The sequence below is a fragment of the Micromonospora sp. BL4 genome (assembly GCF_003667505.1).
Taxonomy (GTDB): domain Bacteria; phylum Actinomycetota; class Actinomycetes; order Mycobacteriales; family Micromonosporaceae; genus Micromonospora.
On record NZ_RCVJ01000147.1, the window covers coordinates 1 to 115343 of the forward strand.

The following is a 115343-nucleotide window of genomic DNA, read 5'->3' on the forward strand; positions in this document are numbered from 1 at the left end:
GCCGCCGCGGGGCGGGTCCAGCAGGCGGGGGTGCGGGTCGGGGTGGTCCAGCCGGGTCCACGGGTACTTCAGCATCGCCGCGCGGACCGCGGCGGTCAGGTCCAGCCCGGTGGTGGCCGCGCCCCGGATCTCGGTGCTGGTGACGATCCGGTACGACTGGGCGTTGCCCTCGAAGCCGTCGCTGAGGCCGAGGCGCTGCCGGGCCAGCCGGTCCAGCACCCGCTCCCCCAGGTGCCCGAACGGCGGGTGGCCCAGGTCGTGGGCGAGCGCCGCGGCCTCCACGACGTCCGGGTCGCAGCCGCCGAGCTTGTCCAGCACGTCACGCCACCGCTCGTCGGCCGTCAGCCGCTCGGCGATCGCCCGGGCCACCTGGGCGACCTTCAGGCTGTGGGTGAGCCGGTTGTGCACCAGCAGGCCGGAGCCGACCGGGCTGATCACCTGGGTGACGCCTCCGAGCCGGGCGAAGAACGGCGAGCCGACGATCCGGTCCCGGTCGGCGCGGAACGGGTTGGCCGTGAGGTCGCCGAGGGCCCGGGCGCTGCCGCCGAAGAGCCGCCGGGCGCGCGGCTCCGCAGCTGTTTCCATGATCGCCACGCTAGCGCAGGCGCGGCGGGGCCGCCGCCGGGTCACCCCGGCCGGGCGCGGCGACAACGGCCGGGACCGCCCGGCACAATGCAGGCGGTACCCGCTCTTTGAAGGCGGATCGAGTCGAAGGCGGATCGAGATCGTGACCCAGTCTGTTCATCAGCGGATCGCCGACGAGCTCGGCGTGGCCGAGCGTCAGGTGCGGGCGGCCGTGGAGCTGCTCGACGGCGGCGCCACCGTGCCGTTCATCGCCCGCTACCGCAAGGAGGCCACCGGCCTGCTCGACGACACCCAGCTGCGCACCCTGGAGGAGCGGCTGCGCTACCTGCGCGAGCTGGACGAGCGGCGGGCCGCGGTCCTGGAGTCGATCCGCGGCCAGGGCAAGCTGGACGAGGCCCTGGAAGCGCAGATCATGGCCGCCGACTCGAAGTCCCGGCTGGAGGACATCTACCTGCCGTACAAGCCGAAGCGGCGGACCCGGGCGCAGATCGCCCGCGAGGCCGGGCTGGCGCCGTTGGCCGAGACGCTGCTGGCCGACCCCACCCAGGACCCGCGGGCCACCGCCGCCGGGTTCGTCGACGCGGAGAAGGGCGTCGCCGACGCCGCCGCCGCGCTGGAGGGCGCGCGGGCGATCCTGATCGAGACCTTCGCGGAGGACGCCGACCTGATCGGCACGCTGCGCGAGCAGATGTGGTCGCGGGGCCGGCTGGTGTCCCGGGTACGCGAGGGGCAGGAGACGGCCGGCGCCAAGTTCGCCGACTACTTCGACTTCTCCGAGCCGTACCCGAAGCTGCCCTCGCACCGGATCCTGGCCATGTTCCGGGGCGAGAAGGAGGGCGTGCTCGACCTGACCATGGAGCCGGAGGAGGCCGGCGAGGCGGACGCCGCGCCGACCGGCCCGAGCCGGTACGAGGCGGTGATCGCCGGCCGGTTCGGTGTGTCCGACGCCGGCCGCCCGGCCGACCGCTGGCTCGCCGACACGGTCCGCTGGGCGTGGCGCACCCGGATCCTCATCCACCTCGGCGCGGACCTGCGGATGCGGCTGTGGCAGGCCGCCGAGGAGGAGGCGGTACGCGTCTTCGCCATGAACCTGCGGGACCTGCTGCTCGCCGCGCCCGCCGGCACCCGCCCAACGATGGGGCTGGACCCGGGCCTGCGTACCGGCGTCAAGGTGGCCGTGGTGGACGCCACCGGCAAGGTGGTCGCCACCGACACCATCTACCCGCACGAGCCGCGCCGGCAGTGGGACGCGTCGATCGAGACCCTCGCCCGGCTGGCCGGCGCGCACGGCGTCGAGCTGGTGGCGATCGGCAACGGCACCGCCTCCCGGGAGACCGACAAGCTGGCCGGTGACCTGATCAAGAGGCACCCGCAGCTCAACCTGACGAAGGTGGTGGTCTCCGAGGCCGGCGCGTCGGTCTACTCGGCCTCCGCGTACGCCTCCCAGGAGCTGCCCGGGATGGACGTGTCGCTGCGCGGCGCGGTGTCCATCGCCCGCCGGCTCCAGGACCCGCTCGCCGAGCTGGTCAAGATCGACCCACGGTCGATCGGGGTGGGCCAGTACCAGCACGACCTGTCCGAGGTGAAGCTGTCCCGGTCGCTGGACGCGGTCGTGGAGGACTGCGTCAACGCGGTCGGGGTGGACGTCAACACCGCCTCCGCGCCACTGCTGACCCGGGTCTCCGGCATCGGCGCGGGGCTGGCCGAGAACATCGTGCTGCACCGCGACGCCAACGGGCCGTTCCGGTCGCGTACCGAGCTGAAGAAGGTGGCCCGGCTCGGGCCCAAGGCGTTCGAGCAGTGCGCCGGCTTCCTGCGCATCCCCGACGGTGACGACCCGTTGGACTCCTCCAGCGTGCACCCCGAGGCGTACCCGGTGGTGCGCCGGATCCTCTCCAGCACCGGCCAGGACCTGCGCTCGGTGATCGGTAAGAGTGGGATCCTGCGCGGGCTGCGGGCGACCGACTTCGTCGACGACCGGTTCGGCCTGCCCACCGTCACCGACATCCTCGCCGAGCTGGAGAAGCCGGGGCGCGACCCTCGGCCGGAGTTCCGCACCGCCACCTTCGTGGAGGGCGTGGAGAAGATCGGCGACCTGACGCCTGGGATGGTGCTGGAGGGCGTGGTCACCAACGTGGCCGCGTTCGGCGCGTTCGTGGACGTCGGGGTGCACCAGGACGGCCTCGTGCACGTCTCGGCCATGTCCCGGACCTTCGTGAAGGACCCCCGCGAGGTGGTCAAGTCCGGCGACGTGGTCAAGGTCCGGGTGCTCGACGTTGACGTACCCCGCAAGCGGATCTCGCTGACCCTACGCCTCGACGACGAGCCGGGCGCAGCGCCCGACGGCGCACGGGACGGGCAGGGTGCCCGCCCCGGCCGGACCGGTCAGGACGGACGAGGCGGCCCGGCCCAGCGCGGTTCGCAGGGCGGACGCGGGGGCCCCGAGCAGCGCGGTTCGCAGGGCGGACGCGGCGGCCCCGACCAGCGCGGTTCGCAGGGCGGACGCGGCGGCCCCGACCAGCGCGGTTCCCAGGGCGGACGCGGCGGCCCCGACCAGCGCGGTTCCCAGGGCGGACGCGGCGGCCCCGACCAGCGCGGTTCGCAGGCCGGACGCGGCGGTCAGCAGCGGCAGGGGCGGGGCGGCGGCGCGCCCGCGCCGGCCAACGACGCGATGGCCGAGGCGCTGCGCCGCGCTGGACTGGCCTGACCAACCAGGCGCGGCGACACGCCCACCGCGACGCCGTCCGGGATGCCCGCCAGGTTTAGGCGGCCATCCCGGACGGCAGACACCGTGCCACCCGCGGTGACCGCCCGGCCATTCCCTCACCCGAATGCTGTCGAGCTGCCCCATGAGACAGGCCCGCCAGGGGCCCGACGTGCAGATCTTGGACAGTTTCCGTCAGGTCGGAACGGAAACTGTCCAAGATCTGCGGTCGCTCGCAGCGCGCTTGAAGATCTGGGGCAGGTCAGGACGGGCTTCGGGACCTGGGCGGCCAGCGAACGAGGTCAGGTGGAGATCGGGCCCGCGTTGGGGTGAGGCCGCCGCCCGCGGTCAGGCGGCTGAGGGTCGGGCCGCCACAGGCGGGGATCGCCTGGAGAGGGGCCAGCCCGAATTGAAAGCGCCGGGACACGAGCGTCTGAGGCGGGAGCGCGGGGCGCGGGCGCGCGACGCGGGCGCGGAAATCGGATCGCCTGGCAGTGGGGTTCGGGGTGATGATCTCGTGGTGAGGATGCATACCGACCAGGTCGACGTCACCGCGGACGTGGTCGCCGCGTTGGTGGCCGAGCAGTTTCCCGAGTGGCGGGCCCTTCCGGTCCGCCCGCTCCCGTCGTCCGGCACGGTGAACGCCCTCTTCCGGCTCGGCCCGGAGGTCGTCCTGCGGTTCCCACTGCAGCCCACCGCGGACCCCGAGTTGCGTGCCGAGCTGCGGCAGGAGCAGGAGTACGCGCGGCTGCTCGCCGCGCACCTGCCGATCGCGGTGCCCGAACCGCTCGGCCTCGGCGAGTCGGGCGAGGGGTATCCCGGGCCGTGGACGGCGTACCGCTGGATCCCCGGCGAGCCGGCGCGGCCCGACCGGATCGACGACCTGGACGCCTTCGCCCGCGACCTGGCCGGCGTCGTCGCCGCGCTGCACGGCGTCGACACCGGCGGTCGCGCGTGGCCCGGGTTCGGCCGAGGCGGTCCGTTGGCCGCCCAGGACGCCGGCGTGCGGTCGTCCCTCGCCGACAGCACCCAGCTGACCGACACCGCCCGGCTCGCGGCCGTGTGGGACCGCTGCCGGGAGGCTCCCCGGCGCGACGATCGCGACGTGTGGATCCACGCTGACCTGATGCCGGGCAACCTGCTGGTTCGCGGCGGCCGGCTGGCCGCGGTCATCGACCTCGGCACGGTCGGCGTCGGCGATCCGGCGGTGGACCTGATGCCCGCGTGGAACCTGCTCGACGCCGGGTCGCGGGAGACGTACCGGCGGGCGCTCGGCGTGGACGACGCCAGGTGGGAGCGGGGGCGCGGCTGGGCCCTGATGCAGGCGATCAACGCGCTGCCGTACTACGTCGAGACCAACCCGGTGATGGCCGACATCGCCCGGCACACCCTGCGGGCCGTACTCGACTGAGCCGCGACGCGCTCGCGGGCGTACCGTCGGCGTCGTGAGTGAGCGGGACGGCCGGGAGTGGCGGGAGCGGCAGCGACAGGCGGTGCGGGCGCACGCCGACGCGGACGCGCGGCGGCGGGCCGCCGAGCAGGCCGAGGCGGCCAAGCTGGTGGCCTGGTTCGTGGCCGAGGCGACCCGGCGAGGGCTGCCCACCACCCGGCTGGTCGCCCGGGGCTACGACGGGCGCGGCCGCTACCGGACCCGGCTGACCGGCTGGTACGTCGACCGGGCCGAAACCCGGGCGGTGGACGTGGCCGGCCGGTTCCACCTGCTGACGGTGCCGGGCGGCGTGCGGGCGCGGCTGTTCGGCGTCGATCCGCAACCCAGCCCGGCGCCGTTGATCGTCGGGGCGGGGGGCCGCGACGGCGAGTCGATCCCGTTGCGAACGTTGCTCAACCGGCTGCTGGACGACGGGACCGGCGGGCCAGGTTCCACCACCACAGCTGCTGCACCGCGAGGGTGAGCAGCCCGGCCAGGACGATCGCGCAGAGGTTGATCACCAGCTGAAGGGCTGACCCGGCCGCCTCGTCCCACACCCCGTAGGCGGCGGCGACCGCAACGTTCGCCGCGGCCGGCACCGCGGTCATCAAGATCAGGCTGCCCAACTTCGCGGGCAGATTCGGCAGCGTACGCACACCGAATGCAGGTAAAGGTCGTTTGTCCATAGGAGCGACCTCCTACAATTGATTTATCCCCTTATGACCGGTTCAATCCGAAGGCTCAAGTGGTGAATCTCCTACGCATTCACGGTGACTCTCAGCATCCATCCGGTCGCATGGCGTCAAAACAGGCAGCTGTCGGTGCGATGCACGCCTGCCGCATCCCGTTCGGAAGCACGCCATGCTGAGCCTTCCGCTCGCAAGTGGAATCCTGCTCGCGCTCGTCGTTGGCGCCCTGCTGCAGCCACTGATCCTTCGACTGCTGACAGCCGCCGCAGTTCTCGACATACCTTCGGAACGGTCCTCACACAGCACACCGATCCCCCGCGGCGGCGGCGTCGCGGTTGCGGCGGCGGCCGGGATCGCACTTCTCCTGAACGAGCACGCACGGTCGATCGCCGTGCCGCTGCTGTTCTTCGCAGCGATCGGGCTTCTGGAGGACGTCCGGGGAACCCCCGTCCGGCTCCGACTGCTTCTGCAGTCGCTCGCTGGCGTGGCCACGGGCCTGGCGCTGGTGCCCGGCGGGCAGTCGTCGTACATCCGTCTCGCCCTGGTTCTCGCCCTGGCGGCGTGGCTGACCGCGTACGTGAACGCTTTCAACTTCATGGACGGCGTCAACGGCATCTCCGCCGTACACGCGATCCTCGGCGGCGCGGTGTATGCCGTGCTCGGAGTGCTGGAAGACCTTCCGCTGCTGACCGCGGCCGGCAGTCTGATCGCCGCCGCATCCCTGACATTCCTCCCATGGAACGCCTGGGTCGCCAGAATCTTCCTCGGTGATGTCGGGTCGTACGCCCTCGGCGCCGCGCTCGGCGCGATCGCCGCGTACGCGATCGTGCGCGGCACCCCGCCGGAGGCAGCCGTTGCACCACTCGCCCTCTACCTCGCCGACACAGGCTGGACGCTGCTGTGCCGCATCCGTAAAGGCGAAGCCTGGTATCGCCCACACCGGAACCATGCCTACCAGCGGCTGACCGACGGCGGTTGGTCACATCAGCGGGTCACCGTGACGACCGCCGTCGTCGCGGTGGTCGTGGCTGGCTGTCTGGTGGCGGCGTCCGCCAGCGTGCCACTCGCCCGTGCCGCACTCGATGCCACGGCCCTCGCCATCCTCGCCGCATATCTCGCTGCCCCCGGGTGGCTCACCGCTCGCCGGCCCCGGCCCCTGCCAGAAGGAAGGACGATCCATGCCAGAACTGTCAACCCCACGAGCCGGTGACCTGGCCGGGTCGGGCACTGCGTCGATCAAGAAGATCGCAGTGCTCGGCAGCAGCGGCTTCGTCGGCCGAGCGGTCGTCGCCGAACTGGATGGCCGGGGAGTCGAGGTCCAGCCCGTCGCCGCACCGCGCGTTTCGTGGCCGCTCGCCCAGGCGCTCCAAGCCGAGGCGGTGCCTGCGGACCTCTACGAAGAGGTTGTCGATGAACTCGCCCAACAACTCGACGGCGCGCAAGTCGTGATCAATACGGCAGGGTTGCCGGACGGGTCCGCCCCGAACAGTGCCGGGCTGTACGGGGCAAACGCACTGCTGCCGACCCTGGTTGCCCGAGCCAGCGCTCGCGTCGACGCGAAGCGGCTGGTTCACGTCAGTTCTGCCGCAGCTCAGGGACCGATGGCACTCGACGAGACCGCACGGACGATGCCCTTCTCTCCGTACTCACGCTCCAAGGCGATCGGCGAGCGCCTGCTTCAGCGCGAGGACTGCATCGAAACGGTCATCTACCGGGCGACCTGGGTCCACGACGTGGATCGGCCGAACACCAGAGCGCTCATCCGGCTGGCACAGTCCCGTATGAGCTGCGTCGCCGGGGACGGCACCGCGCCGACGCCCCAGGTCCTCATCGACGATGTCGTCGCGTCGATCGTCCATCTCGGACTCGTCAGCGGACCAGTTCCGCCCATCGCGCTTCAACCCTCCAACGGCATGACGACCGGGCTCCTGCTCCGCCTCCTCGGCGGGCGCGAGCCACTGCACCTTTCACCCCGGCTGGCTTGGTACGCGACGCGTTGCATCACCACATACGGGAGAACGAGCCTGCAGGCCAATGCGCATGCGCGTCGGGTGGACATGCTCCTGTTCGGCAAGCGCCAGACGCCAGGCTGGCTCGCCGACCAGGGGCTGGCGCCCACGCTGCGCCCCGAGGCATGGGAGCGGCTGAGAACGGCGGGCACCCGGCTGGCGCCCACATCGCCACCGGGCGTCGACGCCGTCACGCGACCGAGAACGGGCGATTCAACATCGCGCGACACAAGCGGATCGCCGTCTGGACGATCCTGCCGAGCGGACGAAGCCACCAGGCATCTGACGAAGTAGCTCCGCCCCAACAGAAAGGTTCTCCATGACTCGCCGCGCTGGCTCGTGACGCGGCCGAATTCGTCGACGAGCCCGGTGCCGGATTCGTCGCTCCTGCTGGCGACGTCTATGCACTCGCCGGCGGGATCCGAGTTGGCGTCGAGAAGCGCCTAGGGCCGGTCGCTCAGTCCCTTCGGCACAACATCCCAACCTGGCGATTGCCACACGGCTGGTCGGGTGGTCGAGGGCGATCCGATGCAAGGAGAGCCCATCAGGATAACCGGATATTCGTCTCAAATATTCCGAAGACTCTCAGATCAGCTGGATCACCATGTAACAAGGATATAGAGCACAAAAGCTCCTTCTGCCGGGCGGCGGAAGCAGTGGTAGGACGGGACAGGGAGCCAGTACATGCCGCAGGACACGGAGCACACGGAGCGGACGGACCAGCGAGCGCGACGGGCAAGAGCCCGCCGGCGCACGGCCGGATTCCTCGCGGCCGACACCACCGGCTGGGTCGGCGGTTTCATCGCGGCTGCTTGGACCCGATTCGAGTTCCAACTCCCCCCGGGCCAACTGGGTCGAGCCGCGGCAGTCGGCGCGCTCGCGGCGTTCCTGCACGTGGCGGTGGCGGCGGTACGCCGGATCTACTCCGGGCGACATCCGCTGGGCAGCCTCCAGGAGGTTCAGGGTGTCGCGAGCACCACTATCCTGACGGCCGCCATCGTGCTGCTCGGCCTGCTGTCGTCCGATGGCCGGCCGGCGCCGGCGAGCACCCCGTTGGTCGGCGGGGCGCTCGCCCTGCTCTTCATGCTCGGTGCCCGGTTCGCGTACCGGCATCGGCGCGACCTCTCAATGCGACCGGACGTCCGTTCGTCGACGCCGGTGCTGCTGTTCGGGATGGGCGACGCGGGGCAAGAGTTGCTGCGCGCCATGCTCGGCGATCCGCGCGGTCGGTACCTGCCGGTTGGGGCCCTCGACGACGATCCGGACAAGCGCGACCTGCATATCCGCGGGGTGCGGGTGCTCGGCGGGCGGCACGATGTCGGCTCCGCCGTCCGGCGTACCGGCGCGGCGACGGTCATCTTCGCGGTGGCGAACGCCGATGCCGCGCTGATCCGCCAGATCCGCGAGGCCACCCTCCAGGCCGGCGCAGTGTTCAAGGTACTGCCCCCGGTGCGGGAACTGGTCGACCACCGGATCACCGTCACCGACGTCCGGGAGGTGCAGATCAGCGACCTGCTGGGCCGCCGCCAGGTGGTCGCCGACCTGCCGATGAGTACGAACAGTCTCACCGGCCGACGAATCCTCGTCACCGGCGCCGGCGGCTCGATCGGCTCTGAACTCTGCCGACAGGTGATGAAGGCCGACCCGGGCGAGCTGATGATGCTAGACCGAGACGAGTCTGCCCTCCACAGCCTGCAGATGTCGCTCGCCGGACGGGCCCTGCTCGACGGCCCTGAGCTAATCCTCGCCGATCTGCGCGACGATGAGGGAATCCGCCGGATCATCCGGGAGCGCCGCCCAGAAATCATCTTCCACGCGGCGGCACTCAAGCACCTGACCCTGCTACAACGACACCCGGGCGAGGCGGTCAAGACGAACGTCTGGGGCACCCTGTCGGTGCTGGACGCCTGCCAGGACGTGGCAAAGTTCGTCAACATCTCCACCGACAAGGCGGCCGACCCGATCAGCGTCCTCGGCTACTCGAAGCGGATCACCGAGCGACTGACCGCACACGCCGCGTCTCGCCTCCCGGGGACCTTCCTCAGCGTCCGGTTCGGCAACGTGCTGAGCAGCCGCGGCTCGGTTGTCACGGCCTTCCAGCGGCAGATCGAGGACGGAAAGCCGCTGACCGTCACCCACCCCGAGGTCACCCGCTATCTGATGACCGTTCAGGAGGCTGTCCACCTGGTGCTTCAGGCCGCCGAGATCGGGCGGGACGGGGAGGCGCTGGTGCTGGACATGGGTGAGCCGGTCCGCATCGCCGACCTAGCCCGCCAGATGGCTGAGCAGGCCTCCAGCTCCGTGCCCATCGTTTATACCGGCCTGCGGCCGGGGGAGAAGCTGCACGAGGACCTGCTCGGCACCGGCGAGATCGACACTCGGCCGTTCCACCCCCTGGTGTCACATGTAGCCGTGCCGGCGCTCGACCCGATGGAGGCCAGTGGGATCGACCCGTTCGACGACCCGGCGAAGGTCGTCGAGCAGCTCGCCCTGCTCTGCGCCCAGCCGGCCGCACCCATCGTCCACGACTCGGCGGGGGTGCCGATGCCCCGGTGACCGGCCTTGCGGGCTCGGCGGTCCGGGTATCGGTTCTGTTGGGGACCGAGGGAGCCGCCGAGGCGACACGCGCAGAGGAGAGCGCACGTGACGACGGATTGTGGTGATCGTGGGGACCGGAGGCATGGGCCGAAAAGTCTTCGGCATCATCCGGGCTGTCACGCGCACGCCTCAGGTGCACCCATTTGGTGGTTCCTCGGGTTTGCCGACGACTATCCCACCGAGTCGAGCCCAAGCTGGTCCAGCGGCTCGACGTGCCGTTCCTCGGCCATCACGGTGGTTGGCCGGGCAGCCGCCCACCACCCACGTCGCTCTGGGGGTGGGCGGCCCGCGCAGGCGGCGGGAGATGGATCTCGCCGTCCAGCCGTACAGGCTGCCAGCCGCGACGATCGTGCATCCCGCTGCCGAGATCGGCCCTGACTGCGTCTTCGAGGAAGGGCTGATAGCCCTCGGCGGGGCACGGTTGACGACCAATGGGTCCTCGGCCGGCACGTACATCTCAACCAGAACGGCACGGTCGGGCACGACTTCGTGCTGGGAGACTATGTTTCGGTGAATCCGTTGGCTGCGGTTTATGGCTACTGCCGGATCGAGTCGGGCGTGATGATTGGTACGACCGCAGCGGTGCTCGAAGGGCTCACGGTGGGACAGGACGCCCCCGTCGGCGCGGGAGCATGCGTAACCCGCGACGTTGCGGGCGCGACGACCGTCAAAGGGGTACCGGCACGATAGGCGCGGCCAGGCGGCAACCGGGTCAGCGCCGAATGCCCGCCCAGTCGTGGTGTCGACGCACGGTTGACAGAATGAAATCGACGACCCTTCGCGACGTGTCGGGCACCCGGTAGTCACTCGGGCACGGAACGGCGCCGGCGGTGGCCTGCTTGACCATGACGCCGACCGATTCCAGCACGGACTGAGGATCGAGCCCCGTCATGACGATGCCGCCGACGTCCAAAGCTTCCGGCCGTTCGATCGATTCTCGCAGTGTCACCGCCGGGAAGCCGAGGATCGTCGCTTCCTCGCTCACGGTGCCGCTGTCGGACAATGTGCAACGGGCGTGCCGCTGCAATGTGACGTAGTCGAAGAAGCCGAACGGCTCGTGGAAGGCGATCCCGTCGAGAACCGCGTCGTTTATGGCGAGGCCTTCCAGCCGCTTGCGGGTCCGGGGGTGGGTGGAGACCAGCAGCGGCAAGCCCCAACGGTCCCGGACCGCTCGCAGACAGTCCAGCAGCCGCCGCAGCCGCTCGGGATGATCCACGTTCTCCTCGCGGTGCGCGCTCACCACAAAGTATCGACCGGGCGCGATCTCAAGCTGACGCAGCACCGTCGACCGCTCGATTTCGGGCCGGTAGTGGTCCAGCACCTCGCGCATTGGCGATCCGGTGTGCAGGATACGACGGGGATGCAGCCCCTCGGCCAGCAGGTTGCGGCGAGCGTGCTCGGAGTAGACCAGGTTGAAGTCAGCCACGTGGTCCACGAGCCTGCGATTGGTTTCCTCGGGCACGTTGAGGTCGAAGCAGCGATTCCCTGCCTCCATGTGGTAAACCGGCACCCGCATCCGGCGGGCCATCAGGGCGGCAATGGCACTGTTGGTGTCGCCGAGCACCAGGAGAGCGTCCGGTCGGAGCTCGGTGATCGCCTGTTCGGTGCCGACCAGGACCGCACCTAGGACGTGACCCAGCGACTGGGTGTCCACCTGAAGGAAACGGTCGGGCTGGCGCACCTTCATCTCTTGGAAGAACACATCGGACAGCGCGGGATCCCAGTTCTGCCCGGTGTGCACGAGTACGTGATCTACGGTCTGGTCGAGCCGCTCGATGATCCGCGACAACCTGATGATCTCGGGTCGCGTTCCCACGACCGTCATAACCCGTGTCATGCAGCACCCTTTCGGCAATGATCCTGCTTGGGCCAGCGGGTCGCCGTTCGCCTTCCTGAGCACGCGACACCGCAGGACCTTCTCTGGCGGAGCAACGACTGGATGCTCACGCCGTAACGCGGCATGAACGAGTTTTCTGTTTCACATGTGTCCGTGAATTGATAACCGATTCTTGGCGTTTCGCTGCTGAAGCGCCACTTAGATCGCTATCGTCACTCTCTGATCCCGTCCCCTACCTTTCGCCAATATCGACGGATCAGACAGGAGGAGATGTGTCGTCCTCACTTATGGAACGACGCGTTTTGATCACCGGCGGGACCGGATCGTTCGGTCAGACGATGGTGTCCAAGCTGCTCGACGCCGGTGCCGCCGAGGTACGCATACTGAGCCGGGACGAGGCCAAGCAGGAAGCCATGCGGATCCGCCTGCTCGACGACCGTGTCCGCTTCTATGTTGGCGATGTCCGCGACGTCGACAGTGTCAACAAGGCGACCCGGGGCGTCGAGTACGTGTTTCACGCTGCGGCGCTCAAGCAGGTCCCCTCCTGCGAGTTCTTCCCCTTGGAGGCGGTGCGGACCAACGTCCTCGGCAGCGCCAACGTGGTCGACGCCTGCGAGCGCAACGAGGTCGCCGCCCTGGTCATGCTGAGCACGGACAAGGCGGTCTACCCGGTCAACGCGATGGGGATGACCAAGGCGCTCATGGAGAAGGTTGCACAGGCGCATGTCCGCAACAACCCTCGGGCCAACACCCGGGTCTGCGCCGTCCGCTACGGCAACGTGATGTGCTCCCGGGGTTCGGTCATCCCGCTGTTCATCGACCAGATCAAGAGCGGCGTCCCGCTGACCGTGACCGAGCCGACCATGACGCGGTTCCTGATGTCCCTGCTGGACTCGGTGGACCTCGTCGAGCACGCATTCCACCACGGGCAACCCGGTGACGTGTTCATCCGTAAGGCCGACGGCTGCACCATTGGCGACCTGGCGACGGCGCTGTGCAACCTGTTCGAGGTACCGGCCAAGTTCGACGTGCTGGGACTGCGGCACGGCGAGAAGATGTCGGAGACCTTGGCGAGCCATGAGGAACTGGCCCGAGCGGAGGACTTCGGCGACTTCCTGCGCGTGCCGGTCGACAGCCGCGACCTGAACTACGCCCTCTACTTCGAAGAGGGCGATAACACCAGCAACCACCGCGTCGACTACACCTCGGACAACACCACGCGGCTGTCGGTGCCGGAGATCATGGCCTTGCTGCTCACCCTGCCGGAGGTACAGCAACATCTCGACCCGGTGCGGTCTCTCTCGTCGGCGGCACGCGGATGAGCCCGGACACGGGCATCCCGCACGCTGGCGGCGGGGCGGAGGGACAGGCTCGGCCACGCGTCGCCTTTGTCACTCAGTGGTTCGCTCCCGAGCCGAACAACACTCCGGTCTGGATCGCCAAATCACTCATGGAGCAGGACCTGCGGGTAGACGTACTGACCGGAGTGCCCAACTATCCCACCGGAGTCGTCCACGACGGCTACTCGCGCTGGCGTCGTACCAGAGAGATCCACCAGGGAATACCGGTGCGCCGCGTGCCGCTGTATCCGAGTCACGACCAGTCCGCCGTGCGTCGTGTCGTCAACTACGCCAGCTACGCAGCGTCCGCGGCGACCATGGGGGCGTCCGTTCTGCGGTCCGCCGATGTGGCGGTGATCTACTCAACGCCGGCGACCGCCGCCGCCGCCGGGATGTTCGCGCGCCTGCGCTGGGGGCTGCCGTACGTCCTGATGGTGATGGACGTCTGGCCCGACTCGGTCTTCGCCACCGGTTTCCTCACCGCTGGCGCCAAGCGGCGCATCGCGGAGCCCGTCCTCACCTGGTACACCGAGCAGACGTACCGCTGGGCCAACCACGTCACCGCCACGTCGCCCGGAATGCGGGACGCGCTGGTCTCGCGCGGTGTGCCCGAGGACAAGGTCTCGGTCGTCTACACCTGGACCGACGAGAAGGTTATGCGGCCCAGCGAACCCGACCTGCAGCTACGAGCCAGTCTCGGCCTGTCGTCCGAGTTCGTGCTGATGTACGGCGGCAACCACGGCGCGGCACAGAACTTGGACGTCGCCGTCCGAGCGATGGACGAGCTGCGCGACCTGCCAATACACCTGGTGCTGGTCGGCGATGGCATCGAGAAAGCCCGGCTTCGTTCGCTTGCCTCCGGCCTCGACCTTCGCTCGGTGCACTTTCTCGACCCGGTGGAGCCCGAGCAGATGCCGGGCGTCATGGCCGCCGCGGACATGCAGTTGGTCGCCCTCGCCGACGAGGAACTTTTCCGATTCACGCTGCCCAGCAAGGTTCAGTCCATCCTCGCCTGCGCCCAACCGATCCTCACCTGTGCACCGGGCGACGCCGCCCGGGTGGCGCACGAGGCGGGCGCTGGGTTTAGCTCATCACCGGGCGATCCACATCAGTTGGCGAAAACCATCAGGCAGGCCGCCGAGTTGCCCCGCGCCGAGCTCCGGTCAATGGGCCAGGCCGGGCACACGTACTACCGGTCCCGACTCAGCGAGGAGATCAACGCCCGCGCGCTGGCCGACATAGTCCGGGCCTCGGCCGGTCGGCGCCGCCGGGCTCGCGGTGGCGAGACAAGAGGTGCGAGATGACGCAACGCGTGCTGATCCTCGGGGCAACCGGGATGCTCGGCCACACCCTGCTGCGCACGCTGAGCGAGGCCGCCGAGTTGGAGGTCCATGGCTCTGCGCGCAGCACCGCGGTGACGCCGGCCATGTTCCCCAGTCACCTGGCGCAGAAGATCACGCCGGGGATCGATGTCACCGAGCCCGGCTCCCTCCGCCGGATCCTGACCGTGCTGAAACCGCACGTCGTGGTCAACTGCGTGGGTGTCATCAAGCAACGCCCGGACGCGGAGGACGCCCCCAACACCATCGCGGTGAACGCTCTTTTCCCACACGTACTCGCTCGGGAGTGCGAGGCGCAGGGTGCCCGGCTCGTGCAGGTGAGCACGGACTGCGTCTTCTCGGGCAAACACGGCGACTACCGGGAAGAGGATACTCCCGACCCGTACGACCTCTACGGTCGCGCGAAGCTGCTCGGAGAGACCTCCCGGGCACCTGCGCTGACCTTGCGGACCTCGATCATCGGTCACGAGCTTGGGAGTTTCCGGTCCCTGGTGGACTGGTTTCTCACCCAGCGTGGCAAGGTGAACGGCTACACGAGTGCCATCTACAGTGGATTGACCACGGTTGAATTTGCCTCGATGCTGCGCACGGTCGTGCTGCCACGGCAGGATCTCACCGGCCTCTACCACGTGGCCTCGACCCCGATTTCGAAGTACGAGCTACTGAAGATCGTCGCCGACGTGTACGAGTGGTCGGGACAGCTCGAGCCGTCGGAGCAGGTCCGGTGCGACCGGTCGCTGTCGGCGCAAGCGTTTCGGAAGCGGACCGGCTACCAGGCGCCCGCGTGGCGGGACATGATCGTGGAGATGCACCGACGCGCGGTACAGTGGCGCCTCCCGGTGGCGGTCAACTCCGTCCAGCCGGCACATTCCTGAACGATTTCGGTGCTGAGCCGGACCGCTGGCGCAGCAACGGGATCCGCCCGGTCGAGCCTCACCGTTCAACATACGTCTCCCGCCGCCGCACAGGGCCCCAGCATCGTTGTCGACCGCACCGCCCCGGGGCAACTGGCGTGGCGCCTCGGCTGTGGCCTGCTCACGGCGTTGGGTTCCCTGCCCCATCCATGTGCCCGGGCGTGAAGTCCGGCATACTCTGGCAACCGTGGTCGCGGCGGCAGTGTGTGTGCCCTGGACCCTGACCGGATGGCCGTGGTGATCAGCGCTTGGCTCGCCACGCAGCTGCCCGCACCGCTGGCGGGAACACGCCGGGCGATCGCCGTGGACGGCAAGACGCTACGCGGCTCCCGCACCGGCGACACGGTCGCCCGGCACGTCCTCGCCACCGCAGGCCGGTGACATGGCGTGTCACTAGGCCGTGGTGTTCGTACTGGTCAGGCGGTTGCGGGTGTCGGGTTGATGACCATGGAGGTTCGGTCACCTCAGCTAGGCGAACATTGCCTACTGGGGCTGCGACGGCTCGGTGCGCTGGCGGAAGGTGCCGGCGGCGCCGGCGAAGCGCCGACGTGCAGCCGATCGGCGGCGGCGCGGATCTTGCTCCAGGTGTGGCCGGTGGTGGTCTCGGCGACGCGGATGAGCAGCAGCCCCCCCAGCACAGCACGATGTGGGCGGGGATGCGGTCTTCGCGGCGGTGGAACAGGGGCCGCAAGTCCAGGGTGGTCTTCATGCCGCGCCAGCCATGTTCGACTTCGAGGAGCTGCTTGTAGCCCAGGACGATGTCCTCGGCGTTTCACGGACGTTGGCGCCACGCTCGGCGGCGTTGGGGTGGAAGCAGATCACGAACCAGTCATCGGCGCCGATGTTGACTTCCTTGACCTCTGGGTTGTCGCCGACGGTGGCGCAGCGGCCCTGCCGGGCCAGGGCGGCGTCGGCCTCGGCGGTGCCGGCGGGCAGCCAGGGGGTCCTGTTCCTACCGGCGGTCGAACCGCTCTGCTCTTCCGGTGACCGCCGAATATCCCCGCGGCCGTGGGTCCCGCTCGCCCGGTTGCCCGACCTTCACGTGGACCTCGCGGTCGTCGCGTTCCATGGGCACCGGCGACCAGCACCTTCGGCCGCCGGAACCGCGAGCCGCCGCCGCGAGCCGGGTAGTCGACCGCCGAGTTCGGTCATCGAATGCCGACCCCGTTCCGACCTCCGGTACGGCCCAACGTAGCCATCCCACCGCCAGGACCAGCACCGCCAGCACCGCCAGGCGACCGCCGGTCCGCGCTATGTAGGTGAAACTACCGACCCAGACGAGGTCGAGCAGACCCACGACGGCGAGGACCGCCGCGACATAGGCGCCCATCGCGTGGGGCGTGGTCAGGGGCCGGCCCGACGCCCAAGCGAGCAGCCGGTCGACGCCTCGCACGGCAAGGCCGGTCACCGGAATCATAAGCGCCAGACCGAGCAGGCCGAAGTTGAACAACCATTCCCCATGCCAGAGCGCTGCCGAGGAGTGCCCCGTGCCGACCAGTTCCGGCGACAGGAAAGGCACCAGATCAGTGCCGAAGCCGACCGGCTTCTCCGCCCAGAGCCCGCGTGGGATCAGGGCGACGGACGCGTTGAAAAAGGTCGCCCCCCCTCCGTGGGGCAGCAGCCCCTCCGTGTCCAGGCGCAGCAACTGGGCGAACGAGTAGAGCGGGCTCACCGCGGACTTGAGTCCGTCTGGGTCCGCCATGAAACCCGGGCTGCCCGGCTCGGCGGCCCGAATCCCCGCGAGGAACAGCAGGACCGGCGCCGCCCCGAGAAGAAGGACTGCCTTCGTGAGCCGCTGTCGATCCCGGTGGGCCAAAACGATGAGCAACGCGAGTGCGAGGGTACCGATGACGATCCTCCCGAACCCATCGAAAAGGTATATGAAGTAGAGCGCGAAGGCGACCGCGACCACTGCTCCACAGAACACCGTCCACCGGCCTAGTGGCCCGCGCAGCAGACCCGCTCCGAGGAGGAGGACGCCGACGAACCCCGCCGAATCGATCATGAGCGCTGGCTGCGGCATCAGGGCCGACAAGGCAAGTGCGAGCACTAGCAGGACGCAGCCGTACTTCACCGCCCACCCCGCCGTCCTTGCGTCCGCACGGGCGGCATCGGGTAGTGGCCGGGACGGCGACTCTCCACTCCAGAAGAACAGCCACGTCGTCACCTGACCGAAATAGCAGACCGCCGCGACGGTGAGCAGCGGGACTCCCGGGTCGTTCGTGGACATCTTCAGGGCGTGGTACAGGCCACCGAAGCCGACGAAGACAGCGAAGGCGAGGTTGTAGACCCCCACGGCCGTGATCCGGCTACCGCCGTGACACCAGAACACCCAGCCGCCGAACAGGGCCGCCAGCACGCTCAGCAACAGCGTCCCGTCGCGCCCCCAACCGCCCGACGTGACGGGATCGAGGACGAGACACGCCGTGCCCGACCCCAGCCACGTCAGCGCCGCGAAGCCACGCCGGAGGAAGCGGGGCATGTCTCCCCCGGCCCGTCCACCATCGGCCGGACCACGACGGTGGCGCGGGCCCGCGCGTCGAGTTACGCCCACCGCTGAGGGCACGCCGATCACTAGTCCCATAGCAGCGAAGCCTATTACGAGCAACGACCTCTCACCATCAACTCCGGCGATTATGCCCGCACCGATTCCGCCGTCACCAACTCGAACTCTCGTCGTTAGCCAGGCGTGGCTGAACGCACTACCATCGCGCGCCACGACAGCACGGGATCTACCCTGAACCATATTCGCGATCCGGGGGAATCCGCCGTGGCGGTCCACGACGGGCGATCGACCACTCGCCCCATAGAAAGAATTCGGCCGGCGGCGCCGTCCCGGCTGTTCCGAGTGCTGTTGACTTGTGACTTCTTCGAGCCGGGATTCCGCGCCGGAGGGCCCGTCCGGTCCATCGCCCAACTGCTCGACGCCGTCTCGCCGGCAGTCGAGGTCACCATGGTGACCAGGGACCGGGACCTGGGCTCGACAACGCCGTACCCCGGTCTTTCCGGCCGCTGGATCCAGCGGGGGCGGACCCGGATCTGCTACCTCGATCCGAGGAGTCCGCGGCATTGGCGCACACTGCTCCGCAACCTCCGGTCCAACCATTTTGACCTGCTGTACGTCAACAGTCTGTGGGCGACCTCATCAATACTACCGATCCTCGCGGCGCGGATCCGCCTCGTCCGCGTCAAGCAGATCCTTATTGCGCCACGGGGTGAACTCGCGCCGAGCGCACTCAGTGCCAAAGCCGGCAGGAAACGACTGTTACTGCCGATATGGCGACACTTTCTCAAGTGGTCCGGGGTGATCTGGCACGCCACCAATCCTCAGGAAGCGAGCCTGATTCGGCGAACCTTTCCCTGGGCCCGGATCGAGATCCGGCAGAATGAGGTTTCGCTCCCGCCGGAGCCAATACCACCGGTCGAAACGGGGGAACCCGTGCGACTCGTCTTCATCGGACGGATCAATCCGATCAAGAACCTGTCGATGGTGATCGCTGCGCTCGCGCAGGTCACGGGGCCGGTGGTGTTCGACGTCTACGGCCCCTTGGAGGACAGCGCGTACTGGGCCGCGTGCCGTGAACTCGCCCAGCAACTTCCCGAGGCCGTGCGCGTCACCTACCGGGGGGAACTGACGCCCGATCAGGTCCGGGCCACCTTCGCCCGGTACGACGCGTTCGTCTTCCCGACCCAGGGAGAGAACTTCGGCCACGTCATCGCCGAGAGCCTGTCCGCGTCGTGTCCGGTCATCTGTTCCGATCAGACGCCGTGGAGCCCGGTGCTGCGCGCCGGTGGGGGGATCGTGCTGAACGACCTCACGCCGGCAGCCCTGGCCGACCAACTGAAGCGGGTGGCGAGGGCCTCGGCTGCCGACCGGCTTCAGGCGCGCCGGGCGGCGGGTACGGCCTACCGGTCCTGGCGCGCCGACACGGCGGGTCCGAACATCCTCGACCGGATCAGGCTGCGCGCCGGGAGGCATTGACGCCGGACCGTCTGGAGGCCCGTCCGGTGGAATCACCGGCGAAAGAGCAGCCACGGCTGTCGGTCCCCGTTACCGCGAAAGGACTGCGAGTGAGCGACCCGTTGACGCGGGAGCGGACGGACCCGCCGCCCGCGGGGCTCCCCGGACCGGACCGGGTCGGCGCGGGTGGCGTCCGGTCGAACACCATCGTGGCGTCGGCCGCGAGTTTGGTGAGCGGCCTGCTGAACGCCGGGATGCTCGCATACAGCGCACGGCAGGGCCAGACCGGTGAGATCGCCGCGTACAGCGTGATGACGGCGGCGCTCACCTGGGTCGCGATTCTGATCATGGGGGGGTCGTCGCTCCTGTACGTCTCCGGAAACGACGACGAGCGGCGTTCGGTGCGTAGTCAGCGCCTGCTGCTGGCGGTACCGGCGATGGTCGTGGCCACCCTGCTGATCGCCGGGGCCTACGCCGGCCGGGGATACGGTACGGCGGCTCTGATCAGCGCCGGCGGCGTGATGATCCTCAACAGCCTGGCGGAGCTACGCTTCAGCGACCTCGTCCGGCAGATGAGATTCATGGCGGCGTCGGCCGCGATGACCACCACCCGGCTGCTCGCCATGTTGCTGCTGATCGCCGGCGTGCCGCTCACAATCGCACTGGCGGTCGGTGCCGCCGCGTACCTGCTCACCACCGAGGCGCTCGCCTGCCGCGGCCGCTCCGGCGCCCGGCCGATGTGGAGCGGCCTGTCGCTGCCCGCGGCGCGACGGGCCTTCCGGTTGAACCGCCGGCTCTTTACGTACAGTCTCGCGGACGCGTTCACTGGGAGAGCCAGCACCATCGCGCTCTCCCTGGTCGCGGGCCCGCACGTGGTCGGCTGCTTCGGCGCCCTGATTAGCATCTATCAGGCGCTGATCGCCGTCGTCTTCAGCGGGCTCCGGGTACCGATGGCGATCCGTACCCGGCGGCGGCACAACCTCGGGCCCACCGAGGCCGTCAGCCGGGACGGCGAGGTGATCTCGATAGGCGCCGCGACCCTCATCGCCGCGGTGGTCATCGTCTCCGCTCCATGGCTCGCGACCAGTGTGCTCGGCCTGCTGATCCCCGCGTCGGCGACCTGGTTGCAACTGCTGGCGCTCGCCCTCCCGTTCACCACGGTCAACCGGGCCTTCGCGCTGAATCGCATCGGCGACGGCAACTACCGCGCTGCCACTCGGGTGGCGGTGTCCATCGCCGTGGTGGTCACCGGCGGGCTGCTCGTCCAGGCCATGGCGCTCGGTCCGACGGGTGCCGCCGCCACAACGTGCGTCGCGGAAGCCGCCGTCGCTGGCGTCCTCGTCGCGCTGGCCGCGTTCCGTTGGTACCGGCGCGGGAAGGCGAATGCGTCGCAGACCCGTGCCGCTGGTCAGGAACGTGACCGCCCCCGTCCCCACGCCCTCGGCAGATGACGAGCGGAGCCCCGTCGTCGCTCGACCACCCATCGGCGGGGGATCACGCTGAATCCCCGCTGGCTGGCGGGCTACGAACGATCTCCGCGGTGGTGCGGTGGATGTCGCGGGCCAGTTCACCAATCGGCCGGTAGTTGGCGCGCTAACCGGCAAACCACGGCTGCTGATCCAACCAGAGCTTCAAGAAAGTCACCATCCAGACGAAGTTCTTCACGCCCTGCGTCAGGGGCTGGCCCTCGGTGGCGCATTCGACGATCCGCCGTAGCCCGGTGACCTCGATGTAGTCGGCAAGTGCCCCCGGTTCTGTCGAGATTCGCTGCACAACTCCGCGCAGCGGCTCCTCGGTCAGCCAGCCGTCTAGCGGCGGAACGAAACCAGACTTGGGGCGGTATACCAGCTCAGCCGGTACGGACGCGGCCAGGCTGGTTTTCAGCGCTAGTTTCGCATCTCGATAGGTGTACTTGAGTTCCCGCGGCATGGCGAACGCTTCGGCGAGCAGATCCGGCTCCAGAAACGGGAAGACCGCACGCACTCCCCGCATGCGCAATGGATCGAAACTCTTGGCCGCATACTCACCGGCGCAGATGTGGAGCAGGTCCAGCCATTGGTATCGATCACGGACGTCGGTCGAAGGCGCGCAGTCGATGATGTAGGTCTGTATTGTCCGCGACAGGTACGCGCGGTCCGCCCGGGGCAAGCGATAGAGGACGCCGTCGAGTGCATTGGTCGCCACCACCGCGGCTTCCAGAAGCGGCATCTGGGCTGCTCGCCGAAGAACCCTCGTGTGATGTTCGAACCGGCTTGGCCGCCGCCAGAGTTCGGCTCGGGAGTAGAGCTCTGCTGCGCCAAGTAGTAGCGGCCGAGGCAGCCGGTAGAGCCTTTGCCAGGTTGCCAACTGGCCGACGCCGAAGGCGCCGTCCGCACCGGTTCCGTCGATGAACTGCGGGGCGTCGGGTGCCATCTTGATGCCTGCCCGCACCACCAGGTTGGTAGATATGGTGGCGAAGTCCCCGAACGGGTAGGTGTACTCGCGGCCGACGTCCGACAGAAACGCGTTCATCTCGGTGGGCTCGTAAGTCGTCTGCTCGAAGTTCAGGTGGAAATGCCTGGCCATCGCGGCCGCATGCTTCGCCTCTGGGTCGGCGTCGCCGAAGGAAAAGTTGAGCAACGAGACATCGGTGCGCCCTAGTGCGGACAGTCGGGCCGCGAGAAGGCCCGAATCCACTCCACCGCTAAAGGTCAGTACCGAACCCTTGGGTGCCGTGTCGAGGATAGCGTCGAGGCATCGGTCGAGCCGTAGAGCGCCGGCAGCCTCGCGCGGCTGAAGGGGTTCGACGACGGCCGTTGCCACGCCGCTGCTGACGTCAATGCTGGTGACATGCCCGGGTGCCGCACGCTCGACGCCGGACAGCAGGGTGAGCGGCGCCGGGATGGCGCCATACTGCAGAAGCGCGTGCACCGCGCGGCGATCGAGGCGAGCGCACCCGATACGGCCGATGAGGCGTAGGTCGTTGCTGAGGCAAAAGCCGCCGTCCGCAGCCCAGAAGACCACCTGTTCCGGCGTAGCCGGCGGTACGTGGACCCGCACGGTGTCGGTGCCCAGCCGGTGAGCGATCCGGATGTCGTTCCCAGCCGGCTCGCTGGCCGCGATCGTCATGGCATTGTTCGCCGTCGGCCGGATCGTACAAAGCCGGATAGCGTCACCAACCCGACTGATCGCAGGGGGCTCCCCGACCTTCGAAAGCTGTGCGCACGTAAACGCTCCAACCGTGTCGTACGCCGATACCAGGCCGAGCCAGCGGGCATGTTCCTCGACGTGCCGGCGCCAATCGGACTGGTCCGGGCCACGGTACATGGCGAAAAACACTCAGTCCTCCAAGCACAATGGAACGAGCCCGAAATGCTATGTTAGCGCCTGATCGTAGTGCGCCAGCGGGTATTGCGGCCAGTGCACTGATGCCATTTCCGTGCGAGTAGCGGTCAATCCAGGATCTGATGTGAAGGGAACCCCGGTGTTGTGCGTAGCGGTGGGGCGGTCAGACGGGTGCTAATCGGGGTGTCGCCTCATAGCGCGTGACGTTCTGCGGCGACGTCGGCGACGCTCGGCTTGGTGGCGGCTGGCGCACCAGCGATCAGGGTCCAAGACCTGGCAGGCCGAGCCTCGCGCCGGTCCGCGATCTTTGTCCCGGCCTTGCCGATTGCCGGGTGGTCAGGTTGGTCAGCACGTCGCCCTGGCTCTTCGGTTGAGCCACCACCACCACAGGGTGAGCACCGCGACCCAGTACGCGGAATAGAGCCCGGTGATCCAGGCTGCGACGAACTGGCCCAAATCGCCGGGAAGCCGGTAGGTCGGCTGACCGGTACGCCCGGCGCGGCCGCCACCGATGTGGTGAGCTGTACGGGTGTCGGGGCTGGGTCTGGTACTGCACCCCACCCGGGATGTCACCGAGGTGGTCGGGATCATCGAACGGTGGGCCACTCGCCACCACAAATCGTTGATGGTGCGCGCGGAGGACAAGCACCGTGTGCCGGCCAGCGTCGAGCCTGTGCCGGAGGACGAGGTGGCCGTCCGCGCCGACGCCTTGATCAGCATTGGCGGTGACGGCACCATGCTGGGTGCGCTGCGCTCCGCCGTCCTCGACCCGAAGCCGGTGCTCGGCGTGCACCTGGGCCGGCTCGGCTTCCTGGTCGAGATCGAGCCGCCGAAGCTGCCCGAGGCGTTGAGCCGGTTGCTGTCGAAGGACTTCACGATCGAGTCGCACGCCTGCCTGGCCTGCGACGTGTGCGGCGACGACGTGGTGGCGTTCAACGACATCGCGCTGGTCCGCCAGCCGGGCTCCGGCTTCGTCACCGCCACTCTCGCGGTGGACGGCCAGCAGTACGGCTACTACCGCGCTGATGCGGTGGTGGTCAGCACGCCGACCGGCTCGACGGCGTACAGCTACGCGGCGGGCGGTCCGCTGATCTCCCCGGCGGCGGACGTGGTGGTGGTGACGCCGTCGGCGCCGATGGCGGGCATCTCCCGGGCGGTGGTGCTCTCACCGGACGAGAAGATCCGGTTGGAGCTGGAGCCCAACTCGTCGTCCGTCGTGGTGGAGATGGACGGGTTGGTGTTCCGGGACGCGGCGACCGAGGGTGCCGTGGACATCAGCTACCGCCGCAACGCCGGCCTGGTGGTCCGCTTCGACCCGTTGCGCTATCAGGAACGCAACCAGTTGAAGATGACGCTGCTCGACCTGCCGTTCCTGCCCGAGCAGCTCAGTGAGCTGCTCCCCGACGAGCTGCGGCGGCGCCAGCGGGAGCTGCCGCCGCCCTGCTGACCGGGCCGCCGCCCACCCCGAGGGAGTGGGCGGCGTCAGCCGGGGCGGGGCGTGCTCAGACCTGTCCGAGCACGCCGTCGACCAGGGATTTGGCTTCCTGCTGGATCCGGGACAGGTGCTCGGGGCCCTGGAACGACTCGGCGTAGATCTTGTAGACGTCCTCGGTGCCGGACGGTCGGGCGGCGAACCAGCCGGACTTCGTGCTGACCTTGAGGCCGCCGATCGCCGCACCGTTGCCGGGCGCGGTGGTCAGCGTCGCGGTGATCCGTTCGCCGGCCAGCTCGGTGGCGGTGACCTGTTCCGGGGAGAGCTTGCCGAGCACGGCCTTCTGCTCCCGGGTGGCCGGGGCGTCGATCCGTGCGTACGAGGGCGCGCCGAACCGTTCCGCCAGCTCCGCCCAGTGCTCGCTCGGGCTGCGCCCGGTGCTGGCCAGGATCTCGGCGGCGAGCAGGCAGAGCAGGAGGCCGTCCTTGTCGGTGGTCCAGGTGGAGCCGTCACGGCGCAGGAACGACGCGCCGGCGCTCTCCTCGCCGCCGAAGCCGACCGCGCCGTCCAGCAGCCCGGGCACGAACCACTTGAAGCCGACCGGCACCTCCAGCAGCGGCCGGCCCAGGTCGGCGGCGACGCGGTCGATCATCGACGAGGAGACCAGGGTCTTGCCCACCGCGGCGGCCGGGCCCCAGTCGGTGCGGGTGCGGAACAGGTGGTTGATCGCCACTGCCAGGAAGTGGTTGGGGTTCATCAGGCCGGCGTCCGGGGTGACGATGCCGTGCCGGTCGGCGTCGGCGTCGTTGCCGGTGGAGATCTGGTAGTCGGCGCGGGCGGCGATCAGCGACGCCATCGCGTTCGGCGAGGAGCAGTCCATCCGGATCTTGCCGTCGCCGTCCAGCGTCATGAAGCGCCAGGTCGGGTCGACCGTCGGGTTGACCACGGTCAGGTCCAGCCGGTGCCGCTCGGCGATTTCGCCCCAATACGCCACGCTCGCGCCGCCGAGCGGATCCGCGCCGATGCGGACCCTGGCGTCGCGGATGGCGTCGATGTCGATCGCCGCCGGCAGGTCGTCGACGTAGTTGGCGAGGAAGTCGTACTCCCCGGTGGTGTCGGCGGCCCGGGCCCGCGCGTAGGTGATCCGGCGGACCTCCTTGAGCCCGGCGGCGAGGATCGCGTTGGCCCGGTCCTGGATCCACCGGGTGACGTCGGTGTCGGCCGGCCCGCCGTTGGTGGGGTTGTACTTGAAGCCGCCGTCGTCGGGCGGGTTGTGCGACGGGGTGATGACGATGCCGTCGGCGAGCCCGCTGGTGCGCCCCCGGTTGTGGGTGAGGATCGCGTGCGACAGCGCCGGGGTGGGGGTGTAGCCGTCACGGCTGTCCACCAGCACGGTGACCCCGTTGGCGGCGAGCACCTCCAGGGCGTCCACCGCGGCCGGCGCGGAGAGCGCGTGGGTGTCCCGGGCGAGGAAGAGCGGGCCGTCCAGGCCCTGCTCGCGCCGGTAGTCGCAGAGCGCCTGGGTGACCGCGAGGATGTGGTCGGAGTTGAACGCGTTGCGCAGGCTGGAGCCCCGGTGGCCGGAGGTGCCGAAGGAGACCTGCTGCGCCGGGTCCGCTGGGTCCGGATGCTCGGCGTAGTAGGCGGTCACCAGGCGCGGCACGTCGACCAGGTCGGCCGGCTCGGCGGGCTGGCCGGCACGGGGATGGGTCACGGGGGTCTACCTCCTCGGTACTGCGATCGACGACGGGCGGGCTCGGGTCACGGCTCGACTCTCTGGCCCTTGCCGATCACCACGATGCCGTTGTCGGAGACGGTGTAGCGCTGCCGGTCCTTCTCCAGGTCGACGCCGATCTCGGCGCCCTCCGGGACGAACACGTTCTTGTCCAGGATGGCGCGCCGGACCACCGCGTGCCGGCCGATCTCCACACCCTCCATCAGCACGGAGCCCTCGACGTGCGCCCAGGAGTGCACCCGCACCTTCGGCGAGACGATCGAATTTTCCACCAGCGAGCCGGAGATCACCACGCCCGGGGAGATCATCGAGCCGACCGCCCGGCCGACCCGCTCCCCCCACTGGTGCACGAACTTCGCCGGCGGCCACGGCGGCTGCTCGGTGTAGATCGGCCAGTCGAAGTTGTACATGTTGAACACGGGGTGCACGTTGATCAGATCCATGTGCGCGTCGTAGAAGGAGTCGAGCGTCCCGACGTCCCGCCAGTAGCCCCGGTCCCGGTCGGTGCTGCCCGGCACCTCGTTGTCGCGGAAGTCGTAGACGTTCGCCTCGCCCCGCTCGACGAGCATCGGGATGATGCTGCCGCCCATGTCGTGCTTGCTGGTCTTGTCCTCCGCGTCGCGCTCGACGGCCTCGCAGAGCGCGCGGGTGGTGAAGACGTAGTTGCCCATCGAGGCGTAGATCTCGTCCGGCGCGTCGGGCAGGCCGACCGCGTCGGTGGGCTTCTCCCGGAAGGCCCGGATGCGCCGGCCGTCCTCGCCGACCTCGATGACGCCGAACTGGTCGGCCATCGACAGCGGCTGGCGGATGCCGGCGACGGTCACGGCGGCGCCGGAGGCGATGTGGTCCTCCACCATCTGCCGCGGGTCCATCCGGTAGATGTGGTCGGCGCCGAAGACGATCACGTAGTCGGGCTGCTCGTCGTTGATCAGGTTGAAGCTCTGGTAGATGGCGTCGGCGGAGCCGGCGAACCACCAGGGGCCGCGGCGCTGCTGCGCCGGCACCGGCGTGACGTAGTTGCCGAGCAGCGTGGACATCCGCCAGGTCTTGGTGATGTGCCGGTCGAGGGAGTGGGACTTGTACTGGGTCAGCACGACGATCTTGAGATAGCCGGCGTTGGCCAGGTTGGAGAGGACGAAGTCGACCATGCGGTACATCCCGCCGAACGGGACGGCCGGCTTGGCCCGGTCCGTGGTGAGCGGCATCAGGCGCTTGCCCTCCCCACCCGCCAGGACGATCGCGAGCACCTTGGCAGCCATGCCCAGACGCTATCCACCCTCGCCCCACTTCACCACTCGTACGGGGAGTCTTCTGCACTAGGGTGCGGGGTCATGACGGAACCCACCCCGCTGCGCGTCGATCTGCTGACCCGGGAGTACCCGCCGGAGGTCTACGGCGGCGCCGGAGTGCACGTCGAGTACCTGGCCCGGGAGTTGCGCCGCCTGGCCGACGTGCGGGTGCACTGCTTCGGCCTGCCGCGCGCCGAGCCGGGCGTCACCGCGTACACCGAACCGCCCGGCCTGACCGGCGCGAACGCCGCGCTGCGCACGATGGGCGTGGACCTGGAGATGGCCGCCGGCACGGCGGGCACCGACGTGGTGCACAGCCATACCTGGTACGCGAACCTGGCCGGGCACACCGCGAAGCTGCTGCACGGGGTGCCGCACGTGGTGACGGCGCACAGCCTGGAGCCGCTGCGGCCGTGGAAGGCCGAGCAGCTCGGCGGTGGCTACGCGCTCTCCTCCTGGTGCGAGCGCACGGCGGTGGAGGCCGCCGACGCGGTGATCGCGGTCAGTGGCGGGATGCGCCGTGACGTGCTGGCCGCCTACCCGCAGGTCGACCCGGACCGGGTCCGGGTGGTCTACAACGGCATCGACACCGCCCAGTACGCCCCGGACCGGGGCACCGACGTGCTCGACCGGCTCGGCATCGACCCTGCTCGGCCCAGCGTGGTGTACGTGGGAAGGATCACCCGGCAGAAGGGGCTGCCCTACCTGTTGCGGGCCGCCCGGGAGCTGCCGGCGGACACCCAGCTCGTGCTGCTCGCCGGCGCACCGGACACCGCGGAGATCGCCGCCGAGGTCCAGGAGTTGGCCGCCGAGCTGCGGGCCAACCGCTCCGGCGTGGTGTGGGTGGCCGAGATGCTGCCCAAGCCCGAGGTGATCCAGGTGCTCACCCACGCCACCGTCTTCGCCTGCCCGTCCGTGTACGAGCCGATGGGCATCGTCAACCTGGAGGCGATGGCGTGCGAGACGGCGGTGGTGGCGACCGCCACCGGCGGCATCCCCGAGGTGGTGGCCGACGGCGAGACGGGTCTGCTGGTGCCGATCGAGCAGGCGACCGACGGGTCCGGGACGCCGTTGCGGCCGGAGCGGTTCGTGGCCGACCTCGCGGCGGCGATCAACAACCTGCTCGCCGACCCGGCCCGCACCGAGCGGTTCGGCCTGGCCGGCCGGCGGCGCGCGGTCGAGCACTTCTCCTGGGACGCCGTCGCTCAACAGACGCTCGACGTCTACCGCTCGGTCCGGGCGGCGGGCTGACTCCGCTCAGATCGCCGTTCCCGGCGGGGATTTGAGCAACGACGTCGCCTGCCTGACTCCGCCCCCGGGACCCGCACCACGACGATCCGCGCATCCTCGTCCACGATCCCGGGGTGCGGGACTGACAGGCGTGCTTGGCCGCGCGCGAACGGATCTCGCGCAGTAGGTTGGCGGGGTGACTGGACGGTTCCCGATCGAAGACGTCTCCCCCGTCGTCTCCTGCGGGCGGTACCCGGCCAAGGCGGTGGTCGACGAACCGGTTCCGGTGTCGGCGCGCGCCTACCGGGAGGGGCACGACGCGCTGGGCTGCAACGTGGTGTGGGCCGGCCCGGACGGCGCGAGCCGGCCGTTCACCCGGATGCGCCCCGGTGAGCCCGGCCAGGACCGCTGGCACGCGGTGATCCGTCCGGACGCCGTGGGCACCTGGACCTTCGCCGTCGAGGCGTTCCAGGACCCGTACCTGACCTGGCAGAACGCGGTGACCAAGAAGATCGCCGCCGGGCAGGGGCCGGCCGAGCTGGCCAACGACCTGGCCGAGGGCACACGGGTGCTCGCCGCCGCCCGGGACCTCGTGCCGGTGAGCGACCGCCCCCGGGCCGCTGACGCCCTCGCCGCCCTCGCGGACACGGACCTGCCGCTGCCGCAGCGGGTCGACCCGGCGCTGGCCCTGGCCGACCTGCTCTGGGAGCACCCGGTGCGGGAGCTGGTGACCGTCGGTGAGACGTACTCCATCTGGGTGGACCGCAAGCGGGCGCTCTTCTCAGCCTGGTACGAGTTCTTTCCCCGCTCCGAGGGAGCGGCGCAGGGCCGGTCGGGCACCTTCGCCACCGCCACCGAGCGACTGCCCGGTGTCGCCGCGATGGGCTTCGACGTGCTCTACCTGCCGCCGATCCACCCGATCGGCCGGGTCAACCGCAAGGGCCGCAACAACGCGCTCACCGCGGGGCCCGACGACGTGGGCTCGCCGTGGGCGATCGGCGCCGCCGAGGGCGGGCACGACGCCATCCACCCCGACCTGGGTACGCCGGCGGACTTCCGCGCCTTCATCGAGGCGGCGGCGGCGCAGGGCCTGGAGGTGGCGATGGACCTGGCGTTGCAGTGCGCGCCGGACCACCCGTGGGTCACCGAGCACCCGGAGTGGTTCACCACCCGGGCCGACGGCAGCATCGCGTACGCGGAGAACCCGCCGAAGAAGTACCAGGACATCTACCCGGTCAACTTCGACAACGACCCCGAGGGCATCCGGGCCGAGGTGCTGCGGGTGGTGCTGCACTGGGTCGGCGAGGGCGTCCGGATCTTCCGGGTGGACAACCCGCACACCAAGCCGTTCGACTTCTGGCACTGGCTGATCGCCGAGGTGAAGAAGGTCGACCCGGACGTGCTGTTCCTCGCCGAGGCGTTCACCCGGCCGGCCATCATGCACGGCCTCGGCAAGATCGGCTTCACGCAGTCGTACACCTATTTCACCTGGCGCACGACGGCGGCCGAGATGCGGGAGTACTGCGAGGAGCTGGTCGCGTCGGCCGACTACATGCGACCGAACTTCTGGCCGAACACGCCGGACATCCTGCACGAGTCGTTGCAGCACGGCGGCCCGCCGATGTTCAAGATCCGGGCGGTGCTGGCCGCGCTGCTGTCGCCCTCCTGGGGCATGTACGCCGGCTTCGAGCTGTTCGAGCACGTGGCCCGTCCGGGCGCCGAGGAGTACCTGGACAACGAGAAGTACGAGCTGCGTCCCCGGGACTGGGCCGGCGCGGAGGCGCAGGGCCGGTCGCTGGCCCCGTTCATCGCCACCCTCAACCGGGTCCGCCGGGACAATCCGGCCCTGCACCAGCTGCGCAACCTGCGTTTCCACGAGATCGACAACCCGGCGTTGCTGTGCTGGTCCAAGCACGACCCGGAGACCGGCAACAGCGTCATCGTGATCTGCTCCTTCGACCCTCGTGTGGTGCAGTGGGGCAACACCACGCTCGACATGCCGGCGCTCGGCTTCGACTGGCACGAGCGGTTCACCGTGCACGACGAGGTCACCGGCACCAGCTACGACTGGGGCCAGCGCAACGCGGTCCGGCTCGACCCGTACCTGCAACCGGCGCACGTGCTGACCGTTCGCCGCCCCACCCCGCCCGCCACGCCCGAGCCGGCGGGCGCCGAGCCGGCGCACCTCACCGTCGCCGACGTGCCGGACGACCTCTCGGGCGGCCCCGCGCCGACAACCCCGGCCACCGTGGCGTCCCGCCTCTCCGCAGCCCGTTCGTCCCGCTCCGCGCGGACCGCTCCCGCCCCGAAGGATCCTCGATGGACCAGCTGATCACCGGCGCGACGCACGACCCGCACGCGCTGCTCGGCGCGCACCCCGCCGACTCCTCGACGACGATCCGCACGATGCGCCGGGGCGCCGGCGACGTGGTGCTGCTCGTCGGCGACGACCGGCACCCGATGAAGCGGGTGCACGACGCCGGCGTGTTCGAGGCGGTGCTGCCCGGCGAGGTCCTCGACTACCGGGTGGAGGTCGACGGGGCGACCCACGACGACCCGTACCGCTACCCGCCGACCCTCGGCGAACTGGACCTGCACCTGATCGGCGAGGGCCGGCACGAGCGGCTGTGGGAGGCGCTCGGCGCCCGGGTCTTCGACGAGGGCGTGGCGTTCAGCGTGTGGGCGCCCAACGCCCGCGGGGTACGGGTGGTCGGCGACTTCACCGGCTGGGCGCCCGACGACGGGTGGCCGATGCGCTCGCTCGGCTCCAGCGGCGTGTGGGAGCTGTTCGTGCCCAACGCCCGGGTCGGCGCGCGCTACAAGTACCGCGTCCTCGGCGCCGACGGGCAGTGGCGGGACAAGGCCGACCCCCTCGCGGGGTACGCCGAGGTGCCGCCCGCGACCGCCTCGGTGGTGCACCACTCGACGTACCGGTGGAACGACGCCGACTGGCTGGCCCGGCGGGCCCAGCGGCAGCCGCACCAGGAGCCGATGAGCGTCTACGAGGTGCACCTCGGCTCGTGGCGGCCCGGCCTGGGTTACCGCGAGCTGGCCGAGCAGCTCACCGCGTACGTCACCGAGCTGGGCTTCACCCACGTGGAGTTCCTGCCGGTCATGGAGCACCCGTTCGGCGGTTCCTGGGGCTACCAGGTGACCGGCTACTACGCGCCGACCTCCCGCTTCGGCGACCCGGACGAGTTCCGGCACCTCGTCGACCAGCTGCACGCCGCCGGCATCGGCGTGATCCTGGACTGGGTGCCCGCGCACTTCCCCAAGGACGAGTGGGCCCTCGCGCGCTTCGACGGCACCCCGCTCTACGAGCACCCCGACCCGCGGCGCGGCGAGCACCCCGACTGGGGCACCTACGTCTTCGACTTCGGCCGCCGCGAGGTCCGCAACTTCCTCGTCGCCAACGCGCTCTACTGGTGCGACCAGTTCCACGTCGACGGGCTGCGCGTGGACGCCGTCGCCTCGATGCTCTACCTGGACTACTCCCGCAAGGACGGCGAGTGGGCCCCCAACCAGTACGGCGGCCGGGAGAACCTGGAGGCCATCGCGTTCATGCAGGAGGTGAACGCGACCGTCTACAAGCACCACGCCGGGGTGGTGCTGATCGCCGAGGAGTCCACCGCCTGGCCGGGCGTCACCCGGCCGACGGCCGACGGCGGGCTGGGCTTCGGGTTCAAGTGGAACATGGGCTGGATGCACGACACCCTGCTCTACACCTCGAAGGACCCGATCTACCGCCAGCACCACCACCACCAGCTCACGTTCTCCCTGGCGTACGCCTGGAGCGAGAACTACGTCCTGCCGATCAGCCACGACGAGGTGGTGCACGGCAAGGGCTCCCTCGCCGGCAAGATGCCCGGCGACACCTGGCAACGGCTGGCCAACGTTCGGGCGCTGCTGGCGTACATGTGGGCGCACCCGGGCAAGCAACTGCTCTTCATGGGCTCCGAGCTGGCCGACGACCGGGAGTGGAGCGAGGAGCGTGGCCTCGACTGGTACCTGCTGCACGACCCGGCCCGGGCCGGCGTGCAGCGCCTGGTCGGCGACCTCAACCGGATCTACCGGGCCACCCCGGCGCTCTGGGCGCAGGACACCGAGCCCGCCGGCTTCCGCTGGATCGCCGGCGACGACGTCGCCAACAACACCGTCTCGTTCATCCGGATCGCCCCGGACGGCTCGACGCTGGTCTGCGTGGCGAACTTCTCCGCCCAGCCGCTGCACGACTACCGGATCGGCCTGCCGGCCGGCGGCACCTGGACCGAGGTGCTCAACACCGACGCGCAGCACTACGGCGGGTCCGGGGTGGGCAACCTGGGCAAGGTGCACGCCGAGGACGTGCCGTGGCACGGCATGGTCGCCTCCGCCGCCCTCCAGGTTCCCCCGCTGGGCGTCATCTGGCTGCGTACGGGCTGACGGCCCGCGAGCTGCGCGGGGTCAGACCAGGCCGGCGTCGCGCAGCAGTTGCCACAGGCCCGCGCCGTCCGGGGCGGAGAGCCACTTCTGCCCCACCGCCGCCGTCGACGGGCGCTCGGCCGGGGCGGGCAGGCTACCGGCCAGCACCGACTGGGTCGGCGAGAGCCGCCGGATCGCCACCCCGGCGACGTTCTCCGGGTGGGCGGCGGCGAACTCCCGGTAGATCTCCTGGTCGTGCTGGCCGTCGTCGCCGACCAGCAGCCAGCGCACCTCGGGAAACTCCCGGGCCAGGCGGGCCAGGGTGACCCGCTTGTGCTCCCGGCCGCTGCGGAACCAGCGGTCGGCGGTCGGACCCCAGTCGGTGAGCAGCAACGGCCCGGCCGGGTAGAGGTGCCGGGACAGGAAGCGGGTCAGCGTCGGCGCCACGTTCCACGCGCCGGTGGAGAGGTAGAAGACCGGCGCGCCGGGATGCGCGGTGACCAGCCGCTCGTAGAGCACCGCCATGCCGGGCACGGCGGCCCGGGCGTGCTCGTCGAGCACGAAGGTGTTCCACGCGGCCAGCAGCGGCCGGGGCAGCGCGGTCACCATCACCGTGTCGTCGATGTCGGAGAGGATGCCGAAGCGGACCTCCGGGTCGAGGATGCGCACCGGCGCGTCGACCGGCTCCGCGTCCGGCACGCTGAGCCGGACCGTGCCCCAGCCGGGCGGCAGGTCGGCCTCGACGAGCGTGTCGACGAAGCCGCTGCGGTCGGCCCGCGCCTCGCAGCGCACCCCACCGGCTTCGATGGTCACCGTGACGTGCTTGGCGGGCAGGGTGGTAAAGCTGCGCCAGCCGCGGACCTTGTCCAGGCGGCCCCGCTGCCGGGTGTCGGGGCGGCCCAGCAGCACCCGGCACATCACCCGCACCCAGCCCGGTGAGCCGTAGCCGGTGTACGCGATGATGTTGATTCGCCAGCCTGTGCGCCGCAACCGACGCTCCACGAGCTGGTGCACGGCGTCCTCGATCCGCGCGGCCCGGTGCAGGTTCGGAACGGCCAGCTGGCCGGCGGGAGTGGGTGGCACCCGCCAACCCTGCCACACGTCGACGGCCACGGCCATGCGAGCGGAGGCAGCCTGCGCCGAACCACCCCGGCCGGCCCGCCGTCCGTGAAACACTCCGGTCGGGACGACGACGGGGGCGTGGTCGTGTCGCATCCAGAGCAGCACCGTGGGCGACGGCGCCCGCGACTCGACCGGCCGGCGCTCGTCGCGCTGCTGTTCGGGCTGGCCGGCGTCGGGTATCGGCTGGTCCTGACGCTGTACACCGTGCCGGTGTCGAACAGCGACGAGGCGACGTTCGGTCTCGCCGCGCTGCACATCGCGCAGGGCCGGGAACGGCCGGTCTTCCTCTACGGCCAGCACTACATGGGAATGCTGGAGTCGTACCTGGCCGCGCCGCTGGTCGCGGTGACCGGGCCGAGCTGGCCGGTGCTGCGGCTGCCGATGCTCGCGCTGTACGCGGTCTTCCTCTACCTGATCCACCGGCTGACCCGTCGGTTGTACGCGCCGTGGTTCGCCGCCTTCGTGGTCGGTCTGCTGGCGCTCGGACCGGAACGGGTGGTGCGGGATCAGCTCACCGTCGTCGGCGGACGGCCGGAGGTGAAGCCGGCGGTGCTGCTGATGCTGCTGATCACGGTGGGGTTGGCGGCCGGCACGGTCCACCGTCGGCGGCTCGCCGTCGCCCTGTTCGGTCTGCTCGTCGGGCTGGCCGCCTGGTCGGACTGGCTGATCCTGCCGTACCTGGCGGTGGCCGGGCTGGCCCTGGTGTGGGCGGTGCGGCGGGAGCTCCTCGGCTGGTCCGGCCTGTTGCTGGTGGCGGGTTTCGTGGTCGGGGTGGCGCCGATGATCTACGACAACCTGCGTGCGCCGCCCGGTGCGGACTCGCTGTCGGTGTTCCGGGAGGTCAGCACCAAGGCGGGCCCGCTGCCGCCGTGGTCCGAGCGGATCCGGGGCGGCCTGCTGGAGGGGGTGCCGCTGGCGCACGGGCTCTGCCCGGTGGACGGCTGCGGTCGCTGGCAGCAGTGGTTCGGGCTGCTCTATCCGGTGCTGCTGGTGGTCGCCGCGGTGGTCGCGGTGCTCGCGTACCGCCGGGCCGCCGGGGCGTCCCGCGGGGAGCGGGTCCGGCCGGTGGTGCAGCTCGCGCTGCTCGCCGGCGCCGCGTTGACCATGCTGTCGTACGTGCGCAGCCCGCTCGCCGCGACCAGCCCGCTGGACAACGCCCGCTACCTGTCGGTGCTGCAACTGTCGCTGCCGGCGGTGCTCTGGCCGCTCTGGGTGGCCGCCGTCGCCTGCTGGCGGGGCACGGTGGGCGCGCTCGGCCGGCTCACCGGCGCGCTGGCCACCGCCGTGCTGGCCGCGCTGACCGCGACCACGCTGGTGATCACCGTGCTCTTCGCGACCACCGGCGTCGAGGCGTCGCGGACCGAGGAGCGCCAGGCCCGGCAGCTGGCGTCGGCGCTGCGCGCCAACGGCCCCCACGAGGTGTACGGGGACTACTGGACCTGCAACCGGCTGATCTTCAACACGGACGAGACGGTGGTCTGCGGTGTGCTCGACGGCGACCTGTCCCCCGGGCAGAACCGCTACCTGCCGTACTGGCGACAGGTCGGCCGCGCCGAGCGACCCGGCTACGTGGTGGAGGTCGACTCGCCGATGGAACGGCGGCTGCGCCGGCTGCTCGCCGACCGGCCCGACGCCGCACCGGTCCGCGAGGTCGACGGCTATCGCGTGTACCACCCCGACACCCCGGTCCGGCCCTGGCGGTAACGGCGGGTCGTACGCTGGCCGGGCCGCCGCCGTCCGCCCGTCGAGGAGACCCCGATGCTCATCCTGCTGCCGCCCTCGGAGGGCAAGGCCGACGCCGGCACCGGTCGACGATGGTCCCCGGACCGGCTCGCGTTGCCCGAGTTGAACCCCGCCCGGGAGCGGGTGCTCGACGCGCTCGTGGCGCTGAGCGCCGGGCCGGACGAGGCGGCGGCGCTGGACGCGCTCGGGCTCAGCGAGGGCCAGCGTGGCGAGCTGCGCCGCAACGCCCGTCTGCGGGTGGCGGCCACCGCGCCGGCCGCGCAGATCTACACCGGAGTGCTCTACGAGGCGCTGGACCTGGCCTCCCTGCCGGCGGCGGCGCAGCGGACGGCGCGCCGGTCGATCCTGATCAGCTCCGGACTGTGGGGCGCGGTGCGGCTCGCCGACCGGATTCCGCCGTACCGCTGCCCGATCGGCGCCCGCCTGCCCGGCGTGGGGGCGCTGTCGGCGTACTGGCGGCCGGTGCTGGCGCCGGTGCTGTCCGCCGCGGCCGGTTCCGGGCCGGTGCTCGACCTGCGCTCCGGCGCGTACGCGGCCACCTGGACGCCGCGCGGGGAGCTGGCCGAGCGGACGGTGACGCTGCGGGTGCTGCACGAGCGGGAGGTCGACGGGGTGCCGGTCCGCTCGGTGGTGAGCCACTTCAACAAGGCCACCAAGGGGCGGTTGGTCCGTGACCTGCTGGTCGCTGGGGCCCGGCCGCGTACCGCCGGGGAGCTGATCGGCGCGCTGCGCGACCTGAAGCACACCGTTCTGGAGCAGACGGCCGCCCCCGGCCGGCCGCGGCAGGTGGATCTGGTGGTCACCGACCTCTAGCGCGACAGCCGCAAGATTTCCTCAAGGCTGGGCGGGACCGGTTCCGCATCGGCGGCGCAGGGGCCACGGTAGGGGAACCCAGACTCCGACAAGGGAGCACCCCCGTTGGCCCGAGAACCCGCCCTGCTCGACCGGCGCCCGTCCCCGGTGACGCCACCCCCGCTGGACTGGCTGACCCTGGGCGACGCGTTCGAGGCCGCCTGCCTGCTGCGCTGCACGCCACGGCCGACCGCCGCACGGTTGACGGCGACGCTCCCGGCACACTCGCCGGGGGTGGAGTTCAACCGGGAGGACGCCGCCCAGCGGATGCGGCAGTTGCTCGCCCGGCTGGACATCCCGGTGACCCACGAGGTGGCCGTCGGCGGCCTGCGCCGCCGCTACGAACTGCACCGGCTCTGGGTGCCGCGGGAGCACCGTGGCGCGTACGCCCGGATGCTCGATGCCGGTTGGTGGCAGGGGCGTCGGGAGCTGCTCGGCGGTCCGCTGCCCGGCGCCTCGCCGGCCCGCCGGCGGTGGGTGTCCCGGCTCGCCGCGGCGGCGTGGCGTTCGGCGCTGCTGGCCGGCGGGCGGCACGTCCGCCGGCACATCCTCGGCGTACGGCTCACCGACCGGGAGCTGGCCGCGGTGCTGATCCGCGGCGCGGCCGTGCTCGACGTGCCGGCCCTGCTCCGTCCCGGCACCGGCTGCTTCCTGGTCAGCGTCGCCGACGGGCCGGACCGGGAGCGGATCCTACGCAGTGCCGCCATGGAGCCGGCGAGCACAGCGGCGCTGGAGCCGGCCGGCACCGCCGCGATCGAACCGGCCCGCACCGCGGCGATGCCGCCGGAACGCCGCCCCGCCTGCTGACCCCGGACCCCGGCGTGGCACCCACCGGTCGGCTCCGGGCTTGCGTCCACCGGTCCGGCGGCGCACAGTGCACCGCGTGAGTCGTACCTCGCCCAGCCGGCCCGGTCACCGCCGCCCGGTGACGGCGGCGCTGCTGACGCTGCTGCTGGCCGCGACCCTGGCCGGGGCCGCCAGCTGCCGGGACGCCCCGGCCGAGCCGCTGCCGATCCGGATCGCCACGGGCAGCCCCACCGCCGTCTACTACGCCTTCGGGCAGTCCCTGGCGGCCATCCTCAACCGGGAGCTGCCCGACGTGCGGGCCAGCGTGGTCGTCACCGCCGCCTCGGCGGAGAACGTCCGGCTGGTCGGTTCGGGCTCGGCCGAGCTGGGCTTCACCCAGGCCGACGTGCTGCCCACCACCACGGCGGACAGTCCGACGGTCGACGCCGTCGCCCGGGTGTACGACGACCAGCTGCACCTGGTGACCACCGCCGGCGGCCCGGTCCGCACGGTCGCCGACCTGCGCGGCCGGCGGGTCTCCGTCGGCGCGCCCGGATCGGGCACCGAGATCACCGCGATCCGGCTGCTGGAGGTGGCCGGGCTCGGCGGTGACGGGGTGCGCCAGGAGCGGCTCGGGCTGGACGACTCGGTGACCGCGCTGCGCGCCGGGCGGATCGACGCCTTCTTCTTCTCCGGCGGGCTGCCGGTGCGAGGCATCAAGGAGCTGGCCGGGCGTAGCGCCACCCGGATCGTGGACCTCGGCGAGTGGGTGGAGCCGTTGCGCGCCCGCTACGGCCAGGTCTACGTCTCCCGGGACATTCCCCGCTCCGCGTACGGCGTCGACCCGGTGACCACCGTGGCCAACCCGAACTACCTGATCGTCCAGGCCGACCTGCCGGAGCGGTTGGTCCGGGAGGTGACCCGGCTGCTGATGGAGCGCCGGGCCGAGCTGGGCGCCGCGCATCCGGCGGCGGGACGGATGAGCCCCCGCTCGGCGATCGCCACCGCCCCGCTGTCGCTGCACCCTGGAGCCGCGGCCTGGTACCGCGCGGCCAAACCCTGACGCCCGGCCCGCTACCGGGAGAGCGTCGACCGTAGATCGACGGCCGGTTCCTCGTCCGTCGGCTCCGCCTCGGGGGCGGGCTGAGGCGCCGGGAACCACAGGCCGGCGACCAGCCCGCGCGGCTCACCGACGCGCATGGTGAGCCGCCCGTCGGAGGCGTCCACCAGCACGGCGGCGATGGTCAGGCCGAGCCCGGCGCCATCCACGTTCTGCGCGTCCGGTGCCCGCCAGAACCGTTCGGTGGCCTGGTCGAGCTGGCTCTCGGTCATGCCCGGACCGGTGTCGCGCACCTCCAGGGCCACCCCGTGGTCGCGGCCGGCCACCGTCACCGTCACCGCCCCGCCGGCTCCACTGAACTTCACCGCGTTGTCGATCAACGCGTCCAGCGCCTGGTCGACGGCGGTCGGCACGGTCCGGGCGTACGCCGGTGCGTCGGTCGTGACGAGCCGCAGCGCGACCGACCGGTGCCGGGCCAGCGGCGCCCACGCGGCCACCCGGGACGCGGCCACCGCGGCGGCGTCCACGGTGACCCGCTCGTTCTCCTCGCGTTCGGCCCGGGCCAGGGTCAGCAGCGCGTCGAGCACCAGGGCCAGCCGGTCGGTCTCCTCCAGCGCCAGCCGATGCTCGGAGCGCCCCTCCGGGTCGGTGAGGCTCGGACCCAGCTCCTCCACCCGCAGCCGCAGCGCGGTGAGCGGATTGCGCAGCTGGTGGCTGGCGTGCGCGACGAACGCCCGCTGCCGGTCCATCACGTCGGAGACCACGTCGGCCATGTGGTTGAAGCTCGCCGCGAGCCGGCGCAGCTCCGGCGGGCCGAGCCGGTGCAGCACCCGGGCGCTCCGGTCGCCCTCGGCGATCTCGTGGGTGACCGCGTCCAGCTCGGTGACCGGGCGCAGCACCCAGCCGGCCAGCCCGAACGCGGTGAGCACGCAGGCCAGCACGACGAGCAGGCCGGCCAGGGCGAGCAGCAGCCACCAGGCGGTGACGGCCCGGCTGATCGGGCCGGCCGGGGTCACGATCACCACCGCGCCGAGCACCTCGCCGCCGTCGTTGATCGGCACCGCCACCACCACCGCGCCGACCGTCCACGGCCACACCGACGCGGGGGCGCTGGTCTGCTGCCCGGACAGCGCGATGTCCAGCGCCGTGGTGGTCCCCGCGGCCGGCCGCCAGCTCGCCGAGGCGACGACCGTGCCCCGTTCCCGGTCGACGACCGCGGCGCCGATCGCGTACAGCTCGTCGTAGCTGCGCAGCTCCGCCTCCAGCGGGCCCGGTCCGCCGCCGCGCAACGCCGGCCCGGCCAGCGAGGCGAACCGGGTGGCGTCGGCGAGCCGGTCGGCGCGTACCCGTTCGGTCTCGCGGCTGGCCAGGGTGACGGCCAGCGGGGTCTCCAGGGCGATGAGGACGAGCACCATCAGCAGCAGATAACTGATCACCAGTCGACGGCGCACGGCAACCCCTCACGCATCGCGCAGCCGGTAACCGACCCCGCGTACGGTCTCGACCAGGCCGGCGTCGCCCAGCTTGCCGCGTAGCGACCCGACGTGCACCTCGACGGTGTGCCGGTCGGTCCAGGTGGTGCCCCAGGCGTCGAGCAGGATGCGGTCGCGGGGCACCGCCACCCCGGGCTGCCGGGCCAGCGAGAGCAGCACGTCGAACTCCTTGCGGGTCAGCGTGACCGCCCGGCCGTCCACCGTCACCGTCCGGGCGGCGACGTCGATGCGCACCGCGCCGGCCTCGATCAGGTGCCGCTCCGGTGCGGCGTTCGCGGCCCGGCGCAGCACCGCCTCGATGCGGGCCTGCAGCTCCACCATCGAGAACGGCTTGACGACGTAGTCGTCCGCGCCGAGGCGCAGGCCGAGCACCCGGTCGCGTTCCTCCCCCCGGGCGGTCACCGCGATGATGCCGAGCTGGCTGCTGCGCCGGCGCAGCTCCCGGCAGAGGTCCGTGCCGTCCCCGTCGGGCAGGGTCAGGTCCAGCAGCACCAGGTCGCACGGGGCGGCGGCGAGCGCGGCGGCGACGGTGGCGGCGTGCTCGACCTGGTACCCGCGGCGGGTGAGGGCGGAGGAGAGCGCGGCGGCCACCCGGCGGTCGTCCTCCACCAGCAGGATCCGCACCCGTGCCCCCGTCCGTCGCAGTACTTTCCTGCGAATGGTGGCAGAAGGCCGCCGTCAGCGGGAGGGCCGCCTCCCCGGGGACGGTTTAAAGGCCGAAGACGTCGTCGTTGACGCCGTCCCGCACGCCGTCGACGAAGCCTCGGAAACCCGGGTCGTCGTGGCGGGCCGGCACGCTGGTGACGTTGACCCCGCTGGCCTGGGTCACCGCGTCGACCAGGGGCGGGTAGTCGATCTCGGCGTCGGTGAAGGCGCCGTCGTCCGCCTCGGCCAGGTTGATCACGTGCTGCACGTCGTCGGACGGGGTGTCCGGATCCTCCGCCCACTCGCCACCGGCCCGGTAGCACTCGTCGTACAGCGCGCGCTGGGTTTCGGTCCAGTCCTCGTCGTAGCTCTCCATCATCACCCTCCCGCCGCCTGCTCCACCTGAGCATGCCGGGCCGCGACCGGCGTCGGCGGCGGTACGGCCGAAACGCCTGCCGGGCCACGTAGGCTGCCACGGTGATCTACAAGTTGCTGCCGACGGTGGAGTGGGACGACGCCCGGGCGGTCGGCCACCTGGTCGGCTCGGCGGTGGACCGGCAGGACGGCTTCATCCACCTCTCCGCGGCCGATCAGGTGGTGGAGACGGCCCGGCGACACTTCACCGGCGTCACCGGGCTCACCCTGCTGACGGTGGACCCGGAACGGCTGGGCGACCGGCTGCGCTGGGAGCCCTCGCGGGGCGGCGAGCTCTTTCCGCACCTGTACGGCCCGCTGCCGGTGACGGCGGTCGTGTCGACGCGGACGCTACCGGCCGATCAGCCGGCCGCCGACGCGGTAGCGGCGCTGCTGGCCTGAGCGGTCGCTATGCTACGCCGAGTCCCGCGCGCCCCGGCCCCACGCTCCGTGCCCGGGCGGGCGTGGCAGCCCCGATCCGCGCGGCCGACGGCCGTCCCGGCGCATGCCGACGCGGGTCACCGACGGCGCCCGGCGCGCCCTGCGACCCATGCGAGTTGAAGGATGACTGACAGCAGTTCCCCGTCCCCCTCGGTCTTCGTCCACCCCACCGCCGACGTGGAGGAGGGCGCCCGGGTCGGCGACGGCACAAAGGTCTGGCACCTGGCCCACATCCGGTCGTCGGCGGAGGTGGGCGCCGGCTGCGTCATCGGCCGCAACGTGTACGTCGACGCGGGTGTCACGGTCGGCGACCTGGTCAAGATCCAGAACAACGTCTCCGTCTACCAGGGGGTGACCCTCCAGGACGAGGTCTTCGTCGGCCCGTGCGTCGTGTTCACCAACGACTTCCGGCCCCGCGCCCAGAATCCCGACTGGAAGATCACCCCGACGCTGGTGCGCAAGGGCGCCTCGATCGGCGCGAACGCGACCCTGGTCTGCGGAATCGAGGTCGGCGAGTACGCGATGATCGCGGCCGGCTCGGTGGTGACCAGGGACGTCGCGCCGTACCAGCTCGTCGCCGGCAACCCGGCCCGGCCCAAGGGCTGGGTCGACGAGAGCGGCGAGGTGGTCTCCCGGGACGTGGACAACCCGCCGCAGCGGCAGGGCTGAGTCGACGACGAACGGCGGTGGACGGAACGCATCCGTCCACCGCCGTTCGTGTCGGGCGTGTCAGTGGCAGAGCCGGGCGATCTCCTCCTGGAACCGGTCCATCGAGTTCGCCTCGGCCGGACCGAGCAGGTACGTCTTCAGCTCACGCCGAGCCTCGACCATCGGGTCGTCGTCGGACCGGGTCACGGCGACGATTTTCTCCAGCTCGCCGCAGTCCCGGCAGAGCAGGTACGCCGCCCGCGCGGTCGGGTACTCCCGCCGGAAGTCGTCCTCCGGCAGGCCGCCCGGGTTGGCCACGACGTACGGCCGTTCGCTCTGCACGAAGTCCGAGACCACACTGGAGACGTCGCTGATCAGCAGGTCGGTCTGGTTGAAGCAGTCGAACAGCGCCGGCGTCCGGCCGGTGACCACGAGGTGTCGGGTGCCGTCCAGCGAGGTCGCGTCGGCGTCACCGCCGGCGCCGCGGATGAGGTCCACCAGCCGCTCGTGCACCGCCTTGGCTTCCTTGGAGCGGGAGCCGGTCAGCGGGTGCGGCTTGTAGATCACGCGCACCTCGGGCTTCGTCGCCAGCAGACCCTTGATGATCCGCTCACCCATCAGCACGAGCGAGGTGTGGTACGGGTCGTCGTCCAGCCACCCCTCCCAGGTCGGGGCGTAGAGCACGGTGAACGGCCGATCGACCGACTCCGCACCGAAGGTGTGCACGCCGGCGAGCTGCGGGCGCCCGATCTCGACGATGTCGCTGTCGAGCACGCCCACCCCGGCACGGGCGTATCGCTCGCGACCGGCGAGACCGGCGACCCAGACCTCGTCGTACACCTTGCTGTAGGGGTTGACGCTGGCGGCCTTGTCGCTGTCGCCGTGCCCGACGAAGACGTGCTTCATGCCCGGCTCGCGGAGCATGTGGATGTTCGCGCCGACGTTCGCCGCGTAGAGCGCCGCGCGGACGCTGCCGAGTTCGAGGTTCATGAAGTCCACCCCGGCCGGCACGCAGATCACCGGCAGTCGGGTGTCGGCGAGCTCGTTGAACGCCTCCCGGCTTCGCATCAGCACCACCGCGCGCTGCTCCAGCGCCTCGGTCGGAGCGAGCCACATGTTCGCCTGGTAGACGTCCTTGGCCGGGCCGGCGAAGTAGAGCGCCACCTCGGGCCGGTGGGCGTCGAGCCAGCGCTGGACGGCGGGCAGCAGCGGGCTCTGCCCGGAGCCCCGGCCGCGCAGCCAGGTCAGCGCGACGATCCCACCGACGACCGCGGCGGCGAGCACCGCCACCAGTCCCGCGCCCAGCACCGGCGCGGCCGTGTCACGCACGGCGGCGACCACGGCGGCCGGCGCCAGCACCACGTTGACCAGGGCCAGCCGGTCACCGGCAAGCCACGACGCCCACTCCGGCGGACGGGGCGCGGAGCGCAGCGGCCCGAGGTCGATGTTGCGTACCAGCGCCGAGGTCGGGTTGCGCCGGTCGATCATGGTGGCGAGGGCGCCGGCGAAGACCGAGATCAACCAGACCGTGGCCGGCAGCAGCAGGATCAGGCTGAGCTCCCCCGCGCCGGGGCGGACCGTGGCCACCACCAGCAGGACGATCGCGAGGTCCCGGGTGAGCTGGCGGTAGTCCCCGCGCAGGCCGACTTTCTCAAGAAGGGTGTGCGTGGCGGGCGACCAGCGGGCGAGCGCGTATTCGCCGCCGAGAGCGGCGAGCCCGGCCACCGTGAAAACGGCGGCCCAGCCGAGCGCACCGGCGACGAGCATCACGACGTAGGCCAGCAGCAGCAGCGCGCCGCGGGCGGCGACTCCCGCCGGTCCCATCAACTTACCGAACAAGGACTAGCTCCCTAGAGATCGACGACTGGCTCCACGGACCACTGGCGCCGTGACGGCCTGGATCCCCCGCTTCTGCTGCGATCGTGGGCGTGCCGGGCGTCGCCGGTACGCCCCTCACAGAGGCACCGACGGAGGACCGGTCGGCACGAGGCAGCCCACCTGCCCCCCACCGTTCCTGACCCGTGACGGCAACCGGCACTCCCGCGGCCACCCGCCACCGCGCTGGTGTGACCTTAACGCGAAGGAACGCGCCGGTATCGTTCGGGTGCCCCAGCGTCAGGCGAAAAGTCCTCCGGGGTCCGGATCGTCGCCCATCCGCGCCGGCGCGAATCCGCCCCGCCGGAGAGCGTCGGGATCGCCGCGGATGGCGCGCGGTCTCGATAGAACCTCGTCGGTCGCCGGTTCCTATACTGGGCCGGCCGCCTGGCCCAAGCGACGGCCGCCCACGCAGCAATCGATCACGGCGGTGGCCGCGGTGATTACCGTCCCCCGAGAAAGGATCTGCGTGTTCACAACCCTGATCGCCCTCGTCGTGGCACTTGTGCCCGGTGCGGTGCTCGGCTTCGCCCTCCCCCCGGGGCGCTACCGGTGGGCCGTGTGGGCCGCCGCCCCGGCAACCACCCTCGGTCTGGTCACGGTCGGAATGGCGTGGTTGCCGACGCTGGGCCTGCCCCGGAGCGCCCTGGCGGTGCTCGTCGCAGAGCTGGTGCTGGCCGGCGCCGCGGTCGTCGCGTCCCGCTTGTTCTGGCTCGGGCTGAGCGACGCGGACGGGGAGGCCGGGCGGCCGAGTCTCCGCGCACGCTTCCGCCGGCTCCCCTCGGTCCGCCCCCGCTGGGTCGACATGGCCGGCGTCGCCATCCCGTCGGCGATCACCATCGCCTTCGGCTGGTTGATGCTCGGGCGGCTCGTTGCCCCACCCGGCTGGGACGCCATGAACCACGGCTTCCTGACCCGCCGCATCCTGGACACCGGCAGCGTCATGGTCACCTCGGCGTGCACGTCCGGCGTCAACGAGGTCTCGGTCTCCTGCACGTTCTACCCGCTGTCCGCCGACATCTCCTGGGCTCAGGCCGTCCAGATCACGGGCGGTCACATCAGCACCGCGATGGCGGCCTGGTCCATCATCCTCGGCCCGCTCGCCCTGGTGGCCAGTGTCTACGGCTGCGCCCGGGCGCTCGGCGCCCGGCCCGTCGTCGCCGCCTGCGCCGCGACCGCGCCCGCCTTCATCGGCCCGATGTGGGTCTCCGTGATCAACGGGCGGATCAACGAGCAGACCGCCCCGGCCATGGCGGGTGCCATCGCGCTGCTGGTGGCCCTCGCCCTGCGCGGCCCGCACCCCATCCGGCTCGGGCTGCTGGCCGGGCTCGCCGGCGCCGGCCTGGTCATGACGCACACCTACGACGTCCTGTTCATCGGGGTGCTCACGATCGGCGTGGTGCTGGCGCTCCGCGCGCCGTTCAGGCTGCGTGCCGGCGCCACCGCCCTCGGCACCATGGTCGTCGCCGCGCTGCTGCCGCTGTTGCCGCTGCTGGGTGCCCTGCTCGGTGCGAACGGCGAACGGACCTCCAACAACCCCGCCCTGCCGAACATGTGGGACAAGTCGTTCGAGTACTGGGTGACCCACCCCCAGCGCTACGCGCTCTTCGGCTATCCGCTGGTGCCGAGCAAGGACTTCGTCTTCACGATGTCGCCGATCAGCGTCGCCGTGGTCATCACGATGGCCTGCCTGCTGGTCTCGCCGTTCTGCCTGTTCATCCCGCGGCTGCGCTGGGCCCGGCCGTGGTTCGTGGCCGGCGCCGTCTTCACCGCCATCGGCATCTGGACCACCAGTTCCGAGTCGACCGCCGCGGCCACGCTGGCGGGTCTCTGGTACGGCGTCCGCGAGCGGGTCCGTTCGATGATCTTCCCGGTCTACGGCGTCCTGACGGTGGTCGGCGCGGTCGTCATCGGGATCGCGATCCAGTGGCTCGTGTCGCGGCTGGTGGCCAAGGCCCACGGCCTGCGCGACTCGGCGGTGCCGGCCGCGGTGGCCGCGACGGTCCTGGTGCTCGCGCTCATCGGGATGGGCGCCGTGCCGTCGAGTTGGAAGCCGTTGCGGACGGCCATGATCAACAGGGCGCCGCTCGGCAATTCGTACGTCCAGACCTACGAATGGCTCAGCGAGAACACCCCGCCCGGTAGGACGGTGGCCTACGACCGGCACCGCGAGTTCATGTCCTGGGCGTACGCCGACTACAAGAACCCGCTGCTGTTCGGCATCCCGCCGCTGCCCGGCCTCACCGCCGCGGACAACGACTACGAGCGCCGCTGGGCCGCGTTCCACTGGCTCGTGGGCACCGAGGGTGCGGAGCCCGCCGGTTGCGACGTACGCCGGTTCGGCGTCGAGTACGTCGTCGTCGGCAAGCGCGGCATTCCCGCCGCGACGAAGAACTACAAGCAGGCGTCCCTCGACGCCAGCGACAAGGTCACGCTGGTCCAGCGCTTCGGCCGGATCAAGATCTACCAGGTCACCGACGCGGGACGGGCGTGCGCGTCCGCCGGCTGACCGACCGCCCGTGGGCCTGATCCGGCTCGTCGGGCGGTAGTCGAGGGAGCGTAGCCCGGTGCGGCCCACCGGACGACGCTCACCGACCGGACACACGAAAGGGCGGGGCGACCGTGGTCGCCCCGCCCTTTCTCGTCCGTCAGCGGCCGTTGTCGGCGAAGAGCCGACCCACCACCCGGTGCGCCGGCAGGATCCGCTGCCGCTCGACATCGGCGTCGGCGGTGCCGGCGACGATGTCCAGGAAGTGGTCCAGCTGGGCGGCGAGCGGTTCACGGTTCGTGATCAGCTCCGGCACCTCGATGATGCTCTGCTGCCGGTAGCCACGGCCGTCCGGGGTGGCCGCGTCCAGCGAGACGTGCCGGTAGATGGTCACGTCCTTGCGGATCAGGTCGGCCTCGATCAGCCGATCGACCTCGTTGATCACCAGGGTCCGTACCTTGCGCTGCCCGATCCGGCTGGCCGACACGTTGGCCAGCGCGCCGGTGCCGAAGGACAGCACGGTCTCCGCCACGTCCTCCGCCTCGGTGAGCGAGTCGGGGTGGAAGTGGCCGAAGGTGCCGCGGACCGTCGTCGGCTCCTCGCCGCCGAAGGCCTGGATCGCCAGGTCGACGTCGTGGATGAGCAGGTCCCAGGCGACCCCGGTGCGGATCCGCGGCGCGTACGGCGAGTGCCGGGTCGCGGTCAGGTGCAGCGGGCGGTGGACCAGGGCCAGTGCCGTCAGCACCGCCGGGTTGAACCGCTCCAGCAGCCCGCAGAGCAGCGGCACTCCGCGCTTCTCGGCGGTCGCCACGATCTCCTCGGTCTCGGAGAGGCTGCCGCAGACCGGCTTCTCGATCAGCAGCGGCTTGTCGGCGGCCAGGACCTGCTCGGCGAGGCCGCGGTGGAACTCGGTGGGAGCGGCGATCACCACGGCGTCGACGTCGGAGAGGTCGTCGGCGTCCGGGGACCAGTCGGCCCCGTACCGCTCGGCGGCCTGCTGGCCCACCGAGCGCCGGGGCTCGATGACCCGGGCCAGCTCGGCCCGGTCGGACTGGGCGACCACCCGGGCGTGCAGCGAACCCATGACCCCGGTGCCGACCAGGGCGAAACGCAGCTTGGCGGTCACGCGCCGACCGCCTTCCGGACGGCCTCGACGACCTGGTCGAGGTCGCTGTCGGTGAGGTGCTGGTGCACCGGCAGGGAGACGCACTGGCGGACCACCCGGTCGGCCACCGGCGCCGGGTCCGCGATCACCCGGGGGTGGTCGCGGTAGCAGTCGTAGTCGTAGACCGTCTTCGGGTAGTAGATGCCGCAGCCCACGCCGCTCTCGGTCAGGCGGGCGATCACCTCGTCGCGGCTCACCGGAGCCTCGTCGGTGACCAGCACCGTGTACTGGTGCCAGACGTGCGACCGGCCGGGCAGCTCGGTCGGCACGCGCAGCCCCGGGACGTCGGCCAGGCCGGCGGAGAGCCGGGCGGCGTTGTCCTTACGACGCTTGACGTTCTCGCCGTACGCGGCGATCTGCGGGATGCCCAGCGCGGCCTGCAGGTCGGTGAGGCGGTAGTTGTGACCGGCCACCTCGTACTGGTAGCGCTGCCGCATGCCCTGGTTGCGCAGCACGCGCAACCGGTCGGCGAGCACCGCGTCGTTGGTGGTGATCATGCCGCCCTCACCGGTGGTGAGGTTCTTGGTGGCGTACAGCGAGAAGGTGCCGAGACCGAAGCTGCCGGCGCCGCGGCCGGAGATGGTCGCGCCCAGGGACTGCGCGGTGTCCTCGACCAAGCCCAGGCCGTGCTTCTGGGCCAACGGGGCGATGGTGTCCATGTCGGCCGGCTGGCCGTACAGGTGCACCGGCATCAGCACCCGGGTGCGTGGGCCGATGGCGTCGGCGAACGCCGCCGGGTCGACGCAGAAGTCATCCTCGCGAATGTCGGCGAACCGTGCGGTGGCGCCCGCTTCGAGGATCGCGTTGAGGGTCGCGACGAAGGTGAAGGGGCTGGTGACCACCTCGTCGCCGGGCTGCAGGTCGAGCACCTGGAGCGCGGCCACGAGGGCGGTCGTGCCGTTGTTGACGGCGACCGCGTGCTCGACGCCGACCAGGTCGGCGAACTCGCGCTCCAGTCGGGCCACCATCGGCCCCTGCGCGATGACACCCGAGCGGATCACCTCGACCGCCAACCGTTCGGCCGCCTCGTCCAGCTTGACGACGGAAATCGGGATCACAACAGCTCTCCTTGAGGTATGGGGCAGCGTGCAGACCGTAGCAGCGCGGGAGATGCCCGGCACACCTGGACCACCGCGACGCGAATCCATCTACGGCCGAACCCGTTCCGACTCGCGGTCAACCTCGGTTCGTGGTACGCGGCACACTGCGCTAGTCTCGGCGAATTGTGCAGGGACCCGGACGGGTCAAAGACGACCAAAGGACAGGACGGCCGTGGCAGAAACCGCGACGCAGGTCGAAACGGTACCCGCACCGGCCACCGGGGCCGCCACGGCGAAGTCCCGCTGGCTCTCGCTGGCCGTCCGGGTGGTGGTCATCGTGGCGATCGCGGCCGGCATGACCTGGAGCGTCGTCAGCCAGTGGCCGCAGGTGAAGCAGACCTGGGTCGACCTGGCGTGGCCCTCGGTGGTGCTCGCCGTGCTGGCGGTGCTGGCCGGCATGTTCGCCAACTCGATGGCCTGGCGGGCCGCCGCGGCGGACCTGGAGCACCGGGTGTCCGTGCCGGCCGCCCTGCGAATCTGCATGGTCGGCCAGCTCGGCAAGTACATCCCGGGCAGCGTCTGGGCCTACGTCCTCCAGATGGAGCTGGGCCGGCGCGCCGGCCTGCCGCGGGCTCGGGCCTTCCTGGCCACGCTCGTGGCACTGGGCCTCGGTGTCGTCGCCGCGCTCGGCGTGGGGCTGCTCAGCCTGCCCTCGCTGCTCGACGCGACCGCCGACTCCGGCGCCGAGTACGCCGAGCCGGTACGCGTCGCGCTCTACATCGTCGCCGTTCTCTTCCCGATCGCGCTGCTCTGCGCCGTCCCGGCCGTGTTGACCCGGCTCATCCAGATCACCCTCAAGGTGCTGCGCCGACCGCCGCTGCAGCACAAGCTCACCCTGCCCGGCGTGCTCCGGGTGGTCGGCTGGAGCGCCCTGGGTTACACCCTGTTCGGCGTGCACCTGTGGCTGCTGGCCAACGCCCAGGCCGCACCGGGCCTCGGCGGCCTGCTCCGCAGCATCGGGTCGTTCGCCATCGCGATGACCGTCGGGATGTTCGCCTTCCTCTCCCCCTCCGGGCTGGGCGTCCGGGAGGCCGTGCTGGTCGCCACCATGGCGCCCTTCCTCACCAGCGCCGGCGGCATCGGAGCGGCGACCGGGATCGCGCTCGCCTCCCGACTGATCTTCACCGTGGCCGACCTGCTCGCCGCCGGCATCGCCGCCCTGTCCGGGATGCGGCAGTTGCAGAAGGCGACCGGGGAGAGCGCTGCCGGCCCGGAGCTCGACGAGGCCGCGGCGGCGGTCCGGGTGGAGCAGGTGCCCGCGCCGCGCTCGGGTGCCGACGCACCGGTCGCCACCCGCTGACGGTTTCCGCCCGGGCGACAATCCGCGAGAGACGACCTCCCCCGGATACCGACGTCAAACAACACCGGTGCCCCCGATCTGCTGATCGGGGGCACCGGTGTTGTGACGTACGCCGGGTCAGCGGCCCCGGGAGGCGGCCATCTCGCTCAGCACCTCCAGGTGCAGGTGCAGCACCCGGTCCAGGCTGAACCGCTCGCGGATCAGAGCCTGACCGTTGACCCCGATCTGCTTGGCCAGGGCCTGGTCGGTCAGCGCGGCGATCAGCCGCTGCGCCAGACCCCGGACGTCACCCGGCTGGCAGAGCAGGACGTTGTCCCCATCGCGGAGGGCGATGCCGGGGAAGTTGTCGGCCCGCGCCGGCGCCACCACCGGGACCCCGGCGGCCATCGCCTCCAGGGTCGCGGTGCCGAGGCCCAGCCCCTGCTCGTGCGACTCCACCGTGGCGGCGGCGAGGTAGTCCGGGATTTCGCTCTTGGGCACCTTGCCCGCCGCGATGACGGCGTGCTCGACGCCGAGCGCACGGGCGCGCTCGGCGAAGTGCTGGTAGTAGACCTGCCCGCAGATGAGCAGCTTCGCGTCCGGCACCGCGGCCAGCACCTCGGGCAGCGCTTCGACCAGCGCGACGCGGTCCCGCAGCGGGATGACGTGGCCCACCGACAGGATCACCGGCGCGTTGCCCAGTTCGTGACGGTCGCGGACCCGCTGACCGTTGCCGCCGACCACCCAGTCCGGATCCACGCCGACCGGGATCGGCACCAGGCCCGAGTGCGCGCCGCGATAGCGCGACTCGATGTACTCCTGCATGAGCACGTCCATCACCACGAGCCGGGGCTTGCTGCGCCACATGAACGGCTTGACCATGGTCGCGTCCAGGCCACGGAACACCCTCGCGTACCGGGCCTGCGGGTTCTCCAGCCGGGTGTGGATGGAGAGCAGCGCCGGCACCCGACGCTTGCGCGCGTAGAGCGCGGTCGCCCAGGTCAGGTCGAAGAACTGCCCGTGCTGGTGGATGACGTCCGGCCGGAAGTCGTCAAGCAGTGTGCGGACCCGCCGCAGCACGCTCGGCCGGCTGGTGAACGAGATGTCGAAGCTGACGGCCAGCCGGGTCTCCGGCAGCATGAACGCCGGCAGCCGGACGATCCGCATCCCGTCGCGCTCCTCGACCGCCGGAGCGTCCTGGTAGGCGGCGGTGAGCACCAGCACCTCGTGCCCGGCGGCGGCGTAACCGCGGGCGAGCGACTCGGACAGGTGGGAGCTTCCGCCGGCGCGCGGCGGAAAGAAGTTGTTGACGACTGCGATACGCACGGAGGGGGACTCCTAGCTTTCCGCTACAGGGACGAACCGGACATCGCCGCCGTCCAACTCGACTGTGGAGACCACCCGAGCCGGGACCCCCGTCACAACCGCTCCCGGTGGCACGTCTCTGGTGACCACGGCGCCCGCGCCGACGACCGCACCGTCACCGATGGTGACGCCCATCATCACGGTCGCGTTCGCCCCGATGAAGACACGATCGCCGATCATCACCGGCGCCCGGTCCACCGAAGCATAGGCACGACCCGATACGCAACGCCGAGCCGTGGAGTGCGTGTAGATCTGCGCGCCGCAACTGATGTCGCACCCTGCGCCGATGGTCAGCCCACCGGAACCGTCGATGACCGTGAAGGCGCCGATCCACGTCCCCGCGCCGATCACCGGTTCGCCGATGACCCAGGCGTGCGGGTTGTACGGGTTCGCCGGGAGCCCGTGCGAAGACGGACTCCCGGCGGACGACGGCTGGGTCACGCCACCTCGGTCTTGATCAGATCGGTCATCCCGTCCTCGACGGCGATGGTCGGCTCCCAACCGAGCACCTCGCGGGCCCGGGTGATGTCCGCGGCCCGGCGGCTGACCAGCACCTCACGCGGGCTGAACTGCGGCTCCACGTCGACGCCGACCGCCTTGATCAGGATCTCGGCGAGGGTGGCCACCGAGGTGTCGATGCCGGTGCCGATGTTGACCGGCACGTTGCCCTGCTCGGACTCCAGCGCGGCGACCACGGAGCGCGCGATGTCGTGGACGTGGATGAAGTCCATCGACTGCTCACCCTTGCCGTCGATGACCGGCGGCTGACCGGTCTTCAACCGCTTCACGAAGTGGTTGATCACCGAGGTGTAGTAGGCGGTCGGCTTCTGGCCCGGGCCGTAGACGTTGAAGAACCGCAGGGCGACCCAGTTCAGGCCCTTGCTGCGCTGGTAGAAGCCGAGCAGGTCCTCACCGGCACGCTTCGAGATGCAGTACGGGGTGAGCGGGTCGAGCCGGTCGTCCTCGTGCATCGGCAGCTTCTTCGGGTCACCGTAGACCGACGCCGACGACGCGAAGACCAGCCGCTTGACGCCGTGGTCGGCAGCGGCGGCGAACACGTTGTGGTTGCCGACCATGTTGATGTCGATCGACTCGTGCGGGTCGGCCTGGCTCTTGTTGATCGAGACCGCGGCGAGGTGGATCGCGTAGTCGCAGCCCTTCATGGCCGCGTGCACGGCGCCGCCGTAGCGGACGTCCTGCTCGATCAGCTCGACGTCGCCGGTCGCCACCAGCTCCGCGATACGGTCCCGGTCGCCACGGGTCATGTTGTCGAAGATGCGGACCCGGTAGCCCTTCTCCAACAGCAGCGGTACCACGTGCAGGCCGATGAAACCGGCGCCTCCGGTGATGAAGACGGTCTGCTTCGACATGGCGGAGCGTGTCCTTCCTGGGGGATCAGCGGCTGGTGGCCGCGGTGTTGACGACGTCGATCAGCGTGGCCGCGACGGTCTCGACCTGGTCGTCGGTGAGGTTGGCGTGCATCGGGATGGCCAGGTGCCGGACGAACAGGTCCGCCGAGACCGGGCAGGGCGTGGTCTGGCCGTAGAGCGGCTGGGCGTGCGAGGCGTACGTGCCGAAGGTGCACTGCACCCCGCGCTCGCGCAGTGCCAGCGCGACCGCTCCCCGGTCGACCGACGGGTCCAGCGTGACCACGTAGGACTGCCAGGGGTGCTCGCGGTCCGGAGCCTCGTACGGCGTGGTGATCAGCTCGTGGTCCTTGAGCAGCTCACCGTAGCGGGCGGCGGTGCGGCGCTTGGCGGCCAGCAGGTCGGGCAGCCGGTCGAGCTGGGCGAGCATGATCGCCGCGGAGATGTCGGAGAGCCGGTAGTTGTAGCCCAGCTCGGTGAAGGTCGGGATCGGCAGGTGTGACAGCTCGGCCCGGGTGAGCGCCCCCTCCACCCCGTACGTGTGCAGCTTGCGGGCGTGGGCCGCGAGGTCCTCGCGGTCGGTGACGTACGCGCCGCCCTCGCCGGCGGTGATGCCCTTGCGGCCGTGGAAGCTGAAGGTGGCGATGTCGGCCAGGCTGCCGGCCGGGCGGCCCTTGTAGGTGGCGCCCGCCGAGCAGGCGGCGTCCTCGACCAGGAACAGCCCGTGCTTGTCGGCGATGGCGCGCAGCTCGTCGTAGTCGGCCGGCTGCCCGAAGGCGTCGACGGCGATGATGCCGACGGTACGCGGCGTGATCGCGGCCTCGACGGCGGCCGGTTCGACGGTCCAGGTGTCCGGCCGCACGTCGGCGAAGACCGGCGTGGCGCCGGTCCACATCACCGAGTGGCCGGTGGCCGGGAAGGTGTAGTCACCGACGATCACCTCGTCGCCGGGCTTCACCCCGAGGGTGAGCAGCGCGAGATGCAGGGCGGAACCACAGTTGCTGGTGGCGAGGGCGTGCCGGGTGCCGGCGACGACGGCGAAGCGCTCCTCGAAACGACGGCAGGTTGGCCCGGAACCAGCCAGCCAGCCCGAGGCGAAGACCTCGGCGATGGCGGCGAGTTCGGCCTCGCCAACCGTGGGCTGACCGAGCGCGATGACCTCAGACATGTGACTCCCAGAGAGGATGGACCCGGAGCAGTCTAGGCCAAGCCCACGGGGGGTGGGCCAGTCGGGCGCGCTGAGGAGCTTGGTTACCATCGGTCGCGGCGACCGGCAGGGGAGATGACATGACCAGGTTCGTGGTGGTGGGCGGCGGCATCGTCGGCCTCGCGGTGGCACACCGGCTGATGACCGACCGGCCCGGCGACCCGGTCACGGTCCTGGAGAAGGAGGCCGGCTGGGCGGCCCACCAGACCGGTCACAACTCGGGCGTCATCCATGCCGGCGTCTACTACAAGCCCGGCAGCCTGAAGGCCACCCTCTGCAAGGCCGGCAGCGCCTCGATGGTCGAGTTCTGCCGCGAGCACGGGCTGGCGCACGACATCTGCGGCAAGCTGATCGTCGCCACCGACGCCGCGGAGCTGCCCCGGCTGCACGACCTGCACCAGCGCGCCCTGGCCAACGGCCTGCCGGCGCGGCTGATCGACGGCGCCGAGGCGGCCGAGTACGAGCCGCACGTGGCGGCCGTCGGCGCACTGCACGTCGCCTCGACCGGCATCGTCGACTTCGGCGCGGTCTGCCGCAAGCTGGCCGAGCTGCTCGCCGCGGGCGGGGCGGATCTGCGCACCGGCACCGAGGTCACCGGCGTGGCCACCCGTCCGGAGGGTGTGGTCGTCACGACCACCGGCGGCGAGGTGACCGCGGACGTCCTGATCAACTGCGCCGGCCTGCACGCCGACCGGATCTCCCGGCTGGCGGGCGTGCCGACGCCGGTGCGGATCGTGCCGTTCCGGGGCGAGTACTACGAGCTGGTCCCGCAGCGGCAGGGGTTGGTGCGGGGTTTGATCTACCCGGTGCCGGACCCGCAGTTCCCCTTCCTCGGGGTGCACCTGACCAAGATGATCGACGGCAGCGTGCACGCCGGCCCGAACGCGGTGCTGGCCACCGCCCGCGAGGGCTACTCCTGGGGCCGGATCAGTCCGCGTGACATCTGGGACGAGCTCTCCTACCGCGGTCTCTGGGCGCTGGGTCGGCGGCACTACCGCTACGGCCTGACCGAGGTGGCCCGGTCACTGTCGAAGAAGCGCTTCGCGGACAGTCTGGCCCGGCTGGTGCCGGAGCTGACCCCGGCCGACATCGTCCGGGCCGGCGCCGGCGTGCGGGCGCAGGCGATTCTTCCCGACGGCGGCCTGGTGGACGACTTCCTGATCGTCGAGGCCGACCGGCAGGTGCACGTGCTCAACGCGCCCTCCCCCGCCGCGACCAGCTCGCTGGAGATCGCCCGGCACATCGTCTCCCGACTTCCGGTCGACGCGCCCCGCTGAGTGCGAGCGCCGCGCCGCGCGAGGGTCGGGCGGTCAGGCGTGCGCCGACGGGGCGACCGCGCCCCGGGGCCGAGGCACGGCCGGTTCGGCGCCGAGCCCGGTGGCCACCGACTCGACCAGGGTGCCGAGGTAGGTGTCGGTGATCGGAGCGCGGGCGATGGCGAGCCGCCAGTAGAGCGGGCCGATGATGAGGTCGACGGCGGCGTCCGGGTCGGTGTCGGCGGGCAGCTCGCCGCGTTGCACGGCGCGGGTGACCAGTCGGCCGCCGACCTCCTGCTGGCGGGCGTGCAGCACCTGACGCAGGGTCTCGTCGATGGCCGGGTTGCGGGCGGCCTCGGCGAGCAGGTCGGGGATGATCTGCGAGGCCAGCGGATGCCGCAGCGCGTGCGCCACCGCCTGGAAGAGCAGCGCGAGGTCGCCGCGCAGGGTGCCGGTGTCCAGCACCGGCAGCTTGCCGTGCGCCGCGGCGGCGACGATCTCCAGCACCAGCTCGACCTTCGAACTCCACCGCCGGTAGACCGCCGTCTTGCTGACGCCGGCCCGGCGGGCCACCGCCTCGATGGAGAGCCGGCCGTAGCCAACCTCGGCGAGCTCCTGCATCAGCGCGCGCCGGATGGCCGTGGTGATCTCACCACGCAGCACCGCCGCGCCGGCCGGGGCGCGCCTCTTCTCGGTCGTCACCAGGGACTCTTCTCGCAGGTCACGACGACCAGCGTAGCGCAACGACGGTACGGTTGCGTCCCGACGTGTTTCGGACTACTGTCCACGCAGCGACGAGGCGGCGCTCCGCGCACAGCTCCCACTAGGATTCCATCGTCGCGAGCAACCCCGTCTGCACGAAAGATCGGAGCGCCATTTCCATGGCCACCACCGCGCTGGTCGACCCCGACACGGGCCTGACCCAGGCGCAGCTGGCCGCTCGGCACGGGCTCCGGGTCGCCGGTGAGCGACCCACCCTCGTCGAGTACAGCCGCCGACTCTGGGCCTACCGGCACTTCATCGCCGCGTACGCCAACGCCAAGCTGGTCGCCTCGTACAGCAACGCCAAGCTGGGCCAGCTCTGGCAGGTGCTCACCCCGCTGACCAACGCGGCGGTCTACTACCTGATCTTCGGGGTGGTGCTGGCGCAGAACGAGAACATCCCGAACTTCATCGGCTACCTGACCACCGGCCTGTTCATCTTCAACTTCACCCAGAGCGCGGTGCTGGCCGGCACCCAGTCGATCAGCGGCAACCTGGGGCTGATCCGGGCGCTGCACTTCCCCCGGGCCAGCCTGCCGCTGTCCACCACGGTGACCCAGTTCCAGCAGCTGCTGGCCTCGATGGTGGTGCTGCTCGGCATCGTGCTGGTCACCGGGGAACCGATCACCCTGAAGTGGCTGATGCTGGTGCCGGCCCTGCTGCTGCAGGCGGTGTTCAACGCCGGCGTGGTGCTGCTGGTGGCCCGGATGGGCGCCAAGGCCAGCGACCTCAAGCAGGTCATGCCGTTCATCCTGCGCACCTGGATGTACGGCTCCGGCGTGCTCTACAGCGTCACCCTCTTCGATCGGCTGCCGGGCTGGGCGACGACGCTGGTCCAGTTCAACCCGCTGCTGGTCTACATCGAGCTGGCCCGCTACGCGCTGCTCGATCAGCCGCCACTGCTCAACGAGTCGCTGACCCAGCTCTGGCTGGTCGGGGCCGGTTGGGCGCTGGTCGGCGGGATCGGCGGCTACATCTACTTCTGGCGCGGCGAACAGGAGTACGGCCGTGGTTGATCACATGCAGGCCACCGACGAGGCGACCGTCTCCCTGCCCGTGCTGACGCAGGAACGGATCCCCACCGTGGTGGTGGACGACGCGCACATCATCTACCGGGTGCACAAGGGCGCCACCGGTGGCACCACGCCGGTGGCCGCGCTGCGCCGACTGGTCAAGCGCACGTCCGCGCCGAACGTTCGGGAGGTGCACGCGGTGAAGGGGGTCTCGTTCACCGCGTACCGGGGCGAGGCGATCGGGCTGATCGGCAGCAACGGCTCCGGCAAGTCCACCCTGCTGCGGGCCATCGCCGGCCTGCTGCCGGTCAACCGGGGCGCGATCCACACGCAGGGGCAGCCCTCGCTGCTCGGCGTGAACGCCGCCCTGCTCAACGACCTGTCGGGTGAGCGCAACGTCACCCTCGGTTGTCTGGCCATGGGCATGCACCCCGACGAGGTGGCCCAGCAGGCCGCCGGGATCATCGACTTCTCCGGGATCAACGAGCGGGGCGACTTCGCCAGCCTGCCGATGCGCACCTACTCCTCCGGCATGGCGGCCCGGCTGCGGTTCTCCATCGCCGCCGCCAAGAAGCACGACGTGCTGCTCATCGACGAGGCGCTCGCCACCGGCGACAAGGGTTTCCGCAAGCGCAGCGAGCAGCGGGTGCGGGAACTGCGGGAGGGCGCCGGCACGGTGTTCCTGGTCAGCCACCAGCTCTCCTCGGTGCGGGACACCTGCGAGCGGACGATCTGGCTGGAATCCGGCGTTCTGCGGATGGACGGGCCTACCGACGACGTCATCCGGGCATACGAGGCCTACGCGAACAGCAAGTAGGGTTCTGGGCGAACAGACGGCTTCGACAGGGCAGCGCCGAACCGCGTCGCCGTTGGGGCGGCGCGGTCCGAGCGTTAGGGTTCATTCCGTCGCCGCTCGGGCGGAACCTTCCGTTAACGCATACCTGAGAGTGAGGATCCGGCAATGACGCAGGACCAGACCACTGGCCCGGACGCCACACCGGAGACCTTGGCGCCGTGGCGGCCCTCACGGACGGTGGCCGTGGTGCTGGCCGGCGGCACCGGGACCCGTCTGGGCCTCGGCATCCCGAAGCAGCTGCTGAAGATCGCCGGTAAGCCGATCATCGAGCACACCCTGGCGGTCTTCGAGGCCGCCCCGGAGATCGACGAGATCATCGTGCTGATGGCCACCGGGCACGTCGAGGACGCCCGGCAGATCGTCGAGAAGGCCGGCCTGCGCAAGGTCACCAAGGTGATCGAGGGCGGCGACACCCGTAACGCGACCACCCGGATCGCATTGGACGCGGTCGGGCCGGCGGACTGCAACATCCTCTTCCACGACGCGGTGCGTCCACTGCTCAGTGGCCGGATCGTGCGCGAGTGCGTCAACGCTCTCTGGACCTACGACGCCGTGGACGTGGCCATCCCGTCCGCCGACACGATCATCCAGGTGGACGAAAACGACTGCATCACCGACATCCCGGTGCGCTCGCGGCTGCGCCGCGGGCAGACCCCGCAGGCGTTCCGCTCCCCCACCATCCGCGAGGCGTACCGGATCGCCGAGGGCGACCCGAACTTCGCCGCCACCGACGACTGCGGTGTGGTGCTGCGCTACCTGCCGGGCACCCCGATCAAGGTGATCGACGGCTCGGACGAGAACATCAAGGTCACCCACCCGGTCGACGTGCACCTGGCGGACAAGCTCTTCCAGCTCGCCGCCGCGCAGGCGCCCCGGCTCACCGACCACCGGAGCTACACGGAGGAGCTGACCGGCCGCACCGTCGTGGTGTTCGGCGGCAGCTACGGCATCGGCCACGAGCTGACCGAGCTGGCCCGACGCTACGGCGCGCAGGTCTTCCCGTTCAGCCGCTCCACCACCGGCACCCACGTGGAGCGCGCCGAGGACGTCGAGGTCGCGCTGAAGACCGCCTTCGAGGCCACCGGCCGGATCGACCACGTGGTGGTCACCGCCGGCATCCTGGAGAAGGGCGCCCTCGCCGAGATGGACGAGGAGACGATGGACCGGCTGCTCCAGGTCAACTTCGTCGGCCCGGTGACGATCGCCCGGCAGTCCCTGCCGTACCTCCAGCAGACCAAGGGCCAGCTGCTGCTCTACACCTCCAGCTCGTACACCCGGGGGCGGGCCCGCTACGCGCTCTACTCCGCCACCAAGGCCGCCCTGGTCAACCTCACCCAGGCGCTGGCCGACGAGTGGGCCGATGTCGGCGTACGGGTCAACTGCATCAACCCGGAGCGGACCGCCACCCCGATGCGGACGCGGGCCTTCGGCGAGGAGCCGGAGCACACCCTGCTCGCCGCGGAGGCCGTCGCCCAGTCCTCGCTGGACGTGCTGATCTCCGATCTGACCGGCCAGGTGATCGACGTACGCCGAGCGCCCGGTGACGGGCCCTCCGCGACCGTGCCGGCCCAGGCCGGACCGGGCCGGGTCGGTTCGCCGGCCGGTGCGGCATCCACGAGCTGACGCTGACGACGGCGGAACCCCGACGGCGGCGAACGGAGCGACATGCGTGGTGATCTGGTCCGAAAGCTGGCCGCCCGGTGCCTGAGTACCGGCCTGGCCGTGCTGGCCTTCGTCACGGTGGCGCTGACCGGGGCCACCGGATGGGGACTGGCGCTGGCCGTCGCCGCGCTGGCCGCGGCGGCCGCCGAGCAGCGGATCCGGCCCGGCGCTGACCTCGTCGCCGAGACGGCGCTGATCGCCGCCGCCGTCCTGGTCGGATACTCCCGGCGGCTGGACGACGGGCTCGACCCGGCGCTGGTGGCCACCGCGCTGGTGCTGCTGGGGCTGGTGCTGCTGGTGGGGCCGCTGCGGACCGCCGGCAACCTGGAGGTTCGGGTGGCCAACCTGCCGGTGCGGGGCTGGACACCGCTGATCGCCGACCAGCTCGGCACCGCCCTGCTGGGGCTGCTCGCCGTGGTGACCCTCGCCTCCGCGTTGACCCTGCCCGCCGCCGTGGCGCTGGTCGCCAGCCTGCTGGTCGGCGTCGGCGCGGGGGCGGTCGCCCTGGACCTGGCCCGGCGCCGGTTCCGGCCGGCCGCCGGTGGCGGGGCCGTCGCCCGCGCGCTGCGCCGGCACCGGCCGGAGTTCCTGCTCTACTTCTCCGCGCCGCCCGGCTCGGAGTACCAGGTCACCATGTGGCTGCCGTACCTGGAGCGGATCGGGCGGCCGTTCATGGTCGTGCTGCGCGAGCCCGAGTTCCTGGCGCCGATCGCCGCGGCCACCGACGCGCCGGTGGTCTACTGCCCCACCCTGCGGGCGATCGACGAGGCACTGGTGCCGAGCCTGCGAGCGGCGTTCTACGTCAACCACGGGGCGAAGAACAGCCACTGCATCCGGTTCACGCAGCTCACCCACGTGCAGCTGCACCACGGCGACAGCGACAAGGCGCCGAGCGCCAACCCGGTGTCGGGGATCTTCGACCGGATCTTCGTGGCCGGCCCCGCGGCGATCGACCGGTACGCCCGCGCCGGGGTGCAGATCCCGCCGGAGAAGTTCGTGGTGGTGGGCCGCCCGCAGGTCGAGTCGATCGAGGTACGCCCCGAGCCGGTGCGCGGCCTGTCGCACCCGACGGTGCTCTACACCCCGACCTGGACCGGGCACCACGCCGACGCCGACTACTGCTCGCTGCCCGTGGCCGAGGGCCTGCTGCGCCGGCTGCTGGAGCGCGGCGCGACGGTGATCCTGCGCGCACACCCGTACACGGCGCAGAACCCGGCCTCGGCCCGCCAGCTCGGCCGGCTGACCGAGTTGCTGGTCGCGGACCGGGCCCGGACCGGGCGGCAGCACGTGGTCGGCGCCGCGGCCCGCGAGCTGAGCCTGACCGAGTGCGTCAACCGGTCGGACGCGCTGATCTCCGACGTGTCCGGGGTCATTTCGGACTACCTCTACTCCGGCAAGCCGTACGCGGTCACCGACATGGGCGACGAGGGCGAGCGGTTCGTGGAGAACTTCCCACTGGCTGGATCGGGCTACGTGCTGCGCCGGGACATGGCCAACACCGACGAGGTGCTGACCGCCCTGCTCGACACCGATCCGCTGGCCGAGGCCCGGTGGGCCACTCGCCGTCGCTACCTGGGTGACTTCCCGGTCGAGTCGTACGCCGAGGCCTTTCTCAGCGCGGCCCGCCGGGAGTTGGCCCCGGCGAAGACCCTCGCCGCGTCGGCGCAGGTGTGACGGCGGACGCCCTCAGCGGTACGCGTCCAGCAGCGCCAGCACCGCCCCCGGATTCTCCACGTGCGCGTTGTGCCCGAGCCCGGGGAGCGTGACGACCGGTACGCCGAACTCCTTGAGCTGCGCGTCGGTGACCATCGGGTCCTGCTCGCCGCGGGCCAGCACCACCGGCACGTCGGTCGCCGCCAGCAGCGCGGCGAGGTCGGGAGCGCCGACGGCGAACGCGGCCGGGTCCATGGCGAGGCGCCACCGGCCGTCGACCTGGCGCAGCCCGGCGTCCACCAGCGGGTGGTCCGGCGGGACCAGGCCGGCGAGCCCGGAGACGCGCAGGTAGCGACGGGCCGCCTCGGTGCGGCTGGCGGACCAGCTGACCGGGCGGGCGGCGAGTTCGGCGGCGCGGGTCAGCTCGTCGGGTGACCACACCGCCTTGATGCCCAGCCCGACCACCGCGTCCACCGGCATGCCGGCGGCCCGGGCGGCCAGCGCCAGGCCGACCACCCCGCCCAGCGAGTGCCCGAGCACGACGATCCGGTCGTCGGGGGCCAGGCCGTGGGCGATCCGCTCGGCGAGCCCCGCGAAGGAGTACGACGGCAGCGGGGCCGACCAGCCGTGACCGGCGAGGTCCGGTGCCAGCCACCGCCCCGGCCAGTGCTGCTCCAGCAGCGGCGCCCAGGGCAGCCAGACGTCGCCGGTCGCCCCCATTCCGTGCAGCAGCAGCAGGACCGGCCCGCGGCCGGCGTGACCACCCGATTCATCCACCACGGCCGCAGTCTCCCACGGTTCGGGGACGGGTACGAGAGCCCGCGTCGGCGGCACCTGGGGATACACCGACCAATGGAGATCCACTGTAGAGTCCGCCGGCTGGAGAAACGCCGCGGGCGCCGGCCCCTTGTGGGGGACGGCGCCCGCAGCGGCTGCGCCCGGGTCAGGCGGAGTAGCCCCGAGTGGCGATCCAGTTCGCCAGGTCGATCGTGGTGATCCAGTACGCCGGGTCGGCGGCGTTCGCCGAGTCGGCGATCCGCACGATCCGGCCGTTGTCCTTGTAGCCCACGACGGCGATGTAGTGCCCGCCGCCGTAGGAGTGCCAGCCACCATCGGTGTCGGTGGCGTCGCCGGCCACGTTGGCCACCACGCCCCGGCCGGCGGTGATCGCCGTGACCACGTCGGCCTGGAGCCGGTCCATCTGGGCGGGGCTGGGCGCGCCGGCGAACATGCGGGTCCGGTACGGGGAGCCCTTCACCTCGGCGTTGAGCACCCGGGTGGTGTCCAGGGCCGAGTTGGTGCCCATCTCGGTGGTGCCCAGCTTGGCGCCGAGCTCCTCCTGGGTGCGGTCGATGCCGGTGGCGCTGAGCGCGTTGCGGGTGGCTGCCGGCCCGCAGTTGTAGTACGTGTTCTGGGCCTGGTAGTCGTAGTCGAGCACCTTGGTGGCGGGCGGCTTCGGCGGCGCCGGCTTACGGGTCAGGTCCGGGTTGCCGCTGGCCTTGGCGGCCGGCGACGCGGCGCTGGCCGTCGGGGCGGCGCTGCTCGGCGCGGTGCTGGCCGAGGGGGTCGCGACGCGCGCCTCGCCGCGGGACGCGACGGTGTCGCTGCGCATCTCGGCGACCGTGGTCGCGGTGTGCTGGCTGGCCGGGGCGTCGTCAGTGCCGGCGATCAGGGCGCCGGTGGTGGTCGCGAGCGCGAGAGCCGCGGCGGAGGCGGCGACGATCTGGTACGGACGCTCGGTGGTGAGACGACGGAGCTGACGCTTCAGGGTGTGCTTCACGGGGTCCTCCACGGATCGGGGGGTGAGCGGCACACCGGGCCGGACCGATTTCCGGGCAGGCGCCAGCGCGCGGACCGTGGTCCGCGGGTGGTGAACCGCTCAGGGGACTGCCCGGCGTGGCCGGGCGGAAGAGGCGGTGACCCTGGGGGTCAGCTCACCGGACGGATGAGCGGGGGCACCGCGGCGCCGTGGAGGCGGGGGAACAACCGAGGGGTGGAGAGGTGCTGCACGAGGATGGAACTCCTTCCGACACCGCCTACCGGGTTAGCTGACGGATTCGGGCGGGAAGATCGCCCTACCGCGGGCCGTGGCTCGCGGATTCACCCCGGACGTACCTGGGTCCCCGGTTCGTAGATCACGATTGAGCGGGTCGGCGCGGCGTCGCCTCTTGCGATCGGTTACCGCACCGGACGGGACGACACTACTGGTCGGTTCAAGTGCTGCCAAGCCAGGTTCACCTGCGTAAACCTGGATCTGCGCGCGAATTTCTGCGCGTATTGCCACTAACGCGACTCGATGGGACAACCGGTTATGGTGGCGCCTACGGTCGACAACCGGACAGGCCGTCGACAATGGTTCCGCATTCGCGCGAACATTGCGCCCGACCGTTCCGGCTGCCCGTTCCGGCGGCGGTGTGACCGGGCTCACGCCCCGGTCGGGGCATTTCCTCAGCCCACCCGCGCCGGGCGCCAGCGCGCCGCGGTCGCCGGCCGGGCCGCCACGGTCACTGCCGGCCGGACCGGCACCAGGATCGGCCGCAACCGGGCCGCCGCCGCGTACGCCTCCGCGGCGAGCGTGCGAGCCGCCTCGGCGGCCAGTTCCGCATCCCGCCAGGTGGCCCGTTCGCGCTCGGCGGCGGCCCGGTGCTCGACCAACTTGCCGTCCCGCACAGCGCGGCTCAGCAGCACCTCCTGCTCGACCGGGTGCCGCCGGGGATCCCAGCCGTTGCGGTGTGCGAAGACGTCGGTGAGCTGGCGCATCGACAGGTCGCCGCGCCAGTGCGCCGCCATCGCCGCGCGGTGCAGGTAACGCTCCCGAGCGGCGTACTCGCTCGGGGACTGCGGCGTACGCGGTGTGGGCAGCGAACCGGCGCCGGCGAACCGACGGGCGGCCCGGTCCGCCTCCTCGTACGCGGCCCAGGCCCGCTCAGCCGCCTCCTGCGCGGCCAGCCAGTCGGCGCGACGTCGTCGGGCGGTCTGCGCCGCGCCGGCCGCGGCGACGGCCACCTCCTCGGCGTACCGGCGCAGGTCTGCCGCCTCGACGGCGGCGAGCTCCCGAGTGGTGGGCGCAGGAGACTCCTCGACGCCCGGACGGTCCCGCTCGGGGCGGGCGACCAGCACGGTGAGCACGGTCAGGGCCAGCAGGAGCAGTGCCGACCAGATGGCGGCGGCCTGCGGAACCTCGGTCAGGAACTGGTAGAGGACGGTCTCCATGATCGGCACCTCGGAGGAAGGAACGCTGCGGTGGGGAGCCGCACAACCGCCCCGGGCGTGACCACGTGGCGGGCCACGGGCCGGCGGGCGGGGATGCGGAGTTGAGTGATCGACAGGCGTGGCGGCGGGACGTCGTCCCGGTGGCTCAGCGCCGCGGCGGGGCCCGGGAGGCCCGCGTGGCCGGATCGGCGGTGCGCGGCGATCGCTGCGGACCGGCCTCAATCGCGGCGACACCGGCCTGCGCCGGAACGGCGGCCTCGACGGCGGGTGCCGCCGCGTGCGCGTCCGGCGAGACCGGCGGGGCGGTGTGGTCGACGACGACCGGAGCCGCGAGGGCCACGGCGCTGGTGGGAACGACCCATCCGGACGACGGAGAGCCCGAGGACGCCGCCGAGGCGGGCAGCGGGTCGGCCGGGGCGGGCGAGGCGGCCGACGCCGGTGACGCACCCGAGCCCAGGGCCAGAGCGGCGACCACGGCGAGGCTGGTCAGCATCCGCGTCGCCCAGCGCGCCACCCACCACAGCGGACAGGTGAGCGCGACGGGAAGCACGTCCCCACGCTACCGCCGGCGCCGGCCGGGCGCATCGACGCCGGGCGTGTCGAATACCGCCGCGCCGCCGGATCCGACCAGCGTGGACGCTCGTCGCGGACGTCGAGCGGCGGGCCGCTCAGCGGACGTCGGAGCGGCAGGCCGCTCAGCGGACGTCGGAGCGGCAGGCCGCTCAGCGGTCGGCGTACGCCGATCGGCGCTCGGTGTCGACCGCCCCGCGCCGCTGGCCGGGCAGGACCGGAGCCGGCCCGGCGCCGGCGGTCCCGGCGCCGCCCGACCCGGCGTCCCCTGACCCGGCCTCCACCGGCCCGGTTTCCACCGACGGCGGACGGCGGCGGCGGGCCCACCGGCGCATCATCGGCGTCTCCACGTAGCGGTGCAGCAGCCCGGCGAGGAACAGGGTCACCAGCAGGAAGCCGAGCACCACCGCGGGCCCCCGCCAGCCGGTGAAGCCGACACCCCAGTCCCCGCTCCAGCGCAGCACGGTCGTCATCACCAGGACGTGCACCAGGTAGAAGGAGAACGACACCTCCCCCAGCCACACCAGCGGGCGCGACCGCCACGGTGAGCGCCGACCACGCACGTCAGCGTCCGCGGCAGCGGTGATGACCAGCAGGTACGCCACCGCGAGCAGGGTGGTCCACAGCTCGGCGCGGATCCACTGCGCGGCGGCGACCCAGGTGACCACGAAGATCACGCTGGCCCCGGCCAGCCCGGGCCCCCGCCAACTGCCCCGACGCATCAACTCGGCCGCCGCCGCGCCCATCCAGAACTCCAGCGACCGCACCGGCGGGAAGATCTGGGTGAACCACCACCGGCTGGCCTCCGGCACCAGGGCCTGGGCCGGCCAGAGCGCGAGGATCAGCAGCGGCACCGCGACGACCAGCGCCCAGAGCAACGCGGGCCGGGCCCGGCGCAGCAACGGCAGCGCCAACGGCAGGCAGAGGTAGAAGAAGACCTCGCAGGACAGCGACCAGCTCACCGTGTTGACGCTGTAGAACCATCCGGGCCGCGGGTCCCACGCCTGGAGCAGCAGCAGGTTCTCCACCGCGGCGGCCGGGGAGATCGGGTCGGCGAACCAGAGGGCGACCAGCAGCGCGGCTGCCCAGAGCACTAGGTGGTTCGGATAGATCTTGGCGACCCGCCGTCGCCAGAAGTCACGCCGGCGCTGACCGGGCCGGGCCGACCAGACCAGCACGAAGCCGCTGAGGATGAAGAAGAACTGCACCCCGGACAGGCCCAGGGTGAACAGCGCGTCGACCACCGCCCGGTAGTCCGGCTCGGCGATGATCCGCATCGTCCCGGCATGGAAGCCGAACACCAGCAACGCGGCGATCCACCGCAGCCCGGTCAGCGATGGCAGCCGGTTCGCCACGCCAGCGGTCGGTGCGCCACGACCGGCAGCTGCGGGGACGGTCATGTCCGGCCCGCGATCGACGGCCGGCTCCCCAACACGCACGTCTCCTCCGTCGCTCGGCGGACGGCCCGGCGAGCGCGTCCAACGGCGGGCCCGCGGTCCCCGCGCCGCCCCGACCGGGCACCCTACCGGCGGCGGTGGCGCCCGTCACCTCGACGAGGGTGACGCTTGGATTTGTTCCGGCTGGCTTGTGTCCTAATATTCCGGGACCCGGAGGTGACGGCGCGCCCGTCCATCCAGGCCTGGGCGGCGCTGTGCCCGGGCGCCAGCAGACGAGAGGTGGAGCCCGAATGCACCAACGGATCCTGATGCGGGCGAAGAAGGGCCCCTTCGATGTCTACTCCCCCGAGGAGGCGTTCGAAGGCAACTGGATCGGCGAGAACAACGGCAATCTGGTGTTCAGTCACGCCGCGCACAAGATCCTGCGTACCAGCACCGCCGAGATCACCTCGACCGGCTTCAGGGTCGACCCGCGCGACGTCGACCGCATCAACGAGCAGTACGACGTCTACGTCATTCCGCTGGCCAACGCGTTCCGCCGCAGTTACGCGCACCGCATCGAGGCGATGACCAAGCTGGTCGAGCGGTTGAAGATCCCGGTGGTGGTGCTGGGAGTGGGCGTACAGACCAACGTCGCGGGCGACCGGGAGTACCTGCGCCCGATCGACGATGTGGTCAGCCGGTTCGTCCGCGCGGTGCTCAACCGCTCGCACAGCATCGGCGTACGCGGCGAGATCACCGAGGGCTACCTGCGCACGTTGGGCTTCTCGGCGGTCGACGTGATCGGCTGCCCGTCGATGTTCCTGCACGGCGACACCCTCGGGGTGGAGAAGGGCAAGGCGGCGCTGGAGCCGCAGGACAAGGTCGCCCTGACCGTCTCGCCGTACGTGAAGTCGATGGGGAAGATCATCGCTTCGCACCAGCAGCGCTACCCCAACCTGCGCTACCTCCCGCAGGACCTGAAGACTCTGGGCACCCTGCTCTACGGCGACGCCCCGGAGGACCGGGGGAAGACCAGCACCATCCCGATCCACAGCTCGCACCCGCTGTTCACCGAGGACAAGGTGCGGATGTTCCTCGACCCGTGGACCTGGATGGACTACCTCGCCGGCTTCGACTTCGCCTTCGGCACCCGCATCCACGGCACCATCACCGCGCTGGTCGCCGGCACGCCCGGCTACCTGTTCGCGCATGACTCGCGCACCCTCGAACTGGCCCGCTACTTCGACATCCCGCACCGGGTGATGAAGGACGTGCCCGCCGACGTCGACGCCGCCGACCTCTACGAGGAGGCCGACTACACGGCGATGAACAACGGTCACAAGGCCCGGTACGCCACTATGCTCTCGTTCCTGGCCAAACATGATCTGGGCAACTCGTTCGCCGACGGCGACAGCGCCAGTCGCTTCGACGCGCAGGTCCGGGCCACCACCTTCCCGCCCGCCGTACGCCCGGCCGCCGCCACGTCGACGGAGGAGCTGCTGGCCCGGGTGCAGTGGCTGCGCGACCGCAACGGTGAGCTGCGGGGCGAGATCGCGACGTTGGGGGAGCAGCGGCTGCGGGCCCGGGTCAAGCGGGCCCTGCCCGAGCCGGTGCGCCGGATCCTCAAGCGTTAACCCCGTGCTGGACCGCTGTTCAGGCGGCCCACGCTCGGGCGCCACGTGAGGTTCCGAGGCCGTCCATCCGCGTCGTCAATGGTGACGAGGTGGTCTTCGAGCCGACGCACGCCCCGCTGCTGAGTATCGTCGTGCCGGTCTACGGCGTCGAGGCGTACCTGTACCAGTGCCTGGAGTCGATCCGCGCCGACATCCCGGCGGGTGAGGCGGGGGCGGTCGAGCTGATCGCCGTCGACGACGCCTCCCCCGACGGCTGCCCCGCGATGCTGCGCTCGTATGCCGTGGGTCGGGTCGGCGTGCGCGTGGTGCACCTGACCGACAACGTGGGCCTGGGGCTGGCCCGCAACGCCGGTCTCGACGTGGCCACCGGGCGGTACGTCTGGTTCGTCGACAGCGACGACTGGCTGCCGCCCGGAACGATTGCCGCGGTGCTCGACCGGCTGCGCCAGCACGAGCCGGACGTTCTGATGCTCGACCACCTCCGGGTGCACGAGGACGGCCGGCGCGAGGTCGACGCGAGCAGTCACCTGCTGCGCGGCGTGACCGGCGCGGTCGGTCTCGCCGAGCAGCCGCAGCTGCTGCGGGTGCAGCACACCGCGTGGAACAAGGTCGTCCGCCGCGCGTACCTCGACGAGCTGGAGCTGCGCTTCTACGCGGGTTGGTACGAGGACATCCCGTTCAGCCACCCGCTGCTGATCGGCGCCGAGCGGATCTCCGTGCTGGACCGGGTCTGCTACCTGTACCGCCAGGGCCGGCTCGGCGCCATCACCTCCACCCGCAGCGGCCGGCACTTCGACGCCTTCGACCAGTACGAGCGGCTGATGGAGTGGGTGGGCCGCCGCCACCCTGACGAGCGGCTCCGGGCCGAGCTGTTCCAGCTGATGGTGAACCACTACCTGGTGGTGGCGGGCAACGACGACCGGCTGCATCCGCACCTGCGGCGCGCCTTCTTCCGCCGCGTCGCCCAGCACTACCGCCGCTATCTGCCGGCCGGTGGCTACCCGATGCCGGACGGGGTCGCCGGCCTCAAGCACCGCCTGGTCGGGCGGAACGACTACCTCGCGTACGCGGCGCTGCGCCGGGCCCACCGGGTGGCCGGCCGGGTGCTGGGCGCCCGGGCCGGAACGTCGTCCGACGCGCCCGCCGAGAGCGCGCCGGCGGACGATCCGGCGCCGTCGAAGCGGCCGCGTGCGCTGGCGGGTCGCGGATGACCGCGCCGCTCCGCGCGGCCGACGACGGCGACCTGCACCGGATGCTGCGCTGGCGCAACCACCCGCAGGTGCGCGCGGTGAGCCTGACCCGGCACGAGATCAGCCTGGTGGAGCACACCGCCTGGTGGGCGCGGGTCCGCGCGGACCCCGATCGGCGGGTGCTGGTGCATCTGCACGACGGTGTCCCGTCCGGGGTGGTCACCTTCTCCGGCGTCACCTCGCCCGAGCGGGCCCTGACGTGGGGGTTCTACCTGGACATCGCCGGACTCGACGCGCGGGGCGAGCTGTTGCCGGCGTGGATGTCGTTGGAGCGGGCCGGGATCGCGTACGCCTTCGACGTCCTCGGGGCACGGACGCTCGGCGGCGAGACGCTGGCCACCAACCGGCCGGTGCTGGCCCTGCACCGGCGCTTCGGATTTCGCGTCGTCCGGCAGTACGAGCAGGACGTCGACGGTAGACCGCACCAGGTGGTGTGGACGGAAATGAGCAGAGGAACATGACAATCAAGATCGGACCGCACGCCGTCGGCGCCGGGGAGCGGCCACTCGTGGTCGCGGAGATGTCCGGCAACCACAACGGCAGCCTGGACCGGGCGCTGGCCATCGTGGACGCGGTGGCCGCGAGCGGTGCGCACGCGTTGAAGCTCCAGACGTACCGGCCGGACACCATCACCATCGACGTCGACGCGCCGGCGTTCCGGATCTCCGACGGCCACGACCTGTGGGGCGGTGAGCGTCTCTGGCAGCTCTTCGAGCGGGCCCACACGCCGTACGAGTGGCACGCGCCGATCTTCGAGCGGGCCCACCAGCACGGTCTGACCGTCTTCTCCTCCCCCTTCGACCACACCGCCGTCGAGCTGTTGGAGGAACTGGGCGCGCCGGCGTACAAGATCGCCTCTTCGGAGCTGGTGGATCTGCCGCTGATCCGGCTCGTGGCGAGCACCGGCAAGCCGATGGTCATCTCGACCGGCATGGCCACCATGGCTGAGATCGACGCCGCCGTGCGAGCGGCCCGCGAGGGTGGCGCCGGCGGCATCGTGCTGCTGGCCTGCACCGCGTCCTACCCGGCGCCGCCGCAGGACAGCAACCTGCGCCGGCTGCCCGTGCTGGCCGACGCCTTCGGTGTTCCGGTGGGGCTCTCCGACCACACGCCGGGCATCGGTGTGCCGATCGCCTCGGTGGCGCTCGGCGCCTGCCTGATCGAGAAGCACGTGACGCTGCGCCGGGCCGACGGTGGCGTCGACTCCGACTTCTCGCTGGAGCCGGACGAGCTGGCCGCGCTCACCGTCGAGTCGGAGCGGGCCTTCGCGGCACTGGGCGGCACGACGATCGGACCGACCCCGACCGAGCGGGAGGGACTGCGGTTCCGCCGGTCCCTGTTCGTGGTCGCCGACGTGCGCGCCGGCGACCCGGTCACCGCCGCCAACGTCCGCTCCATCCGGCCGGCGGGCGGGCTTCCCCCGGCCGACCTCGACCGGGTTCTCGGTCGCACCTTCGCCCGCGACGTGCCGCGCGGTACGCCACTGGCCTGGGACCTGATCTGAGCCCCGACCTACGATGGCGGGCCCGGTCCCTCAGGGACCGGGCCCGTGGTGTCGTGGCGGGCGGTCAGCCGTCGACGCTGACCAGCCGGACGAACTCGCGCAGCAGGTCGTAGCCGTCCCAGACCGGGGCGAAGTTGAGCGCCGCACCGAACGGCACGATCCGGTCGATGCCCCGGCCCCCCAGCTCCCGGGCGAACCCGACCAGCTCGGCCGGGTCGAACCCGAAGTGGGTCAGCGTCTGGTCCCGCCGGCGCAGGAACGGCACCAGCTCCGCCAGCTCCGCGATCGTGACGAAGCCGAACGTGCCGGTGCCGAGCCACTCCCGAGGCACCGCTGCCGGCGAGTCCAGCTCCAGCGCCGCCACCAGGTTGTCGGGGAAGGCCATGCGGGACACTCCCCCGTCGGCGGCCAGCCCGTACGACCCGACCCGCTTCTCCACCGCCATCGCGGCGTCCACGTCCGAGCCCCGGTTGCGGGCCGCGACGCCGAGCAACGCGACGAACTCGGCCCGGACGGCGTCCGCGCACGCGGCGTCGCCGACCAGGAACACCGCCCGGGGCGACGAGCACGCCGCCTGGTCGAACCAGTAGGCGTCGTTGGCGAACTTCGCCACCGCGTCCCGCCGTGCGACGACCGGGGCGGCCTCCCAGCCGGCGATCGACAGCACCGCGAAGGACGACCGGTCCGGGAAGGTGAGGTCGCGGGCCGCCGGAGCCAACGGATGCCGCCGGACCGTCGTCACCGCCCGGTCCCCGCCCCAGATGACCCGGACGTCGCAGTCGGCGCTGAGCCGGGCGGTCACCGCGTCGTCGTGGCCGTAGGTGACCATGCGCTGGGTCCGGGCGACGACCGGGTCCGCCTCGGCGAGGCTGTCGTTCAACACCTCGAGGATCGCGTCGGCGGCCGCCGCCGACCGGGGGGAGACGCGGACGACGTTGATGTTGCCGGCCAGCGCGGCCAACGCCCAGGAGTAGACGAAGATGGTGTCCACATTGGCTGGAGGGACGTGGAACACCACGCCCCGGGGAAACGCCAGCACCCGCTCGTCGAGGCCGGCGCGCAGCCGCTCCACCCCACGCAGCAGCTCCCGACGGCGCAGGAAGAAGCCCAGGGAGCCGAGCTCCGGGTGCCGCCGGGCCAGGGCCGGGGTCAGCAGACGGCGTGACACGGCGGTCAGAAAGTCCATGATCCGCTCGTCACCGACCGTCAGCGGCGTCTCCGGTGGCGGTGGCACCACCTCGTCCACCGGCAGCTCCGGCCCCGCCGGGAAGCGCATCCGTACCGTCATGACCGACCTCCGACGTAGGTGTCGCTGCAACCGCGGGCCTCGGCGCGGGGCAGCCGGCCCAGGACGCTGAACCGCTTCCCCGGCCAGTGGCCGTCGTCGACGCCGTGCACCACCCCGAGGTCCTCGGTGAGCAGCACGTTGCCCGGGTACGAGGTGGGCAGGGTGCTCAGCACCTCGATCACGCCCGGGGTGCCGATCGGCGCCTCCCGCCAGGTCACCGGGTCGCGGACGATGACGTCGGCGAAGTCGGGGCAGTAGAGCGAGCCACCCTCGGGCCCCTCCAGGAAGACGGTGCCGATCTGCTCGACCATCCCGTAGAAGTTGTGGATCCTGGTCAGGCCGGTGTCCGCACCGAGGCGACGCCGGAACTCGGCGTTGTCCACGGCCTGGTCGACGAGCTTCTTCCAGCCTCCGGAGTGCACCAGGATCCCCTGGGACAGGTCGAGGCCATGGTCGCGGGCCACCTCGTAGAGGTAACGCCAGACCATGAACGTGAAGCCGAAGACGAGGAACGGCGAGTCCCCGTGCCGGCCGAGGAACTCCTTGAGGGCGGCCACGTCCGGCCGGTCGTCGGCGTCGAGCAGCCAGAGGTGGTCGCGGCCGAAGTTCACCATGCCGAGCGCGCCCGCGCCGCGGGCGGAGTAGGAGCGCCGGTCGCCGACCACCCCGGAGCGGTCCACCACGATCATCGGCAGCCGCCGCGGTCCGAGGACCGTGCCGAGCGTGCGAGCCAGCATCCGGGACTGGGTGGCCGCCGCCGCCCGGTCCAGGTGGATGCGGCTGACCTCGCCGGTGGTGCCGCTGGAGGTCAGCACCCGGATCACCTCGTCGTCGGGCACGCTGGACAGCTTGCGGGTCTTGAACAACCGCACCGGCAGCCAGGGCAGGTCGGCCAGCGTCGCCGGCTCACCGTCCTGGTCGAGGGCGTCCAGGATCCGGGCGTACGGCGGGCAGTGCCGCCGGTGGTGTCCCAGCAGCTCGACCAGCTCGCCGCGCAGCCGTTCCTCCTTCTCCGGCTGGGTGCGGGTGAACACGTCGGTCAGCACTGTTCCTCCAGCGCGCGATAGTCGGGCTTGCCTGCGGGCGTCAACGGCAGCGCGTCGACACTGCGCACCTGGACGCCGGACGAGTGGGTGCCCAACGCCGCCGCGACCTCGGTGCGGATCCGGGCGATCCGGTCCGCGTCGGCCCCCTCGGCCACCACCACCAACCGGTCCACCCCGGCAATCGCGGCGAGCGGGCCGTGGTGGCCGAGCGACCGTTCCACGTCGTCGAGGTTGACCCGGACGCCGAACACCTTGGCGATCCGCTTGATCCGGCCGGTGACGAACAGGAAGCCCTCCGGGTCCAGGCGCCCCAGGTCGCCGGTGGCGAGTGTGCCGCCCAGCTCGTCCGGGCGGGCCAGGTCGGCGGCGCTCTCGGCGTAGCCCATCATCACGTTGGGTCCGCGGTAGACGATCTCGCCGGTCCGGGCCGCCTCGGTGGTCTCAGCGCCGTCGTCGGTACGGATCGACACCGTGCCGCCGGGCACCGGCAGGCCGACCGAGCCGAGCTTGGCCGGCAGCCGGTCGGGCGGCAGGACGGTCATCCGGGCGGTCGCCTCGGTCTGCCCGTACATCACGAAGAACCGGCCCCCGACCTCGGTCATCCGGCCGTGGAAGTCGGTCACCAGGTCGGGATGCAATCGGCCGCCGGCCTGGGTGAGCGTCCGCAGCCGCTCGTACCGGGCGGGCGCGAAGCGCAGCCGGCGCAGCATCTCGTACTGGTACGGCACGGCGGCGAGCGAGGTGACCCGGTGCCGGTCGACGGCGGACCAGAAGTCGCGGGAGGTGAGGCCGGAGCGTTCCAGCAGCACGGTGGCGCCGGCGTGCAGATGGCTGGTGAGCACCGAGAGCCCGTAGGTGTAGTGCAGCGGCAGGGTGGTGGGCGCCACGTCGTCGCCGTCGAGGCCCAGCGCGATGGCGATCGCCGCCGCGTTGGCCCGCACGGCCGAGCGGGACAGCCGGACCAGCTTGGGGTTGCCGGTCGAGCCCGACGTGGTGAGCAGCAGGGCCAGGTCCGGGTGCGGGGCCTGATCGGCCGGCCCGGTACGCCGCCAGGCCGGGCCCGGCCCGACCGCCGTCGCCTGGTAACCGTCCGGCGGCGTGGGGTGCGTCAGCAGCAGGGCCGGCCGGAACCGGTCGACCAGGTCCCGCAGCGTCGCCGCGGGGATCTGCGGATCGAGCAGCGCCACCGGGCGACCGGCCTGCCAGGCGGCGAGAACGGCCACCACGGCGTCGATGTCGGCGGGCACGGTGGCGAAGACGACGCCCGGGGGTTCCCGGTCGAGCGACGCCGCGAGGTCGGCGACCCGGGCGGCGAGATCCGGGCCACCCAGTTGCCGTCCGGTGCCCGCGTCCACCAGCCGGGCGTCGGCGTGCAGCAGGTCACTCACAGCGTCAACCCGCCGTCCACGCCGACCACCTGGCCGGTCACGAAGGCCGCCGCCGGCGAGAGCAGGAACGCGACCACCTCGGCGACCTCGGCCGGCTCGCCGAGCCGGCGCAGCGGGGTGGCGGCGGCGCGGGCCTGCCGGCCCGCGTCGTCCAGGTCGGCGAGCAGGTCGGTACGGATGAAGCCGGGCGCGACCGCGTTGACCCGGATGCCGGCGGGGCCGAGTTCCTTCGCTGCGGCCCGGGTCAGCCCCTCGACCGCGGCCTTGCTGGCCGCGTAGACCGTCTGGCCGGCGGCCCCGGCCGAGCCGACCAGGGAGGCGGTGAGCACCACCGCGGGGCGCTCGCCCCGGCGTAGCAGGCGAACTCCCTGCTGGAGGGTGTGCGCCGCGCCGGCGGCGTTGACCGCGAACAGCCGGGTCACGGTCTCGTCCGACACCCCGCCCAGCAGCCCCGCCGCGTGCGTGCCGGCGTTGACGACCAGGGCGTCCAGGCCGCGCCACCGCTCGAACAGGACGCGGGTCAGGGCGCGGATCTGGTCGGGGTCGGCCACGTCGCCGTGCACCGCGAGGTGCGGCCCACCGGGCAGGGTGGCGACCACCTCGTCGGCGACGCCGGGCGACTGGCCGTGCACGGCGACCACGCAGCCCTGCTCGGCGAGCCGCCGGGCCACGGCAAGACCGATGCCCCGGGTGGATCCGGTGACCAGCACCCGGCGGGCCGGCGGATCAGTCGGCGAGGAGAACGACACCGTGCTTCTCCAGGATTTGCCGAGCGCGGTCGAAGGAACTGAGATCAATAACCTCGTCGGTGTCCAACATGACGCCGAACTCATCCTCGATCGCGGCCACCAGGGACATGTGCGCGAGCGAGTCCCACTTCTCAATTCCGCGGTATTCGAGGCTGTCCACGGCGGCGTTGTCGGGCAGTTCCAACGCCGTGCGGAAGACGACTCTCAGTCGCTGCAGTTCCACTGGTCTTTCCTCCGTAACGGGTACGCACGACTGGCGTGCCGGCCGAGTGTAGCCGAGGTTCTAAGCTGCTCCATCGGGCCCCGAATGAGCGAAAAGTGTTTGCCTGCAAGGCATTCCGCATTCACTTCCCACGTGGCATCAGTTCACCGGGGTGCGCCGGGCTGTTAACCCGCCGGGTCTAGCGTCTCGATCCGGTCGGTCAGCCGAAGGCCACCGCGGAAACAACCACGACCATGGGAGCACCAATTGAGCGAGTTGAATGGGTCTTCCATTCTCATCACCGGGGGAACGGGTTCCTTCGGCAGGACCTTCCTCCGGCACGTCCTCGCCGAGGCCGACCCGGCCCGGGTCGTGGTGTTCTCCCGCGACGAGCTCAAGCAGTACGAGCTGCGCCAGCAGCTCGGTGACGACCTCCGGCTGCGCTGGTTCATCGGCGACATCCGGGACCGGCACCGGCTGACCCGGGCGATGCACGGGGTGGACCACGTCGTGCACGCCGCGGCCCTGAAGCAGGTGGACACCGCGGAGTACAACCCGTCGGAGTACATCGCCACCAACATCACCGGCTCCCAGCACGTCGTCGACGCGGCGATCGAGGCCGGCGTCAAGAAGGTCATCGCGCTGTCGACCGACAAGGCGTCCAGCCCGATCAACCTGTACGGCGCGACGAAGCTGGTCGGCGACAAACTCTTCGTCTCGGCCAACCACTACGCCGCCCACCACCCGACCCGGTTCGCCGTGGTGCGCTACGGCAACGTCGTGGGCAGCCGGGGCTCGGTGGTCCCGCTGTTCCGCCGGCTCGCCGCCGAGGGCAAGAGCCTGCCGGTCACCGACAAGCGGATGACCCGCTTCTGGATCACGCTGGACCAGGCCGTCCAGTTCGTCATGGACTCGTTCGACCGGATGCAGGGCGGCGAGCTGTACGTGCCCCGGATCCCCAGCATGCGGATCCTCGACCTGGTCGAGGCGGTCGCCCCGGACGCCACCACGCACGAGATCGGCATCCGCCCCGGCGAGAAGCTGCACGAGGAGATGATCGCGCCGGACGACAGCCGCCGGACGGTGCGCACCGCGGACCGGTACATCGTCCAGCCGACCATCGCCGGCTGGGGCTACCAGCCGCCGGTCGACTGCGAGCCGGTGTCGGACGGCTTCGCGTACCAGTCGGACACCAACGACGAGTGGCTCAGCGTCGAGCAGTTGCGCGACATGCTCGGCCTCACCAAGTGATGGCGATGCTCCCCTACGGCCGGCACTCGGTCAGCGAGGACGACGTCGCCGCCGTCGCCGAGGTGCTGCGCGGTGACTGGCTCACCACCGGCCCGCAGGTCGACGGGTTCGAGGCGGACCTGGCGAAGGTGACCGGTGGCGCCGGCTGCGCGGCGGTCTCCAACGGCACCGCCGCGCTGCACGTGGCGTACGCGGCGGCCGGCGTCGGCCCGGGCGACGAGGTGGTCGTACCGCCGATGACCTTCGTGGCCACCGCGAGCAGCGCCGCGCTGCTCGGCGCGAAGATCGTCTTCGCGGACGTCGAGGAGGAGACCTTCACCCTCGACCCGGCCGCGGCGGCCGCCGCGACGACGTCGCGCACCAGGGTCGTCTCGGCTGTGGACTACGCCGGCCACCCGGCCGACTACGACGCGCTGCGGACCGCCCTGAGCGGCTCGGACGCGGTGCTGCTGGCCGACGCCGCGCACTCCGTCGGGGCCACCTACCGGGGCCGGTCGGTCGGCTCGCTCGCCGACGTGACCACCTTCTCGTTCTTCCCGACCAAGCACCTCACCACCGGAGAGGGTGGCGCGGTCGCCAGCACCGACGCGGAGCTGCTCAAGCGGGCCCGCCGGTTCCGCAACATCGGCCTGGTACGCGAGCGCGACGAGCAGCGCTGGCCGGACGAGGGCGGCTGGCACCAGGAGGTGCACGAGTTCGGGCTGAACTACCGCCTGCCGGACGTGCTCTGCGCCCTCGGTCGCAGCCAGCTGCGCCAGCTCGACGGCTTCCTCGCCCGGCGGGCCGAGCTGGTCGCCCGCTACAACGAGGCGCTGGCCGACCTGGACGGGGTGCGGCTGCCGGTGCGGCGGTCGTGGGCCGAACCGGCCTGGCACCTCTACCCGATCCGGGTGCTCGACGGTCGCCGCCGCGAGGTGTACGACGCGATGCGCGCCGCCGCCATCGGCGTGCAGGTCAACTACATCCCCGTGCACTGGCACCCGGTCTTCGCCGACCTCGGCTACCGGCGCGGATCCTGCCCGGTCGCCGAGTCGTTCTACCGTCAGCAACTCTCGCTGCCGCTCTACCCGACGATGAGCGACGCCGACCAGGACCGCGTCATCGACGCGCTCGGTGCGGCGCTGCGGGGCCGCCCGGCTCGGCCGGTCGCCGCCTGATGGGACGCTGATGCACCACGCCAACCACTTCTACGGCCACGCCCACGTGCTGGCCCGCTACGCCGGGCTGGGCGACGGCCACCCGCCGCGGATCAACGGGTACGTCCAGCACGGCTGGAACATCGGCGACGGGCTGGCCCCCGGCCACCCGTACGCCGAGGGCACGCCCAGCCTGCTCTGGTCGGAGCAGACCCGGCGGCGGGCCTGGTCGGTCGGCCGGCGCAACGTCGTCGTCATCGGCGCGCCGTTCGCGTACCTGCTGGCCCTGCGTCCCGAGGACCCGCCGGAGTCGGAGCGGCAGGGCACCATCTGGTATCCGTTCCACGGCTGGGAGGGTCAGCACGTCCGCGGCGACCACCGGGAGCTCATCGCCCGGATCCGCGACACCGAGCCGGGCCCGGTGACCGTCTGCCTCTACTGGCACGAGTACGGCATGCGGCGGGTGCGGCGGCTCTACGAGAACGCCGGCTTCCGCGTGATCTGCCACGGCTACCGCGGGCACTGGTGGAAGGACACCGACCCGCTCTTCCTCGACAAGCAGCTCACCGAGCTGCGCCGGCACCGCCGGGTGGCGTCGAACCGGCTGACCAGCGCGATCTTCTACGGCATCGCCGCCGGCTGTGAACCGGCGGTGTACGGCGACCCGATGGTGCTCGCGGACGAGGATCCGACCTTCGGCGGGACCGCCCGGATCCGCCGCCAGTGGCCGGAGCTGCACGGCGAGTCGGTGGACCTGCCGACCGCCGTCGCGATCGCCCGCGCCGAACTGGGCACCGACCACCGCTGCACGCCGGCCGAGCTGCGCGAGCTGCTCGGGTGGGCGAACCTCCAGGAGGAACGAGTTGACCACTGAGACGGCACCCACCGACCGGATCGTGCTGCCGGGCGGGGAGATGCTGGCCTGGTCCGACCTGCCGGAGCAGCGCCCCGCCGACGGTGTGACCCTGGCCGCGCTGGCGGCGCGGATCGTGCCGGCCGGCGCCCGGGTTCTCCTGGCCGGGCCGCACGATCCGGCGGTGCTCGACCGACTCGCGCACGCCGAGGTGACCTGTCTGCTGCGCAGCTACCCGGACGGGGTGGCGCTGGCCGCGCGTACCGCCCGGGTGGTGGTGGGCGGGCCGGCCGGACTGCCGGAGGACGAGCGGTTCGACGTGGTCATCGCCGGCGCCGGCCTCGACCCGGTGGAGTCGGTGGAGGGCGCCCGGCTGGGCTGGGGCGGCGTGCTGGGCCGGCTGGCCGACGCGTTGGCCCCCGGCGGCACCCTGCTGCTGCGGGTGGACAACCCGCTCGGGCTGCACCGGCTGGTCGACACCGCCCCCTGGTACGCCCGACGCGACGACGCCGCCTGGACCATCGGCGGGGTCCTGGACTCCGACCACCCCGCGAACCGGGAGCAGGTGCGCGCCCGGCTGATCGACGCCGGGCTGCGGCCGGGCGTCTGCTTCGCCGCCTACCCCAACGCGGAGGCGCCGACCACGCTGCTCGACGCCGACCAGCTCGACCGGCGGACCACCGCCGGGTTCTTCGACGCGGTCCTGCACGACGCCTGCATCGAGGGCTTCGCCGCAGCGCCGGTGCTCCAGGACCCCGCCCGGCTGGCCGTGGAGGCACTGCACGCCGGGCACGGCGCCGCGCTGGCCCCGAGCTGGCTGGTGCTGGCCCGCAGGGCCCCGGCACCCGGCGCCGCCCCGGCCCTCGGGTCGCCGGACGACCTTCCGGTGGCGCTGCTCCAGACCGGACCGCCCGGCTCCGACGTGGTGGAGGTGGTCGACGGGCCGGACGGCTGGCGGTGGCGGGCCACCCCCGGCGCCGACCGCACCGGCACGGCCGCCGCGCCGTTCGCCAGCCGGAAGGCGGCGTACCGGGACCCGTCCGCGCTGATCGGGCAACCGGTGCCCGACGGGCGACTGCTGCGCACCCTGCTGATCGACGGCGCCCTGCGGCGCGACCTGGACACGCTGCGGACGCTGCTGCGCGGGTACGCGGAGTGGCTCGCGGGGCAGGCCGGTGACGACGGCCGGATCGCCGGCGCCGCGGCGCTGGCCGGCGCCGACAACGTGGTGGTCTCCGGCGGCCGGTACGCCGTGCTCGATCCCAGTTGGCGGGCCACCGAGCCGCTCCACCGCGACGTGGTGCTCGCCCGGGGTCTGTGGCGGTTCGCCGCCGCGCTGCTCACCGGCGGGTACGCCCACCCCTGGTCCTCCACGCTGGACGTCGCGGGACTGACCGTGGTGCTGAGCGGCCTCGCCGGGCACGACCTCGACCGGGCGACGGTGTCGGCCGCGGTGGAGGCGGAGGCGGCGGTCACCGCCGCGCTCCGGGGGCTGGACGCCGACGGGCGGGTCACCCTCGTCGGCGAGCTGCGGTCGATCGAGCCGACCGACCCGCCGGCCGGGCCCCGCGACTACCAGCAGATGCGCGAGGCGTGGCTGCGCCAGCGTGAAGAGCTGACCCGGATGTCCGCGGCGCTGAAGTGGACCGAGGACCTGCTCACCTCGCGGGAGCGGGCGCTGCGCCGGGCCGACGCGACCATCAACCTGCTCAGCGGATCGCTGAGCTACCGGGTCGGACGGCTGGCCCTCACCCCGGCCCGGCTGGCCCGGCGTGGGGCCCGCGCGGCCAAGCGGCGGGCCCGCAAGGCGCTGGCGCCGAAGCAGCAGGAGCAGCAGTGAGCGGCCGTGGTGGGACCGGACGGAGGCATCGGTGACGCGGATCGTCGGGATCGTGCAGGCCCGGATGGGCTCGTCCCGGTTGCCGGGCAAGGTGCTGCGACCGCTCGCCGGCCGCAGTGTGCTGGGCCGGGTGGTCCGGGCCGCCCGGGACAGCGGGGTGCTCGCCGACCTGGTGGTGGCGACCAGCACGGACACGGTCGACGACGCGGTGGCCGCCGAGTGCGACCGGCTCGATGTGCCGTGCCACCGCGGCCCGGTCGACGACGTGCTGAGCCGGTTCATCGGCGCGCTGGACGCGCACCCCGGTGACGCAGTCATGCGGTTCACCGCCGACTGCCCGCTGCTCGACCCGGAGATCATCACTCTGGTGGCCTCGGTCTACCGGGCGGTCCCCGGGCTGGACTACGCGAGCACGTCGATCGCGCGCACACTGCCGCGCGGGCTGGACGTCGAGATCATCCGAGCGGACGCGCTGCGGACGCTGGACCGGCTCGCCACCGAGCACCACCGGGTGCACGTCACCTCGTACGCGTACACCCACCCGGAGCTGTTCCGGGTGCTCGGGGTGACGCTCACGCCGGACCGGTCCGGACTCCGGCTCACCCTCGACACCGAGCAGGACTGGACGCTGGTACGCGCGGTGGCCGACCATTTCGGCGACGTCAGCGTGCCGCTGGCCAAGCTCGCCGACTGGCTCGACGGGCAGCCGACGCTGCGCGCGCTCAACGCCGGCGTACGGCAGAAGCCGCTGGAGGAGTCCTGAGCACGTTACGCGTCGGGTTGCGCTGCGACGCCGGGCCGCGGCGCGGCGTCGGCCACCTGGTCCGCTCGCTGGCGTTGGGCGAGGAGTTCCTGGCCCGCGGCAGCCGCGTCGAGATGTTCGGCGCCGTCGAGGGGGTGGGCTGGGCCGCCGCACAGCTCGCGGCGCGGGGCATCCCGCTGCACCCGGGTCCGCCGACCGTCGCCGAGCTGGTCGAGACGGCCCGCCGGCACCAGCTCGACGTCATGGTGGTCGACTCCTACGAGCTCGAACCGGCCGCGGCGGGCGCGCTGCGCGCGGCGGGCGTGCTGACCCTCGCGGTGGTCGACGGCGACACCCGGGGTCAGGACGCCGACCTGTACCTGGACCAGAACTTCGGCACGGAGATCGCCGCGCCGGCGCAGCGGCTGCTCGCCGGCGTCCGGTACGCGCTGCTGCGGGACTCGGTGGTGGCGGCCCGGCCGCCGGCACCGCGGACCGCGACGCCGGTGAGCCGGCCCCGGGTGCTGGCCTTCTTCGGTGGCACCGACGCGGTCGGCGCCGCACCCGTGCTCGCCAGGGTGCTGCTGTCCACCGGACACCCGATGGACCTCACCGTCGTGGTGGGCCGGCCCGAGGTGGAGGCGGAGCTGGCGGCCGTGACGACCGGGCGGGGGCAGTCGCTGCGCCCGGTGCCGCCCACCGACGAGCTGCCGGCCCTGATCGGGGCGGCGGACCTGGTGGTCAGCGCCGCCGGCACCTCCACCTGGGAGCTGTGCTGCCTCGGTGCGCCCGCCGCGCTGGTCTGCGTGGTGGACAACCAGCGTGAGTCGTACCGCCGGGTGGTCGAGCACGGGCTGGTCGCCGGCCTCGGCGAGCTGCCGGAGCTGGCCGCCGGCGGGCTGGCCGGGCGGGCCGCGCGGGCGGCCGCCGCGCGGACCCTGACCGGGTTGCTCGCCTCCCCGGCCCGCCGTGCGGCCCTCTCCGCCCGGGCGTGGTCCACGGTGGACGGGCTGGGCCGGCGGCGGGTGGCCGACGCCGTGCTGGAGGCCCGCGCCGCCGCTCCGGCCTGACCCGCACCGGCCGACCCGCACCGGCCGACCCGCACCGGCCGACCCGCACCGGGTCAGCGCAGCAGTTCGAGGGTCACCCGGGAGCGCAGCTCCGGACGCTCGGCGAGCAGCCGCTCGACCACCGCGGCGGCCTCCGGCCCGGTGGCCAGGAAACGGATCGGCCGCCGCTCCCGCTCGACCACCGCCGCGGCGCGGGCCGGCTCGGCCAGCGGCAGGTTGTAGAACGCCGGCGCGGACGCGCCGTGGGTGCCCTGCAACGTGGCGAGGAAGAGCGTCTCCAGGTAGCCCTCGCGCCGGTGGTCGCTGACCACGACGGTCACCTGGCCGTCGCGTACCGGCGCCTGGGCCAGTGCGCGGGCCGTCACGTCGGCCTGCCGGGGCCGCTCCAGCAGCCCCGACCACCAGGCGGCCGACCAGGTGGTGCTGCGCGGGCCGAACGGCTGGGCGAAGATCCCACCCCCGCGCGGCAGACCGGCGATCCCCGCCGTCGCGGCCACCAGGCAGAGCGCGACGAGCACCCGGGCGAGGACGACCGGGGCGGAGCAGGACCGACGGGCCGCCGCGGCGCGCGCCGGCAGCGGCCGCAGCAGCAGCACCGCCCCCGCGCCGATGAGCAGGACGACCAGCAGCAGGTGCAGGGTCTTGCCGTAGTAGTAACGCGGGTCGAGGCCGAGCACCCGGAAGTAGACGAGGAACCCGACGGCGAAGGCCAGCGCCGCGGCCAGCGCGCCGGCGTACCGGCGCCACACCGGCAACCGCAGCCCGCCGGCGAACAACCCGGTGCCGATCACCGCGGTCAGCGCCAGGTAGGCGTCGTAGCGCGGAAACACCCCGCCACCGGTGGCGACGTTGTCGACCTGGTCGGTGAAGAGGAGGCCGGCCAGCTGGGCAGCGGGGTGAGCACGGCGGTGACCACCGCGACCGTGGCGAGCAGCCAGGGTCGCCGGCGCACCGCCCGCCGGTGCCGGACCAGCCAGGCCAGCACCAGCACGCCGACCACCGGCAGGAACATCAGGTACGCGAAGCCCACCCCGACGCAGAGCGCCCCGAGCAGGCAGAGCTGGGTGCCGGTGCGGGCCACCGGCCGGCAGACCAGCGCGATGAGGATCGCGGTGAGCGCCAGGCCGAGGCTCTCGCCCGGGTAGCCGTAGACCACGAACCGGGTGAGCTCGGAGCCGAGGGCGAGCGCGGTGACCACGCCGGCCAGGACGAACGCGCGGACCGGGTCCAGCAGCCGTCCGGCGATCCGGCCGGCGGCCCAGACCACGGCCAGCACCAGCAGCGCGTACGCGGAGATCGCCCAACCCAGGTAGTGGTCGAGGGTGCTCGCCGGTCCGCCGGCCGCGGTCGACGAGCGCAGGAAGGTGTCCAGCAGCGCGGCCGTGACGTGGAAGCCCTGCGGGTAGTAGACCATCGCCTCCGGTGCGATCCGGGCCGCGGCGTCGGGATCGGCGAACAGGTAGCCGCCCACCGCCCGGATTCCCTCGACGGCCGCCAGGTGCCGGCTGTTGTCCTCGCCGATGATGGCGTACGCCAGCCGGCCGGTCAGACCGTCGGCGCGCAGGTAGGGCCACGCCAGCGCCAGCCCGGACAGCACCGCGGCGGCCACCGGCGCCAGGTCGGCCGGGACCGGCCGGGGAAGGCGCGGCCGGCGGCCGGTGAGCAGGCCGAGCCCGAGCAGCGCGGTCAGCGCCGAGCCGGCGACCGGCACCGGGTGCAGGCCCCACGGCCAGAACGAGAAGAGCAGCGCCGCGGCGCAGACCGCGCCGGCCAGCAACGCCACGGCCAGCACCAGCCGGTCGAGCAGGGTACGCCCGACGCGCAGCAACCCGGCCGTCAGCAGCAGCACCAGCGGCGGCAGCAGCCCGGCGAGCCCGAGGGCGTACGCCAGCACCGGGACGACCCACGCGGCGACGAGGCCCGCCGCGACCAGAAGCGCCCGCCGGCCGGCCACAACCGGTGGCGGCTCCACCGGCGGAGCCGTCGATCGGGGCGCCACCGACAGGTTGGTGGAGCTGCTCTGCACTGGTCGTCTCCTCGCGCACCGCCCGCCCGGGCCGGGCGGAGCCGCCTCACGCTAGGGCCGCGCCGACGATGTCCGGCGACACCGACATGTGCGGCAGGTGACCAGCGGGCGAAAAGACGCCCCGGTCGTACACCTGTACCAACACGGCGGGTAGGGTGAGGGTGTGTCCGGGCCCGCCTACCAGCCGTCGATGCTGGATCTCGCCGCCGCGGAGCCGACGCTCGGCCCGCTGGCCGGGCGACTACGCCGGCGACAACTCTCCCGGGGCGCCTGGGTGGACCACCTGCCCGGCTGGGTCGCCGGCTCGGACGCGGTCTTCGACACCCTGCTGCACGACGTGCCCTGGCGGGGCGAACGGCGGACGATGTACGACTCCGAGGTCGAGGTGCCCCGCCTGCTCTCCTGGTACGGGCCGGACCGGCCGCTGCCACACCCGCTGCTGACCGAGGCCCGCACGGCGCTCACCCGGCACTACACCCCCGAGCTGGGCGAGCCGTTCGTCACCGCCGGCATGTGCCTCTACCGCTCGGGGCGGGACAGCGTCGCCTGGCACGGCGACACCCATGGCCGCTCCGCGCACACCGACACGATGGTCGCCATCGTCTCCTTCGGCGCACCGCGGCCGCTGCTGCTGCGCCCGCGCGGCGGGGGCGCGAGCCTGCGGTTCCCACTCGGGCACGGCGACCTGGTGGTGATGGGCGGCTCCTGCCAGCGCACCTGGGAGCACGCGATCCCGAAGACCGCCCGGCCCGTCGGCCCCCGGGTCAGCGTCCAGTTCCGGCCCGCCGGCGTCGCCTGAGGCGCGCTGCGCCGGCGCACGAGGGGCAGGCCGAACGGGTCGGCGAGTTCGTCCGCGCGACCGCTCCGCCCGGCCGTTCGGCCCGGGGCCCCCAGGGTCGGGGCCGTTTCAGTCCTTTCGGACAAGTGAACGGCAGTTTGCGGCATTGACACGCTGCTGTCGGCGCCCGCGCCGACCCCACACGATGAATGGTCACCGTGTTAGCTTGGCGGCCAATCACTCTCCGCAGTTTCCTGGAGCGCTCCGTGCCCGTTGGACGCCTGATCGCCCGATCGGCCCGCACCACTCGTACCCTCGCCGACCTGCTACGTCGCCACGTCGGGCTCACCATTGTGGTCACCGCGGGCCTAGCACTGCGGATCGTGACGATGGCCGCCTATCAGCCCGCGCTGTGGTTCCAGGGCGACTCCGGCACGTACGTGCGGCTGTCCCGAGCCTGGCCGGCCATGCCACCCCGATGGCCGTTCGCGTGGCTGCTCAAGGCGTTCGAGTGGACCGGCACCTTCGCCTCGCTGGTGGCGGTGCAGCACCTCGCGGGCGTCGCCCTCGCCGTCGCGACGTACCTGGTGCTGCGCCGGATCGGCGTCGGCCCGTGGGTGGCCACCCTCGCGGTGACGCCGGTCCTGCTCGACGCCACCCAGTTCACACTGGAGCAGTACCTGCTCACCGAGACGCTCTTCACCACCGCACTCGCGGTCGCGGCGCTGCTGCTGGTCCGGCGCGAACGGCCCGGCATGGTGGCGAGCCTGGTCGCGGGCGTCTCCGTCGCGCTGGGCATGGCGACCCGCCCCACCGGTGTGGTCGCCATCGGCGCGCTGGTGCTGTTCCTGCTGCTGCCGTGGCGGGGTTGGCGGGCGCCGACCGCGTTCCTGCTCGGCATCGTCGCCCTCTTCGGCGCCGCCTTCGTCGGCGTCGGCACGGTCCAGGGCGCGCTCGGCCTCGAGGGCGGCCGGTTCCTCTATGGACGCACCGCGCACTTCGCCGACTGCGACCGGCTGGAGCTGCGCCCTGGCCTGCGCAAACTCTGCCCGGTGCAGCCGCTGGACCAGCGGCCCGACCGCCCGGACTGGTACATCTGGAACATCGAGAGCCCGATCCTCGACGCCGAACGACCCGAGGACCTCGACGAGTTCGCCCACGAGGTGATCAAGCAGCAGCCGGGTGACTATCTGGCCGCCATCGCGTCGGACACCGCGCGCTACTTCTGGCCGACCCGGCTCAAGCCGATGGAGGAGTGCCTGGCCAACTGGTGGCGACCGCAGCTCGCGCCGACCAACTGGGCGGCCGACTTCAACTGCGTGCCGCGCACCGCCCGCCCCGGCTACGAGCCGCTTCCGGCGCCCTCCCGCGACGTGGAGGCGAACGCGGCGAGCCGGTTCCTGCACGAGTACGGCCGGTACGGCGTCACCCCGGCGCCGGTCATGGCCGCCATGGTCCTGATCGCGCTGGCCGGCGCGCTGTGGCCGCGCCGGGGCCGGCTGCGACTCAGCATGATCGCTCTCCTGTACGCCGGCATCGGCGTCGGGATCATGGTCTTCTCGGTCGCCACCTCCATGTTCGACCACCGCTACGGCCTGCCCGCGCTCGCGTTCCTCCCGATCGCCGCCGCCGTCGGCTGGCAGCGGCTGCGATCGACACCAGTCTCGACGGACCGGCACACGCCGGCCGACGGCGAGCCGGAACGGCTCGCACCCACCATCTCGTCCGAAAGCAACGGGGATCATGACGAACGAACGGGAGATCGAGGTCACGGTGCTGCTGCCGTGCCTCAACGAGGCTGAGACGCTGGAAATCTGCGTCCGCAAGGCACTGCGCTCGCTCGAGGAGTGCGGGGTCGTCGGGGAGGTGCTGGTCTCCGACAACGGTTCCACCGACGGCTCACAGGACATCGCCCAGCGGGCCGGCGCCCGCGTGGTGTCCGCTCCGATCCGCGGCTACGGCGGCGCCCTGCTCAACGGCATCGAGCAGGCCCGCGGCCGGTACATCATCATGGCCGACGCGGACGACTCGTACGCGTTGTCGGACCTCGGGCCGTTCATCGAGGCGCTTCGAGCCGGGCACGACGTGGTCATGGGCAACCGGTTCCGGGGTGGCATCGCGGCCGGCGCCATGCCACCGCTGCACCGGTACCTGGGCAACCCGGTGCTCAGCTGGCTCGGCCGGGCGCTGTTCGGCCTGCGCGAGGTCCGGGACTTCCACTGCGGCATGCGCGGCTTCGACACCGAGCGGATCCGGGCGCTCGGGCTCTGCATGCCGGGCATGGAGTTCGCCTCCGAGCTGGTGGTACGCGCCGCGCTGGCCGGCTACGACATCGTCGAGGTGCCGACCACCCTGTCGCCGGACGGGCGGTCCCGTCCGCCGCACCTGCGCACCTGGCGGGACGGCTGGCGGCACCTGCGGTTCCTGCTGGTGTTCGCCCCGCGCAAGACCCTGGTCCGGCCGGGCACGTCGCTCGCCCTGCTCGGGCTGGTCGGCGTCGGCGCGCTCACCCCGGGCCCGCTGTCGCTGGGCTCAGTCCGGCTCGACGTCAGCACCCTGGTGTACGCGTGCCTGATGGTGCTCGTCGGCGTGCAGCTCGTGCTCTTCGGCGGACTGGCCGAAATCTACGGCCGGCAGGAGCGGCTGGTCCCCCAGCGCGCGACGGACCGCTGGATCCGCCTGCTGCGGCTGGAGACCAGCGTCACCATCGGTCTGCTGCTGCTCGCCGCCGGCACGGCGGGCACCGTCGGCGCCGTCTCATACTGGGGGCTGGACGGCTTCGGCGACCTCAACCCGCACGACACGCTGCGGGTGGTGCTGCCGTCGGCCACCGCGATCGCGCTCGGCGTGGTGGTGCTCTTCTCCGGACTGGTCGGCAGTCTCCTCACGCTCCGCCCGGCCCACCTGACGCCGACGATCGTCCGGCAGCCCGGCCCGGAGCGCGAGCGGGTGCCCAGCGGCACATGATCCCGTCGAGGTGGCGGGACGGGGAACACGATCCCCGTCCCGCCACCCCGGACCGGGATCGGGTCAGTCGCGTTCGACCAGGTGGCCGACCACCGTCGGGCCGAGCATCACGGCGAAGCCGGAACCGTCGCGGCGCGGATCCGCCGCGGGCAGCTCGACCGGTTCGCCGGTGCCGGTGGCGCCCACCGGCCGCGGCCCCACCCAGGCGACCGCCACGTCCGTCTCGTCCTTGAGGAAGCGGTGCGCGCGCACACCGCCGGTCGCCCGCCCCTTCGCCGGGTACGCCTTGAACGGCGTCACCTTCACCGTCGCCCCGGTGGAGGTGACCACCATCGGCTCACCGTGCCCCGGATCGTCGGTGGCGACCGCGCCGAAGAAGACCACCCGGGCTCCGGCGGGCAGGTTGATGCCGGCCATGCCGCCGCCCTTGAGGCCCTGCGGGCGGACCAGCCCGGCGGCGAAGCGCAGCAGCGACGCCTCCGAGGTGACGAAGGTCAGCGTCTCGGCCCCGCTGGTCAGCCAGGTCGCCCCGACCACCTCGTCGCCGTCCCGCAGGCCGATCACCTCGAACTCGTCGGAGCGCACCGGCCACTCCGGCGCGCAGACCTTCACCACGCCCTGCCGGGTGCCGAGCGCCAGCCCCGGCGAGCCGTCCGCCGGCCCGCCGAGCGGGGCCAGGCCGACCACCGTCTCCCCCGCCTCCAGCGGCACCAGCTCGGCGGCGGACATGCCGCCCCGCAACGACACCGTGCCAGCCTGCTCGGGCAGCACCGGCAACGGCAGCACGTCGATCTTGAAGGCCCGACCGGCGCTGGTCACCAGCAACACCCGCCCACGGGCGGTGGAGTGCACGATCGCGCGTACCGTGTCGTGCTTGACCCGACCGTTGCGGCGACGCCCCTCGGCGCTCTCCTCCGACTCGGCGGCGGTCCGGGCGACCAGCCCGGTCGCGGAGAGGATCACCTGACACGGGTCGTCCGCGACCTCGAGCGGCCCGGCCGGCGCGGACGCGGCCAGCACCTCCTTGAGGTCGCCGTCGACCAGCGTGGTACGCCGCTCGGTGCCGAACTGCTTGACCACGGCGGCCAGCTCGTCGGAGACCAGCTTCTTGAGCACCCTGTCGTCGTCGAGGATGGTGGACAGCTCGGCGATCTCGGCGCGCAGCCGCTCCTGCTCGGCCTCCAGCTCGATCCGGTCGTACTTCGTCAGGCGGCGCAGCGGAGTGTCCAGGATGTACGTGGCCTGGATGTCGGACAGGCCGAACTGGCTCATCAGGCCGTCCTTGGCGGCCTGCGCGTCGTCGCTGCCCCGGATCAGCCGGACCACCCGGTCGATGTCCAGCAGCGCGATCAGCAGACCGTCGACCAGGTGCAGCCGCTCCTGACGCTTGCGGCGGCGGTACGAGCTGCGCCGGGTCACCACCTCGTACCGGTGGGCCAGGAACACCTCCAGCAGCGCCTTCAGCCCGAGCGTGCGCGGCTGCCCGTCCACCAGGACCAGGTTGTTGACGCCGAACGACTGCTCCAGCGGGGTGAGCCGGTAGAGGTCGGCGAGCAACGCCTGCGGGTTGACCCCCACCTTGCACTCGATGACCAGTCGGGTGCCGCTCTCCCGGTCCGTGAGGTCCTTGACGTCGGCGATGCCGGTCAGCCGCTTGGTCTTGGTGACCTCGTTGGTGATCGCCGCGATGACCTTCTCCGCGCCGATGCCGTACGGCAGCTCGACCACGGTGATGCCCTGGCGGCCCCGGCTGCCCTCGATCGGGCCGATCTCCACCTTGCCGCGCATCCGCACCACGCCGCGCCCGGTCTCGTACGCCCGGCGCACCTCGTCCAGGCCGAGCAGCACGCCGCCGGTGGGCAGGTCGGGGCCGGGGACGAACTCCATGAGCTTGTCCAGAGTGGCGTCCGGGTGGTTGATCAGCCAGCGGGCGGCGGAGACCACCTCCGCCAGGTTGTGCGGGATCATGTTGGTCGCCATCCCGACCGCGATCCCGGACGCGCCGTTGACCAGCAGGTTGGGGAAGGCGGCCGGCAGCACGGTCGGCTGGGTCAGCGAGCCGTCGTAGTTGGGCTCGACGTCGACGGTGTCCTCGCCCAGCTCACCGACGAGCAGCATCGCCTCCCGCGACATCCGCGCCTCGGTGTAACGCGCGGCTGCCGGGCCGTCGTCGGGGGAGCCGAAGTTGCCGTGCCCGTCTATCAGCGGGACGTTGAGCGAGAAGTCCTGCGCGAGGCGGACCATCGCGTCGTAGATCGCCGTGTCGCCGTGCGGGTGGTACTTGCCCATCACGTCGCCGACCACCCGGGCGGACTTCACGTGCCCGCGGTCCGGGCGGTAGCCCTGCTCGTACATGGACCAGAGGATGCGCCGGTGCACCGGCTTGAGGCCGTCGCGGGCGTCGGGCAGGGCGCGGGAGTGGATGACCGAGAACGCGTACTCCAGATAGGAGTCGGAAACCTCGGTGACCAGCGGGTTGTCGAAGACCCGCGCGCCGGCCTGGTCGAACGAGGAGAGATCGACCTTGTTTTCCTTGCGGCGTGCCATGACTCAGCTTTCCCCTCGGACGGTACGCGTGCTCATGCGTCGATCGCCTCGCGGTCGACCCGGTCGGCCGAGTCGATCAGCCAGTTGCGGCGCGGCTCGACCTTCTCCCCCATCAGCAGTTCGAGGATCCGTTCGGCGGCGTCCACGTCGTCGAGGGTGATCCGGCGGACGGCGCGGGTGGCCGGGTTCATCGTGGTGTCCCACAGCTCGTCGGCGTCCATCTCACCGAGGCCCTTGAAGCGCGGGATGGGGGTGACGATCTGCTTGCCGGCCTTCTCCAGCTTGCGGACCGTCGCCTCCATCTCGGCCTGGGTGTAGGTGTAGGTGGTCTGCGGGTTGCGCCCCTTGGTGGTGATCTTGTGCAGGGGCGGCATCGCGGCGTAGAGCCGGCCGGCCTCGATCAACGGGCGCATGTACCGGGCGAAGAGGGTGATCAGCAGCGTGCGGATGTGCGCGCCGTCCACGTCCGCGTCGGCCATGATCAGCACCCGGCCGTAGCGCAGTGCGGAGAGGTCGAAGGTGCGCCCCGAGCCGGCGCCGAGCACCTGGACGATCGCCGCGCACTCGGCGTTGTCCAACACCTGCTGGAGGTTGGCCTTCTGCACGTTGAGGATCTTTCCCCGGATCGGCAGCAGCGCCTGGTATTCCGAGGAGCGGGCCATGCGGCTCGTCCCGAGGGCGCTGTCGCCCTCGACGATGAACAGCTCGCTGCGGTCGATGCCGGTGGCGCGGCAGTCGACCAGCTTCGGCGGCATCGACGCGCCCTCCAGGGCGGTCTTGCGCCGGGCGGCGTCCTTCTGCTGCTTCTGGGTGAGCCGTACCCGCGCCGCGTCGACGATCTTCTGCAGGACTGTGCGCGCCTCGGCCTTGGTGCGCCGGTCCTCCAGCCACGCCTTGAGGTGCGCCTCGACCAGGGTGTGGATGACCTTGGTGATGCCGGTGGTGGAGAGCTCGTCCTTGGTCTGCGAGGTGAACTGCGGCTCGGGGATCCGCACGTGCACGACCGCGGTCATCCCCTCCAGGACGTCGTCGAGGGTGGGCGGCTCCTCCTTGGCCTTGAGCAGGCCGCGGGTGTTGCGGATCGCGTCGGCGAGGGTGCGGACGAGGGCCCGCTCGAAGCCCTTGCGGTGGGTGCCGCCGTGCGCGTTGCGAATGGTGTTGGTGAAGCACTCGACGGTGCGCTCGTAGCCGGTGCCCCAGCGGAACGCCACCTCGACCTCGGCGCGGCGCTGCACGTTGGACTGCATGACGCCGTTGGCGTCGGCGGCGTTCTCCCGGTACGTCCCCTCGCCGTTGACGAGCAGGGTGCCCGAGACCGGCCGGTCGCCGGCCGGGGCGAGGAACTCCACCATGTCGCTGAGCCCGTTGGGGTAGTGGAACTTCTCCTCGGCGGGCGCCTCGCCGGTCAGGTCGCGCAGCAGGTACAGCACGCCGGGGACCAGGAAGGCGGTGTTGCGCAGCTTCATCCGGACCGCGTCGACGTCGAGCGCCGCGCCGGTCTCGAAGTAGCGGGCGTCGTGCCACCAGCGGATCGAGGTGCCGGTGGACTGCCTGCGCTTCATCGCGCCGATCACCTGGAGCCCGGGACCGGCGGTGAACGGAGCGTCCGGCCCGTCGCCGTCGAAGATCCCCGGCACGCCGTGCCGGAAGGACATCGAGTGGATCTTGCCGGCGCGGCGGACGGTCACGTCGAATCGGCGGGACAGGGCGTTGACCGCGGACGCGCCGACGCCGTGCAGGCCGCCGGAGGTCTTGTAACCGGAGCCGCCGAACTTGCCGCCGGCGTGCAGCCGGGTGAGCACCAGCTCGACGCCGGAGATGCCGGATTTGGCGTGCACGTCGGTGGGGATGCCCCGGCCGTCGTCGTCGACCTGCACCGAGCCGTCGGCGTGCAGTGTCACCTCGACGTTGGTGGCGTGACCGGCGACACCCTCGTCGGTGGAGTTGTCGAGGATCTCGTTGACGAGGTGACCCACGCCACGGCTGTCGGTGGAACCGATGTACATGCCGGGCCGCTTGCGGACGGCGTCCAGCCCCTCAAGGTGGGTGAGGTCATCGGCCCCGTACAGGGTGTCAGGCTCTGCGGTCAACTGGTCGTACTCCCCGGTCTCGGCGGTGTGCTGCCGGTCACCGGCGACATCAGCCGGCGTGGCGCGCCGCAGCGAGCCTAGCCCGCGGCTGGGACAACTCCCGGAGGACCTACGCGACCCGCCGTGCCTCGGCGCCCGGACGTGAGCCAACGAACAGCTCGCGGCCAGCCCCGACCGGGCGGCCGGCGGCGGTCGCGGGGCCACGGACGGGCGGTTCGGTCGCTAGGCTGACCGGCGATCGCGAGCGGCACGCGCCGGCGCGGGGCGGGGGCGGACATGGCAGAGGACGAGGCGACCGGACGGCTGGCTGCGGCGTCGCCGGCCGTCGGCGATCCGACGGGCTGGTTCGAGCGGCTCTACACCGAGGCGGAGCGCGGCGAGGCGGTCGTCCCGTGGGATCGCGACGCCCCGCACGGCCTGCTCGTCGAGTGGACCACCGAGAGGTGTCTGACGGGGGCCGGCCGCCGGGCGGTCGTGGTCGGCTGCGGGTACGGGCGGGACGCTGAGCACATCGCGGGGCTGGGCTTCGAAACGGCGGCCTTCGACATCTCCCCCACCGCGGTGGCCGCTGCCCGCGACCGGCACCCCGGCTCGACGGTGGACTACCGCGTCGCCGATGTGCTGGACCCGCCACCGGCCTGGCGACGGTCGTTCGACCTGGTGGTGGAGAGCATGACCGTGCAGGCGCTGCCGGCGGAGATCCGGGCCGCCGCGATCGGCGCGGTGGGCGAGTTGGTCGCGCCGGGAGGCACGCTGCTGGTGATCGCCGCTGGCCGCGCCGACGAGGAGCCCACACCGGTCGCGCCGCCCTGGCCGTTGACCCGCGTCGAGATCGACGCGTTCGCCGGCGCCGGGCTCGTGCCGGTCCTGGTGGAGGGGATCCAGGACCAGAGCGGGGTACGCCGTTGGCGTGCCGAGTTCCACCGCGGGCCGATCCGGTGACCGCGTTGAGGAACCCGGACGATCCGGGTACGACCGGCCCGCAGGAGGCGATCGTGGTGGACGGGACGATGCGGGGCCCTCTCCAGCGCGCCATCGGTACGCGCGCCCGCCGCTGGCTGCTCGCGGGCACGTTGCTGGCGGGTGTGCTCGCCGCGGTGGCGCTGACCGCGGCGGCGGCTCCCGACGACCGGACGTTCGCCGCGCTCTCGGACACGGTCCAGAGCCTGATGTCGGTCCTGACGCCGCTGTTCGGCATCCTGCTGGTGCGGGACCTGCGTCGGGCGCCCGACGCCGTCCGGGTCACGCCCACGGTGCTCGCGGTGTGCCTGCCGGCCGTCGTCATCGGCGTCGGCGGGGTGCTGGTCTGCGCCGCGACGCTCGCCCTCACGCCGGCCGATGTCGCCGATGATCCGTGGCGACACGTCGGGACCGTCGCGGTGGGCGGTGTGCTGGTGCAGATCGTCGCCGGGTTGGTGGGCACCGGCCTGGGTCTGCTGCTGCGTTCGCCGGTCGTCGCGTTCCTCGCCACCATCGTGTTGCCGCTGGGCCTGTACGCGCTGCTGGGCGGTGTGGACGCCCTCCGTCCCGCGCAGCCGTGGCTCACCCCGTACGGCAGCGTGCGCAACCTGCTCTCGGGGGACATGAGCGTGCTGCGGTGGGTGCAGTGGTTGTGCGTCCTGCTGATCTGGGGTGTCGGTCTGAACGCCGCCGGCGCGGCCGCGTCGAGGCGCCGCGGCAACCCGCCCGGCAGGTCGGTCGGCGCGGCAGCAGGCGAGGGTCGGTGAAGCCGGTGTTGTCGACCGTCGCGTCGACCCGGGGAAGCGGGTCCGCCTCGGCGAGGTAGGCGCGTTGGGCGGCGAGGTACCGGTCCCGGTGCAGCGCCTCGGCCGCCGCGTCGCCCTCCCGACTGCCGCCGCGTCGCCCTCCCGACTGCCGTCGCGGACCACACCGCGCCCATCGACAGCTCCGCCGCGACCTCCACCCAGATGCGGTATTCCCAGAGGTCGTCCAGCTCGGGGCGGGCCGGCGGGTTCCCGCAGGAGGGCCCGGATCGCCGGCAGGTCGAGCTCATCGACCAGCGTGGTCCGCGTGGTCGAGCCGGGCCGCGGGCAGGGGTTGCCGCCAGGTGGAGGCCGAATGGTGTACCGGGGCGGGCGTGTCCTTCATCGAACGATTCTGTTGCGAGCCATTGACGCCCGTTGCACGGGGGTGATCTGATCGCGCTCTCAGAGAATCTTTCATCTTTCGATGGATGGGAGCCCCATGCCCAGGTTCCGGCGTACCGCGCTCGCCGCGGCACTCACGATCGTCACGGCGGCGCTGTCGACCGCCGTTGCGCTGCCCGCCCCCGCGTCCGCCGCGCTGCCCACCGCCGCGGTGGCGCTCGGCGACAGCTTCATCAGCGGCGAGGGCGCCGGGGCGTACACCCCGGTCGTCGACGTCAACGGCGTCGCCCAGGGCTTCCCCGGCTGGACGGCGCCCAACAACAACGCGTTCTTCTGCCACCGATCGGCGAACGCCTCGCTGAACCAGGCGAACCTGCCGGGCATCCAGAACCGGTTCAACCTGGCCTGCTCCGGCGGCCAGCCCCACGACATCGCCACCGCGTCGAGCGCGCGGGCCAACGGCCGGACGGTGGCCGCGCAGATCGACCAGCTGCGCGCCGTCGCGCAGACCCAGGACATCGACCTGGTGCTGATCGGCCTCGGGTCGAACAACAGCTCGTTCACCTTCGGCAGCGTGGCGGAGAAGTGCGCCAACCGGTTCATCGCCGACGCCTGGACGGGCTGGTGGGAGTTCTGGGCGTACCTGGGCGGCCCGGTGGAGCAGAAGCCGTGCACCGACGCCGACCTCGCCACCGCCGCACAGCTCAGCGCCGCGACCGCTGAGACCACCGCCGCGGTACGACAGCTGCTGACCACCCTCGACCAGGTGGACGCGGACGGGCAGCACCGGATCGTGTTCCAGGACTACACCAACCCGCTGCCGATGGACCTGAACCCGACCTTCCACACCGAGGACGGCCGGGACGACACCCGGGACAAGTTCCGTGACCTGGGAGCCGAGCGGTACGCGGCCGGTTGCCCGATCCACCGGGCCAGCCTGCTGCCCGGACACCGCTTCTCGCAGGGCCTCGGCACGCTGGTGAAGTCCACCCGGGACACCCTGGCCGCCGAGTTCCCCGCCGCCGACCTGGTCTACCTCAACGTGCAGCGGGCCTTCGACGGCGCGCGGCTCTGCGAGTCGTCGAGCAGCCCGACCGGCGCGCTGGCCACCCCGATCCGGCTCCAGGACAGCCCCAACGGCACCTTCGTCACCAGCCTCTCCGGCAAGGACAAGATCGCGATCCAGCGCATCGCCAACACCTGCGTCAGCTACTTCCAGACCTGCCAGGAGTCGTGGCACCCGAACGCCACCGGGCACCAGGTGCTCGGTCAGTGCCTCAGCGGCGCCGCCACCACCAGCGCCCGCGCGGTGGCGTGTGTCCGGGCCAGCAACGGGACGATCTCCGTCTCCTGACCGACAGCACGACCGGAGGCTCCGCCACCCCGGCGGGGCCTCCGTCGCGTACACGGAGGAGAGCGGGCAGCGGCGGCTACCCGCCGGTAATGTCGGCCCGTAAGCTGGGCCGGTGAGCGGGGACACGGAGTACGCGCAGGAGTTCGTCGACGTCGACGGCGGTCGCCTCGGCGTACAGGTGTATCCGGAGCCGGACGGACCGGCGGGTGCGCCGATGGTGGTGATCTGGCCGGCCATGGGGGTCCGGGCCCGCTACTACCGGCCGTTCGCGGCCGCGCTGCGCGCCGCGGGGCTGGCGGTGGTCGTCGTTGACCTCCGCGGCACCGGCACGAGCACGCCCGCGCCGAGCCGCGCCGACCGGCACGGCTACAGCGAACTGGCGGCCGACGTCGGTGCCGTGCTGGCCGCGCTCAAGCCGCGGCTGGACGGGCGTGCCCGGCTGCTGCTGGGGCACTCGCTCGGCGGGCAGGCAGCGCTGCTGCACCTCGCCCTGCACGGCGGTGACGCGGTGGACGGACTGGCGCTGGTCGCCGTCGGCGTCCCCTACTGGCGAAGCTATCCGGGCCGGCGCGGCTTCGGCGTGCTCCCGTACACCCAGGGGATCGCCGCGACCGCCGCGCTGCTCGGGGTCTGGCCGGGCTGGGGTTTCGGCGGCCGGCAGGCACGCGGGGTGATCAGGGACTGGGCGTACACCGCGCGGACCGGCCGTTTCCCCCGACTGGACGGAACGGACACCGAGGCGGCGGTACGCGCGGTACGAACCCCGGTGCTTGCGGTCAGCGTGGACGACGACCAGTACACGCCGCACGAGTCCATGGACCACCTCTGCGCGAAGCTCACCGCGGCGCCGCTGACCCGGGAGCGGTACACAGTGGCGCAGGCCGGCGCCGCGCTGGACCACTTCACCTGGGTCCGCGCGAGCATCCCGCTGGCACACCGGGTCGTCCGCTTCGCCGGCGGCCTGCCGCGCCGCTGAAGAGGTGCCGGCCGGTCATCGTGTGGGCCCGGCCGGCCCGCTCACTCGTCCTGATCCAGCGGCACCAGGTCCCCGTCGCGCTCCACCCGGACCTCACCGTGGTCCTTGCGCGGCGGGACCTCCGCGGTGTTCTTGTGCGGGTCGTTGTCCGGGTGCATGAGCACCGCGTCGGTACTGGCGGTCTTCTCCCGGCTCTCCTCCGGCTGCGACATCCCGTTCCCCTCTCCCTCAGCGTCCGTCGAGATCTACCCACCACGGACCGAACGACTCCTGCCGGCGACGATGCGGCACCCCCGTGCCCGGATGTCCCGGGAGTACCGGATGCGGCGTGGATCGGCCGGCCAGGGACGGGGTTAGCCGCCCGGGCGGCGGGTAAGCCGCAGCGCCCGACACGGCGGAAGGGGATCAGATGTCCGAACGGCATACCGCACTGCGCTCGATGCACGATCTGGGTCTGGCGGCCTGGTTCGGCGGCTCCCTCATGGGAGCGCTCGGCGTCAACGGCGCAGCGGCGAAGATCAGTGACACCACACAGCGGCTCCCGGCCGCGTCAGCCGGATGGTCCAAGTGGACCCCGGTCAACGCGGCCGCCATCGGCGCTCACCTGGCCGGAGCGGTCGGTGAACTGGTGACGGAGAGCCCACGGGTGGCCAGTCAGTCCGGGGTCGCCCGCGCCAGCACCATCAAGACGGCGCTGACGATCGGCGCACTCGCGGTGACCGGCTACAGCCGGTTGATCGGCATGCGGTTGGAGAAGGCGGGCGCCCCACCGGTGAACGGCGCCACCGAGCCGAACCATCAGACTCCGGCCAGCGTGGCCGCGTCGCAACGGCAGATGAAGCTGCTCCAGTGGGCCATCCCGGCGCTGACCGGGACCCTGGTGGTGGTCACCGCGTACATGAGTGAGCAGCAGAAACCCGGCCAGGTGTTCCGGGGGATGCTCGGCCGGGCCGGCATGCTCGTGAGCGCCCCGAAGGGGATGGCGAAGATGGCGGGCATGAGCGCCGGCAAGCGGCAGATGGCGATGGCCGGGCGCTGAGCGCCGGGCTGGCCGACGTCCCGCCGGCACCTCGACGGCGGGGCGCCGGCCGGCTCTGTGTCGCTGGTGCGAAAGGGCGCGGTGGCACGGCGTGCGACCGGGCGAGCCGGACCGGCCCGGGGAGGGCAATCGTCCGCCGCTGGCGGCGGACCCGACGAGCGGGGTGGCCATGACGGCGCACAGGGGATCCAGTGGCAGCGGCGACCGGCTGGAGCCGGAGGCCGTCACGCCGTGGAAGACCGAGGACGGCTTCGATGCGGAGCCGCCCTGGGGCGCGGACGAGGACTCGCCGATGGACGAGGGCAGCGAGGAGACCGCGGTGCCCGAGGGGCGGCGCGGCGAGCGCCGCGCCGGCGCCCAGGCTGGCCAATCCGGCCCGGCCGGTCGGCACGGTTTCGGCTCGGTGGAACCCACCCGTACCACCGCGGCCGGGCCGGGCGCGCCCCCGGACCCGGCACCCAGCCGGCGGTCCTTCCCGGACGACGCGGACATCGACGAGCGGGCCGAGGACGCGCTGCGGACGCGAGGCCGGCGCTCCTGACGGCCCGCGGACCGAGCCTCTGCCCGGCGGGCGCCGGGTTGCCGGACGTCAGCCGGTCGACGTGGCGCGGGCCGGGACGGTCTGCCGCACCGGCTCGACGCCGAGGATGTTCTCGGTGAGCAGCTGGGCCAGCCGGGTGGCGTCGCGCTGTGCCTGACCGGCGCAGCAGTTGTTGAACAGCACGTGCAGCTCGTCGGCCGGGCCGGCCAGCTCGGCCAGCAGCCCGGCCCAGTGCCGCAGCTCCTCCTCGGCGTACGCGTAGCGGAACTTGTCCTGCTTGTCGCCGTCACGCCAGGCGTCGCTGTGGCCGTGGAACCGAACGATCGCCGGCTCCGCCGTGGTCGTCAGGATCGGCGGCACCGACGACGGGTGGCCCTGCGGCATATCGACGCAGACCAGTGAGAGGTCGTGCGCGCGCAGCAGGTCCATCGTGGCCGGTGCGGCGTCTTCGTCGAACCAGGACCCGTGCCGCAGCTCCACGGCGACCCGCCACGGCCGGCATCGCCGCGCCAGCTCGACGATCCGGCGCTCCGCGGCGGCGCTGCGCACCAGCCACGGCGGAAACTGCAGCAGCACCACGCCCAGCTTGTCGGCCGCCGCGATCGGCTCCAGCGCCGCCCGGAACCGGGACCACAGCTCGTCGTACGCCCGCTCGGGCAGGTCGCGGCGACGGATCCGACTCGGGCCGGCGGCCGGGCGCAGGTCGCGGGGCAGCGCGGCGACCGGCGTCGGGTGACCGGTGAAGAGGCTGAACGCCTTGACGTCGAAGGTGAACTCCGCCGGGGTGGCGTCGACCCAGCCCTGTGTGATCTCCGGCGCGGGGATCGCGTAGTAGGAGGTGTCCACCTCGACCAGTGGGAACCGGCCGGCGTAGTAGGCGAGCCGGCCGGCCGGGGTGCTGGCCGAACGCGGGTACCACCCGGAGCGCAGCAACGACTGGTCGGCCCAGGACGACGTGCCCACCTTAATCACACCCATGTCATTCAGTGGACCGCTCCGCGCCCGGATCGGCAACCGCTGGCAGCCCGCGCGGCCGTCGTGTCGATCCCAAATTGTCGGTGTCGCCTCCTACGCTCGCGTGGAGCGGACATCGACGGAGAGGCGGCGCCATGACCATCAGCACCGAGCGGCTCACCGGGGAGCGGGCCGACCTGCTGCAGACGCTGCGCCGACACCGGGGCTTTCTCCTGCACACCGTCAACGGGCTGACCGACGAGCAGGCTGCCACCTGCAGCACCGCCAGCGAGCTCTGCCTCGGCGGCCTCATCAAGCACGTGGCCGGCACCGAGGAGCGGTGGATGCTCTTCGCCGTCGGCGGCGCGGAGGCGATGCAGCGCGAAGAGATCGACTGGGTCGGCCAGTTCCGGATGGCGCCGGGCGAGACCCTGGCCGGGTTGGTCGAGCGGTTCCGGCAGGTCGCCGACCGGACCGACGAGCTGATCGGCACCCTCGACCTGGACGCCGCGCACCCGCTGCCGCAGGCGCCCTGGTTCGAGCCGGGGGCGAGCTGGACCGTCCGCCGGGTGCTGCTGCACCTGATCGCCGAGACGTCCCAGCACGCCGGGCACGCCGACATCCTGCGCGAGACGATCGACGGCGCCAAGACCATGGGCTGAGCGGGCCAGTCCGCCGCCGCCGATCGCCGGCGGTTCCCACCATCCACCTCGTGTCACCCGGTCCCATCCCGCCTCGACATGTGACACCACGCAGGTGGGCGGCGCTGAGGGACACGAGATGAACGCGGACCGGATGGACCAGGAGACCGCCGAGCGGTTGCTCGGCGGGGCGGTCGAGCCATCGACCGGATCACGACCGGTCGTACTGCTGCTGACCGCGGCACGCGCCGCGCCGCGCCCCGCGGAGCTGGCCGGCGAGGACGTCGCCGTGCTGGCCTTTCGCCGCGAACGCCACGGCCGCCTCCATCCGGATCCCGAACGGCAGGCCGGGGAGGGCGTCGCCCTGGGCGCACCGACCGTTTCCCGACGGCCCGCCCGCCGCCCACGCGGCCTGGCCGGATTCGGTGCCAGGGCCGCCGTGGCGGCCCTGGCCCTCGTCGTCAGCGGCGGGGTGGCGCTGGCCACGGCCACCGGCGGCCCTGCGCCCCGTGCGCCGCAGCCGCCCACGGCCACCCCGTCGGCGCCCGGCGTTCCACCACCCGTTGCCGACCCGGTCACCGGTGGGGAGGCCAGGTCGGGCGCACCCGCCACGAGCGGACCGGCGCCCTCCTCCTCGGTCGCGGCCGAGATGGCGGGCCTGTGCCGGGCGTACCAGGCGGTCGCCGGGAACGACCACGGTCGAGCACTCGACAACCCGGTCTTCTCCGGGCTGATCGTCGCCGCCGGGAACCGACAGCGGGTGGCCGGCTACTGCGAGCGGGTCCTGGCCGCCGCGCCGCGCGGGGCGAGCGACGGGCGACCCGGGGCCGCGCCGAGTCGACGTCCACAAACGCCGGGCCCCCCGAACACGCGCCCCACCGCTGCCGGACCGGACCACACCGCACGGCACCGGGGCGACGGCCGGCAATCCCCGCCGGTCGGCCCACCGACCTGACCGGCCGGGACGCGCGCTCCGACCGCCCGTCGGCCCTCGGACGGTACGAGCCGAGCGGCTCGTCCAGCAGAGCGCGGGACACCTCGTACTGATAATTTGCCCCGATGACTCTGCGGCGGCGACGCGCGGCGGCGGCGGTCCTGCGCCTGGTGGTGGTGCTCAGCGTGCTGGCCGGGATCGTCCTCACCGCGCTCGGCCCGGCCACCGTCACCGGGCTGCTGCCGTACTTCACCATCCAGAGCAACGTCGCGGTCGGCGCTCTCGCGGGGTACGCGGGCCTCAGCGCGTGGCGGGACCGACCCGATCCACCGTCGGCGCTGCGCGGGGCGGTCACCCTCTACATCACCATCACGGGCGTGGTCTACCACCTGGTGCTGGCCAACCCGGCCAGCCCGTTCGCGATGGCCCAGCCGGACCGGGCCGTCGGCGAGGCGCTCGGCAACCAGCTGCTGCACACCGCGGTGCCGCTGCTGGCGGTCGCCGACTGGGTGCTGTTCGACCAGCGCGGCCGGCTGCGCCCGCGGTACGCGGCCTGGTGGCTGGCGTTTCCGCTGGGCTACCTCGGCTTCGCCCTGCTGCGAGGGCTGGTCGTGCACGCCTACCCGTACCCGTTCCTGGACGTGGGCGAGCTGGGCTACGACGGGGTGGCGATCAGCGCGGTCTTCCTCGCCATCGCGTTCTGGCTGCTCGGCCTGCTCCTCGTCGGACTCGATCGCACCCTGTCCCGCCGCACCCCCACCCCACCCGCTTCCACCGCGCACAGCGCTCGCGACACTGGCGTCACCGTCGACGGCCTGCCCTGACGCAGGTCCGATCAGCGAAGTCGGCGACGGCCGGCGGCGGTGGACGAGCGGTCTCCGGCGTACGCGTCGGTGATGCCCCAACGGCCCGGGATGTCCAGCAGCTCGAGTCTGCCGAAGCCCGCTGGCAGGGCCGGGTTGACCAGGAGGTTGCCGCCGGTCGGCCGCAGCCCCAGCAGGGTGCCCAGCAGCATCAGTAGCGCGCCCGAGGACCACGACTGCGGGCGACCCGCCGCGGGCAGTTGCACGGGGTACTTCGTCCGGCTGCGCTCGTAGCCGGCGATCAGCTCGGGCACCGCCCCGCCGAGCGTCTGCGCCATGTCGAAGATGCCGGCCGCGATCCGGCCCGCCTGCGCATCGAAGCGGTAGTGCCGCAGCCCGGCCGCGATCAGGGCGTTGTCCGACGGCCAGACCGCCCCCAGGTGTGAGCCCATCGGGTTGTACGGCTGCTGCCCGGTGGCGTAGGTGCGCACTCCCCAGCCGCTGAACAACCGTGGCCCGAGCAGATGCTCGGCGACCGCCTCGGCGCGGTCGTCCGCGACGATCCCACTCCACAACAGATGCCCGATGTTCGACGACAGCGCGTCCACCGGCTCGCCGTACGGGTCGAGCGCCAACGCGTAGTACTCCCGTTCCGGTAGCCAGAAGTCCCGGTTGAACCGGTCCTTCAGCTCCGCGGCTTCCCGTTCCAGCCGGTCGGCGTACCCGGGGTCACCCCAGAACTCCCGGGCCAACCGCGCGCCACGCCGTTTCGCGTCGTACGCGTAGCCCTGCAACTCGCAGGTGGCCCGGGGCAGCGCCGGTTGCCGCCCGCACGCGTCGATGATCGCGTCCGGGGAGTTCTTCCAGCACTGGTTGAGCAGGCCGTACCGCTCGTTGCGACGCTGGTAGCGCAGGTACCCGTCGCCGGTCAGGTCGCCGTACTCGTCGATCCAGTCCAGTGCCATCCGGGCCGGATGGCGCAGCTCGCGGACCAGGTCCGCGTCGCCGGACCAGCGCTCGTACTCGTCGAGCAGGACGACGAACAGCGGGGTGGTGTCCGCCGCGCCGTAGTACAGCGCGTTCGGCCGGTCGGCGAACGCGGCCGACTCGCCGTACCGGAGCTGGCCGACGATCTTGCCCGGCTCCTCGTCGTGCGCGTCGTCGAGCTGGCCGCCCTGCAACAGCGCCAGCAACCGCAACGTCGCGGGCGTCAGCTCGGGGGTGAACGCGATGGTCTGCAGGCAGGTGATGATGCTGTCCCGCCCGCAGAGCGCCATCGCCCACGGCAGACCGCCGACCGGCACCCGGGCGTTGTACGCCAGCGGCATGTACCGCAGCGCCCCCAGGTCGGCCAGGCTGCCCCGGTAGGTGTCCTCCAGGCCGGCGCGTTCGGCCACCAGCTGCGGGGCCCCGTCCATCCAGGCCGCCAGATCCTCGCGCATCCCCCCGCGTACGTGGTCCCGGTGGGACTCCAGGTTTCTGCGCAGGTCCCGGCCGCCCTCGCCCCGGATGGTCATGGTGACGTGCAGGTCGGTCTCCCACGTCCCCTCGGGCTCGATCCGGATCCGGAACGTCATTCCCCGCGCGTCCACATCGGCGGAAGCCGTGCTGCTCACGACGGTCTCGCGGACGAACCGCTCCCGCTCGTACCGCAGCACGAGCTGGCTGCGTGCGGAGTCGGCGGCGACCTCGACGGCCCGCCCCCGCAGCTCCCGGCCCTCAGCGACCTCGGCCAGGTCGGCCAGGTCGGCGAAGTCGCTGCCCATGTCCATCCGCACGGTGAACTCGGCCGGCTGCGTGGAGTGGTTGAGCAACGTGATGCGCTCGTTGAAGCTGTCGTCGAGCGAGCGGTGCCGGATGACCGACACGTCGGCGTCGACGTAGTGGCTCGCCGCGCCCGGGACCAGGAAGAACCGGGTCTCGAAGTACGTCATGTCGTCGCGGGAGAGCACATTCAGCTCTTCACCGCCGACACTGAGCACCCAGCGGGACAGGAAGCGGGTGTCGAACGAGAACAGCCCCACCGGCGTGGTCGGATCCTCCACCACGTCGCCCTGTGCGTCACTGATCGCGAAGGCGTTCCCCGCGATCACGTGCACCCGTTCCCGGCTCACCGCCGCCCCTCCCGCCCGGCCATCGCGGCCCGACCCAGCTCGCGTGGATGGCGGGCGCCGGCCGGCCCGGGAAAGATGCGCCGCAGCAGCATCAGCAGCTGGATGTCGCCCTGCGCGGTCAGCTCGTTGCGCAGCAGCGCCGTCGCCACGTGGGTCTCCCCGCTCGCCAACCGGTCGAGGACCGCCGGGGCGGCGCGGACGACCAGGTCCGCGTCGTCGCCCGACTTGGTCACCCGCACGTGCTGGTCGGCGACGGTCAGGTACCAGTGCTCGGTACGGCCGTCCTCGCGCGCGTCCAGCCGGAGGGTCCCGGCGGTCGTCTCCGGCAGGTCGGTACGCCGGCCGGAGTCCAGCCGTCCCAGGTATTCCGCCACGGTCGTTCCCATCACGCCCCCTCCCCCGCTTCCCCGCAGGATCACCCGCTACGGGGTGAGGCCGGCTCACCCGAAGCGGGTGACGACGGGTGTGTCAGGAGCCCGGCGGACGCCGCCGCTCAGTCGGCCCCGATCAGGCCGCGGACGTAGCTGGCCTGACCGACGTGTTGCAGGTCGTCCTCGGCTACGCTGACCAGCCGGACGCCGAGGGTGACCGGCGGATCCCACGCCTCGTCGACCACGCGGTCCAGGTCCGCGGGCCGCAGACCGGCCAGGAACTGCCGGGTCCGTCCGGAGACCGCCTCGTAGTAGTCGATCAGCGCCTGCGCGCTCTCCGGCCGCACCGCCGCGACCTGCGCGGGCGAGTGGCCGTAGCCGGTGTCGCCCGGGTCGGCGGTGAGCCCGAACCGTCCCGCCCAGTCACCACTCGCCCAGATCTGGTCGGTGTCCATCAGGTCGGCGACGTGGTCGTCCTGGACGCGGGTCAGGTGCCAGATCAGCCAGCCGATCGTGTTGGCGCCCGGACCGGGCGCCCGGTGCAGCTGCTCCGGGGTGAGACCGTCGACCGCCGCGCGGACGAGGTCGGGCAGGCGGTCGTACGCCTCAATCAGCAGGTCACTCACGTCCACGGGCCACGCCTCCTGGTCTGTTTCCGATCAGGTACCGCCGAGACCGGCGGACAAACCTCTGCCGTTACGGTGATCACGTGGTCGCCGCGTTGGAGCTGTACCTGGACCCGGATGCCACCCGCCGGATCCGGGTGCTCTGGGACGCGCTGGAGGCCGAGGGCGTGCAGAGCATGCGGTCGCTGCTGGAGCAGCGCCACCGCCCGCACGTCTCGTTCGCGGTGGCGCCCCGCTTCGACCCCGAGCAGGTGGCCGCGGCGCTGCGCGGCACGGTCGTGGCCGCACCGCTGCGGCTCGACTTCCAGCACGCCGGTCAGTTCGTCGGCAGGGTGCTGTGGCTCGGCCCGACGGTCACCCCGGAGCTGCTGGCCCATCACCGGCTGGTGCACGATCGGCTCGCCGCCGCCGGCATCACCCTGGTCGAGCACTACCAGCCGGGACGCTGGGTGCCGCACTGCACGCTCTCCATGCGCGTGCCGAACGCGCTGATGGCCGCCGCGGTGCGCCGCTGCCTGGAGGTGCTGCCGGTGGCCGCGACCGTGGTCGGCGCGGCGCTCACCGACCACGCCCGCGGCATCGCCCACCCGCTGCCCTGACCCGCCGCCGTGGCCACAGGTCAGGCCTGGCGGCCACGGCGGCCGGGCGACAACCGCCGTCCGACAGCCGACCCGTGCCGGTCAGCCGAGTCGGGCAGCCCGATCCTCCAGGTATCGGCGCTCCGGCAGGCTGGTGCTGAGCCGGGCCGCGTCCAGGTAGGCGGATCGGGCCGCGGGGTGGTCCCCGGCCAGCTCGAGCAGGTGGGCGCGGACAGCGCTGAGCCGGTGGTGCCCGGCGAGCCGGTGGTCGGCGTCCAGGGTGGCCAGGAGTTCCAGTCCGGCATGTGGCCCGCGCGCCATGGCCAGCGCCACCGCGCGGTTCAGCGTGGTCATCGGATTGGGCGCGATCCGCTCCAGCAGTTCGTACAGCGCGTGGATCTGCGCCCAGTCGGTGTCCTCGGCGCGCCCGGCCTCGGCGTGCACCGCGGCGATGGCGGCCTGGACCTGGTACGGGCCGATCACCGAGCGAGGCAACGTCCCGGTGACCAACGCGATGCCCTCCCGGATCAGGTCTGCACTCCAGCGCCGCCGGTCCTGCTCGGCCAGCGGCACCAGGGCACCGTCCGGCCCGGTGCGGGCCGGACGACGGGCCTCGGTGAGCAGCATGAGGGCCAGCAGCCCGGCCACCTCGCCGTCGTCGGGAAGCAGCCGTCGGACCTGCCGGGTGAGCCGCACCGCCTCGCGGGTCAGCTCGGTGCGGTGCAGCGCCGGACCGGCGCTGGCCGTGTAGCCCTCGTTGAAGATCAGATAGAGCACCTGGAGGACCGTGTCGAGCCGTTCGTGACGCTCGGGCTCGGCCAGCACGCCGAAGCGGCCCCCCGCATCCCGGATCCGCTGCTTTGCCCGGCTGATTCGCCGGGACATGCTCGCCTCCGGGACCAGGAACGCCCGGGCGATCTCCACGGTGGTGAGCCCGCCGACGGCGCGCAGGGTCAGTGCCACCTGCGAGGGGGGCGTCAGCGCGGGATGGCAGCAGAGGAACAGCAGGGTCAGCGTGTCGTCGTCCACGACGGCCGGCGGCGCATCTGCCGGTGGGGCCACGAGGTCGTCGGCTGGGATCAGCGCCACCGCCGCCGCCTCGCGTCGGGCCCGGGCGGCGTCGGCGCGGTGCTGGTCGGTCAACCGCCGGGCCGCCACGGTGATCAGCCATCCCCGCGGATTGCGGGGCGGACCCTCGATCGGCCAGCGCTGCGCGGCCGCCAGCAGCGCCTCCTGGACCGCGTCCTCGGCGGCGTCGAACCCACCCCCGTTCCGGATCAGCGCGCCGAGAACCTGCGGCGACAGCCGGCGCAGCATCTCCATCAGCTCAGCGGTGCTCACATCTCCATGCCGTTCAACTCCATCACCGGGCGGACCTCCACCGCGAACAGCCGCGCCTCCGGCAGCCGGGCGGCAATCTCGGTGGCCCGCTCGACGCTGTCGCAGTCGACCAGGTCGTACCCGGCCAGCTGCTCCTTCACCTCGGCGTACGGGCCGTCGGTGACGCTGCGGGCGCCGTCCCGGATCCGGACCACCCGAGCGTGCAGTGCGTCCGCGAGGGCGTTTCCCCCGAGGTACTCGCCTGAGGCGATCAACTCGTTCACCAGGGCCGCATGCTCGCGCGCCATCTCCTCCCGCTGCTCACCCGGCAGTGCCTGCCAGGTCGCCGGCGAGCTGTAGATCAACAACAGGTACTTCATCGTCCACCTCTCCTGCCCGGTCACGACGGTCGCACGAGCTTCGTGTGCGCGCCCACTGAGACGTCGGAGCGGCATCGCCGATCAGGACATCGGCGCGGCCCCGGCGTCGATGTCGGGATCGGCGCGCCAGCTCCGTCGTACCGATGGACGGCCCGCACGGGGCGGGCCGGGGGCGAGGAGGCGATCATGCCCGACGGTGTCGATCGGCGACGGCGGCGAGGACTGAATGTGCTCGCACTGCTGACGAGGAGGCGCGGCAACGAGGGCGTCGATCCCCGTGCCGGACAGTCCACAGCACGCCGGCGGGCGGAGGCGTTGGCCCGCGCTGCCGCCTGGGCTCAGCTGCACCGGTGGTGATCGTCCCGGTACGGCGAGAGTCGGGAAACCGAAAACCAGGGGTACGGACGAGCCTGGGCGTGGGATGGTGCGAGATGGCTGCTGCACCGACCTGCCCGCAAGCGGGTGGCCCGGCCGGAGAGGCGCGAGCGCACGCCGCGTCGCCCGGGGCGGCTTCGACGAGGAGAGGCAGTGCCCATGCAGGCTCAGCGCAGGCCACCGCGTACGGAGCGGAGCCAGACCCGGGACGACCGGACCGGCGGCGGCATGACCGGAGCGGCCACGCCCCTGACCATCTGGGCCGCTGCCGTGCTGCTCGGCCGGATCAGCGCGGGCGACGACGACAGCGAGGACGAACGGCACATCCTGCGTGGCATCGAGTGACCTTCGACGGTCCGGTCACAGCCAGCCGCGCCGCTTGAAGATCAGGTAGAGGCTGCCGCAGACCAGGGCCATCAGCAGGAGCGCGAACAGGTAGCCGTAGCGCCAGTTCAGCTCCGGCATGTGCGTGAAGTTCATCCCGTACACGGTGCCGATCAGCGTGGGGGCGAACAGGATCGCCGCCCAGGAGGAGACCTTCTTCAGCTCCTCGTTCTGCGCGTAGCTGGCCGCGGTGAGGCTGCGCATCTCCTCGTTCTGCTGCTGCGAGACGAGGGTGGCGTTGACGGTGAGGATGTTCTGCAGCAGGTGCCGGAAGCCGTCCACCCGCTCCACCACCTGGGTGAGGTGGTCGGTCACGTCCCGCAGGTAGCGGCGCAGTTCCTCGTCGGTGCCGTAACTGCCGGCGCCGGCCGCCAGCGCGTCGAGCACGGCGAGCAGCGGGCGGGCGGCCCGCTGGAACTGGATGACCTCGCGGCTGAGCCCGTAGATGCGTCGGCTGGCGTTCGGGTCGCCGCCGAAGACCTCGGTCTCGATCTCGTCGATGTCGTTCTCCAACCCGGCCACCACCGGCGCGTACCCGTCGACGACCTGGTCGAGGATCGCGTACAGGACCGCCTCCGGGCCCTGGGCGAGCATCTGCGCGTCGGTCTCCATCCGCCGCCGCACCGCGGCCAGGTCCGGTGCCTCACCGTGCCGGACGGTGATCACGAAGCCGGGTCCGATGAACAGGTGCAGCTCGGAGAACTCGACCTCTTCCCGCTGATCGTCGTAGCGGGCGGCGCGTAGCACCACGAAGAGCGTGTGCCCGTACCGTTCCAGCTTGGGCCGCTGGTGGGCGTTGATCGCGTCCTCCACCGCCAGGTCGTGCAGCCGGAACTCCCGGGCCAGCGACGTGATCTGGTCGATGTCGGGCCGGTACAACCCGATCCAGGCCATCGCGCCGTCCTGCTCCTGAAGGCAGCGGTACGTCTCGGCGAGACCGTCCGGCGACGCGAACCGGTGCCCGCGGACGTAGACGGCGCTGTCGACCAAGCCGCCGGTGGGCGGTGTCGTCGGCTCGTTCTGCGGCGGCTCGCCGACGCGGACCTCGTGCTCGTCGAGCCGACGGCCGAAGCCACCGCCCGGGCGGAACCGACGGCCGCCGACCATGACCCGCTCCCTCCCGAACGCACCAACCGACGACTGCCCGAACCGCCCGGGCAGGTCCAGGGCGGGACGCGCTGCTTCCCCCGTGCCCACGGCCCGAAACCCTCCGACGCGCCGCCCGACCGGGGGTGCCCGGGAGGGTGGGATCCCCGCACCGGCCGACTCGCCCGGGCTGGCGGGCGGATACTCGCGGTGACCGTGGGCGGACGACGGGGGAAGCGCCGATGAAGGTCGACAGGCGCGCCGGCCGCCGGACCGGTCGGCTGCGGGCCTGGCTGCTCGACGGCGGTTCGGAGCAGACGGTGCAGCGGCACGGCCCGCACGGGCGCCCGCCGGAGCATCGCCACCATCGGTGGTGGAAGGTGATGTGCCTGACCGGCGTCGACTACTTCTCGACGCTCGGCTACCAGCCGGGCATCGCCGCGCTGGCCGCCGGCGCGCTCTCGCCGGTGGCGACCCTGGTGCTGGTGCTGGTGACGCTGCTGGGCGCGCTACCGGTCTACCGGCGGGTGGCGGTGGAGAGCCCGCACGGCGAGGGCTCGATCGCGATGCTGGTACGCCTGCTGAGCTACTGGCCGGGCAAGCTGTTCGTGCTGGTGCTGCTCGGCTTCGCGGCCACCGACTTCATCATCACCATCACCCTCTCCGCGGCCGACGCCACCGCGCACATCGACGAGAACCCGTTCTGGCCCAGCGGACTCAAGGGACACGAGGTCCTGGTGACGCTGCTGTTGGTGGCGCTGCTGGGCGCGGTGTTCCTCAAGGGGTTCGGTGAGGCGATCGGGATCGCCATCGTCCTGGTCGCGGTCTACCTGACGCTGAACGCCGTGGTGATCGCCGTCGGTCTGTGGCGGGTGGTGACGCACCCGAGCGCGGTCGCGGACTGGACCACCGCGCTGACCACCAGCCACGGCGATCCCCTGCTGGTGATCGGGTTCTCGCTGCTGGTGTTCCCGAAGTTGGCGCTGGGCCTGTCCGGCTTCGAGACCGGGGTGGCGGTGATGCCGCACATCCGCGGCGATCGGCAGGACTCGGAGGACCGCCCGCTGGGCCGCATCCGGGGCGCACGTCGGCTGCTCACCACCGCGGCCGTGATCATGAGTGTCTTCCTGGTCACCAGCAGCGTGACCACCACCGTCCTGATTCCGCCGGAGGCGTTCGAGCCGGGTGGGCCCGCGAACGGCCGGGCGCTGGCCTACCTGGCGCACGAGTACCTCGGTGAGGTGTTCGGCACGGTCTACGACCTGTCCACCATCGGCATCCTCTGGTTCGCGGGGGCCTCGGCGATGGCCGGGCTGCTCAACCTCGTACCCCGCTACCTGCCCCGCTACGGCATGGCGCCGACCTGGGCCCGGGCCGTCCGGCCGCTGGTGCTGGTCTTCACCGCGGTGGCGTTCCTGATCACTGTCGCCTTCGGGGCGAGCGTGGACGCGCAGGGCGGCGCGTACGCCACCGGGGTCCTCGTGTTGATCACGTCGGCGGCGACGGCGGTGACCCTCGCGGCGCGGCGGCGGCGCCAGCGCGGCCGGACGGTCGCGTTCGGAATCATCGCGACGGCCTTTCTCTACACCACCGCGGCGAACGTGGTGGAACGTCCCGACGGCGTGAAGATCGCGGCCTGCTTCATCGGCGGGATCATCGTGGTGTCGCTGCTGTCCCGGCTGATGCGGGCCTTCGAGCTCCGGGTCGACCGGGTGGAGCTGGACGACGAGGCCACCCGGCTGATCGACGAGTGCGGCGGGCGTCGCATCCGCCTCATCGCACACGAGCCGGCCACCCGGGACCGCGCGGAGTATCGCGACAAGCTCGCCCAGACCATCGCGGACAACGACTTCCCGGCCGACAGCGCCGTGATCTTCGTCGAGGTGACGGTCACCGATCCGTCGGACTTCGAGACCGAGCTGCTGATCCGCGGCAGCGTGCAGCACGACCGGTACCCGGTGCTCAGCCTGACCAGCTCATCGGTGCCCAGCGCGGTGGCCGCCCTGCTGCTGGAGATCCGTGACCGGGCCGGGCGGTGCCCGCACATCTACTTCGAGTGGACCGAGGGCAACCCGGCCGGCAACTTCCTGCGCTACCTGGCGTTCGGCCAGGGCGAGATCGCCCCCATCACCCGGGAGATCCTGCGCCGCCAGGAACCCGACCCCGGACGCCGGCCGCACGTGCACGCCAGCTGACTGCCGGCCGGACGTCCGTCGCGGACGGTGAGCGTGGTCATAACGACTGGACGATCCACCTCCCCGGGCTGCTAGCCTCGGCGCAGGTCATGAGCGCCAGCGCGAAGCCCCGGCTCGCTGGCCGGCAACCCTCCTCCGCGGTGGGGTGCCCCGGGTGAAGACCAGGCACCGGCACGACGTCGGTGCAAGCGTGGCCTGGCACCCAGGTCAGCACAGACCCGGGAGAACCATGCGCATCCTCAGCAGCAGCACCCCATCGGCCGACGCCGCGGATTCCCGCACCGGCTGGCCACCACCGGCACTGACCCGGCGGCGGCACGTGGACATGATGCGGGTGTGCAGCGCCGCCTGTCCCGGCCGCGCCGCGTCCTAGCGCACCCCATTTTCGAACCCATTCCCTGCGGTACGCCCCTGACCGGGCGCACCGTCGGCGGCGCACGTCTGTGCCCGCCGCTGCGCAACCTTCGGAGACACCTGTGCGAATCCTTCCTGCCCTGACCCGCGCCGCGGCCCTCGGCGCGGCCGCCATCCTGGCCGCCACCGCTCTCACAGCCTGCGGCGACGACGCCTCGTCCGACGCCGCCGGCAATCCGTACGGCCTGGCGCAGCCGGGCGTGCTGCGCGCCGGCACGCTGACCGACGCCCCGCCGAACGTGTACCTCAAGGACGGCACGTTCACCGGCTTCGACAACGACCTGCTGACCGCGGTCGCCGGCAAGCTCGGCCTGAAGGTCGAGTTCGTCGGCACCGACTTCTCCGCGCTGCTCTCCCAGGTCAACAACCACAAGTTCGACGTCGGCAGCTCCTCGATCACCATTACCGAGGCGCGCAAGAAGACGGTCGACTTCGGCAACGGCTACGACTTCGGCTACTTCGGCCTGGACGTGCCGGCCGGCTCACCGATCACCGGCTTCGACCAGCTCGCCGGCAAGCGGGTCGTGGTCGTGCAGGGGACTGTGCAGGACGATTACGCCACCGGCGAGCGGCTCGACCCGGTCCGGGTGCCGGACTACAACGGCGCGATCAACCAGCTCAAGGCGGGCACCGCCGACGCGTGGATCGCCCCGGCCGAGATCGGCGAGAAGTCGGCCACCGACAGCAACGGCAAGATCACCGTGGCGGCCAAGCAGCTCAGCCCGGCGCCGACCGCGTACGCCGTCGCCAAGGGCAGCGACAAGCTGCGGGAGGCGCTGAACAAGGGCCTCGACGAGGTGATCGCGGACGGCACCTGGAGCCGGTTGCAGGCGCAGTACTACCCGGGCCGACCGGTACCGGCGGACTTCAAGCCGGGCAGCGGCACCGTGACCGTGCCGGCCGCACCGTCGGCGTCGGCGTCGGCGTCGGCTGCGTCCTGAGTCAACCGGTGACGAGCGAGCGGGGCGGTAGGAGAGGCGACCGATGGATCCGTTGAGCACCCTGTGGGAGACGTTCTTCGACTGGGACGCGATGCGCGAGGCGCTACCCGAGATGCTGACCGTCGGGTTGCCCAACACGCTGATCCTGGCGGTCTCCGCCGCCCTGCTCGGCTCGGTGCTGGGCCTGCTGCTGGCCGTCGCCGGCATCTCCCGCAGCCGGTGGCTGCGCTGGCCGGCGCGCGTCTACACCGATGTGTTCCGCGGGCTGCCGGCCGCGGCGACGATCCTGCTGATCGGCGTCGGGCTCGCGCCGCTGGGCATGCAGGTCTGGGGACCGGACCCCTACCCGTTGGGCATTCTGGCGCTGTCGCTGATCGCGGCGGCGTACATCGGGGAGATCTTCCGCTCCGGCATCCAGTCGGTGGAGGCCGCGCAGCTGGAGGGCGCGCGGGCGCTCGGCTTCTCCTGGTCCGAGGCGATGCGGATGGTGATCATTCCGCAGGGCATCCGGCGGGTGCTGCCGGCCTGGGTGAATCAGCTCATCGCGCTGATCAAGGACTCCAGCCTCGTCTACTTCCTCGGGTTGGTGGCGAGCCAGCGGGAGCTGTTCCGGATCGGGCAGGACTACGCGGCCACCACCGGCAACGAGTCCGCGCTGCTGCTGGCCGGGCTCTGCTATCTGGCGCTGACCGTTCCGCTGACGCACGCGGTCAACTGGATCGACCGGCGGCTGCGCCACGGCCGGCCGGCCACCGCGCCGATCGACGAGGACGAGGACGACGACACCGCGTCGGCGCTGTCCGGCGCGACGGAAGGGGACCGGCGATGACCGCCAGCACGACGACCTCGGTCAGCCTCGACGTACGCGACGTGCACCTCGCCTTCGGACCGAACCGGGTGCTGCGCGGCGTCGACCTGACCGTGCCACGCGGCGCGACAGCCTGCGTGATCGGGCCGTCCGGGTCGGGCAAGTCCACTCTGCTGCGCACCATCAACCGTCTGATCGAGCCGGACCGCGGCGACGTGCTGCTCGACGGGCGCAGCGTGCTGCGCGACGACCCGGACGCGCTGCGGCAGCGGGTGGGCATGGTCTTCCAGCAGTTCAACCTCTTTCCCCACATGAGCGTGCTGCGCAACGTCACCCTGGCGCTGCGCCGGCTGCGCAAGCTCGGGGAGGACGAGGCCGAGGCCGTCGCGCGGGCCCAGTTGGAGCTGGTGGGACTGGCCGGCAAGGCCGACGCCCGGCCGGCGCAACTCTCCGGCGGTCAGCAGCAGCGGGTCGCGATCGCCCGGGCGCTGGCGCTGCGGCCGGAGGTGATGCTCTTCGACGAGGCCACCTCGGCGCTCGACCCGGAGCTGGTCAAGGGGGTGCTCGGCGTGATGGCCGACCTGGCCGCCGGGGGCATGACCATGGTGGTGGTCACCCACGAGATGGGCTTTGCCCGGCAGGTCGCCGACACCGTCGCCTTCATGGACCGGGGCGTGGTGCTGGAGGCCGGCCCGCCGGAGGCGATCTTCGAGCGGGCCGAGCATCCCCGGCTGCAACGGTTCCTCGCCCAGGTGCTCTGAACCGTCCCCGAAGGGGCCTTTCCTCGCGTCAGGCGGCCTGGCGGCGCAGGTGTGCGGCGAACGCCTTCAGGTCGCCGAGCAGCACCAGGATGGCGTTGCGGTAGGCGACCGACGCCCACAGGTGCAACTCCTCGTCGTCCAGCCCGCCGAAAGCCGACGACAACGCCTTGCGCCGGCGCCGGTCGAGCACCTTGTGCGGGCGGGCGAGCAGGTCGCCCTCCCGGCGCACGGCCTGCAGGTAGGCGGCCACCGCCTCCTGGTAGTGCCGGCCGGCCACCCGCTCCAGCAGGGTGAACTCGAAGACGTTCAACGCCGCCTCGGACTCCCAGTAGGCGTCGTCACGCACCGGCGCGCTCGCGAAGTGCCGGCCCATCGCGTGCCGGGCCTCGTAGAGCAGCAGAACGCCCCGGCCGGTGGTGCTCAGCGGCCGGCGGGGCGCCGGCAGCCGCAGCGTGCGCACCGGCCCGGCACCGGTGAGGTCCAGCGCGCCGGCGTACGACGGCATCCGCTGGGCGCCCGCGGCCGGCTCCGGCACCAGGCAGGCCCGATCCCGGTAGGCCACCGGGCCGCCGGTGGGCAGCGCGCGAACCGCCGCGGCGTGCAGCTCGGCCAACGGCCGGTCGTCCGGGGTCTGAGCCGGCGAGAGGGTGAGGACGAGACCGTTGGCGCCGGGCACCGGAACACCCAGCACGCAGGAGCTGCGCAGGAACGCCCAGGTCGCCGCCGCCTCACGGACTCCGCTCGCGACGGCCTGCGCGTCGGCCCGCCAGTCCCGGGCGATCCGCAGCCGCTGCTGGAGGTCCGCCGTCGCGGCGGCGTCGTGCGGGTACAGCTCCCGGATCGCTCGGGGCAGCGACCCGAGGCGCAGGTCCAGCGGGTCGCCGCTCGGTGCGGGCACGGCGTGCCGCGGGCAGTCGGCGTCGGTGTGCGGGTCGCCGGGAACCGCGTGGCAGTCGCCGAGCCAGCTCGCACCGGGCTGGCCGACCGGCCGGGCGAACGCCAGGTGGGGCACCCGGCCGGTGCGCAGCACCGTCTCGTACTGGGGTCG

At 72.0% G+C, this 115343-nt stretch carries 99 protein-coding genes and 2 riboswitches (1 of these 101 running past the window's edge); of the genes, 57 read left to right on the plus strand and 42 right to left on the minus strand.

The window, feature by feature from the left end:
• Positions 1 to 585: dGTP triphosphohydrolase (dgt, locus tag EAD89_RS18720; RefSeq protein WP_121676706.1), on the minus strand; the 585-nt coding region annotated here is incomplete at its 3' end.
• Between the two features lie 142 nt (positions 586 to 727).
• On the opposite strand from dgt, the gene EAD89_RS18725 reads away from it, so the two are divergent.
• The 3 genes from EAD89_RS18725 (at position 728) to EAD89_RS18735 (ending at position 5202) form a co-directional block, all read left to right on the plus strand.
• Positions 728 to 3292, plus strand: coding sequence for a Tex family protein (locus EAD89_RS18725; RefSeq protein ID WP_121676647.1), 2565 nt, complete (start codon positions 728 to 730; stop codon positions 3290 to 3292).
• Between the two features lie 523 nt (positions 3293 to 3815).
• Entirely contained in the window at positions 3816 to 4700 is an 885-nt protein-coding gene (locus tag EAD89_RS18730; protein WP_121676648.1) for an aminoglycoside phosphotransferase family protein, read from the plus strand.
• A gap of 34 nt (positions 4701 to 4734) precedes the next feature.
• Positions 4735 to 5202: a hypothetical protein gene (locus EAD89_RS18735; protein ID WP_121676649.1), complete on the plus strand. Its 468-nt coding sequence runs from the start codon at positions 4735 to 4737 to the stop codon at positions 5200 to 5202.
• Here the strand turns inward: EAD89_RS18735 and EAD89_RS18740 are convergent.
• Positions 5132 to 5404, minus strand: a complete 273-nt coding sequence (locus EAD89_RS18740) for a DUF389 domain-containing protein (protein WP_255421279.1) — start codon at positions 5402 to 5404, stop codon at positions 5132 to 5134. The genes EAD89_RS18735 and EAD89_RS18740 overlap by 71 nt on opposite strands.
• Before the next feature lie 175 nt (positions 5405 to 5579).
• On the opposite strand from EAD89_RS18740, the gene EAD89_RS18745 reads away from it, so the two are divergent.
• From EAD89_RS18745 to EAD89_RS18755, 3 genes are all read left to right on the plus strand, one after another.
• Positions 5580 to 6617, plus strand: a complete 1038-nt coding sequence (locus tag EAD89_RS18745; RefSeq protein WP_121676650.1) for a glycosyl transferase — start codon at positions 5580 to 5582, stop codon at positions 6615 to 6617.
• A complete protein-coding gene (locus tag EAD89_RS18750; RefSeq protein ID WP_158610757.1) occupies positions 6586 to 7710 on the plus strand; it encodes an NAD(P)-dependent oxidoreductase in 1125 nt (374 codons plus the stop codon). Before EAD89_RS18745 ends, EAD89_RS18750 begins: the two co-directional genes overlap by 32 nt.
• A 390-nt stretch (positions 7711 to 8100) precedes the next feature.
• Positions 8101 to 9972, plus strand: a complete 1872-nt coding sequence (locus EAD89_RS18755; protein WP_121676652.1) for a polysaccharide biosynthesis protein — start codon at positions 8101 to 8103, stop codon at positions 9970 to 9972.
• Between the two features lie 754 nt (positions 9973 to 10726).
• On the opposite strand, the gene wecB is transcribed toward EAD89_RS18755, so the two are convergent.
• The gene (gene wecB / locus EAD89_RS18765) at positions 10727 to 11851 is read right to left on the minus strand and encodes a non-hydrolyzing UDP-N-acetylglucosamine 2-epimerase (RefSeq protein ID WP_121676653.1); all 1125 of its coding nucleotides are present in this window, start codon (positions 11849 to 11851) and stop codon (positions 10727 to 10729) included.
• 287 nt (positions 11852 to 12138) lie between these two features.
• Between wecB and EAD89_RS18770 the strand changes: the two genes are divergently transcribed.
• The 4 genes from EAD89_RS18770 (at position 12139) to EAD89_RS30780 (ending at position 15826) form a co-directional block, all read left to right on the plus strand.
• The gene (locus EAD89_RS18770; protein WP_121676654.1) at positions 12139 to 13173 is read left to right on the plus strand and encodes a polysaccharide biosynthesis protein; all 1035 of its coding nucleotides are present in this window, start codon (positions 12139 to 12141) and stop codon (positions 13171 to 13173) included.
• Positions 13170 to 14495, plus strand: coding sequence for a glycosyltransferase family 4 protein (locus EAD89_RS18775; protein WP_121676655.1), 1326 nt, complete (start codon positions 13170 to 13172; stop codon positions 14493 to 14495). The genes EAD89_RS18770 and EAD89_RS18775 overlap by 4 nt, the downstream gene beginning before the upstream one ends.
• Positions 14492 to 15406, plus strand: coding sequence for an SDR family oxidoreductase (locus EAD89_RS18780; protein ID WP_121676656.1), 915 nt, complete (start codon positions 14492 to 14494; stop codon positions 15404 to 15406). The genes EAD89_RS18775 and EAD89_RS18780 overlap by 4 nt, the downstream gene beginning before the upstream one ends.
• Before the next feature lie 267 nt (positions 15407 to 15673).
• Positions 15674 to 15826, plus strand: a complete 153-nt coding sequence (locus tag EAD89_RS30780; protein WP_199733560.1) for a hypothetical protein — start codon at positions 15674 to 15676, stop codon at positions 15824 to 15826.
• Positions 15827 to 16397: 571 nt separating this feature from the next.
• Here EAD89_RS30780 and EAD89_RS18795 read toward each other — a convergent pair.
• Positions 16398 to 17927 carry a hypothetical protein gene (locus tag EAD89_RS18795; protein ID WP_121676657.1) on the minus strand — a complete coding sequence of 510 codons (1530 nt, stop codon included), beginning with the start codon at positions 17925 to 17927 and terminating at the stop codon, positions 16398 to 16400.
• Between the two features lie 207 nt (positions 17928 to 18134).
• Here EAD89_RS18795 and EAD89_RS18800 point away from each other — a divergent pair, with 207 nt between their 5' ends.
• The gene (locus EAD89_RS18800; RefSeq protein WP_147458834.1) at positions 18135 to 19427 is read left to right on the plus strand and encodes a glycosyltransferase; all 1293 of its coding nucleotides are present in this window, start codon (positions 18135 to 18137) and stop codon (positions 19425 to 19427) included.
• A gap of 188 nt (positions 19428 to 19615) precedes the next feature.
• Positions 19616 to 20857, plus strand: coding sequence for a lipopolysaccharide biosynthesis protein (locus EAD89_RS18805; protein WP_147458835.1), 1242 nt, complete (start codon positions 19616 to 19618; stop codon positions 20855 to 20857).
• Between the two features lie 142 nt (positions 20858 to 20999).
• On the opposite strand, the gene EAD89_RS18810 is transcribed toward EAD89_RS18805, so the two are convergent.
• Positions 21000 to 22724 (minus strand): asparagine synthase C-terminal domain-containing protein, encoded by a 1725-nt coding sequence (locus EAD89_RS18810; RefSeq protein WP_121676660.1) that lies wholly within the window; start codon positions 22722 to 22724, stop codon positions 21000 to 21002.
• 535 nt (positions 22725 to 23259) lie between these two features.
• Between EAD89_RS18810 and EAD89_RS18815 the strand changes: the two genes are divergently transcribed.
• Positions 23260 to 24177 carry an NAD(+)/NADH kinase gene (locus EAD89_RS18815; RefSeq protein ID WP_121654887.1) on the plus strand — a complete coding sequence of 306 codons (918 nt, stop codon included), beginning with the start codon at positions 23260 to 23262 and terminating at the stop codon, positions 24175 to 24177.
• 55 nt (positions 24178 to 24232) lie between these two features.
• Here the strand turns inward: EAD89_RS18815 and pgm are convergent, their stop codons facing one another.
• Both pgm and glgC read right to left on the minus strand, forming a co-directional pair.
• A complete protein-coding gene (gene pgm, locus EAD89_RS18820; RefSeq protein ID WP_121676661.1) occupies positions 24233 to 25876 on the minus strand; it encodes a phosphoglucomutase (alpha-D-glucose-1,6-bisphosphate-dependent) in 1644 nt (547 codons plus the stop codon).
• Positions 25877 to 25923: 47 nt separating this feature from the next.
• A complete protein-coding gene (glgC, locus tag EAD89_RS18825) occupies positions 25924 to 27156 on the minus strand; it encodes a glucose-1-phosphate adenylyltransferase (protein ID WP_121654889.1) in 1233 nt (410 codons plus the stop codon).
• A 72-nt stretch (positions 27157 to 27228) separates the two neighbouring features.
• Here glgC and glgA point away from each other — a divergent pair, with 72 nt between their 5' ends.
• The 3 genes from glgA (at position 27229) to glgB (ending at position 32838) form a co-directional block, all read left to right on the plus strand.
• Positions 27229 to 28437, plus strand: coding sequence for a glycogen synthase (glgA, locus tag EAD89_RS18830; RefSeq protein ID WP_121676662.1), 1209 nt, complete (start codon positions 27229 to 27231; stop codon positions 28435 to 28437).
• 175 nt (positions 28438 to 28612) lie between these two features.
• A complete protein-coding gene (locus tag EAD89_RS18835) occupies positions 28613 to 30748 on the plus strand; it encodes an alpha-1,4-glucan--maltose-1-phosphate maltosyltransferase (RefSeq protein ID WP_233578818.1) in 2136 nt (711 codons plus the stop codon).
• Positions 30736 to 32838 (plus strand): 1,4-alpha-glucan branching protein GlgB, encoded by a 2103-nt coding sequence (glgB, locus tag EAD89_RS18840; RefSeq protein ID WP_121676663.1) that lies wholly within the window; start codon positions 30736 to 30738, stop codon positions 32836 to 32838. The genes EAD89_RS18835 and glgB overlap by 13 nt, the downstream gene beginning before the upstream one ends.
• Before the next feature lie 21 nt (positions 32839 to 32859).
• On the opposite strand, the gene EAD89_RS18845 is transcribed toward glgB, so the two are convergent.
• A complete protein-coding gene (locus tag EAD89_RS18845; RefSeq protein ID WP_121654892.1) occupies positions 32860 to 33900 on the minus strand; it encodes an App1 family protein in 1041 nt (346 codons plus the stop codon).
• A gap of 123 nt (positions 33901 to 34023) precedes the next feature.
• On the opposite strand from EAD89_RS18845, the gene EAD89_RS18850 reads away from it, so the two are divergent.
• From EAD89_RS18850 to EAD89_RS18865, 4 genes are all read left to right on the plus strand, one after another.
• Positions 34024 to 35643, plus strand: a complete 1620-nt coding sequence (locus EAD89_RS18850) for a glycosyltransferase family 39 protein (RefSeq protein ID WP_121676707.1) — start codon at positions 34024 to 34026, stop codon at positions 35641 to 35643.
• Positions 35644 to 35697: 54 nt separating this feature from the next.
• Complete coding sequence (gene yaaA / locus EAD89_RS18855) at positions 35698 to 36495, plus strand: peroxide stress protein YaaA (protein WP_121654893.1); 798 nt, start codon at positions 35698 to 35700, stop codon at positions 36493 to 36495.
• 105 nt (positions 36496 to 36600) lie between these two features.
• Positions 36601 to 37341: a hypothetical protein gene (locus EAD89_RS18860; protein ID WP_233578819.1), complete on the plus strand. Its 741-nt coding sequence runs from the start codon at positions 36601 to 36603 to the stop codon at positions 37339 to 37341.
• 76 nt (positions 37342 to 37417) lie between these two features.
• Positions 37418 to 38383 carry a TAXI family TRAP transporter solute-binding subunit gene (locus EAD89_RS18865; RefSeq protein ID WP_233578820.1) on the plus strand — a complete coding sequence of 322 codons (966 nt, stop codon included), beginning with the start codon at positions 37418 to 37420 and terminating at the stop codon, positions 38381 to 38383.
• An 11-nt stretch (positions 38384 to 38394) separates the two neighbouring features.
• On the opposite strand, the gene EAD89_RS18870 is transcribed toward EAD89_RS18865, so the two are convergent.
• The 3 genes from EAD89_RS18870 to EAD89_RS18880 all read right to left on the minus strand — a co-directional run bounded on the left by EAD89_RS18870 (position 38395) and on the right by EAD89_RS18880 (position 40894).
• Complete coding sequence (locus tag EAD89_RS18870; protein ID WP_121676664.1) at positions 38395 to 39831, minus strand: HAMP domain-containing sensor histidine kinase; 1437 nt, start codon at positions 39829 to 39831, stop codon at positions 38395 to 38397.
• Between the two features lie 9 nt (positions 39832 to 39840).
• A complete protein-coding gene (locus EAD89_RS18875) occupies positions 39841 to 40497 on the minus strand; it encodes a response regulator transcription factor (RefSeq protein WP_121654896.1) in 657 nt (218 codons plus the stop codon).
• 85 nt (positions 40498 to 40582) lie between these two features.
• Positions 40583 to 40894, minus strand: coding sequence for a hypothetical protein (locus tag EAD89_RS18880; protein WP_121654897.1), 312 nt, complete (start codon positions 40892 to 40894; stop codon positions 40583 to 40585).
• 101 nt (positions 40895 to 40995) lie between these two features.
• Here EAD89_RS18880 and EAD89_RS18885 point away from each other — a divergent pair, with 101 nt between their 5' ends.
• Together EAD89_RS18885 and EAD89_RS18890 are read left to right on the plus strand one after the other, a co-directional pair.
• The gene (locus EAD89_RS18885) at positions 40996 to 41334 is read left to right on the plus strand and encodes a DUF952 domain-containing protein (protein ID WP_121654898.1); all 339 of its coding nucleotides are present in this window, start codon (positions 40996 to 40998) and stop codon (positions 41332 to 41334) included.
• Positions 41335 to 41496: 162 nt separating this feature from the next.
• A complete protein-coding gene (locus tag EAD89_RS18890; protein ID WP_121676665.1) occupies positions 41497 to 42042 on the plus strand; it encodes an acyltransferase in 546 nt (181 codons plus the stop codon).
• 60 nt (positions 42043 to 42102) lie between these two features.
• Here EAD89_RS18890 and EAD89_RS18895 read toward each other — a convergent pair whose 3' ends face one another.
• A complete protein-coding gene (locus EAD89_RS18895; protein WP_121654900.1) occupies positions 42103 to 43845 on the minus strand; it encodes a CDP-glycerol glycerophosphotransferase family protein in 1743 nt (580 codons plus the stop codon).
• 520 nt (positions 43846 to 44365) lie between these two features.
• Between EAD89_RS18895 and EAD89_RS18900 the strand changes: the two genes are divergently transcribed.
• The gene (locus EAD89_RS18900) at positions 44366 to 46405 is read left to right on the plus strand and encodes a DUF6541 family protein (RefSeq protein WP_121676666.1); all 2040 of its coding nucleotides are present in this window, start codon (positions 44366 to 44368) and stop codon (positions 46403 to 46405) included.
• A 139-nt stretch (positions 46406 to 46544) separates the two neighbouring features.
• Here the strand turns inward: EAD89_RS18900 and EAD89_RS18905 are convergent, their stop codons facing one another.
• Positions 46545 to 47510 carry a Gfo/Idh/MocA family protein gene (locus tag EAD89_RS18905; RefSeq protein WP_121676667.1) on the minus strand — a complete coding sequence of 322 codons (966 nt, stop codon included), beginning with the start codon at positions 47508 to 47510 and terminating at the stop codon, positions 46545 to 46547.
• Positions 47507 to 48607: a DegT/DnrJ/EryC1/StrS aminotransferase family protein gene (locus EAD89_RS18910; RefSeq protein WP_199733556.1), complete on the minus strand. Its 1101-nt coding sequence runs from the start codon at positions 48605 to 48607 to the stop codon at positions 47507 to 47509. Before EAD89_RS18910 ends, EAD89_RS18905 begins: the two co-directional genes overlap by 4 nt.
• A 214-nt stretch (positions 48608 to 48821) precedes the next feature.
• Here EAD89_RS18910 and EAD89_RS18915 point away from each other — a divergent pair, with 214 nt between their 5' ends.
• Positions 48822 to 49949, plus strand: coding sequence for a lysylphosphatidylglycerol synthase domain-containing protein (locus tag EAD89_RS18915; protein ID WP_233578821.1), 1128 nt, complete (start codon positions 48822 to 48824; stop codon positions 49947 to 49949).
• 117 nt (positions 49950 to 50066) lie between these two features.
• Here the strand turns inward: EAD89_RS18915 and EAD89_RS18920 are convergent, their stop codons facing one another.
• Genes EAD89_RS18920 through EAD89_RS18935 form a run of 4 tightly spaced genes read right to left on the minus strand, consistent with a single transcriptional unit; the run spans position 50067 to position 53828 of the window.
• The gene (locus tag EAD89_RS18920; protein ID WP_121654905.1) at positions 50067 to 51254 is read right to left on the minus strand and encodes a glycosyltransferase family 4 protein; all 1188 of its coding nucleotides are present in this window, start codon (positions 51252 to 51254) and stop codon (positions 50067 to 50069) included.
• 12 nt (positions 51255 to 51266) lie between these two features.
• Positions 51267 to 51734 carry a DapH/DapD/GlmU-related protein gene (locus tag EAD89_RS31090; protein ID WP_121654906.1) on the minus strand — a complete coding sequence of 156 codons (468 nt, stop codon included), beginning with the start codon at positions 51732 to 51734 and terminating at the stop codon, positions 51267 to 51269.
• Complete coding sequence (locus EAD89_RS18930; RefSeq protein ID WP_121654907.1) at positions 51731 to 52663, minus strand: NAD-dependent epimerase/dehydratase family protein; 933 nt, start codon at positions 52661 to 52663, stop codon at positions 51731 to 51733. Before EAD89_RS18930 ends, EAD89_RS31090 begins: the two co-directional genes overlap by 4 nt.
• A gap of 25 nt (positions 52664 to 52688) precedes the next feature.
• Positions 52689 to 53828, minus strand: a complete 1140-nt coding sequence (locus tag EAD89_RS18935; RefSeq protein WP_121654908.1) for a DegT/DnrJ/EryC1/StrS aminotransferase family protein — start codon at positions 53826 to 53828, stop codon at positions 52689 to 52691.
• A gap of 119 nt (positions 53829 to 53947) precedes the next feature.
• On the opposite strand from EAD89_RS18935, the gene lhgO reads away from it, so the two are divergent.
• Positions 53948 to 55144, plus strand: a complete 1197-nt coding sequence (gene lhgO / locus EAD89_RS18940; protein WP_121654909.1) for an L-2-hydroxyglutarate oxidase — start codon at positions 53948 to 53950, stop codon at positions 55142 to 55144.
• Between the two features lie 33 nt (positions 55145 to 55177).
• On the opposite strand, the gene EAD89_RS18945 is transcribed toward lhgO, so the two are convergent.
• Positions 55178 to 55825, minus strand: a complete 648-nt coding sequence (locus EAD89_RS18945; RefSeq protein WP_233578825.1) for a TetR/AcrR family transcriptional regulator — start codon at positions 55823 to 55825, stop codon at positions 55178 to 55180.
• A gap of 179 nt (positions 55826 to 56004) precedes the next feature.
• On the opposite strand from EAD89_RS18945, the gene EAD89_RS18950 reads away from it, so the two are divergent.
• The 4 genes from EAD89_RS18950 (at position 56005) to EAD89_RS18965 (ending at position 61090) form a co-directional block, all read left to right on the plus strand.
• Positions 56005 to 56901, plus strand: a complete 897-nt coding sequence (locus tag EAD89_RS18950) for an ABC transporter permease (RefSeq protein WP_121654910.1) — start codon at positions 56005 to 56007, stop codon at positions 56899 to 56901.
• 4 nt (positions 56902 to 56905) lie between these two features.
• Positions 56906 to 57715 carry an ABC transporter ATP-binding protein gene (locus EAD89_RS18955; RefSeq protein ID WP_121654911.1) on the plus strand — a complete coding sequence of 270 codons (810 nt, stop codon included), beginning with the start codon at positions 56906 to 56908 and terminating at the stop codon, positions 57713 to 57715.
• A gap of 144 nt (positions 57716 to 57859) precedes the next feature.
• Positions 57860 to 59377 carry a bifunctional cytidylyltransferase/SDR family oxidoreductase gene (locus tag EAD89_RS18960; protein ID WP_121676670.1) on the plus strand — a complete coding sequence of 506 codons (1518 nt, stop codon included), beginning with the start codon at positions 57860 to 57862 and terminating at the stop codon, positions 59375 to 59377.
• Between the two features lie 42 nt (positions 59378 to 59419).
• On the plus strand, positions 59420 to 61090 hold the full coding sequence (locus EAD89_RS18965; protein WP_121676671.1) for a CDP-glycerol glycerophosphotransferase family protein: 1671 nt from the start codon (positions 59420 to 59422) through the stop codon (positions 61088 to 61090).
• Between the two features lie 12 nt (positions 61091 to 61102).
• Here EAD89_RS18965 and EAD89_RS18970 read toward each other — a convergent pair whose 3' ends face one another.
• The 5 genes from EAD89_RS18970 to EAD89_RS18990 all read right to left on the minus strand — a co-directional run bounded on the left by EAD89_RS18970 (position 61103) and on the right by EAD89_RS18990 (position 66291).
• Positions 61103 to 61849, minus strand: coding sequence for an alpha/beta fold hydrolase (locus tag EAD89_RS18970; RefSeq protein WP_121676672.1), 747 nt, complete (start codon positions 61847 to 61849; stop codon positions 61103 to 61105).
• A gap of 163 nt (positions 61850 to 62012) precedes the next feature.
• Positions 62013 to 62861 (minus strand): C39 family peptidase, encoded by an 849-nt coding sequence (locus EAD89_RS18975; protein ID WP_199723428.1) that lies wholly within the window; start codon positions 62859 to 62861, stop codon positions 62013 to 62015.
• A 226-nt stretch (positions 62862 to 63087) separates the two neighbouring features.
• Positions 63088 to 63227, minus strand: a riboswitch (cyclic di-AMP (ydaO/yuaA leader).
• A gap of 290 nt (positions 63228 to 63517) precedes the next feature.
• The gene (locus EAD89_RS18980) at positions 63518 to 64282 is read right to left on the minus strand and encodes a hypothetical protein (protein WP_199733557.1); all 765 of its coding nucleotides are present in this window, start codon (positions 64280 to 64282) and stop codon (positions 63518 to 63520) included.
• A gap of 145 nt (positions 64283 to 64427) precedes the next feature.
• Positions 64428 to 64832, minus strand: a complete 405-nt coding sequence (locus EAD89_RS18985) for a hypothetical protein (protein ID WP_121676673.1) — start codon at positions 64830 to 64832, stop codon at positions 64428 to 64430.
• A 172-nt stretch (positions 64833 to 65004) separates the two neighbouring features.
• Entirely contained in the window at positions 65005 to 66291 is a 1287-nt protein-coding gene (locus EAD89_RS18990; protein ID WP_233578827.1) for an acyltransferase, read from the minus strand.
• A gap of 248 nt (positions 66292 to 66539) precedes the next feature.
• On the opposite strand from EAD89_RS18990, the gene EAD89_RS18995 reads away from it, so the two are divergent.
• The 4 genes from EAD89_RS18995 to pseI all read left to right on the plus strand — a co-directional run bounded on the left by EAD89_RS18995 (position 66540) and on the right by pseI (position 70619).
• Positions 66540 to 67865, plus strand: coding sequence for a polysaccharide pyruvyl transferase family protein (locus tag EAD89_RS18995; protein WP_121654310.1), 1326 nt, complete (start codon positions 66540 to 66542; stop codon positions 67863 to 67865).
• Between the two features lie 89 nt (positions 67866 to 67954).
• Positions 67955 to 69076 carry a glycosyltransferase gene (locus EAD89_RS19000; protein ID WP_121676675.1) on the plus strand — a complete coding sequence of 374 codons (1122 nt, stop codon included), beginning with the start codon at positions 67955 to 67957 and terminating at the stop codon, positions 69074 to 69076.
• Positions 69073 to 69576: a GNAT family N-acetyltransferase gene (locus EAD89_RS19005; RefSeq protein WP_121676676.1), complete on the plus strand. Its 504-nt coding sequence runs from the start codon at positions 69073 to 69075 to the stop codon at positions 69574 to 69576. The genes EAD89_RS19000 and EAD89_RS19005 overlap by 4 nt, the downstream gene beginning before the upstream one ends.
• A complete protein-coding gene (gene pseI, locus EAD89_RS19010) occupies positions 69573 to 70619 on the plus strand; it encodes a pseudaminic acid synthase (RefSeq protein ID WP_121654313.1) in 1047 nt (348 codons plus the stop codon). Before EAD89_RS19005 ends, pseI begins: the two co-directional genes overlap by 4 nt.
• Positions 70620 to 70683: 64 nt before the next feature.
• On the opposite strand, the gene EAD89_RS19015 is transcribed toward pseI, so the two are convergent.
• Genes EAD89_RS19015 through EAD89_RS19035 form a run of 5 tightly spaced genes read right to left on the minus strand, consistent with a single transcriptional unit; the run spans position 70684 to position 75313 of the window.
• Positions 70684 to 71907 (minus strand): acyl-CoA reductase, encoded by a 1224-nt coding sequence (locus EAD89_RS19015; protein WP_121676677.1) that lies wholly within the window; start codon positions 71905 to 71907, stop codon positions 70684 to 70686.
• Positions 71904 to 72953, minus strand: a complete 1050-nt coding sequence (locus tag EAD89_RS19020) for an acyl-protein synthetase (RefSeq protein WP_121654315.1) — start codon at positions 72951 to 72953, stop codon at positions 71904 to 71906. Before EAD89_RS19020 ends, EAD89_RS19015 begins: the two co-directional genes overlap by 4 nt.
• Positions 72947 to 74341, minus strand: a complete 1395-nt coding sequence (locus EAD89_RS19025; RefSeq protein ID WP_121676678.1) for an AMP-binding protein — start codon at positions 74339 to 74341, stop codon at positions 72947 to 72949. The genes EAD89_RS19020 and EAD89_RS19025 overlap by 7 nt, the downstream gene beginning before the upstream one ends.
• Entirely contained in the window at positions 74338 to 75090 is a 753-nt protein-coding gene (locus EAD89_RS19030; protein WP_233578829.1) for an SDR family NAD(P)-dependent oxidoreductase, read from the minus strand. The genes EAD89_RS19025 and EAD89_RS19030 overlap by 4 nt, the downstream gene beginning before the upstream one ends.
• Complete coding sequence (locus EAD89_RS19035; protein WP_121676680.1) at positions 75068 to 75313, minus strand: acyl carrier protein; 246 nt, start codon at positions 75311 to 75313, stop codon at positions 75068 to 75070. The genes EAD89_RS19030 and EAD89_RS19035 overlap by 23 nt, the downstream gene beginning before the upstream one ends.
• 246 nt (positions 75314 to 75559) lie before the next feature.
• Between EAD89_RS19035 and pseB the strand changes: the two genes are divergently transcribed.
• The 6 genes from pseB to EAD89_RS19065 are packed head-to-tail and all read left to right on the plus strand — an operon-like array spanning position 75560 to position 82184.
• Complete coding sequence (gene pseB, locus EAD89_RS19040; protein WP_121676681.1) at positions 75560 to 76543, plus strand: UDP-N-acetylglucosamine 4,6-dehydratase (inverting); 984 nt, start codon at positions 75560 to 75562, stop codon at positions 76541 to 76543.
• 5 nt (positions 76544 to 76548) lie between these two features.
• Complete coding sequence (locus EAD89_RS19045) at positions 76549 to 77700, plus strand: DegT/DnrJ/EryC1/StrS aminotransferase family protein (protein ID WP_121676709.1); 1152 nt, start codon at positions 76549 to 76551, stop codon at positions 77698 to 77700.
• Between the two features lie 10 nt (positions 77701 to 77710).
• Positions 77711 to 78553 carry a hypothetical protein gene (locus EAD89_RS19050; protein WP_121676710.1) on the plus strand — a complete coding sequence of 281 codons (843 nt, stop codon included), beginning with the start codon at positions 77711 to 77713 and terminating at the stop codon, positions 78551 to 78553.
• Positions 78543 to 80372 carry a class I SAM-dependent methyltransferase gene (locus tag EAD89_RS19055; protein ID WP_121676682.1) on the plus strand — a complete coding sequence of 610 codons (1830 nt, stop codon included), beginning with the start codon at positions 78543 to 78545 and terminating at the stop codon, positions 80370 to 80372. The genes EAD89_RS19050 and EAD89_RS19055 overlap by 11 nt, the downstream gene beginning before the upstream one ends.
• 31 nt (positions 80373 to 80403) lie before the next feature.
• Positions 80404 to 81135 carry an NTP transferase domain-containing protein gene (locus EAD89_RS19060; RefSeq protein WP_121676683.1) on the plus strand — a complete coding sequence of 244 codons (732 nt, stop codon included), beginning with the start codon at positions 80404 to 80406 and terminating at the stop codon, positions 81133 to 81135.
• Positions 81132 to 82184 (plus strand): PseG/SpsG family protein, encoded by a 1053-nt coding sequence (locus tag EAD89_RS19065; protein ID WP_121676684.1) that lies wholly within the window; start codon positions 81132 to 81134, stop codon positions 82182 to 82184. Before EAD89_RS19060 ends, EAD89_RS19065 begins: the two co-directional genes overlap by 4 nt.
• A gap of 53 nt (positions 82185 to 82237) precedes the next feature.
• On the opposite strand, the gene EAD89_RS19070 is transcribed toward EAD89_RS19065, so the two are convergent.
• Both EAD89_RS19070 and EAD89_RS19075 read right to left on the minus strand, forming a co-directional pair.
• Positions 82238 to 83014 (minus strand): hypothetical protein, encoded by a 777-nt coding sequence (locus EAD89_RS19070; protein ID WP_121676685.1) that lies wholly within the window; start codon positions 83012 to 83014, stop codon positions 82238 to 82240.
• Positions 82981 to 84210, minus strand: a complete 1230-nt coding sequence (locus tag EAD89_RS19075; RefSeq protein WP_121676686.1) for a hypothetical protein — start codon at positions 84208 to 84210, stop codon at positions 82981 to 82983. Before EAD89_RS19075 ends, EAD89_RS19070 begins: the two co-directional genes overlap by 34 nt.
• Before the next feature lie 190 nt (positions 84211 to 84400).
• Here EAD89_RS19075 and EAD89_RS19080 point away from each other — a divergent pair, with 190 nt between their 5' ends.
• The 3 genes from EAD89_RS19080 to EAD89_RS19090 all read left to right on the plus strand — a co-directional run bounded on the left by EAD89_RS19080 (position 84401) and on the right by EAD89_RS19090 (position 87955).
• Positions 84401 to 85009 carry an alpha-ketoglutarate-dependent dioxygenase AlkB gene (locus tag EAD89_RS19080; RefSeq protein ID WP_121676711.1) on the plus strand — a complete coding sequence of 203 codons (609 nt, stop codon included), beginning with the start codon at positions 84401 to 84403 and terminating at the stop codon, positions 85007 to 85009.
• A 245-nt stretch (positions 85010 to 85254) separates the two neighbouring features.
• Positions 85255 to 86790: a glycosyltransferase family 39 protein gene (locus EAD89_RS19085; RefSeq protein ID WP_158610759.1), complete on the plus strand. Its 1536-nt coding sequence runs from the start codon at positions 85255 to 85257 to the stop codon at positions 86788 to 86790.
• Complete coding sequence (locus EAD89_RS19090) at positions 86732 to 87955, plus strand: glycosyltransferase family 2 protein (protein ID WP_121676688.1); 1224 nt, start codon at positions 86732 to 86734, stop codon at positions 87953 to 87955. The genes EAD89_RS19085 and EAD89_RS19090 overlap by 59 nt, the downstream gene beginning before the upstream one ends.
• Positions 87956 to 88018: 63 nt before the next feature.
• On the opposite strand, the gene EAD89_RS19095 is transcribed toward EAD89_RS19090, so the two are convergent.
• Together EAD89_RS19095 and EAD89_RS19100 are read right to left on the minus strand one after the other, a co-directional pair.
• Complete coding sequence (locus tag EAD89_RS19095) at positions 88019 to 90502, minus strand: DNA topoisomerase (ATP-hydrolyzing) subunit A (RefSeq protein ID WP_121676689.1); 2484 nt, start codon at positions 90500 to 90502, stop codon at positions 88019 to 88021.
• Between the two features lie 32 nt (positions 90503 to 90534).
• A complete protein-coding gene (locus EAD89_RS19100; RefSeq protein WP_121654326.1) occupies positions 90535 to 92592 on the minus strand; it encodes a type IIA DNA topoisomerase subunit B in 2058 nt (685 codons plus the stop codon).
• Positions 92593 to 92868: 276 nt separating this feature from the next.
• Here EAD89_RS19100 and EAD89_RS19105 point away from each other — a divergent pair, with 276 nt between their 5' ends.
• From EAD89_RS19105 to EAD89_RS19125, 4 genes are all read left to right on the plus strand, one after another.
• Positions 92869 to 93534, plus strand: coding sequence for a bifunctional 2-polyprenyl-6-hydroxyphenol methylase/3-demethylubiquinol 3-O-methyltransferase UbiG (locus EAD89_RS19105; RefSeq protein WP_121676690.1), 666 nt, complete (start codon positions 92869 to 92871; stop codon positions 93532 to 93534).
• Positions 93531 to 94319: a hypothetical protein gene (locus EAD89_RS19110; RefSeq protein WP_121676691.1), complete on the plus strand. Its 789-nt coding sequence runs from the start codon at positions 93531 to 93533 to the stop codon at positions 94317 to 94319. The genes EAD89_RS19105 and EAD89_RS19110 overlap by 4 nt, the downstream gene beginning before the upstream one ends.
• Positions 94320 to 94797: 478 nt before the next feature.
• Positions 94798 to 96054 (plus strand): hypothetical protein, encoded by a 1257-nt coding sequence (locus EAD89_RS19120; protein ID WP_121676692.1) that lies wholly within the window; start codon positions 94798 to 94800, stop codon positions 96052 to 96054.
• Between the two features lie 112 nt (positions 96055 to 96166).
• Positions 96167 to 97030, plus strand: coding sequence for an alpha/beta fold hydrolase (locus tag EAD89_RS19125; protein ID WP_121676693.1), 864 nt, complete (start codon positions 96167 to 96169; stop codon positions 97028 to 97030).
• 41 nt (positions 97031 to 97071) lie between these two features.
• Here the strand turns inward: EAD89_RS19125 and EAD89_RS30515 are convergent, their stop codons facing one another.
• Positions 97072 to 97242 (minus strand): hypothetical protein, encoded by a 171-nt coding sequence (locus EAD89_RS30515; protein ID WP_158609791.1) that lies wholly within the window; start codon positions 97240 to 97242, stop codon positions 97072 to 97074.
• A gap of 197 nt (positions 97243 to 97439) precedes the next feature.
• On the opposite strand from EAD89_RS30515, the gene EAD89_RS19130 reads away from it, so the two are divergent.
• Positions 97440 to 98069, plus strand: coding sequence for a hypothetical protein (locus tag EAD89_RS19130; RefSeq protein WP_121654331.1), 630 nt, complete (start codon positions 97440 to 97442; stop codon positions 98067 to 98069).
• A gap of 169 nt (positions 98070 to 98238) precedes the next feature.
• Positions 98239 to 98610 (plus strand): hypothetical protein, encoded by a 372-nt coding sequence (locus EAD89_RS19135; RefSeq protein WP_121654367.1) that lies wholly within the window; start codon positions 98239 to 98241, stop codon positions 98608 to 98610.
• Positions 98611 to 98658: 48 nt separating this feature from the next.
• Here the strand turns inward: EAD89_RS19135 and EAD89_RS19140 are convergent, their stop codons facing one another.
• Positions 98659 to 99588 carry a DUF72 domain-containing protein gene (locus EAD89_RS19140; protein WP_121676694.1) on the minus strand — a complete coding sequence of 310 codons (930 nt, stop codon included), beginning with the start codon at positions 99586 to 99588 and terminating at the stop codon, positions 98659 to 98661.
• Positions 99589 to 99719: 131 nt separating this feature from the next.
• Between EAD89_RS19140 and EAD89_RS19145 the strand changes: the two genes are divergently transcribed.
• The 3 genes from EAD89_RS19145 (at position 99720) to EAD89_RS19155 (ending at position 101963) form a co-directional block, all read left to right on the plus strand.
• Complete coding sequence (locus EAD89_RS19145) at positions 99720 to 100226, plus strand: DinB family protein (protein WP_121654333.1); 507 nt, start codon at positions 99720 to 99722, stop codon at positions 100224 to 100226.
• 118 nt (positions 100227 to 100344) lie between these two features.
• Positions 100345 to 101160 carry a hypothetical protein gene (locus tag EAD89_RS19150; protein ID WP_121676695.1) on the plus strand — a complete coding sequence of 272 codons (816 nt, stop codon included), beginning with the start codon at positions 100345 to 100347 and terminating at the stop codon, positions 101158 to 101160.
• Between the two features lie 104 nt (positions 101161 to 101264).
• On the plus strand, positions 101265 to 101963 hold the full coding sequence (locus tag EAD89_RS19155) for a Pr6Pr family membrane protein (RefSeq protein ID WP_199733558.1): 699 nt from the start codon (positions 101265 to 101267) through the stop codon (positions 101961 to 101963).
• 11 nt (positions 101964 to 101974) lie between these two features.
• Here EAD89_RS19155 and EAD89_RS19160 read toward each other — a convergent pair whose 3' ends face one another.
• The 3 genes from EAD89_RS19160 to EAD89_RS19170 form a co-directional block, all read right to left on the minus strand.
• Positions 101975 to 104056, minus strand: a complete 2082-nt coding sequence (locus EAD89_RS19160; protein ID WP_121676696.1) for a glycogen debranching N-terminal domain-containing protein — start codon at positions 104054 to 104056, stop codon at positions 101975 to 101977.
• Positions 104053 to 104442 (minus strand): SCP2 sterol-binding domain-containing protein, encoded by a 390-nt coding sequence (locus EAD89_RS19165; RefSeq protein WP_121676697.1) that lies wholly within the window; start codon positions 104440 to 104442, stop codon positions 104053 to 104055. The genes EAD89_RS19160 and EAD89_RS19165 overlap by 4 nt, the downstream gene beginning before the upstream one ends.
• Positions 104443 to 104549: 107 nt before the next feature.
• Positions 104550 to 105059 (minus strand): DinB family protein, encoded by a 510-nt coding sequence (locus EAD89_RS19170; protein WP_121676698.1) that lies wholly within the window; start codon positions 105057 to 105059, stop codon positions 104550 to 104552.
• A 77-nt stretch (positions 105060 to 105136) separates the two neighbouring features.
• Here EAD89_RS19170 and EAD89_RS19175 point away from each other — a divergent pair, with 77 nt between their 5' ends.
• Positions 105137 to 105652: a 2'-5' RNA ligase family protein gene (locus EAD89_RS19175; protein WP_121676699.1), complete on the plus strand. Its 516-nt coding sequence runs from the start codon at positions 105137 to 105139 to the stop codon at positions 105650 to 105652.
• Between the two features lie 81 nt (positions 105653 to 105733).
• Here the strand turns inward: EAD89_RS19175 and EAD89_RS19180 are convergent, their stop codons facing one another.
• The gene (locus tag EAD89_RS19180) at positions 105734 to 106954 is read right to left on the minus strand and encodes an RNA polymerase sigma factor (protein ID WP_121676712.1); all 1221 of its coding nucleotides are present in this window, start codon (positions 106952 to 106954) and stop codon (positions 105734 to 105736) included.
• Between the two features lie 14 nt (positions 106955 to 106968).
• Positions 106969 to 107331 carry a YciI family protein gene (locus EAD89_RS19185; RefSeq protein WP_121676700.1) on the minus strand — a complete coding sequence of 121 codons (363 nt, stop codon included), beginning with the start codon at positions 107329 to 107331 and terminating at the stop codon, positions 106969 to 106971.
• A gap of 528 nt (positions 107332 to 107859) precedes the next feature.
• Here EAD89_RS19185 and EAD89_RS19190 point away from each other — a divergent pair.
• Positions 107860 to 108051 (plus strand): hypothetical protein, encoded by a 192-nt coding sequence (locus EAD89_RS19190; RefSeq protein ID WP_143728595.1) that lies wholly within the window; start codon positions 107860 to 107862, stop codon positions 108049 to 108051.
• Between the two features lie 15 nt (positions 108052 to 108066).
• On the opposite strand, the gene corA is transcribed toward EAD89_RS19190, so the two are convergent.
• A complete protein-coding gene (gene corA, locus EAD89_RS19195; protein ID WP_121654340.1) occupies positions 108067 to 109197 on the minus strand; it encodes a magnesium/cobalt transporter CorA in 1131 nt (376 codons plus the stop codon).
• 221 nt (positions 109198 to 109418) lie between these two features.
• Here corA and EAD89_RS19200 point away from each other — a divergent pair, with 221 nt between their 5' ends.
• The 4 genes from EAD89_RS19200 (at position 109419) to EAD89_RS19215 (ending at position 114295) form a co-directional block, all read left to right on the plus strand.
• Entirely contained in the window at positions 109419 to 111371 is a 1953-nt protein-coding gene (locus EAD89_RS19200) for an amino acid transporter (RefSeq protein ID WP_121676701.1), read from the plus strand.
• Positions 111372 to 111456: 85 nt separating this feature from the next.
• A riboswitch (SAM riboswitch) is annotated at positions 111457 to 111568 on the plus strand.
• A gap of 279 nt (positions 111569 to 111847) precedes the next feature.
• Positions 111848 to 112726, plus strand: coding sequence for an ABC transporter substrate-binding protein (locus tag EAD89_RS19205; protein WP_121676702.1), 879 nt, complete (start codon positions 111848 to 111850; stop codon positions 112724 to 112726).
• A 43-nt stretch (positions 112727 to 112769) separates the two neighbouring features.
• On the plus strand, positions 112770 to 113555 hold the full coding sequence (locus tag EAD89_RS19210) for an amino acid ABC transporter permease (RefSeq protein WP_121676703.1): 786 nt from the start codon (positions 112770 to 112772) through the stop codon (positions 113553 to 113555).
• Complete coding sequence (locus tag EAD89_RS19215; RefSeq protein ID WP_121654344.1) at positions 113552 to 114295, plus strand: amino acid ABC transporter ATP-binding protein; 744 nt, start codon at positions 113552 to 113554, stop codon at positions 114293 to 114295. Before EAD89_RS19210 ends, EAD89_RS19215 begins: the two co-directional genes overlap by 4 nt.
• Positions 114296 to 114323: 28 nt before the next feature.
• Here the strand turns inward: EAD89_RS19215 and EAD89_RS19220 are convergent, their stop codons facing one another.
• On the minus strand, positions 114324 to 115343 hold the 3' portion of the coding sequence (locus EAD89_RS19220; RefSeq protein ID WP_121676704.1) for a hypothetical protein. Its footprint extends 288 nt past the window's final position; 1020 of the gene's 1308 nt are visible here — the last part of the coding sequence; the start codon falls outside the window, past its right edge; the stop codon is at positions 114324 to 114326.

What these genes read in the sequence shown, in the direction of transcription:
- EAD89_RS18895 (WP_121654900.1), bottom strand. Translation starts at nt 43,845, where the DNA reads ATGGGACCGGCGGGAGTCGCCGCCCGCGGCGCGCTGCTGCTGCTGGCC.
- EAD89_RS19145 (WP_121654333.1), top strand. Translation starts at nt 99,720, where the DNA reads ATGACCATCAGCACCGAGCGGCTCACCGGGGAGCGGGCCGACCTGCTG.
- EAD89_RS18995 (WP_121654310.1), top strand. Translation starts at nt 66,540, where the DNA reads ATGCACCAACGGATCCTGATGCGGGCGAAGAAGGGCCCCTTCGATGTC.
- EAD89_RS19005 (WP_121676676.1), top strand. Translation starts at nt 69,073, where the DNA reads ATGACCGCGCCGCTCCGCGCGGCCGACGACGGCGACCTGCACCGGATG.
- EAD89_RS18795 (WP_121676657.1), bottom strand. Translation starts at nt 17,927, where the DNA reads ATGCCCCGCTTCCTCCGGCGTGGCTTCGCGGCGCTGACGTGGCTGGGG.
- EAD89_RS19185 (WP_121676700.1), bottom strand. Translation starts at nt 107,331, where the DNA reads ATGAAGTACCTGTTGTTGATCTACAGCTCGCCGGCGACCTGGCAGGCA.
- glgA (WP_121676662.1), top strand. Translation starts at nt 27,229, where the DNA reads ATGACGGAACCCACCCCGCTGCGCGTCGATCTGCTGACCCGGGAGTAC.
- EAD89_RS19080 (WP_121676711.1), top strand. Translation starts at nt 84,401, where the DNA reads ATGCTGGATCTCGCCGCCGCGGAGCCGACGCTCGGCCCGCTGGCCGGG.
- EAD89_RS18770 (WP_121676654.1), top strand. Translation starts at nt 12,139, where the DNA reads ATGGAACGACGCGTTTTGATCACCGGCGGGACCGGATCGTTCGGTCAG.
- yaaA (WP_121654893.1), top strand. Translation starts at nt 35,698, where the DNA reads ATGCTCATCCTGCTGCCGCCCTCGGAGGGCAAGGCCGACGCCGGCACC.
- EAD89_RS18740 (WP_255421279.1), bottom strand. Translation starts at nt 5,404, where the DNA reads ATGGACAAACGACCTTTACCTGCATTCGGTGTGCGTACGCTGCCGAAT.
- pseI (WP_121654313.1), top strand. Translation starts at nt 69,573, where the DNA reads ATGACAATCAAGATCGGACCGCACGCCGTCGGCGCCGGGGAGCGGCCA.
- EAD89_RS19090 (WP_121676688.1), top strand. Translation starts at nt 86,732, where the DNA reads ATGACGAACGAACGGGAGATCGAGGTCACGGTGCTGCTGCCGTGCCTC.
- EAD89_RS18745 (WP_121676650.1), top strand. Translation starts at nt 5,580, where the DNA reads ATGCTGAGCCTTCCGCTCGCAAGTGGAATCCTGCTCGCGCTCGTCGTT.
- EAD89_RS18960 (WP_121676670.1), top strand. Translation starts at nt 57,860, where the DNA reads ATGACGCAGGACCAGACCACTGGCCCGGACGCCACACCGGAGACCTTG.
- EAD89_RS18755 (WP_121676652.1), top strand. Translation starts at nt 8,101, where the DNA reads ATGCCGCAGGACACGGAGCACACGGAGCGGACGGACCAGCGAGCGCGA.
- EAD89_RS18980 (WP_199733557.1), bottom strand. Translation starts at nt 64,282, where the DNA reads ATGGAGACCGTCCTCTACCAGTTCCTGACCGAGGTTCCGCAGGCCGCC.
- EAD89_RS19095 (WP_121676689.1), bottom strand. Translation starts at nt 90,502, where the DNA reads ATGGCACGCCGCAAGGAAAACAAGGTCGATCTCTCCTCGTTCGACCAG.
- glgC (WP_121654889.1), bottom strand. Translation starts at nt 27,156, where the DNA reads ATGGCTGCCAAGGTGCTCGCGATCGTCCTGGCGGGTGGGGAGGGCAAG.
- EAD89_RS30780 (WP_199733560.1), top strand. Translation starts at nt 15,674, where the DNA reads ATGGCCGTGGTGATCAGCGCTTGGCTCGCCACGCAGCTGCCCGCACCG.
- EAD89_RS30515 (WP_158609791.1), bottom strand. Translation starts at nt 97,242, where the DNA reads ATGTCGCAGCCGGAGGAGAGCCGGGAGAAGACCGCCAGTACCGACGCG.
- EAD89_RS19215 (WP_121654344.1), top strand. Translation starts at nt 113,552, where the DNA reads ATGACCGCCAGCACGACGACCTCGGTCAGCCTCGACGTACGCGACGTG.
- EAD89_RS18965 (WP_121676671.1), top strand. Translation starts at nt 59,420, where the DNA reads ATGCGTGGTGATCTGGTCCGAAAGCTGGCCGCCCGGTGCCTGAGTACC.
- EAD89_RS19015 (WP_121676677.1), bottom strand. Translation starts at nt 71,907, where the DNA reads ATGACGGTACGGATGCGCTTCCCGGCGGGGCCGGAGCTGCCGGTGGAC.
- glgB (WP_121676663.1), top strand. Translation starts at nt 30,736, where the DNA reads ATGGACCAGCTGATCACCGGCGCGACGCACGACCCGCACGCGCTGCTC.
- EAD89_RS19045 (WP_121676709.1), top strand. Translation starts at nt 76,549, where the DNA reads ATGCTCCCCTACGGCCGGCACTCGGTCAGCGAGGACGACGTCGCCGCC.
- EAD89_RS18950 (WP_121654910.1), top strand. Translation starts at nt 56,005, where the DNA reads ATGGCCACCACCGCGCTGGTCGACCCCGACACGGGCCTGACCCAGGCG.
- EAD89_RS19120 (WP_121676692.1), top strand. Translation starts at nt 94,798, where the DNA reads ATGCCCAGGTTCCGGCGTACCGCGCTCGCCGCGGCACTCACGATCGTC.
- EAD89_RS19210 (WP_121676703.1), top strand. Translation starts at nt 112,770, where the DNA reads ATGGATCCGTTGAGCACCCTGTGGGAGACGTTCTTCGACTGGGACGCG.
- corA (WP_121654340.1), bottom strand. Translation starts at nt 109,197, where the DNA reads ATGGTCGGCGGCCGTCGGTTCCGCCCGGGCGGTGGCTTCGGCCGTCGG.
- EAD89_RS19140 (WP_121676694.1), bottom strand. Translation starts at nt 99,588, where the DNA reads ATGGGTGTGATTAAGGTGGGCACGTCGTCCTGGGCCGACCAGTCGTTG.
- EAD89_RS18775 (WP_121676655.1), top strand. Translation starts at nt 13,170, where the DNA reads ATGAGCCCGGACACGGGCATCCCGCACGCTGGCGGCGGGGCGGAGGGA.
- EAD89_RS18880 (WP_121654897.1), bottom strand. Translation starts at nt 40,894, where the DNA reads ATGGAGAGCTACGACGAGGACTGGACCGAAACCCAGCGCGCGCTGTAC.
- EAD89_RS19155 (WP_199733558.1), top strand. Translation starts at nt 101,265, where the DNA reads ATGACTCTGCGGCGGCGACGCGCGGCGGCGGCGGTCCTGCGCCTGGTG.
- EAD89_RS19130 (WP_121654331.1), top strand. Translation starts at nt 97,440, where the DNA reads ATGTCCGAACGGCATACCGCACTGCGCTCGATGCACGATCTGGGTCTG.
- EAD89_RS19200 (WP_121676701.1), top strand. Translation starts at nt 109,419, where the DNA reads ATGAAGGTCGACAGGCGCGCCGGCCGCCGGACCGGTCGGCTGCGGGCC.
- EAD89_RS18930 (WP_121654907.1), bottom strand. Translation starts at nt 52,663, where the DNA reads ATGTCGAAGCAGACCGTCTTCATCACCGGAGGCGCCGGTTTCATCGGC.
- EAD89_RS19135 (WP_121654367.1), top strand. Translation starts at nt 98,239, where the DNA reads ATGACGGCGCACAGGGGATCCAGTGGCAGCGGCGACCGGCTGGAGCCG.
- EAD89_RS18890 (WP_121676665.1), top strand. Translation starts at nt 41,497, where the DNA reads ATGACTGACAGCAGTTCCCCGTCCCCCTCGGTCTTCGTCCACCCCACC.
- EAD89_RS18935 (WP_121654908.1), bottom strand. Translation starts at nt 53,828, where the DNA reads ATGTCTGAGGTCATCGCGCTCGGTCAGCCCACGGTTGGCGAGGCCGAA.
- EAD89_RS19105 (WP_121676690.1), top strand. Translation starts at nt 92,869, where the DNA reads ATGGCAGAGGACGAGGCGACCGGACGGCTGGCTGCGGCGTCGCCGGCC.
- EAD89_RS18730 (WP_121676648.1), top strand. Translation starts at nt 3,816, where the DNA reads ATGCATACCGACCAGGTCGACGTCACCGCGGACGTGGTCGCCGCGTTG.
- EAD89_RS18780 (WP_121676656.1), top strand. Translation starts at nt 14,492, where the DNA reads ATGACGCAACGCGTGCTGATCCTCGGGGCAACCGGGATGCTCGGCCAC.
- wecB (WP_121676653.1), bottom strand. Translation starts at nt 11,851, where the DNA reads ATGACACGGGTTATGACGGTCGTGGGAACGCGACCCGAGATCATCAGG.
- EAD89_RS19050 (WP_121676710.1), top strand. Translation starts at nt 77,711, where the DNA reads ATGCACCACGCCAACCACTTCTACGGCCACGCCCACGTGCTGGCCCGC.
- EAD89_RS18750 (WP_158610757.1), top strand. Translation starts at nt 6,586, where the DNA reads ATGCCAGAACTGTCAACCCCACGAGCCGGTGACCTGGCCGGGTCGGGC.
- lhgO (WP_121654909.1), top strand. Translation starts at nt 53,948, where the DNA reads ATGACCAGGTTCGTGGTGGTGGGCGGCGGCATCGTCGGCCTCGCGGTG.
- EAD89_RS19180 (WP_121676712.1), bottom strand. Translation starts at nt 106,954, where the DNA reads ATGGAGATGCTGCGCCGGCTGTCGCCGCAGGTTCTCGGCGCGCTGATC.
- EAD89_RS19165 (WP_121676697.1), bottom strand. Translation starts at nt 104,442, where the DNA reads ATGGGAACGACCGTGGCGGAATACCTGGGACGGCTGGACTCCGGCCGG.
- EAD89_RS18955 (WP_121654911.1), top strand. Translation starts at nt 56,906, where the DNA reads ATGCAGGCCACCGACGAGGCGACCGTCTCCCTGCCCGTGCTGACGCAG.
- EAD89_RS19150 (WP_121676695.1), top strand. Translation starts at nt 100,345, where the DNA reads ATGAACGCGGACCGGATGGACCAGGAGACCGCCGAGCGGTTGCTCGGC.